The following is a 115,343-nucleotide window of genomic DNA, read 5'->3' on the forward strand; positions in this document are numbered from 1 at the left end:
CGTGCATTTGCGGCAGCAGCCAGCGTTCCAGCGAGCCCAGCAATGTCTCATCATCGACCGCGGGCCAGTCATACTCCGGTAGCCAGCGCGCGGCACAGTGCAGACGAATACGGTACTGTTCCGCCTCTGGCGTCCAGTTCAACACCCCTAACCCTTTGTCCCGGATGCCGTTCAGCATGGCCAGATGCAGCACCTCTTCCGACGGTTTTGCCAGCGGTGTGGTGCCGAGGATCAGTTTACCTGTCTGGCTGCGACGAAACGCCTTCAGCGTGCCCTGAGCCTCATCCCATTCCACGGTATCGGATTGCTGGATCAACTGCGGACAGGCACGCGTCAGGGCATCTATATCCACCGCGATAGCCTGTAAAATACGCGCGTCCGGGGAGTGGCTACCCTGTAACAGTAACGGCGCAATCAGCCATTCGTGACGCGTCATGGCGTCATCGCTGTCCAGCATCGCACCCATGCCATTGGCCAGTTGATATCGCCCGTCCAGACCGCGACGACACGCGATCCTGTCGGGAAACGCCTGCGCTAACAGAGGCGCGATAGCCGCGCTGTCTGGCGATCCGGCTTTGCCGTTGAGTCGCCGGCAAAGCTGCTGCGCCCGCTGCTGCCAGTTCCCCTGATTGCGGGAAAAGGCCTGCGCCAGATCGCTGCTGCCACCGCGCGGTGGCTCCTCAAGAATAGCCGCCAGTTTCGCCGCCGTAGCAATTTCATCTTCCCCCTGCGCGGCCACCAGCATCGCCGCCAGGCGAGGGTCATTGCCCAGCGCGGCCATTTTTTGCCCGCGGGATGACAATCGCTCACCATCAAGCGCCCCCAGGCGGTTCAGTAAGGCCCGGGCAGCAGCAAGGTTCGCGGCGGGTGGAGGATTAAGCCAGGTCAGCTGTGCCGGATCCGGGCATCCCCACTGCAGAAGATCCATCACCAGCCCCGCCAGATCGCTGTGTAAAATTTCCGGCGTGCTTTGCTGTGCAGCGCGTTCAGCCTGCTCCGCGCTGGTCAAATGCAGGCAGATACCGGGCTCAAGACGTCCCGCACGGCCTGCTCGCTGGACCATTGACGCCTGGCTTATGCGCTGCGTCAGCAGTTTAGTCAGCCCGGTACGCGCGTCAAAGCTCGCCACCCTCTCCTGCGCACTGTCCACCACCAGGCGAATGCCTTCTATGGTTAAACTGGTTTCGGCAATATTGGTTGCCAGCACCACCTTACGCTGCCCCGCGGGCGCGGGCAGGATTGCTTTACGCTGATCCGCCAGTGACAGCGCGCCGTAGAGCGGGCAAAGCAGCACGTCACTTCCCACCCGGGAAGCCAGTTGGTCCTGCACGCGCTGGATCTCGCCTACGCCTGGCAAAAACAGCAGTAGCGATCCCGATTCCTGGCGGAGCAATTCGGCGGTTGCGATGGCTACCGCGTCGTCAAAACGCTGATGGGCAGGCAATGGTTGATAGCGACGCTCAACGGGAAATGCTCTGCCTTCGGAGGCGATAACCGGCGCGTCGGGCAACGTCTGCTGCAGTCGCTCGTTATCCAGCGTAGCGGACATGATAAGCAACCGGAGGTCGTCGCGTAGCCCTTGCTGAACATCAAGTAACAGCGCCAGTGCCAGATCTGCCTGCAGGCTACGCTCGTGGAATTCATCCAGAATCACCAGCCCGACGCCGTTTAACTCCGGATCGTTTTGCAGCATGCGGGTCAGGATCCCTTCGGTCACCACCTCAAGGCGCGTGGACGGGCCAACACAGGTTTCGGCGCGCATACGGTAACCCACCGTCTCGCCCGGCTTTTCACCAAGCAGTTCCGCCAGGCGCTGCGCTACGTTCCGTGCGGCCAGCCTGCGCGGCTCCAGCAGGATAATTTTCCCGCGGACAGTGCCCTCTTTGAGGATCTGCAGCGGCAGCCAGGTGGATTTACCTGCGCCCGTCGGGGCGTTAAGTAAAACCTGCGGGGCATGGTGTAAGGCAGCAAGAAGCTCAGGAAGGACGACGGCGACCGGCAATGAGGACACTAACAACTCCAGAGGGTTAACATTAGTCGGCGTACATTGTAGCATCGGCGCATACCATTACCGAGTCCCCTGTATGTCTGAGTCGAAACGGCTGTTTTTTGCCATAGAATTGCCCTCCACGCTGCAGCGAAAAATCGTTCGCTGGCGAGCCAGCCATTTTCCCCAGGACGCAGGCCGTCCGATCGCGGCGGCAAACCTGCACCTGACGCTGGCCTTTCTGGGCGATGTCAGCGCCGAAAAACAGCGCGCGCTGGCAGCAATGGCTGGCCGCATTTCTCAGCCGGCGTTTACGCTGCACCTCGACGACGCGGGCCAGTGGTTGCGCTCACGCGTGGTCTGGCTGGGCACGCGCCAGCCGCCACGCGGGCTTTTACAGCTTGCCAGTATGTTGCGCGCCCAGGCGGCTCGCAGCGGGTGTTACCAGAGTCCGCAGCCGTTTCATCCGCATATCACCCTGCTGCGCGATGCCGGTCAGGCCGTTGCCATTCCGCCACCCGGCTTTCACTGGGACGTTGAGGTCAATACTTTCGCGCTTTACGAATCGGTCTTTACCCAAGGACGCACCCGTTATACGCCGCTACAGCGCTGGTCGCTGGGCGATACCCTAAGGAATTCTGATGAAGTTTAGTCCTGCCCTGCAGCACGCCACGCTGGTTCAACGCTACAAACGCTTTCTCGCTGATGTGATCACCCCCGAAGGTGAACAGCTCACGCTGCACTGCCCGAACACCGGTGCCATGACCGGCTGTGCGACGCCGGGTGACACGGTCTGGTATTCCACTTCAGAAAATACTAAACGCAAATATGCCCATACCTGGGAAATGACCGAGACGCAAAACGGGGCATTTATTTGCGTGAATACCCTGCGCGCCAATCAATTAGTTAAGGAAGCATTGACCCTTGGCACCCTGCCCGAACTGGTGGGGTATGGCACGCATAAAAGTGAAGTCAAATATGGCGATGAAAGCAGCAGAATTGACTTCATGTTACAGGCGGAAGACCGGCCCGAGTGCTATATTGAAGTAAAATCAGTGACGTTAGCGGAACAGGAAAACGGCTACTTCCCGGATGCGGTCACGCTACGGGGGCAGAAGCATCTGCGGGAGCTGATGAGTGTTGCGGCGGCGGGCAAACGCGCCGTATTGCTGTTTGCGGTTTTACATTCAGCCATTGAACGATTTTCTCCAGCCCGCCATATTGATCTCAAATACGCGCAATTGTTGAATGAGGCACAAAAGCAGGGGGTGGAGGTTTTGGCTTATAAAGCGGAACTTTCTGCCGATAATATGACTCTGAGATCCTCTCTTCCCATTGTCTTATAAGGGATTAGACGATTGACTATTAAGTGTTCTGGCCGCGTGCGCAAATACGCTTTTCCTCACAGGCTTGTCAAGTGTTACGTTTAGATAATTGCCATACGGAAAAGCATCTGCTATTTATAGCGACCTGATTTTTCCCCCAACACGGGGATCGATAGTGCGTGTTAAGGAGAAGCAACATGCAAGAAGGGCAAAACCGTAAAACATCGTCCCTGAGTATTCTCGCCATCGCTGGGGTGGAGCCGTATCAAGAGAAGCCGGGCGAAGAGTATATGAACGAAGCCCAGCTGTCGCACTTCAAGCGTATTCTTGAAGCATGGCGTAATCAACTCAGGGATGAAGTCGATCGCACCGTTACTCATATGCAGGATGAAGCTGCTAACTTCCCGGACCCGGTAGACCGTGCCGCTCAGGAAGAAGAGTTCAGCCTCGAACTGCGTAACCGTGACCGCGAACGCAAACTGATCAAAAAGATTGAAAAAACGCTGAAAAAAGTCGAAGACGAAGATTTTGGCTACTGCGAATCCTGCGGTGTTGAAATCGGAATTCGTCGCCTGGAAGCGCGTCCAACCGCCGATCTGTGCATCGACTGTAAAACGCTGGCAGAAATCCGCGAAAAACAGATGGCCGGTTAATACCAGCGCTGTTTACACACTCCAAAGGCGGGAGTTTCTCCCGCCTTGTTACTGTTGATATGTCTGAATCACACTATATTGGGCGCTTCGCGCCATCCCCTTCTGGTGAATTACACTTCGGCTCATTAATTGCCGCCCTCGGCAGCTACCTGCAGGCTCGCGCCCGTCACGGTAAATGGCTGGTCCGCATTGAAGATATTGATCCTCCGCGTGAAGTTCCCGGTGCAGCAGATACCATTCTGCGTCAGCTGGAACATTACGGTCTTCACTGGGACGGTGACGTCCTCTGGCAGTCAAGGCGACATGATGCCTACCGGGAACGCCTGGCGTGGCTCCACGCACAAGGGCTCTCCTACTACTGCACCTGCACCCGCGCGCGTATTCAGAGCGTGGGTGGCGTCTATGACGGCCACTGCCGCACGCGCAATAACGGCCCAGAACTGGCCGCCGTGCGCATAAAGCAGCATGCCCCGGTGACGCACTTTACTGATTTACTCTCCGGCGAAATCCATGCGGATGAACGTCTTGCACGCGAAGATTTTATTATCCACCGCCGTGACGGCCTGTTCGCCTATAACCTGGCGGTAGTGGTTGATGACCATTTCCAGGGCGTGACGGAAATTGTGCGCGGGGCTGACCTGGTGGAACCTACCGTGCGACAAATATCGCTCTATCACCAGTTTGGCTGGAACGCGCCGGATTACATTCATCTGCCGCTGGCGGTCAATGAACAGGGCTTTAAACTGTCAAAACAAAATCATGCGCCCGCCCTGCCAGACGGCGATCCGCGCCCTGTTTTGATCGACGCGCTGCGATTTCTCAACCAGAATGTAACCAACGAATGGCAGGATTTGCGAATTGATGAACTGCTGAAAATGGCGATCGCCAACTGGACGCTGACGACCGTGCCAAAAATCCAGCATTCTCAAATGCGTTGCGCTGAGCTATGATTAGCCGCTTTTTTCATAACAAAACACACTACGAGGTGTACTATTTTTACCCGAGTCGCTAATTTTTGCCGTAAAGTGCTAAGCCGCGAAGAGAGCATGGCGAACGACGCTATTGCGCAAAACCGCATGTCGGTTATTCCACGTGAGCAGCACAATATTTCCCGCAAAGATATCAGTGAAAATGCCCTCAAGGTGCTCTATCGTCTGAATAAAGCAGGCTACGAGGCCTATCTCGTTGGCGGTGGGGTGCGTGATTTACTGCTGGGCAAAAAACCAAAAGATTTCGACGTGACGACCAGCGCCACGCCAGAGCAGGTGCGCAAATTATTCCGTAACTGTCGCCTTGTTGGCCGTCGTTTTCGTCTTGCTCACGTCATGTTTGGGCCGGAAATTATTGAAGTGGCGACCTTCCGCGGTCACCACGAAGCGGGCGAATCCGATCGCACCACCTCCCAGCGCGGCCAGAACGGCATGCTGCTGCGGGACAATATCTTCGGCTCTATCGAAGAAGATGCCCAGCGTCGCGATTTCACGATCAACAGCCTTTACTACAGCGTGGCAGATTTCACCGTCCGTGATTACGTCGGCGGCATGCAGGACCTGAAAGACGGTCTGATTCGCCTGATCGGCACGCCGGAAACGCGTTATCGTGAAGACCCGGTGCGTATGCTGCGCGCCGTACGTTTCGCCGCCAAACTCTCAATGCGCATCAGCCCGGAAACCGCAGAGCCGATACCGCGTCTGGCGACGCTGATTAACGACGTGCCGCCAGCCCGTCTGTTTGAAGAGGCGCTGAAGCTGCTGCAGGCCGGTTACGGCTACGAAACCTACAAGCTGCTACGCGAATACAGCCTTTTCCAGCCCCTGTTCCCGACCATTACGCGCTGCTTTACCGAAAACGGTGACAGCCCAATGGAACGCATGATTGCGCAGGTGCTGAAGAATACCGATACCCGCATTCACAACGATATGCGTGTGAACCCGGCGTTCCTGTTTGCCGCGATGTTCTGGTATCCGCTGCTGGAAGCGGCGCAGAGAATTGCGCAGGAAAGCGGTCTGGCCTACTACGATGCGTTTGCGCTGGCCGCAAATGACGTGCTGGATGAAGCCTGCCGCACGCTCGCCATTCCAAAACGTATTACGACGCTGGTGCGTGATATCTGGCAGCTTCAGCTGCGCATGTCTCGTCGTCAGGGTAAACGCGCCTGGAAGCTGATGGAGCATCCTAAATTCCGCGCTGCGTTCGATTTACTGTCGCTGCGTGCTGAAATTGAACGGAACCAGGAACTGCAGCGTCTGGCGCAGTGGTGGGGAGAATTCCAGGTTTCAGCACCGCCAGAGCAGAAAGATATGCTCGTCGACCTCGATGACGAACCGACGCCGCGTCGTCGCCACCGTCGTCCGCGCAAACGTGCGCCGCGCCGTGAAGGTACGGCATGACCCTGGCGTACATTGCCATCGGCAGCAATCTGGCCTCTCCGCTGGAGCAGGTTAATGCTGCCGTTCAGGCGCTGGGTGAAATCCCACAAAGCCGTATTGTGGCGGTCTCTTCTTTCTACCGGACACCGCCGCTGGGTCCACAGGATCAGCCTGATTACCTGAATGCCGCCGTGGTGCTGGACACTGCGCTGAATGCCGACACGCTGCTGGATAATACTCAGCGAATCGAACTGCAGCAGGGCCGCGTACGCAAAGCCGAACGCTGGGGGCCGCGCACCCTCGATCTCGACATTATGCTGTTTGGCCATGAGGTGATTAACACCCCCCGTCTCACCGTTCCGCACTACGACATGAAAAATCGCGGCTTTATGCTCTGGCCGCTGTTCGACGTTGCCCCTGACCTCACCTTCCCTGACGGCCTCTCGCTGAAGGCAGTGCTGGATAGCCTCGACGCAGAAAAACCAGCCCGCTGGTGATCCGCATTTTTACCGGTTAACCCTCACGAAATTGTGGTTAATCGGTTGCCTAAAATCATTGTTCCCTCAAATGTTACTGTTAGAATGCGCAAAGATTCGCTTTTGGGCTATCAGGAAACAGTATGAAACCAACCACCATCTCCTTACTGCAGAAATGCAAACAGGAAAAGAGACGCTTCGCCACCATTACTGCGTATGACTACAGCTTCGCTAAGCTTTTTGCCGAAGAGGGTATCACTGTCATGCTGGTCGGAGATTCGTTAGGGATGACGGTACAAGGCCATGATTCCACCCTGCCGGTGACGGTCGAAGATATTGCCTACCATACCCGTGCCGTGCGCCGCGGGGCACCTGCCTGTCTGCTGCTTTCCGATCTGCCTTTTATGGCCTACGCGACGCCAGAGCAAGCGTTCGAGAATGCGGCAACCGTCATGCGTGCCGGGGCCAATATGGTCAAAATCGAAGGCGGAGCCTGGCTTGCAGAGACCGTGAAAATGCTCACCGAACGTGCCGTGCCGGTCTGTGGTCATCTGGGTCTGACGCCGCAATCCGTCAATATTTTTGGCGGCTATAAGGTGCAGGGCCGCGGTGATGCAGCACAGACGCTGTTTGAGGATGCCCTGGCGCTGGAAGCCGCTGGCGCACAGCTGCTGGTGCTGGAGTGTGTGCCGGTTGAACTGGCAAAACGCATCACCGAGGCGCTGTCGATTCCGGTGATTGGCATTGGCGCAGGCAACGTTACCGACGGTCAGATTTTAGTGATGCACGACGCCTTTGGTATTACCGGCGGTCATATCCCTAAATTCGCCAAAAATTTCCTGGCAGAAGCAGGCGACATGCGTGCTGCTGTGCGGCAGTATATTGCCGACGTTGAATCCGGTGTTTACCCGGGTGAAGAACACAGTTTCCATTAAGGAGTCTTGTTGTGCTAATCATTGAAACCCTGCCGCTGCTTCGCCAGCATATCCGTCGTGCACGTCAGGAAGGTAAACGTATCGCACTGGTTCCCACGATGGGTAACCTGCATGACGGCCATATGAAGCTTGTCGATGAAGCCAGAGCGCGTGCAGATATCGTGGTGGTCAGTATCTTCGTGAACCCCATGCAATTTGACCGTGCCGACGACCTGGCGCGCTATCCGCGCACCCTGCAGGAAGATTGCGAAAAACTCAAAAAACGCCATACGGACATTGTCTTCTCTCCGGCACCTGCAGACGTCTACCCGCAGGGGACCGAGGACGCGACCTACGTGGACGTGCCGGGCATTTCAACCATGCTGGAAGGCGCCAGCCGTCCGGGCCATTTCCGCGGCGTTTCAACCATCGTCAGCAAGCTGTTTAACCTGGTGCAGCCCGACGTTGCCTGCTTCGGTGAGAAGGACTTCCAGCAGCTGGCGTTGATCCGTAAGATGGTCGCCGACATGGGTTATGATATTGAGATCGTGGGCGTGCCGATTGTGCGTGCCAAAGACGGTCTGGCGCTCAGTTCCCGTAACGGGTACCTTACCGCGGATGAGCGTAAAATCGCGCCGGGATTGAGCAAGGTCATGAATACCATGGCGGAACAGCTTGTGGCTAAAGAGCTGAGCGCAGAAGAGATCGTTGCCCTCGCCGAACAGGCGCTGAACGACAAAGGCTTCCGCGCTGACGATATCCAAATCCGTGATGCCGATACGCTGCTTGAGCTGACCGATACCAGCAAGCGCGCGGTGCTTCTGGTGGCTGCATGGCTCGGTCAGGCACGCCTTATCGACAATAAAGTGGTTGAGCTGGCATAACTCTCTACCTCCCCTCGTTCGCGGGGGGGTTAACGCATGATGATTAAAGGTAAACGTAATGATTCGCAAAATGCTGCAAGGTAAGCTTCACCGTGTGAAAGTCACTCAGGCCGACCTGCACTATGAAGGCTCCTGCGCCATTGATCAGGATTTTCTTGATGCAGCGGGCATCCTTGAAAACGAAGCCATTGATATCTGGAACGTGAATAACGGTAAGCGCTTCTCTACCTATGCGATCGCGGCGGAACGCGGCTCCAGAATTATCTCCGTGAATGGCGCTGCCGCTCACTGTGCCGACGTCGGTGATATCGTCATCATCGCCAGCTTCGTGATGATGTCTGACGAAGAAGCCCGTCGCTGGCAGCCAAAAGTGGCGTACTTCGAAGGCGACAACGAAATGAAACGCACCGCGAAAGCCATTCCGGTCCAGGTTGCCTGATATCCTGAAGGCTGTGAACCGTTCACAGCCTTCTCTCACCTCATCCCTGCGGCTGATTACTGATAAGCCGCGACATCGTCTCCAGCGAATCCGTCCTTAAAATATACAGTCGCTTAAGCAGGAACGGATTGTCCCCGGGCTTCACTTTGCCTTTTACCGTTGTCACCGCCAGGTGGAACCCTGCGTCATTCGCTGCTTTTACCGCTTTGTCGTCATAGGCGCCAAACGGATAAGAGAGATAGAGCACGTGCGGGTTAAATTGCGCCAGCGCCCGGCGTGAACGCGCGAAATCGAACAAAATCACGTGATGGCTACGGCTCAGTAAGATCGGGTGTTTATTGCCGTCCACCCGATGCAAGAAGTGGGTATGAGACTGGATATCAAACACATCCTGGATCTGCTCAAGCTCAGAGACACTCATAAACTGCAGGTATTTCGGCGCCCACTTCTGCGGATGACGTTTTATACGCGACGAGATGATAAACGCCGTCGCCTTGAATCCATACGCTTTGAGGACGGGATACGCATAGCGGCTCACCGACTTCAGCCCGTCATCAAAGGTGATCACCACAGACTTCGCCGGCAGGTTCATTTTGTTACGCACATACCCTTCAAGCTGAGCCATCGTCAGCGTGGTATAGCCCTGATCGCGAAGCCAGGTCATCTGGTTGCTGAACGCACGCACGCTGGTGGTCGTGGAGGTATGCCGGAAACGGGTGTTCTCCTCATCACGCAGGATATGGTGATAGGTCAGGACCGGGATACCGTTATCTTCCTGCGCATCCAGGCTGCTGATCCACGCCAGACGATTGCCGATGCGGATCTGATACCAGGTCTGGTTCAGACGGTCTTTAAGTTTATTCAGAATGGGGTAGCGAAGGTTAGCACTCATCGTGCCGAAAGGAGCGCTTCCGCTGCTGGGGGCGTTAAAGACAGGCGTGTCTTTCCAGGTTATCAGGTTCTGGTTACTCAGCGGTTTATTCAAATCGCCAAGGCTGTCTTCCACCCGCTGTTTGCCCTGCACGTCTTCCAGGTGCTCTTTATCAATAAAGCCCGTGCCGAAGCCAAAACGAAACTCGTAATAATCAGCGGATGTGGGGACGACGGCCAGGATTTGCCCGGCACGGATATTGCCGACATTGACCACATTGTTACCTACTTGCGCCCAGATAGCCGCATCTTCGGTGGTTTGCATATATCGGGCGGGAAGCCCTTGCTGAGCGATCAGGCTGGCAGATGCGCCGCCGGAAACCAGCAGCAACAGAAGGAACACAACGCGCATGAACATGGAATATTAATCGACACGAAAAATCAGCCACCATTGTAACAAAAGCAGCATCAATACCAATGTTTAATTCTTATACAAATCATGGAGCAAGACAAAGGGAGGATTTTTTTGCTGCTGATGCCACAGGCTGCTGACGCCGGCCACTTTTTTGTCGACGATCGCATGACGGAATTCAGCGCTGCTTAAGGTTTCCCGAAAGGGATACATGTATTCCAGCAGCAAAGAGTTAATGCCTGATATCACTTCACAGTTGTCGTGCTTGTGGCTCAACAATGCCGCAGAGCGATAAGGTGCCGCGCCGGATTTATCGGTCAGGAAGATGACGCCGTCACCGGTGTCGGTTTCATGCAGGGCATCGCACATCATGCGGCTGAGCATGTTGGTGCTCAATCCACGCCAGTAGTTAACCGCACGGCATTGCGCCAGCGGACCAAATCTGGCCTCCAGTTTATCCAGCATATCCTGCGCCTGTTCATCATGGCAGGCGATCACCCATCCCAGCATCACTCTCTCCTTAGCAGGCAAGTAGTTTAGCGGAGTGAAGGTTAGCGTACGGTGATAACAATCAAAGAAAAGCGCCCGGCAAACAGAATGTCGCCGGGCGGAAGATTAGCTGCGCAGACCGCGTCCACGCTGAATCAGAGACCAGCACAGCAGGTAGAAAGCGATAATAAACACCACCAGCACCGCAACCGTGGTAATCAGTGGCACATCCGTAATGCCGAGGAAACCAAAGCGGAAGCCGCTGATCATATAAACAATCGGGTTCAGGTGTGACAGCGCCTGCCAGAACGGCGGCAGCAGCGTCAGGGAGTAGAACACCCCGCCAAGATAGGTCAGTGGCGTCAGCACAAAGGTCGGGATCAGGCTGATATCATCGAACGTTTTAGCAAACACCGCGTTCAGCAGACCGGCCAGCGAGAACAAGATGGCCGTCAACAGTAACGTGAGCGCCACGAACAGCCATGAATGCACCTGGAACGGCACAAAGAACAGGGAGATCGCCGTCACCAGAATCCCCACACAGAGACCGCGCGCCACGCCGCCGCCCACATAACCCGCAATGATCACATGCGTTGGTACCGGCGCGACCAGCAGCTCTTCAATGTTACGCTGGAACTTGGCGCTAAAGAATGATGATGCCACGTTAGCATAGGCGTTGGTGATCACCGCCATCATGATCAGGCCCGGCACAATAAACTGCATATAGGTAAAGCCGTGCATTTCACCAATGCGGGAACCGATGAGGTTACCGAAGATGATGAAGTAGAGCGTCATGGTGATCACCGGCGGTACCAGGGTTTGCACCCAGATACGCATAAAGCGGTTAATCTCTTTCGCCCAGATGCTTTTCAGCGCGACCCAGTAAAGATGCGTCATGCCTTGTCTCCTTGTTTATCCTGCACCAGAGAGACAAACAGCTCTTCCAGTCGGTTCGCTTTGTTACGCATACTTAATACCTGAACACCCTGCGCGCTCAGCTGTGAGAACACGCTGTTAATGCCCTGCTCGCGCAGCACTTCCACTTCCAGCGTTGAGGTATCCACCAGACGATAGTTATAACCTTCCAGCGTCGGCAGCGGGCTTTTCGCCGCCAGGTCAAGAATGAAGGTTTCGGATTTCAGCTTGGCGAGCAGGCTCTTCATCGAGGTGTTTTCCACCAGCTCACCGTTCTGAATGATGCCGATATTGCGACACAGCATCTCCGCCTCTTCGAGGTAGTGCGTGGTCAAAATAATGGTCGTGCCTTTGTCGTTGAGGTCCTTCAGGAAGCCCCACATTGAACGACGCAGTTCGATATCCACGCCCGCGGTGGGCTCATCAAGGATCAGCAGCTTTGGCTCATGCATCAGCGCACGGGCAATCATCAGACGGCGCTTCATCCCGCCAGACAACATGCGCGCACGTTCATTGCGTTTTTCCCACAGATCGAGCTGTTTGAGGTACTTTTCGCTGCGCTCCACCGCTTCTTTGCGCTCAACACCGTAGTAACCCGCCTGATTAACCACGATTTGCTGCACTGTCTCGAACGGGTTGAAGTTGAACTCCTGCGGTACCAGTCCGAGCTGGCGCTTGGCATTCACCACATCTTTTTGCAGGTCGTAGCCAAACACGCTCACCCGGCCGGACGTTTTGTTGACCAGCGAACTGATAATGCCAATGGTGGTGGATTTCCCCGCCCCATTCGGCCCCAGAAGCGCGTAGAAATCCCCCGCTTCCACTTTGAGATCTATCCCACGCAGCGCCTGAACGCCGCCTGGATAGGTTTTTTTGAGCTGCTCAAGCTCCAGTGCAATCGCCATGAATTAAACTTACCTTAGGTTCTGACACACGTTGTGTGGTTTCATTAAAAGTCGAGTTACCCTATATTAGCGCAACGCAATCACTCGGTTACAGGTCGCTAACCTCCATGAACGACATAGATACACTCATCAGCAACAATGCACTATGGTCAAAAATGCTGGTGGAGGAAGACCCCGGATTTTTTGGAAAGCTCGCGCAGGCGCAAAACCCACGCTTTCTCTGGATTGGATGTTCCGACAGCCGCGTTCCGGCAGAGCGCCTGACAGGCCTCGAGCCTGGCGAACTGTTTGTGCACCGTAATGTTGCCAACCTGGTGATCCATACCGACCTCAACTGCCTTTCGGTTGTTCAGTACGCCGTTGACGTTCTGGAGGTCGAGCACATCATTATTTGTGGCCACTATGGCTGCGGCGGTGTGCAGGCCGCGATTGAAAATACCGAACTCGGGTTAATCGATAACTGGCTGCTGCATATCCGCGATATCTGGTTCAAACATAGCTCACTGTTGGGTGAAATGCCGCAGGAGCGTCGTCTCGATACCCTTTGCGAGCTGAACGTGATGGAGCAGGTTTATAACCTTGGCCATTCCACCATCATGCAATCGGCGTGGAAACGCGGGCAAAAAGTCTCGATCCACGGCTGGGCGTACGGTATTCACGATGGTCTGCTTCGTAACCTGGAAGTGACCGCCACCAACCGTGAAACGCTGGAGCAGCGCTATCGTTCCGGGATAGCTAACCTGAAGCTTAAGCACGTCAACCATAAATAGCTGCCTGTAAGCGGTTCAGATAAAAACAAAACGGCAACCCAGGTTGCCGTTTTTACTGTGTGTCCCCTCGTCAGAGGGCAACAGGCCGCACGTCACAAACCTTACTCGTCGAGCAGGATCACTTTACCCACATACGGCAGATGACGGTAACGCTGCGCGTAGTCAATGCCATAGCCCACGACGAACTCGTCAGGGATAGAGAAGCCGACAAACTCTACCGGCACCTGCACTTCACGGCGGCTGGGTTTATCCAGCAGGGTGCAGATCGCCAGGGATTTTGGCTCACGCAGGCTCAGGATCTCGCGCACTTTAGAGAGCGTGTTGCCGGAGTCGATGATGTCCTCAACGATCAACACATCTTTGCCACGAATATCTTCATCCAGATCTTTCAGGATTTTCACATCACGGGTTGTGGACATGCCGCTGCCGTAGCTGGAGGCGGTCATAAAATCGACCTCATGGGACACCTGCACTTCACGGCACAGGTCTGCCATGAACATGAAAGAGCCACGTAAAAGACCGACCAGCACCATTTCGCTGCCGCTGTCCTTGTAATGTTCGGTGATTTGACGACCCAGTTCGGCGATACGCGCTTTGATCTCGGCTTCCGGGATCATCACTTCAACAGTATGTTTCATATTACTAACCATATGATTTTAATGAAAATCTCTCAATGCGGATGAATGTTACTCCGGCATCGATACGCAAGCCAGCCATTATATCAGTAAATGGATACACCTGGCGCATGAGTTATAAAAAGCAAATATTGTGATTCCGATCACACTTGTTAATACCTATAATTAGTTGCTAGCAAATAATTAACAAAACTGACGAGTACACTTTCTATGGCTGAAATAAAAACTCAACAGCCACGTCTACTGGTGACATTAACAGCGCTATTCGCCGCCTTCTGCGGCCTGTATCTGTTAATCGGTGGCGTCTGGCTGGCCGCAATTGGCGGCTCCTGGTACTACCCTATTGCGGGTCTGGTTATGCTTGGCGTAACCGTCCTGTTGTGGCGTAGAAAACAATCCGCGCTATGGCTTTATGCTGCTTTACTCCTCGCAACCATGATCTGGGGCGTCTGGGAAGTCGGTTTCGACTTCTGGGCACTGACGCCGCGCAGTGACATCCTGGTCTTCTTTGGTATCTGGCTGATCCTGCCTTTCGTATGGCGTCGCCTGATTGTTCCTTCAAGCGGTGCCGTTGCGGCGCTGGTGGTTGCCCTGCTGATCAGCGGTGGCATTCTCACCTGGGCCGGTTTTAACGATCCGCAGGAGATTAACGGTACGCTGAATGCCGAATCCACCCCAGCTGCGGCTATCTCGCAGGTCGCGGATGGCGACTGGCCAGCTTATGGCCGTAATCAGGAAGGTCAGCGCTACTCCCCGCTCAAGCAGATCAACGCGGACAACGTTAAGAACCTGAAGGAAGCCTGGGTATTCCGTACCGGCGACCTGAAGATGCCAAACGATCCAGGTGAACTGACCAACGAAGTGACGCCGATTAAAGTCGGTAACATGCTTTATCTGTGCACCGCGCACCAGCGTCTGTTCGCGCTTGATGCGGCCACCGGTAAAGAGAAATGGCACTTCGATCCACAGCTGAACTCCAACCCGTCGTTCCAGCACATCACCTGCCGTGGCGTCTCTTACCACGAAGCGCGTGCTGATAATGCGAGCCCTGAAGTCATTGCCGACTGTCCTCGCCGCATCATGCTGCCGGTAAACGATGGCCGCCTGTTCGCGATCAATGCCGAAACCGGTAAGCTGTGTGAGACCTTTGCCAACAAAGGTATCCTGAATCTGCAGACCAACATGCCGGACACCACGCCGGGTCTGTATGAGCCAACCTCACCGCCGATCATCACCGATAAAACTATCGTGATTGCCGGCTCGGTGACCGATAACTTCTCCACCCGCGAAACCTCTGGCGTTATCCGTGGTTTTGACGTGAACACCGGTAAACTGCTGTGGGCCTTCGACCCGGGCGCGAAAGATCCAAATGCGATCCCATCGGACGAACACACCTTTACCTTTAACTCACCTAACTCCTGGGCACCGGCGGCGTATGACGCGAAGCTGGACCTGGTCTACCTGCCGATGGGCGTCACCACGCCAGATATCTGGGGGGGTAACCGTACGCCTGAGCAAGAGCGTTATGCCAGCTCTATCGTGGCGCTGAACGCGACCACCGGTAAACTGGCCTGGAGCTACCAGACTGTTCACCACGACCTGTGGGATATGGACATGCCGTCCCAGCCAACGCTGGCTGACATTACCGTTAACGGCAAAACCGTTCCGGTGATTTATGCACCCGCGAAAACGGGCAACATCTTTGTGCTGGATCGCAGCAACGGTAAGCTGGTTGTCCCGGCACCCGAAAAACCCGTTCCGCAGGGCGCTGCCAAAGGCGACTATGTCACCAAAACACAGCCGTTCTCTGACCTGAGCTTCCGTCCGAAGAAAGATCTCAGCGGTGCAGACATGTGGGGTGCCACAATGTTTGACCAGCTGGTGTGCCGCGTGATGTTCCATCAGCTGCGCTATGAAGGTATCTTCACGCCACCTTCTGAGCAGGGCACGCTGGTCTTCCCGGGTAACCTGGGCATGTTCGAATGGGGTGGGATCTCCGTTGACCCTAACCGTCAGGTGGCGATTGCCAACCCGATGGCCCTGCCGTTTGTTTCTAAGCTTATTCCACGCGGTCCAGGCAACCCAATGGAGCAGCCTAAAGATGCTAAAGGCAGCGGTACAGAAGCGGGTATTCAGCCGCAGTATGGCGTGCCCTATGGCGTCACGCTGAACCCGTTCCTGTCGCCGTTTGGTCTGCCGTGTAAACAGCCTGCCTGGGGTTATATCTCCGGCCTGGATCTGAAAACTAACCAGATCGTCTGGAAAAAACGTATTGGTACGCCTCAGGACAGCATGCCGTTCCCGATGCCGGTTCCTGTCCCGTTCAATATGGGTATGCCAATGCTGGGTGGTCCAATTTCTACCGCCGGTAACGTGCTGTTCATCGCGGCAACCGCCGATAACTACCTGCGCGCGTACAACATGACCAACGGTGAAAAACTGTGGCAAGGCCGTCTGCCAGCAGGTGGACAGGCAACGCCGATGACCTATGAAGTGAATGGCAAGCAGTACGTTGTCATCTCTGCGGGTGGTCACGGTTCGTTTGGTACGAAGATGGGCGACTACATTGTGGCTTATGCTTTACCCGACGACGCTAAATAACTAACACCGCCAACGGTAAAAAAAACGGCAACTTCGGTTGCCGTTTTTATTGCTTATCCCCTCTGGACCGGGGTCTGGGCATCAGGGCACACGATATTAAACCGTGAACCCCAGCATCATGCCCGTATCTTCATGCTCCAGCAGATGGCAGTGCGCCATATAGGCAAACGCCTTCGGTGCCTCGTGGTCAAATTTCACCAGCACCTCACTGACGCCACCTTCAACCCTGACGGTGTCTTTCCATCCCGCGCGATGCGCCTGTGGCGCGTTACCGTTTTCAGAAAGGATGCGGAACTGGGTACCGTGAATATGGAACGGATGCAGCATCATGTCGCCTTCGCCTGAAATCACCCAGCGTTCAAACTGCCCTTTTGTGGCAGCAAACATTGGCGTGTTCATGTCGAACGCTTTGCCGTTGATCATATTGGCATTGTGGAAATCGAAATCATGGGTACCGTGCCCCATGCCGCCCATTTTACCGTGGTCCATATTCATATGGCCCATCATCTCTCCGTGGTGCATACCCGCCATCGCCTGATTGCCATATTTCGCCATCAGTGCCTGCATGCCCATCATATCGAGCATCGGGTTCATGGACAGTTGCAGCTTGCGTTGGGTCAGGCCCTCGAGAGAAGGTAGCGCCGGGAGCGTGGTCAGGGCATCCGGCAGCATGCCCGAGGCCGTGACCTGCAGCGGCTGGATCTGCAGCACCGGGTGCGGCTTGTCAAAGGGTGCAACCGCCATTCCCATCTGACTGACCGGTAGCGTGACCAGGTCAAACGGTTTGCCGTCGCTGATATCCACCAGCACCTCAAAACGCTCCCCCATCAGCATCGGTAGCGTATCCACCTTCACCGGTTCAGGCAGCAGCCCCCCGTCGCTTGCGACCACGTACAGAGGACGTTTATCGCTGGTGGCGAAATTCAGTGAGCGGGCGTTACAGCCGTTGAGCAGGCGTAAGCGCAGCCAGCCTTTCGGTGCCGCATGCTGCGGGTAAATGGCACCGTTGGTCAGCAGGGTGTCGCCGAACCAGCCTACCGCCGCGCTCATGACGTCCAGCTGGTAATCAATTTGCCCGTCAGCGGTGAATTTTTTGTCCTGCACAATGACCGGCACATCGTCGATGCCCCACTGTTTGGGCAGGCGCAGCAAACGGCTTTCGTCATCTTCGATCAGCACCAGCCCCGCCAGCCCCATCGCCACCTGATGGCCCGTTTTGCCATGCTGATGGGGGTGGAACCAGCAGGTCGCGGCGCGCTGGTCCGGGGTAAAGGTCACGCTTCGCTTACCGCCCGGTTTTATGATGCCCTGCGGCCCCCCGTCCACCTCGCCCGGCACTTCCAGTCCGTGCCAGTGCAACGTGGTCTCCTCTGCCAGCGTGTTATGGATATCCACCGTTACCGCTTTCCCTTTACGTAACTGAAGTGCCGGGCCGAGAAGATTGCCGTTATAACCCCACGTTGTCGCACTGTGTGCGCCAAAGGACGTTTTACCGGACTGGACAACAAGCTGGATGCGGCTTCGGGCATCTGCGGTGAGTAAATCAGGGATCGGTAAGGCAGGTCTGTCGGCCGCAAAAGCCGCGCGGCTCCACAGCGGTAAAGCGCTGGCTACGCCAAGCGCAACGGAATATTTTAAAAAATCACGGCGTTGCATGTTCATTTCCTTATTTCCAGCAGGCGATCTTTTGAGCATAAACCCTCCCCTTACCGGAAGGTCAAGTGAAGCGGCAATAATAAAGATCGTCGGCCTGGCATCAAGTATGCTAACGTTAATTTTCCGTGATGCAGTGGTAGAAGCAATGAAGACGTTTTTCAGAACAATTTTGTTCGGTAGCCTGATGGCGATGTGTGCGAACAGTTACGCGCTGAGTGAAAATGAAGCGGAAGATATGGCCGATCTGACGGCAGTTTTTGTCTTTCTGAAAAACGATTGTGGTTACCAGAATTTGCCCAACGGGCAGATTCGTCGCGCACTGGTCTTTTTTGCCCAGCAAAACCAATGGGATCTCAGCAACTACGATAGCTTCGACATGAAGGCGCTCGGCGAAGACAGCTACCGCGATTTAAGCGGTATTGGTATCCCTACCGCCAAAAAATGCAAAGCGCTGGCTCGCGATTCACTCAGCCTGCTCGCCTACGTGAAATAACCTTCCCGACGCCCCCTTGTTGAGCCTATAGCCGTGCAACCACGGTTATAGTTAGCTATCATGTTTCGCTCATTTTTTGTGAGCGTAACGGATGTTAACAAAGGAGGAGTCCGCGTATGGCCGACCACACGTTGTGGCATGAAACACTGCATGACCAGTTTGGTCAGTACTTTGCCGTTGATAACGTACTCTATCATGAGAAAACCGATCACCAGGATCTGATCATCTTTGAGAATGCCGCCTTTGGCCGCGTGATGGCGCTGGATGGTGTTGTGCAAACGACCGAGCGTGACGAGTTTATCTATCATGAGATGATGACCCACGTCCCACTACTGGCACACGGGCATGCGAAGCATGTTCTGATTATCGGTGGTGGTGATGGCGCAATGCTGCGTGAAGTCTCCCGCCATCAATCCATCGAAACCATTACGATGGTGGAAATTGATGCCGGCGTGGTCTCTTTCTGTCGTCAGTACCTGCCGAACCATAACGCCGGTAGCTATGACGATCCGCGCTTCAGTCTGGTCATTGATGATGGGGTTAACTTCGTTAATCAGACGACCCAGACCTTCGACGTTATTATCTCCGACTGTACCGACCCGATCGGTCCCGGCGCATCGCTGTTTACCTCCGATTTCTACGAAGGCTGCAAGCGCTGCCTGAAGCCGGGCGGGATTTTCGTGGCACAAAACGGCGTCTGCTTCCTGCAACAGGATGAAGCCCTCGACAGCCACCGCAAGCTAAGCACCTATTTTGGCGATGTCAGCTTCTATCAGGCCGCTATTCCGACGTACTACGGCGGGATCATGACCTTTGCCTGGGCGACAGATAACGACGTACTGCGCCATCTTTCCACCGAAATTATTCAGGCCCGCTTCCACCAGGCCGGTCTTACGTGCCGTTACTACAATCCGGCAGTTCATACCGCAGCGTTTGCCTTACCGCAGTACCTGCAAGACGCATTATCCACTAAGGGGGTGAGCTAATTGAAAAAGCTTAAACTGCATGGCTTTAACAACCTGACCAAAAGCCTGAGTTTTTGTATTTACGATATCTGCTATGCCAAAACAGCGGAAGAACGCGATGGTTACATCGCCTATATCGATGAACTCTACAATGCCAACCGTCTGACCGAGATCCTGTCAGAAACCTGTTCGATTATCGGCGCGAATATCCTGAATATCGCCCGTCAGGATTATGAACCTCAGGGTGCCAGCGTCACGATTCTGGTCAGCGAAGAGCCGGTCGACCCTCAACTTATCGATAAAACAGAACATCCGGGCCCGCTGCCGGAAGTGGTCGTCGCCCATCTCGATAAAAGCCACATCTGCGTGCACACCTATCCGGAAAGCCATCCTGAAGGCGGGCTGTGTACCTTCCGTGCCGATATCGAAGTGTCGACCTGCGGCGTGATCTCCCCGCTGAACGCGCTGAACTATTTAATCCACCAGCTGGAATCCGATATCGTGACGATTGATTATCGCGTGCGAGGCTTTACCCGTGACATTAACGGCATGAAGCACTTTATCGATCACGAGATCAATTCCATTCAGAACTTTATGTCCGACGACATGAAGTCGCTATATGACATGATGGATGTGAACGTGTATCAGGAAAATATCTTCCATACCAAGATGTTACTTAAGGAGTTCGACCTTAAGCACTACATGTTCCATACCCGACCAGAAGATTTAAGCGAAGAAGAGCGCAAGGCCATTACTGACCTGCTCTGGAAAGAGATGCGCGAAATCTACTACGGCCGCAATATTCCGACCGTGTAAGCCGCGCTGGGAGCAAGGACGCTCCGGTGTGCTATTTCTGTTTCATGAACGCCCGGTACGCCGTCACGACTTGTAAAAAGTCTTCTACGCCGCACAGCGACAGACTCTCTTCATCGTAGTAGCTCATCCCCTCTTCCATCTCATCACCGGAGAATTCAAGCTGGTTGGCACGCACCATCACCTCTTCGCCATCCATCCACAGCGTGTATTCGTGCCCGGCACGTTGCCAGGAGCGTTCACTGCCTTTCACCGTATTTGCCGCCTGTTCAACTTCGTCCAGAAGGGCGAGATTCTCTTTCACCTCTTCGTTGAACCAGTGTCCAACGGCTTCGTGGCCCATCGACATACGCACTTTCACCACTCCGGTGATGTCGCGCAGAAATTCGTAATCCATAGTATTTTCCTCTGCAAAGCCATTACGCTAATTATCGCAGCAGAGAAGAAGAAAAAAAGCGTGGGAGGCAGGAGGAATGAAAATAAAAAGGTGAGAGCAAGACCTTGCGGTCTGATGCCCTCACCCCGTCCCTCTCCACAGGAGAGGGTGCAAACACAAAACCGCCTCCGTGAAGACGGTTTAGCTGTTTATACTGCCGTCTGGAAGATAACCCCGTCAGCCTTCTCGGTGTACTGAGAGAGCTGGTCGAAGTTCAGATAGCGATAGGTATCTACCGCCGTCTTATCCACCTGAGCCACAAAGGTCTGGTACTCTTCCGGCGTTGGCAGTTTACCAATCAGTGCCGCAACCGCCGCCAGCTCCGCAGAGGCCAGGTAGACGTTAGCACCGGTACCTAAACGGTTCGGGAAGTTACGGGTAGAGGTGGAAACCACCGTCGCACCGTCAGCCACGCGCGCCTGGTTACCCATACACAGGGAACAGCCAGGAATTTCGATACGCGCACCGCTCTTACCGAACACGCTGTAGTAGCCCTCTTCGGTCAGCTGAGCCGCATCCATACGGGTTGGCGGAGCCACCCACAAACGCGTTGGCAGCTGGCCTTTGTGGGTATCCAGCAGCTTACCGGCAGCACGGAAGTGGCCGATGTTGGTCATACAGGATCCGATGAACACTTCGTCGATCTTGTCGCCCTGAACGTCGGAAAGCAGACGCGCGTCGTCCGGATCGTTCGGTGCACACAGGATTGGCTCTTTGATATCCGCCAGATCGATGTCGATCACTGCCGCGTATTCTGCGTCAGCATCGGCTTCCAGCAGCTGTGGATCCGCCAGCCATTTTTCCATGCCCTGGATACGGCGCTCCAGCGTACGACGGTCGCCGTAGCCTTCAGCAATCATCCACTTCAGCAGCACGATGTTAGAGGTCAGATACTCAATAATCGGCTCTTTGTTCAGCTTGATGGTACAGCCAGCAGCAGAACGCTCCGCGGACGCATCGGTCAGTTCGAATGCCTGCTCGACTTTCAGATCCGGCAGACCTTCAATTTCCAGAATACGGCCAGAGAAGATGTTTTTCTTCCCTTTCTTCTCAACGGTCAGCAGCCCCTGTTTGATGGCATACAGAGGGATAGCATGCACGAGGTCACGCAGGGTGATACCCGGCTGCATTTTACCCTTGAAGCGCACCAGAACCGATTCTGGCATATCCAGCGGCATCACGCCGGTCGCAGCAGCAAACGCCACCAGCCCCGAGCCCGCTGGGAAGGAGATACCGATTGGGAAACGGGTATGGGAATCACCACCGGTACCGACGGTATCAGGCAGCAGCATACGGTTCAGCCAGGAGTGAATAACACCGTCACCCGGACGCAGCGACACACCGCCACGGTTCATGATGAAGTCAGGCAGCGTGTGGTGCGTGGTCACGTCAACCGGCTTCGGATACGCGGCAGTGTGACAGAAGCTCTGCATCACCAGGTCAGAAGAGAAGCCCAGGCACGCCAGGTCTTTCAGTTCATCACGGGTCATTGGGCCAGTGGTGTCCTGAGACCCCACAGAGGTCATCTTCGGTTCGCAGTACGCGCCAGGACGGACACCGGCGACGCCGCAGGCGCGACCCACCATTTTCTGCGCCAGGGAGTAACCACGATTGCTTTCCGCCACATCTTTCGCATGACGGAACACGTCGCTGTGCGGCAGACCCAGCGCTTCACGCGCTTTGGTCGTCAGGCCACGACCGATGATCAGCGGAATACGGCCACCGGCACGCACTTCGTCAATCAGCACGTCGGTTTTCAGCTCAAAACTCGCCAGCAGTTCGTTGGTTTCGTGGTTGCGCACTTCACCTTTGAACGGGTAAACGTCAATCACGTCGCCCATATTCAGGTTAGAGACATCCACTTCGATCGGCAGTGCGCCCGCATCTTCCATGGTGTTGAAGAAGATTGGCGCAATTTTGCCGCCCAGCACCAGGCCGCCGCCACGTTTGTTAGGCACATGAGGGATGTCATCGCCCATGAACCACAGTACGGAGTTGGTCGCGGACTTACGGGACGAACCGGTACCCACTACGTCACCGACGTATGCCAGCGGGAAACCTTTTTCCTGCAGAGCTTCGATCTGTTTGATCGGGCCAACGCTGCCCGGCTGATCCGGCTCAATACCTTCACGGGCATTTTTCAGCATCGCCAGCGCGTGCAGAGGAATATCAGGACGAGACCACGCATCCGGAGCCGGAGAGAGGTCATCGGTGTTAGTTTCACCGGTCACTTTGAAGACGGTAACGGTGATTTTTTCAGCCAGTGCAGGACGGTTCAGGAACCATTCGGCATCGGCCCAGGATTGCATAACCTGTTTCGCGTAGGCGTTGCCGGCTTTGGCTTTTTCTTCCACATCGTAGAAGTTATCGAACATCAGCAGCGTTGAGGAGAGCGCTTTGGCGGCAATCGGTGCCAGCGTGTCGTTATCCAGTGCGTCAATCAGCGGATGAATGTTGTAGCCACCCTGCATGGTACCGAGCAGTTCAATAGCTTTTTCAGGAGTAACCAGTGGGGAGGTTGCTTCGCCTTTGGCGACGGCGGCAAGGAATCCGGCTTTTACGTAGGCAGCTTCATCTACGCCAGGCGGTACACGGTTGATCAACAGATCTAACAGGAATTCTTCTTCGCCCTTAGGCGGGTTCTTCAGCAGCTCGACGAGCGCGGCCATTTGGGTTGCATCTAAAGGTTTGGGTACAATTCCCTCGGCGGCACGTTCTGCTACGTGCTTACGGTATTCTTCTAGCACGACGGTTCTCCTCGCTCTCATTGTCATATGCGGCGGGCGTTCTCTTCACGCTCCTGTGAGACAGCAGTTTGTAGGGTAAATGCCCGATACCGCGTCGGGCAGCATAGCAGGATTTCTGCACAGTGTTAATCCGTTTACAAAAAAGCAACATTAAAAAATTTGCTGAATCGTTAAGCATGGTGTAGCGGGCAGGTGCAACGAATTCTGACTGCAAAAACCGTGAGTGCGACCTTCTGAATATTCCGGCGGCATTTCAGCCATCCGATATAATTGTGTAATAAATACTCACACTCTTTATCCGGACGTACCGGATGATTCCCCACAAAAGTCAAAACAGTAAAAGACGGGTGATTGATACTCACGCCAACCGTAACGCCTCACGGCACAGCGCTTGTCTCGTTGGAGTCATTTTATGAAGTTGCCCTTTAAGCCACAACTGCTTGTCCTTCTGTGCAGTGTCGGGCTGTTTGCCGCCTCAGGCGTCATGTTCGTTAAAAGCCGCGCAACGGAGCCTGTGGCTCCTGCCCCCGTCGCACAACAACCGGCTGCGCCGCCTGCCGCCCCTGCCGTTCAGCCAGCACCGGTCGCCGCGCCAGCCTACACGGCCGCGCAAATTGATCAGTGGGTCGCCCCCATCGCGCTCTACCCGGATGCCCTGCTATCGCAAATTTTGATGGCTTCGACTTACCCGGCCAACGTCATCCAGGCGGCACAGTGGTCAAAAGACAACCCTAAACTGCAGGGCGATGCCGCCATTCAGGCCGTGGCGAATCAACCCTGGGATCCGAGCGTAAAATCACTGGTGGCGTTTCCTCAACTGATGTCCCTGATGGGCGAAAATCCACCCTGGGTGCAGAGCCTGGGCGACGCGTTTCTCGCGCAGCCGAAAGATGTGATGGATTCCGTGCAACGTCTGCGTTTGCTGGCGCAGCAAACCGGTGCATTGCAATCAACACCGCAGCAAACGGTCACCACCGAGACAAAACCGGCCCCGGCGAAAACGGCCACCAGCCAGACAACAAGCACCGCCACGACGTCAGCCCCGACGGTCATTAAAATTGAGTCCGCCGACCCGCAGGTGGTTTACGTTCCCACCTACAACCCGAATACCGTGTATGGCACCTGGCCGAACACCGCTTATCCGCCCGTCTATTTACCGCCCTCCCCGGGAGAGCAGTTTACGGACAGCCTGGTCAAAGGCTTAGGGTTCAGCCTGGGTGTGGCGACAACCTACGCTATTTTCAGCAACATCGACTGGGATGATGACGATGACTGGGATCACCACCATGATGACGACTGGGATCACCACGGCGGCTATAACCGCAACGGTGATAACAACATCAATATCAACGTTGAGAACTTTAATAAAATCAGCGGCCAGCGCCTGACGGACGCCAACCGCACCTGGCAGCATAACCCGGCCTATCGTGAAGGAGTGCCCTATCCCACCAACACGCTCAACAATCGCTTCCACTCAACGAACACGGCAACGGGGCTAAGCGCGACGCAGCAAAAACCGGTCAACCGGGACAGCCAACGGCAGGCTGCGCTGAGCCAGATGGAGAAATCAACGGGAAAAACCTTCCCGCAAACCGCGCGTCCGGGCACCAAAGATGCACAGCGTCAGGCGTCAACCGCCCAGCTGAAGCAAATTTCCCAGCGCAACAACTACCGGGGCTACGACACCAAACCGCAAACGGCACAGCGGACAGCCGCTAAGACGCGAGACAGTCGCCCGACCACCACGCAAAGGCAAGAGAAACGGGTTTCGCAGCCTGCGCGGAGTAGCCAGCCGCGCGCCAATGCGCTCAGCGGTAACGACAGTCGTTCCGCCAACTGGCAAGCCCAGCAGCAGCGAGGCGCCCAGAGCAGGCAACAGGCTGCCCGCCATCAGCAACCGCGCCAGACGTCTACCGGGCGTGCTGAACACCGTGAATTCCGTCACCGTTAAGGAAGCCGACATGAAAAGCAAATTACTCAGTGGGTTCGCGTTATTCATGCTGTCGGCCGCCGCAATGGCGCAGCAATCTTTCAGCACGCCAGACCAGGCAACCGATGCGCTGGCCAGCGCCATCAGTGAGCAAAATGAAAGCGCGATGAACACCCTGCTCGGTGAGAACTGGCGTGATTTCCTGCCGCCGGAAGGGGTGGATCCTGATGCCGTGGATCGCTTCCTGCGCGACTGGAAAGTTCGGCACAATACGGTCGTTGACGGGAATAAGGCACATCTTGTGGTCGGTGACAGCGACTGGCAGCTACCTATTCCGGTGATCAAAACCGCCTCTGGCTGGCAATTTGATATCAAAGAAGGGGCTGAAGAGATCCTGACCCGCGAGATTGGCCGCAACGAGCTCGCCGCCATCGAGGCGCTGCACGCGTATGTGGATGCACAGCAAAGCTATTTTGCGCTGAACCAGAAATATGCGCAGAAGATTGTCAGCTCAGCCGGCAAAAAAGACGGCTTATACTGGCCGGCCTCGCCCGGCGAAGCCCCCAGCCCACTCGGTCCGGCCTTCAGCCCGAAAGAACCCGGCACTGGCTATCACGGCTACCGTTTTCGCATCCTGCCGGATAAAAACGGTTTTGCCATGGTGGCCTGGCCAGTCAGCTACGGTCAGACGGGCGTGATGAGCTTTGTAATAAACCAGACCGACAAGGTGTATCAGTCGGACCTCGGTAGCGAGTCAGAGAAGAAAGCGCAGGCGTTACCTGCTTATCACCTGGATCACACCTGGCAACCGGTCGCCCCATAACACAGGCAAAAAAAAACGCCTCCGGAGGAGGCGTTTCGCAATCATGAAGAAACTTATTTCTTCTTCGCTTTCGCGTTAGGCAGGTCGGTGATGCTACCTTCGAACACTTCTGCCGCCAGGCCAACAGACTCGTGCAGAGTCGGGTGAGCGTGGATAGTCAGCGCGATGTCTTCAGCGTCACAACCCATTTCGATAGCCAGACCGATTTCACCCAGCAGCTCGCCGCCGTTGGTACCGACAATCGCACCACCGATCACACGGTGAGTCTCTTTGTCGAAGATCAGTTTGGTCATACCGTCTGCGCAGTCGGAAGCGATAGCACGGCCAGAAGCAGCCCACGGGAAGGTGGCGGTTTCGTAGCTGATGCCTTTCTCTTTCGCTTCTTTCTCAGTCAGACCCACCCATGCCACTTCTGGCTCGGTGTAAGCGATAGATGGGATCACTTTCGGATCGAAGTAGTGTTTCATGCCGGCGATAACTTCAGCGGCAACGTGACCTTCGTGAACACCTTTGTGCGCCAGCATTGGCTGACCGACGATATCGCCGATAGCAAAGATGTGCGGCACGTTGGTGCGCAGCTGTTTGTCAACGCGGATGAAGCCACGGTCGTCCACTTCCACGCCTGCTTTGCCCGCGTCGAGGTTTTTACCGTTCGGTACACGGCCGATAGCCACCAGCACGGCGTCGTAACGCTGTGGTTCGGCAGGGGCTTTTTTGCCTTCCATGGAAACGTAAATACCGTCTTCTTTTGCTTCAACGGCAGTCACTTTGGTTTCCAGCATCAGGTTGAATTTCTTGCTGATACGTTTGGTGAAGACTTTAACGATGTCTTTATCGGCAGCCGGGATAACCTGGTCGAACATTTCAACCACGTCGATCTCTGAACCCAGCGCATGGTACACGGTACCCATTTCCAGACCGATGATACCGCCACCCATAACCAGCATACGCTTAGGTACGGATTTCAGCTCCAGCGCATCGGTGGAATCCCACACGCGTGGATCTTCATGTGGAATGAATGGCAGCTGAATTGGACGGGAACCCGCAGCGATGATCGCGTTGTCGAAGTTAATAACGGTTTTGCCGTTTTCGCCTTCCACTTCCAGGGTGTTCGCGCCGGTGAATTTACCCAGACCGTTTACCACTTTCACTTTACGGCCTTTGGCCATACCTGCCAGACCACCGGTCAGCTGAGTGATAACTTTCTCTTTCCAGGTACGAATCTTGTCGATATCGGTTTTCGGCTCGCCGAAGACGATACCGTGTTCAGCCAGTGCTTTGGCTTCTTCGATAACTTTCGCAACGTGCAGCAGAGCTTTAGAAGGGATACAGCCTACGTTCAGGCAAACACCACCGAGGGTGTTGTAGCGTTCTACGATTACGGTTTCCAGACCTAAATCAGCGCAACGGAAGGCAGCAGAGTAACCCGCCGGGCCTGCCCCAAGTACCACGACCTGAGTTTTGATTTCAGTACTCATCATGACCTCTTATTGATTTCCGGCGGTCCAGGTACTTGTCGCCCTTCATCCACCGGGACGTTCTATCCGCCCGCAGTTTACAAAATTGTTAACAATTTTGAAACAACAAACGGCTCACGAATTGTCGCTTTTCGCCAATAACCTCACAGACCACATGAGATTAACAGAAAAAAGCCGGCCGACTGGCCGGCTTTTCGATTACATCACCAGGCGGCGAATGTCGCTCAGGGTGTTGTTGATGATGGTGATAAAACGCGCACCATCAGCACCGTCGATCACGCGGTGGTCGAAGGACAGAGAGATTGGCATCATCAGACGCGGCACGAACTCTTTGCCATTCCATACCGGTTCCATCGCGGACTTGGACACACCAAGGATAGCCACTTCCGGCGCGTTAACAATCGGTGCGAAGTGGGTAGTACCCAGGCCGCCGATGCTGGAGATAGTGAAGCAGCCGCCCTGCATTTCGCCGGCAGTCAGCTTACCATCACGCGCTTTTTTGGAGATGGTGGTCAGTTCACGGGACAGCTCAGTGATGCTCTTCTTGTTCACGTCTTTAAAGACCGGAACAACCAGACCATTTGGCGTATCAACCGCAACACCGATGTTGATGTATTTCTTCAGCGTCAGCTTCTGGCCATCTTCGGACAGGGAGCTGTTGAAGCGTGGCATCTGCTCAAGCGCCGCAGCAACGGCTTTCATGATGAAGACGACTGGGGTGAATTTCACGTCCAGTTTACGCTTCTCAGCTTCGGCATTCTGCTGTTTACGGAACGCTTCCAGATCGGTGATATCCGTTTTGTCGAAGTGCGTAACGTGCGGGATCATCACCCAGTTACGGCTCAGGTTGGCACCAGAGATTTTCTGGATACGACCCAGTTCCACTTCTTCGATTTCACCGAACTTGCTGAAGTCCACTTTCGGCCATGGCAGCATGCCCGGGATACCGCCGCCAGCGGCAGCAGCAGGGGCAGCTTCAGCGCGTTTCACCGCGTCTTTCACATAGGCCTGAACGTCTTCGCGCAGGATACGACCTTTACGGCCAGTCCCTTTCACTTTTGCCAGGTTTACACCGAATTCGCGCGCCAGGCGACGAATCAGTGGCGTAGCGTGAACGTAAGCGTCGTTCTCAGCGAACTCAGATTTACCTTCTGCTTTTGCAGCAGGGGCAGCAGCAGGTTTAGCCGCCTGAGCCGGTGCAGCGGCAGGTGCTGGTGCAGCAGCGGCAGCCGGAGCAGCAGCTGGCGCAGCGCCTTCCACTTCGAAGACCATGATCAGAGAGCCCGTAGACACTTTGTCGCCGGTGCTGATTTTGATCTCTTTAACGGTACCCGCGAATGGCGCGGGTACTTCCATAGACGCTTTGTCGCCTTCAACGGTAATCAATGACTGTTCAGCAGCAACTTTGTCGCCCACTTTTACCATCACTTCGGTGACTTCAACTTCGTCACCACCGATGTCAGGTACGTTGACATCTTTCGCACCGCCAGCAGCAGGTGCAGCGGCCGGCGCTGGCGCAGCAGCCTGAGCAGGTGCGGCAGCAGGTGCAGCACCTGCCACTTCGAAGATCATGATCAGAGAGCCGGTAGAAACTTTGTCACCGGTGTTGATCTTGATCTCTTTAACCGTACCTGCGAATGGCGCCGGCACTTCCATAGAGGCTTTGTCGCCTTCTACGGTGATCAGGGACTGCTCAGCCGTAACGGTATCGCCCACTTTCACCAGGATTTCAGTGACTTCTACTTCGTCACCGCCGATGTCAGGCACGTTGACTTCTTTTGCCGCAGCAGCTGCTGGTGCAGCAGCCGCAGGAGCAGCTTCTTTCTTCTCTTCCTGCGCAGGTGCAGCAGCTGCTGCACCGTCGGCGGAATCGAAAATCATGATCAGTTTGCCAGTCTCGGTTTTATCGCCAACAGAGACTTTGATCTCTTTAACGATGCCAGCCTGAGGAGACGGAACTTCCATAGAGGCTTTATCGCCTTCTACAGTGATCAGCGACTGTTCAGCTTCAACTTTGTCGCCCACTTTGACCAGGATCTCGGTGATTTCAACTTCATCAGCCCCGATGTCCGGTACTTTGATTTCGATAGCCATTCTTCTTTTACCTCTTACGCCAGACGCGGGTTAACTTTATCTGCATCGATGTTGAATTTGGTGATTGCGTCCGCAACCACTTTCTTATCGATTTCGCCACGTTTAGCCAGTTCGCCCAGTGCTGCTACAACCACGTAAGATGCATCCACTTCGAAGTGGTGACGCAGGTTTTCGCGGCTGTCAGAACGACCGAAGCCGTCAGTACCCAGTACGCGGTAATCATCAGCCGGTACGTAAGTACGAACCTGCTCAGCGAACAGTTTCATATAGTCAGTAGACGCAACCGCAGGCGCGTCGTTCATCACCTGAGCGATGTATGGAACGCGTGGCGTTTCCATTGGGTGCAGCATGTTCCAGCGCTCACAATCCTGGCCATCACGCGCCAGTTCAGTGAAGGACGTTACGCTGTACACGTCAGAGCCAACGCCGTAGTCGTTCGCCAGGATCTGTGCCGCTTCACGTACGTGACGCAGGATAGAACCGGAGCCCAGCAGCTGAACTTTACCTTTGCTACCTGCAACGGTTTCGAGTTTGTAGATACCTTTACGGATACCTTCCTCGGCACCTGCTGGCATGGCCGGCATGTGGTAGTTTTCGTTCAGCGTGGTGATGTAGTAGTAAATGTTCTCTTGCGCTTCACCGTACATGCGCTGCAGACCGTCATGCATGATGACTGCCACTTCGTACGCGTAAGACGGGTCGTAAGAGATACAGTTAGGGATAGTCAGAGACTGAATATGGCTGTGACCATCTTCGTGCTGCAGACCTTCACCGTTCAGGGTCGTACGACCAGAAGTACCACCGATCAGGAAGCCGCGAGCCTGCTGGTCGCCTGCCTGCCAGCACAGGTCACCGATACGCTGGAACCCGAACATGGAGTAGTAAATGTAGAACGGGATCATCGGCAGGTTGTTGGTGCTGTAAGAGGTCGCAGCAGCCAGCCAGGATGCGCCTGCGCCCAGCTCGTTGATACCTTCCTGCAGGATCTGACCTTTCTCGTCTTCTTTGTAGTAAGCAACCTGCTCACGGTCCTGCGGGGTGTACTGCTGGCCGTTCGGGCTGTAAATACCGATCTGACGGAACAAACCTTCCATACCGAAAGTACGCGCTTCGTCGGCAATGATTGGAACCAGACGATCTTTGATCGACTTGTTCTTCAGCATCACGTTCAGGGCACGAACGAAAGCGATAGTGGTAGAGATCTCTTTGTTCTGCTCTTCAAGCAGCTGAGAGAAATCTTCCAGCGCTGGCAGTTCCAGCTTCTCGGTGAAGTTAGGCTGACGAGCTGGCAGGTAGCCTTTCAGCGCCTGACGACGTTCGTGCAGGTACTTATGCTCTTCAGAACCTTCAGGGAAGGTGATGTAAGACAGGTTTTCTACCTGCTCATCGGTCACTGGAACGTTGAAACGGTCGCGGATATAACGCACGCCGTCCATGTTCATTTTCTTAACCTGGTGAGCGATGTTTTTACCTTCTGCGGTATCACCCATGCCGTAACCTTTGATGGTATGGGCCAGGATTACAGTCGCTTTACCTTTGGTTTCACGCGCTTTTTTCAGTGCAGCGTAAATTTTCTTCGGATCGTGGCCGCCACGGTTCAGAGCCCAGATCTGTTCGTCAGTCCAGTCTGCAACCAGTGCTGCGGTTTCAGGATATTTACCGAAGAAGTGCTCACGAACGTAGGCACCGTCTTTGGATTTGAAGGTCTGGTAGTCACCGTCAACGGTTTCGTTCATCAGCTGGATCAGTTTACCGCTGGTGTCTTTACGCAGCAGTTCGTCCCAACGGGAACCCCACATCACTTTGATAACGTTCCAGCCAGCACCTGCGAAGATGCCTTCCAGTTCGTTGATGATCTTGCCGTTACCGGTTACCGGACCATCCAGACGCTGCAGGTTACAGTTGATGATGAAGCACAGGTTGTCCAGTTTCTCACGGGTCGCAATGGTGATTGCGCCTTTCGATTCTGGCTCATCCATCTCGCCATCGCCCAGGAAGGCGTAGACGGTCTGTTCAGAGGTGTCTTTCAGACCACGGTGTTCCAGATATTTCAGGAATTTAGCCTGATAGATAGCACCGATTGGGCCCAGACCCATGGATACTGTCGGGAACTGCCAGAATTCTGGCATCAGTTTAGGGTGTGGGTAAGAAGACAGACCTTTACCGTGAACTTCCTGACGGAAGTTGTTCATCTGCTCTTCAGTCAGACGACCTTCCAGGAATGCACGTGCATAGATGCCCGGAGAGATGTGGCCCTGGAAGTACACCAGATCGCCGCCGTCTTTCTCGTTAGCTGCACGGAAGAAGTGGTTGAAACACACTTCGTAAACGGTCGCAGAAGACTGGAAGGACGCCATGTGGCCACCCAGTTCCAGGTCTTTCTTGGACGCGCGCAGAACGGTCATGATGGCGTTCCAGCGGATTGCAGAACGGATACGGCGTTCCAGATCCAGATTGCCCGGGTATTCCGGTTCGTCTTCAACGGCAATCGTGTTTACGTAGTTGCTAGCCCCTGCACCTGAAGCAACCTTCACACCGCCTTTGCGGGCTTCAGAAAGCAGCTGATCAATCAGATACTGAGCACGCTCAACACCTTCTTCACGGATGACCGATTCGATCGCCTGTAGCCAGTCGCGAGTTTCGATCGGATCCACGTCATTTTGGAGACGTTCTGACATGGGGGTATTCCTTATCTATCTAATACGTTGATTTGTCTGGAACCTGTCCCATTGTGCTCTTGGGCAAGAACACAATAAGACAGGTTCTGCGTTTAGTTGCCGCGCTCTAAAAAACCCTGGCGCTTAATCCTTTCGTTGCTGTATGCGGCGTAATGAACGTTCGCGACGCGATTGTTCACGGCTGCGGTCCAGCAAGATTTCCTCAATGAAAGCCAGATGTCGGTGCGACGCTTCGCGCGCCTGCTCCGGTTCCCCGGCCATTATCGCCTCGAATACTCGGGTGCGATGGTTGCTTACCAATGGGAGCATGTCCCGACGGGCATACAACAATTCAAAATTCTGACGAACGTTCTGGGCCAGCATCGGCTCCATGCAGCGTAGCAGATGGAGGAGCACAACATTGTGTGCAGCTTCGGTGACGGCGATTTGATACTGGACAACGGCATTGGACTCGGCGTCTAAATCGCCGGATTGCTGTGCCCGTTCAATGGCCTGATGAAGTTCGCGGATACGCACGCGATCTTCATCAGTGCTACGAAGTGCGGCGTAATAGGCCGCGATACCTTCTAGCGCGTGACGGGTCTCAAGCAGATCAAACTGGGATTCTGGGTGGTCAGAGAGAAGTTCTACCAGCGGATCGCTGAAGCTCTGCCACAGGCTGTTTTGCACAAAGGTTCCGCCGCCCTGGCGACGAAGCAGCAAGCCCTTTGCTTCGAGACGTTGAATCGCCTCACGCAGAGAGGGACGTGAAACGTCGAACTGTTTTGCCAGCTCGCGTTCTGGCGGAAGTTTCTCACCCGGGCGCAGTGTCCCTTCGAGGATTAAAAACTCCAGCTGCTGCTCAATCACATCAGATAGTTTTGGTTGGCGAATTTTGCTGTAGGCCATATTCCCTGTCTTACGCCTTTTTGCCCGGAGTCAATTGGTCTTACCAATTTCAAGTTCGTATCGCTAAAGTAACAAAGTATTCACCTTCTGTCCATATTGGTTTTGATTGAAATCAGTAAACCCTGCACATTTTAACAACCTTACAGAAATAACGTTTCAGAAATGTAACTTCGCACAAATGAGTTAGTTACTCCCTTAGTGGGAGTTTTAACCTTAATGAAACGAGGGTTTTTGCAGTCTGAAGCGATTCAACAACGCAAAATATGAAATTTTGCCCACTTACGGAGCATTTCTATTCTATAGGTTGGGGTAAGAAGGGTTAGCGGGGTGATTTACAAATGCTTTCTTTTTATTCAACTCGTCATCGCCCCGTCATAAAGCAGGTGCAATCGCTGGCGCTTACCACTATTCTGGCGCTTACGGAAGACATCTCCGCTTTTTTCGGTCTCATTGACTGTAAAGAAATAAATACAGAAAACGGATATTCATAATTACACACGCGTCGCGTGAACATAACAACCACACACGAGGTTTCAAATGGAAGCTCAACAGCACGGCGATCAGCTAAAGCGCGGTCTGAAGAACCGCCATATACAGCTAATCGCACTGGGCGGTGCTATTGGCACTGGACTGTTTCTGGGAAGTGCATCCGTTATCCAGTCTGCCGGTCCCGGCATTATTTTGGGTTACGCCATTGCCGGTTTTATCGCTTTTCTGATTATGCGCCAGTTAGGTGAAATGGTCGTTGAAGAGCCGGTTGCGGGCTCTTTCAGCCACTTTGCCTATAAGTACTGGGGCAGTTTCGCCGGTTTCGCGTCAGGCTGGAACTACTGGGTGTTGTACGTTCTGGTTGCCATGGCTGAACTGACCGCCGTCGGGAAATACATTCAATTCTGGTACCCGGAGATCCCCACCTGGGCTTCTGCTGCGGCCTTCTTCGTCATTATTAACGCCATCAACCTCACCAACGTTAAAGTCTTCGGTGAGATGGAGTTCTGGTTTGCCATCATCAAAGTGGTTGCCGTCGTGGCGATGATCATCTTTGGCGGCTGGCTGCTATTTAGCGGCAACGGTGGCCCGCAGGCCACGGTACGCAACCTCTGGGAACAGGGCGGCTTCCTGCCTCACGGCATGACGGGCCTCGTGATGATGATGGCAATCATTATGTTCTCCTTTGGTGGTCTGGAGCTGGTCGGCATCACCGCAGCTGAAGCTGACAACCCGGAACAGAGCATCCCGAAAGCGACCAACCAGGTTATCTACCGTATTCTGATTTTCTATGTGGGCTCACTGGCCGTTCTGCTCTCTCTGCTGCCGTGGACGCGCGTTACTGCAGACACCAGCCCGTTTGTCCTGATTTTCCACGAGCTGGGCGATACCGTCGTGGCGAATGCGCTCAACATCGTGGTGCTGACGGCGGCGCTGTCGGTCTATAACAGCTGCGTATACTGCAACAGCCGTATGCTGTTCGGCCTGGCCCAGCAGGGTAACGCGCCGAAGATGCTGCTCAACGTCGATAAGCGTGGCGTTCCGGTGAACACCATCATCGTTTCGGCGATCGTAACGGCGCTGTGTGTCCTGATTAACTATCTGGCACCGGAATCGGCGTTTGGCCTGCTGATGGCGCTGGTGGTCTCTGCCCTGGTTATCAACTGGGCGATGATCAGCCTGGCACACATCAAGTTCCGCCGTGCCAAGCATCAGCAGGGCGTGAAGACTCGCTTCCCTGCCCTGCTCTATCCGCTGGGCAACTGGATCTGCCTGCTGTTTATGGCGGGAGTGCTGGTCATCATGCTGCTGACCCCGGGTATGGCAATCTCGGTGTACCTGATCCCAGTCTGGGTTGCCGTTCTTGGTATCGGCTATCTGTTTAGCCAGAAAAGCCGCAACGCCCTGAAAGCTCACTAAGTCTCCCCCGCGGTATCTGCGTTTTGCAGGTACCGCGTGTTGTTACCTCCCTCACAGTTTCACGCCAACAGCGCATTTATCCATATCACCGCCCTGATACTGCAACGCATATATTCGTTTGCCAGCAAATAATTCTCTCCATACCGTAACCCGGAGAGCAGTCTATGGATAACGCAAAACTGTCAGTAAAAGAAAAGATCGGCTATGGGATGGGCGATGCAGGTTGCAACATCATCTTTGGCGCCATCATGTTGTTTGTTAATTATTTTTATACCGATATTTTTGGTCTGGCGCCTGCACTGGTCGGCGTACTGCTGCTGTCTGTCCGCGTAATTGATGCCGTAACGGATCCGATTATGGGGGCCATCGCCGACCGTACCCGCAGTAAATATGGCCGGTTTCGTCCATGGCTGCTGTGGATAGCCTTTCCCTATGCGCTGTTCAGCATCCTGATGTTCACCACACCAGAGTGGAGCTACAACAGCAAAGTTATCTATGCCTTCGTCACCTATTTCCTGCTCTCTTTAACCTATACGGCAATCAACATTCCTTATTGCTCGTTAGGCGGCGTGATTACCAACGATCCGCAGGAACGTGTTGCCTGCCAATCCTATCGCTTTGTGCTGGTAGGTATCGCCACGCTGCTGCTGTCGCTGACGCTGTTACCGATGGCCGACTGGTTTGGTGGCGACAACAAAGCCAAAGGCTACCAGATGGCAATGACCGTGCTGGCGCTGATTGGTACCGGTATGTTTCTGTTCTGCTTCTATACCGTTCGCGAGCGTGTACGCCCGGCGGTACAGACTCATGACGAGCTGAAAAACGACCTGAAAGACGTGTGGAAGAACGACCAGTGGGTGCGCATTCTGCTGCTAACCCTGTGCAACGTGTGCCCGGGCTTTATCCGCATGGCGGCCACGATGTACTACGTGACCTGGGTTATGGGCCAGAGTACTCATTTCGCCACGCTGTTTATCAGCCTGGGCGTGGTTGGCATGATGCTCGGCAGTATGCTGGCGAAAGTCCTCACCGACCGCTGGTGTAAGCTGAAAGTGTTCTTCTGGACCAACATCGTGCTGGCGATTTTCTCCTGCGCCTTCTATTTCTTCGATCCGAAAGCCACGGTCACCATTGTGGTGCTCTACTTCCTGCTGAACATCCTGCACCAGATCCCGTCTCCGCTGCACTGGTCGCTGATGGCCGACGTCGATGACTACGGTGAGTGGAAAACCGGTAAGCGCATCACCGGGATCAGCTTCTCCGGTAACATCTTCTTCCTCAAACTGGGGCTGGCGATTGCCGGTGCGATGGTTGGTTTCCTGCTCTCCTGGTACGGTTATGACGCGGGGGCGAAAGCGCAAAGTCCGGATGCCATCAACGGCATTGTATTGCTGTTTACCGTGATTCCGGGCGTCGGGTATCTCATTACCGCAGGCGTGGTACGCCTGCTGAAGGTTGACCGCGAAACGATGAAGCAGATCCAGGAAGACCTCGAGAAGCGTCGCAACAATTATCGCGAGCTGAATAATTATCAGGAACTCAAAGCCGCTGAGACGAAATAAGGAAAGCCGAATGCACACCTGGCCAAACCCGTTTATTGAACAACGTGCCGACCCCTATATTCTGCACCACGAGGGGCTGTACTACTTTATCGCCTCCGTGCCGCAGTACGACAGGCTCGAGATCCGCCGCGCCGACTCGCTGGAAGGACTACGCGATGCCGAAGAGGTCGTGGTCTGGCGTAAACCGGAGACCGGGCCGATGAGCCAGCTGATCTGGGCACCGGAACTGCACCACATTGACGGTAAGTGGTATATCTATTTTGCCGCCACCCATACCCAGGCGCTGGACAGCCTCGGGATGTTCCAGCACCGTATGTTTGCGCTGGAGTGTGCGGACCACGATCCCCTCACCGGGACGTGGATCGAGAAAGGCCAGATTACCACCCCGTTCGACACCTTCGCACTGGACGCCACCACGTTCGTCCATCAGGGAAAACGCTGGTATTTGTGGGCACAAAAAGCCCCGGATATCGCCGGAAACTCCAACCTCTATCTGTGCGAAATGGCGAATCCGTGGACGCTTAAAGGCGAGCCGGTGATGCTCAGTAAACCGGAGTATGACTGGGAATGCCGCGGATTTTGGGTCAACGAAGGTCCGGCAGTGCTGTTTCACGAAGATAAGCTGTTTATCAGCTACTCCGCCAGCGCCACGGATGAGAACTATTGCATGGGGTTACTGTGGATAGACATGAATGCCGATCCGCAAAATCCGGCGAACTGGCATAAAGCGTCGCGTCCGGTTTTCCGAACCAGCGTCGAGAATCGTCAGTTTGGGCCCGGGCATAACAGCTTTACGCAAACGCCGGAGGGAGAAGACGTGCTGGTCTACCACGCGCGAAACTACACCGAGATTGAAGGCGATCCGCTCTATGACCCGAATCGTCACACGCGTCTGAAACACGTGCGCTGGGACGAAAATGGGATGCCTGACTTTGGCATCCCGCCTGCTGATACGCTCTGACCGGTACGGCGCGCTGGCTTAGACCAGCGTGCCGTAAATGGTCAGCAACGCCACGACCACGACCACCACAAACGACGTTTTCTTCGCCATGGAGACAGCCGCTTTCGGCGTTTCAATCTTGTCGGTATGCGGCTCACGCGCCAGCGAGAACTGCGCCAGACGTGTTAACACCTGATACTGAGACGTGTGGCGGTCGGCAAGCGAAGCAAACCATGCCGGCAGCGCTTTTTCACCGTGGCCAATTAACGCATAAACGACGCCCACCAGACGTACCGGGAGCCAGTCCAGCACATGCAGAATGGCATCGATTCCCGACAATAAACGTTCATGCGGGGTAAGGTAACGGGCAAGCCAGGTCTGCCAGGCGCGCAGAAACGCATAGCCCATCAGCAGTACCGGCCCCCACGGGCCGCCCACCACAAACCAGAACAGCGGTGCCAGGTAGTAACGGAAGTTGATCCACAGCAGCGCATTTTGCAGTTCGCGCAAAAATTCACGCTCATCGCAATCCGGCGGCACGCCGTGGATCATCGTCAGCTCGCTCGCCATGGCGCCCCGCGCATGGGCATCGTCACGGGATGCGGCTTTCAGATAGGCGTGGTAGTGCATACGCACCTTGCCCGCGCCAATACAGAGCACGCCGAGCAGGATCCACACCACCAGCAGCGGCACGTTGAAAAAGAGGCCGTAAAGCGAACGCAGCAGTAAAAATGTTATAACCATCACGCCAGCGGTCATCAGCAGCGTGCGCAGCATGGAAAAATGTTTAATCCGGCGGAAAAGCACCTCCAGCCGGTGATCCAGATGCCAGTGCTCACCGAGTTTGAACAGGCGTTCAGCGATGATAACCAGCAGCATGGTAAACAACGTCATGTTATCTCCTTATTCTGACGACGCGGTAAGCAAGGCGCGAAACCGGGGCCAGTCAAAAGCCGGGCCGGGATCGGTTTTTCTCGCCGGAGCAATATCGCTGTGTCCCGTAATATTCCCGGCTATCGCGGGATAGAGCCCGATCAGCGTTTGGGTTACAGCCACCAACTGTTGATACTGTGAATCGGTGTAGGGGGTGGTGTCAGTGCCTTCCAGCTCAATCCCGATGGAAAAATCATTGCAGCGGTCGCGTCCCTGGTACATCGACACGCCGGCATGCCAGGCACGCTTATCAAAAGGGACGTACTGAACCACTTCGCCGTCGCGACGGATCAGACAGTGAGCCGACACGCGCAGATGCGCAATCTCAGCAAAGAAAGGATGGGCATCAGGATCCAGGTTCCCCGTGAATAATGCGTCGATCCACGGGCCGCCAAACTCACCCGGCGGGAGACTGATATTATGAACAACCAGCAGTGTGGGCTTTTCATCCTCCGGGCGGCAGTCGTGGTGCGGCGAGGGCACATGCCGCGCATCCACCAGCCATCCGTTTTCTAACAACATGCTGGAACTCCTTATGTATGGTGCTGTTACTCGGTTCAGAGTAGCATGTTTCAATATTATGATTCGTTACCAATTTGGAGTTTTATCATGCCGCCTCGCCGTTACAACCCCGACAACCGACGTGAAGCGCTTCTGGAACGTATTAATATGGATATTCCGGCAAGCGTTGCCCATGCCCTGAAAGAAGATCTGGGCGGTGACGTCAGCGCCGACAGGGATATTACCGCACAATTATTGCCAAAAGAGACTCGCTCACATGCGGTCATTATTACGCGCGAAGAGGGTATTTTTTGCGGTAAGCGTTGGGTTGAAGAGGTCTTTACCCAACTGGCAGGCGATGAGGTGCAGATCACCTGGCATGTCGACGACGGTGATGCGATTACGGCAAATCAGCCGCTGTTCGAACTTGATGGACCTTCCCGTGTACTGCTGACCGGCGAACGAACCGCGCTGAACTTCGTGCAGACGTTGTCCGGTGTGGCAAGCGAAGTACGTCGCTACGTTGACCTGCTGGCGGGTACCCGCACGCAGTTGCTGGATACCCGCAAAACGCTACCGGGTCTGCGCACTGCGTTGAAATACGCGGTGCTCTGTGGCGGCGGTGCAAACCATCGTCTGGGGTTGTCTGACGCGTTCCTGATTAAAGAGAACCATATCATTGCCTCGGGATCCGTGCGTCAGGCGGTCGAAAAAGCCTTCTGGCTGCATCCGGATGTGCCCGTCGAAGTGGAAGTCGAAAACCTGGAGGAGCTGGAGCAGGCTATCAAGGCCGGCGCCGATATCATCATGCTTGATAACTTCGAAACCGAGCAGATGCGCGAGGCGGTAAAACTGACCAACGGCAAAGCCCAGCTTGAAGTATCCGGCAACGTGACGTTTGATACGATCCGTGAATTCGCCGAGACCGGCGTTGATTTTATCTCCGTTGGGGCGCTGACCAAGCACGTTCGCGCCCTCGACCTCTCGATGCGCTTCAAATAATGACCCTCCCCTCTCGTTGCGGAGAGGGGAAATTCACTCCCGCTCGCAAAACCATTGCCCTACCCTGCAACACGTCACGAATTCCCTGAAAGCCCCTTCACGTTCCTTTTTTTGCCCCTCGTTTCTGCGCTGTCTCACTGCCAGAGTAGCCCTACTTAACGTAAGGAGCAGACATGGACAGACAACAAGGATTCACACTCATTGAGCTGATGGTGGTGATCGGCATTATTGCCATTCTGAGCGCCATCGGCGTTCCCGCGTACCAGAACTACCTGCGAAAAGCAGCGTTGACCGATATGCTGCAAACCTTCATTCCCTACCGCACCGCCATTGAGCTTTGCGCCCTGGATCACGGCGGCGTGGAGAGCTGTGACGGAGGCAGTAATGGCATCCCGTCCCCCACCACTACCCGCTACGTTTCAGGCATGAACGTGGCGAAAGGCGTCGTGACCTTAACCGGCCAGGAGAGCCTTAACGGGCTGGAGGTGGTCATGACGCCACAATGGAATAATGGCAACGGCATGACGGGGTGGACGCGTGACTGCAACATCGGTACCGACAGCGCGCTCAAGCAGGCCTGTGAAGACGTTTTCCGCTTCGACACCCACTGAGGAGCGGATGATGAATACCGATCAGCTTGTCGCACTTTGTCTGCGTCACCATGCCCTTCTGCTGAGCAGCGATAGCGACATGATTAGCATTGCCGTCGTGGGAAACCCCGGCCCTGAACTGATGGAAGCCCTGCGTTTCGCTACCCAGAAACGGATTGATATCGAGTGCTGGAGCGCCGAGCGCATGGAAAAGCACCGGCAGTTAACCACACAAACGCATCTGCCCGTCGTTACGCCGACACACTCAGCGGTGGATATTCTTAACCACACGCTGCAGCAGGCGATAAACCAACGCGCTTCTGATATTCATATTGAACCGATGGAGCAGACTTGCCAGATTCGCCTGCGCATCGACGGCGTGCTTTGCCCGCAGCCCCCACTTTCAGCCGCGCTGGCCACCATGCTCAGCGCCCGGTTAAAAGTGCTGGGTAACCTCGATATTGCGGAGCGCCGCTTACCGCAGGACGGTCAGTTTACGATTGAGCTGGCAAACGAGCCGGTCTCATTTCGCATCGCCACGCTTCCCTGCAGCGGGGGTGAAAAAATTGTACTGCGCCTGCTGCATCAGGTTCAGCAATCTCTTGAGCCGGAAACGTTGGGGATGAATGCTAAACAGCTGGCCGGCTTTAGCGAAGTGCTCCACCAGCCGCAGGGGCTGATTCTGGTTACCGGCCCCACTGGCAGCGGTAAAACCGTGACGCTGTATAGCGCGCTGCAGGCTCGAAACACGCCGGATGTGAACATCTGCAGCGTGGAAGACCCGATAGAGATCCCGCTTGCAGGATTAAACCAGACGCAGATAAACCCGCGTGCGGGCCTCACCTTCCAGACGGTGCTGAGAGCGCTGCTACGTCAGGATCCTGACATCATTATGGTCGGCGAAATTCGTGATGGCGAAACGGCAGAGATTGCCATTAATGCCGCACAAACCGGGCATCTGGTGTTGTCGACGCTACACACCAACTCGACGGCGGAAACCCTGATCCGCCTGCAGCAGATGGGGGTGCCGCGATGGATGATCTCTTCCGCCCTCTCGCTGGTCATCGCCCAGCGGCTGGTGCGCCGTTTATGCCCCCATTGCCGCCAGGAAACCGACAAGCGGGCAGAACTGCCTCGCTCCGTTTGGCCCCGTCCGCTACCGCGCTGGCAACCCACCGGCTGTGAGCGCTGTTATCATGGTTTTTACGGTCGCGTCGCCATTTTTGAAGTGCTCGTCATTGACCAGACACTCCGGCAGGCCATTGCCAGCGGAGCGGGGTCAGAGGTGATTGAGGCCAGCGCCCGTCAGGCAGGAATGACATCCCTTTTCGAACATGGCTGTATGGCTGTTGAACAGGGACTGACCACGCTCGAAGAGTTGCTGCGTATCCTGGGAATGCCCGATGGCTGCTAATCACCTCTGGCGCTGGCATGCGCTATCCGTTGAAGGAGAGCCCCGAAGCGGGGCTCTGTGGGCAACTGACCGCAATGCGGCTTTCGACAGGCTGATGCGCAAAGCGCTGCATCCTCTGACAATCACCCGCTGCACGCAGAGGTATCGCTGGCGACCACATCACCGCTACGAGGTATTTCGCCAGCTCGCCACGCTTTTGCAGGCGGGCCTGACACTGTCTGACAGCCTGCAGATGCTGGCGGACCAGCATCCGATAACGCCCTGGCAGGCACTCCTGCAAAGCCTTGCCGATGAGCTGAGTGAAGGATGCCCTTTTTCTGAGGCGCTGAAGCGCTGGCCCGCGGTATTTAGCCCACTGTATGTGTCGATGGTGAAGACCGGCGAGCTAACCGGGAAGCTGGAGACGTGCTGCCGTGAACTTGCCCAGCAACAAAAATCACAGCAGCAACTCAGTGCGAAAGTGAAAAAGGCACTGCGTTACCCGATGATAATCCTGGCTCTGGCGGTACTCGTGGTGCTGGCCATGATCACTCTGGTCTTGCCCGAATTCGCCGCCATCTACAAAACGTTTAATACCCCGCTCCCGATGCTGACACAAATAGTCATGGGAATGGCAACGTTTATACAGTCCTATGCCCTCGTGCTGTTCGCGGGGCTACTCCTTCCTGTGAGCATCGCCTGGGCTTGGCGGCAGGATCCACGCTGGCAACACGTACTGCTGCATATCCCCGTCATGGGTGCACTGGCTAAAGGACAAAAGCTGGGGCAAATTTTTACCGTGCTGTCGCTCACGCAGCAGGCGGGCATCGCTTTTTTAAAGGGTCTGGAGAGTGCAGAAGAGACGGTTGAGAGCAGGTACTGGCAGGGGATACTCCGCGCCATCCGGGAAGACGTTGAAAAGGGTTATCCCCTTTGGGCATCCTTTCAAAAGGCGGCGGTTTTTACTCCGCTGTGTATTCAGCTATTACGAACCGGTGAAACGTCAGGTGCGCTCGATATCATACTGGTAAACCTGGCGCGTCACCACACGGAGCAAACCTTTCAGTCAGCAGATAACCTGGCTGCCGTGCTGGAGCCTGTGCTGCTGATCGTGACGGGTGTGATTATCGGCACGCTGGTGGTGGCAATGTATCTGCCTATCTTCCATCTCGGGGATGCGATGAGTGCGGGATAACGCTGGCACACGGATGCGCGCCAGCTTACGCGATTACAGGCTATTGAAAACGCGGTTTTCCTGTTCCTGAACGCGGATAAAGGTCGTGCGTTTCGTCAACTCTTTCAGGCGGGATGCCCCCACATAGGTGCAGGCCGAACGCAGGCCACCAAGAATGTCACGTGCGGTATTCTCAACCGGGCCGCGCAGCGGCAGCTTCACGGTTTTGCCTTCTGCCGCACGGTATTTTGCAACGCCACCCACGTGACGGGTCATCGCCGATTCAGAGCTCATACCGTAGAACAGCATAAATTTCTCGCCGTTCTCTTCCACCACGGTACCGCCACTCTCTTCATGACCTGCCAGCATACCGCCAAGCATCACGAAGTCTGCTCCGCCGCCGAAAGCTTTCGCGACATCACCCGGGGTAGTACAACCACCGTCACTGATGATCTGGCCGCCCAGGCCGTGCGCAGCATCGGCACATTCAATAACCGCAGAAAGCTGCGGATAACCGACACCGGTTTTCACACGCGTGGTGCACACGGAACCCGGGCCAATGCCCACTTTGACGATATCTGCGCCAGAGAGGATCAGCTCCTCACACATCTCGCCGGTCACTACGTTACCCGCAATGATGGTTTTGTTCGGCCAGGCTTCACGCGCCTTGCTCACGAACTGCACGAAGTGTTCGGAATAACCATTCGCTACATCAATACAGACGAAGTTCAGCGCGGGGTTACTCTTGAGGATTTGTTTGGTCTTTTCGAAATCGGTATCTGAGGTTCCGGTAGAGACCATCACATGCTTCACGACCTCAGCAGAAGCGGATGCCACAAAGGCGTTCCACTCTTCAGGGCTGTAGTGTTTGTGAACTGCCGTGAGGATGTCGAACTGTGCCAGCGCGGTTGCCATCTCGAAGGTTCCCACGGTATCCATATTGGCAGCGATGATCGGCACGCCAGACCAGGTCTGACCGGAATGTTTAAAGGTGAATTGACGTTCGAGTTCAACGTCTGAGCGACTTTTCAGTGTAGAGCGTTTAGGGCGGATAAGAACGTCTTTGAAACCTAACTTCAGATCTTCTTCGATACGCATGTGCGGATTCCTGGGGTTAGAGGCAAATATGTTAAAAGCACAACTCCAGTGACGTTATCATACGCACTAATACCTGCTCCGCAAGACTGCGAAATTCTCTTTTTTTACGCTACAATCCTATAAATTTACCTGGTAAAAAGCCGGTAAAGAGAGCTAAACATTGGCTGGCACACGTTTGAATTTCAACCAACTGATTTTAATAATGAATAATTCCCAGGATTTGATTTAATGGGGTATACCGTCGCATTAACCGGCGGCATCGGTAGTGGCAAAAGTACCGTTGCGGACGCTTTCGCTCGCCTGGGTATCGCGATTATCGATGCCGATATCATTGCCCGTCAGGTGGTAGAACCGAATACACCCGCGTTAAAGGCCATTGAAGAACATTTTGGCCCGGCCATCATCAATGCGGACGGCACGCTAAATCGCCGGCAGCTTCGCGAATGCATTTTTTCCGATTCTGAGGAAAAGGTCTGGCTTAATGCCCTGCTCCACCCCATTATCCACCAGGAAACCCAGCGTCAGATTGCCGCCGCCCGCTCACCGTATGTGCTGTGGGTAGTTCCGTTGCTGGTAGAAAATCAGCTGCAGAAGAAAGCCGATCGGGTTCTGGTCATTGATGTCCTCCCCGAAACGCAAATCCAGCGAACCATGACGCGCGATCGCGTCTCGCGCGAACATGCCGAACAAATTCTTGCCGCTCAGGCCACGCGCGATCAGCGCCTGGCCGTTGCGGATGATGTTATTGATAATAACGGCGCACCAGATGCCATTGCATCGGATGTTGCCCGTCTGCACGCGCAGTATTTGACCTTCGCCGCGCAGGCCGTTGCACAGGAAAAACCATAATGTCGACTCACATCCTTTTTGAGCATCCGCTTAACGAAAAAATGCGTACCTGGCTGCGTATCGAATTTCTTATTCAACAACTCTCGCAACATCTGCCTGTCAACGATCACGCCACTGCGTTGCACTTCTTCCGCAATGTGGGCGACCTGCTGGATGTGATTGAGCGTGGAGATGTTCGCACCGAATTACTGAAAGAACTCGAGCGTCAGCAGCGTAAACTGCAGGCATGGGCGGAAGTCCCGGGTGTTGATCAAAGCCGTATCGATTCCCTGCGTCAGCAGTTAAAAAGCAGTAGCAGCACGTTAATGGCTGCCCCTCGCGTTGGCCAGTTTTTGCGTGAAGATCGCTTGATTGCCCTGGTACGCCAGCGCCTGAGTATTCCCGGTGGATGCTGCAGCTTTGACCTGCCGACGCTTCATATGTGGCTGCACATGCCGCAAACGCAGCGTGATGCGCAGGTGAATATCTGGCTGGAAAGCCTGGAGCCGATGCACCGGACGTTATCGCTGATCCTCGATCTTATCCGTAACTCTGCGCCGTTCCGCAAGCAGACCAGCCTGAACGGTTTTTACCAGGATAACGGGGACGATGCCGATCTGCTGCGACTGAACCTTTCGCTCGACGTGCAGCTTTACCCGCAAATTTCCGGGCATAAGAGCCGTTTTGCGATTCGCTTTATGCCGCTGGACAGTGAAAATGGCACCGTGCCGGAACGGCTCGATTTTGAACTGGCCTGTTGTTAAGGAGTGCCAATGTCTGACGTAACCATCGTAAACTGCCCAACCTGTGGCAAAAGTGTTGTCTGGGGCGAAGTGAGCCCATACCGCCCATTCTGCTGTAAACGCTGTCAGTTAATTGACCTGGGCGAATGGGCGGCGGAAGAGAAACGCATTCCGAGTGAAGGCACTCTTTCGGACAGCGATGACTGGAGTGAAGAACAGCAGTAAATTAAACGCCCTGCACTAACCGGGTAATCACAGGCTCATTTGCCGGCGGGAATTTGTCGGCATCGCTTGCCTGCAGTTCAACCCAGTTACCCGGTTGCCCCTCTTTGCCCCAGGGATCCCCCTCCCAGTTTTCCACCAGCCAGAACCAAAGTGTAATGTGACGATCGGGAAACTGGTATTCGAGCTTGTCAAACAGCGTTGCGCCAAGCGGGGTGATCCCCACTTCTTCCTGAAGCTCACGGATCAGCGCCTGTTCCGGCGTTTCGCCTGACTCGATTTTCCCGCCCGGAAACTCCCATTTGTTCGCCATATGGGCGTCGGCGGCGCGCTGGGTGATAAAGAACTGGTTTTGCGGGTTGCGAATAATCCCGACGGCAATTTGCAGTATTTTCATATTGTCGCTTCCATAAAAAAGGCGCAGATTTCTGCGCCTTTTTGTTTTGTTATGAATTTAGCTCAGACGACCGTGGCACGCCTTGTATTTTTTACCGGAACCACACGGGCACGGATCGTTGCGGCCAACTTTACGATCGCCAGTCTGGGCCGCGATCGCTGCCGCAGCTTCGCTCTCGTCAGTCTGGTGGCTCAGCTGCTGCATCTGTGCCAGACGCTCAGCTTCTTCACGGCGCTGTTGCTCCATTGCTTCCACTTCTTCCGGCATGCGTACCTGAACTTTGCTCAGGGTGCTGATCACTTCATACTTCAGTGACTCCAGCATGGACGCAAACATGGCGAAGGATTCACGCTTGTACTCCTGCTTCGGATCTTTCTGCGCGTAACCACGCAGGTGGATACCCTGACGCAGGTAGTCCATCGCCGCCAGGTGCTCTTTCCACAGGGAGTCCAGCGTTTGCAGCATCACGCCTTTTTCGAAGTGACGCATCATCTCAGCGCCAACGACTTCTTCCTTACGCTTGTATACGTCCAGCGCGGTTTCGAAAATACGTTCACGCAGGGTCTCTTCGTGCAGCTCAGGCTCTTTGTCCAGCCACTCTTTGATTGGCAGTTCGAGGTCGAAGTCGTTTTTCAGGCGTTCCTGCAGACCTTCGATATCCCACATTTCTTCCAGAGACTGCGGTGGAATATGCGCGTCGATAGTCGCTTTGAATACGTCTTCGCGAATGCTGTTGATGGTGTCGCTCACGTCGGACACGTCCAGCAGTTCGTTACGCTGGGTATAGATGGCACGACGCTGGTCGTTGGCCACATCATCATATTCCAGCAGCTGCTTACGAATATCGAAGTTGCGGCTTTCCACTTTACGCTGGGCGTTAGCAATCGCTTTGGTGACCCACGGGTGTTCAATGGCTTCGCCAGGTTTCATACCCAGTTTACGCATCATGCCGGAAACACGGTCGGAGGCGAAAATACGCATCAGCGCATCTTCCATAGACAGGTAGAAGCGGGAAGAACCGGCATCACCCTGACGACCCGCACGGCCGCGCAGCTGGTTATCGATACGACGAGATTCGTGACGTTCGGTACCAATGATATGCAAACCACCGGATGCCAGCACCGCGTCATGGCGTACCTGCCAGTCCGCTTTAATCTGAGCAATCTGCTCCGGCGTTGGGTTTTCCAGCTCGGCAATCTCTGCCTGCCAGCTACCACCCAGCATAATGTCGGTACCACGACCCGCCATGTTGGTGGCGATTGTTACCGCTGCCGGGTAACCCGCCTGCGCAACGATATCCGCCTCTTTGGCGTGGAATTTCGCGTTAAGAACGTTGTGTTTGATGCCCGCTTTGGTCAACTCATTGGAAACCACTTCGGATTTCTCGATGGAGATTGTCCCCACCAGCACCGGCTGGCCATTAGCGGTACGATCGCGAATATCTTCAATGATCGCCTGAATTTTTTCCGCTTCGGTCATGTACACCAGGTCCGGCATATCCTTACGGATCATTGGACGGTTGGTTGGAACGACCACGGTATCCAGTTTGTAGATGGAGCTGAATTCAAATGCTTCGGTATCTGCAGTACCGGTCATCCCCGCCAGCTTCTCGTACAAACGGAAGTAGTTCTGGAAGGTAATAGAGGCCAGCGTCTGGTTTTCATTTTGAATATCAACGCCTTCTTTGGCCTCAACGGCCTGGTGCAGACCGTCAGACCAGCGACGTCCCTGCATGGTACGGCCGGTGTGCTCATCAACGATGATAACTTCACCGTCTTTCACGATGTAGTCGACATCGCGGGTGAACAGCGCATGGGCACGCAGCGCGGCAGTAACGTGGTGCATCAGCATAATGTTCGTCGGAGAGTACAGAGACTCGCCCTCTTCCATGATGCCTTCAGCCACCAGCAGCTCTTCAATTTTCACCAGACCGCGTTCGGTCAGGTTCACCTGGCGCGCTTTTTCATCGACAGAGAAGTGGCCTTCACCCTGGAAGGTGTCGGAATCTTCTTTCTCCTGACGCAGCAGGTGCGGAATGATTTTATCGACTTTACGGTACATCTCGGAGCTGTCTTCGGCCGGGCCGGAGATGATCAGCGGGGTACGCGCTTCATCGATCAGGATGGAGTCCACCTCATCCACCAGCGCATAGTGCAGTTTACGCTGCACGCGCTCTTCAGGGCTAAACGCCATGTTGTCACGCAGGTAGTCGAAGCCGTATTCGTTGTTGGTACCGTAGGTGATATCCGCGTTATAGGCTTCACGTTTGGCGGGTGCCGGCAGACCGGACATGTTGATGCCAACGGTCATGCCCAGGAATTCGAACAGGGGACGGTTGTTTTCAGCATCACGCTGTGCCAGATAGTCGTTGACGGTAACGACGTGAACGCCCTTACCGGTCAGTGCGTTCAGGTAGGCGGGCAGCGTTGCGGTCAGGGTTTTACCTTCACCGGTACGCATTTCCGCGATGCAGCGCTCGTTAAGCACCATACCACCCAGCAGCTGAACGTCGAAGTGACGCATGCCAAACACACGTTTACTGGCCTCACGCACAACGGCGAAGGCTTCAGGGATCAGGCTTTCCAGCGTTTCGCCTTTTTCAAGACGCGCGCGGAATTCTACGGTTTTCGCTTTCAGCTCGTCATCAGAGAGCTTCTCCATCGCCGGCTCCATGCCATTGATGACGGTAACAGCTTTGCGCATACGGCGCAGGGTACGATCGTTACGACTACCAAAAACTTTTGTTAACAATTTGATTAGCATAATAAGTTCTCAAACGCCCCAGGTTGGGCAGATAAATTAAGGTATTGAAAAAAGGTTAATTTAGCTGAGGCGTTGAGGCCCGGCGCGGATGCCGTGGGCCTGGCTAATCCATGTCGAAACGGAGAAGCTCGCAGGAGGAACGTGCGCGATTTGCGTGGTCTGACGCACCATGACGGGTGGCTGACTGTCCTGCGTAAGCAGCGCGTTAAGCGTGTCCAGCAGAGCAAGATGCTGCGCCTGTACCGGCAGCGTCTCTTCAGCAACAGGCAGTGCCTGCGGAGCCATCGCAAATGACAGATGACGAATAACGGTACGGATCGCATGCTGGTGCCAGTAATCCACCGAGAAATTCGGGCGGCGATTGGCTTCAAGCCACGCCAGGTTAGTAAAATTAACCCGCGTGTTGAGATCGTGTTTGGTTGTGGAGGTCTTCGTCGGCGTCGCCGCTTCCGCACTGTTGCTGAGCGCAGGCAAGCCGAAACTCGCCGCGACCATCCCTAATAAGAGATGCGGCCAGAAGTAACGTCTGCCAAATTGTCGCCAGCGCGTCAGTATTCCGCTCACTTGCTCCACCACATTAAGCCAGCCTTCAACAGGCTGAATTCAATTATTCTTTTAAGCGCCCAGATATTACCACTAAAGCCAATACACAGCAGCAGGAATGACGTATTGCTGCGGGGAAAAACGGTCAAGAATGCAGCTAACGCACAGATTTTCTGCACCGGGCAAACGAGAAGTGACGCTGGGGCAAATAAATGAAGAGGGGTAAAAATAAAAACGACTGGTCTCCCTGGTCGGAGAGAGTACCAGGTTAACCAGTCGATTTTTTACGAAACGGCTTTAACCGTTACGCCAGTACCGTGTTTGGTGCTTTGAAGGCCAGCGGCAGCTCAGCTTCGTCTTCAAAGGTCACATATTCCCAGGCTTCCTGTTTTGCCAGGACTGCCTGCAACAGTTTGTTGTTCAGTGCATGACCGGATTTAAACGCGGTAAATGCACCAATGATGTTGTGACCACACATAAACAGGTCGCCGATAGCATCCAGCATTTTGTGACGAACGAATTCATCTTCAAAACGCAGACCGTCTTCGTTCAGTACGCGATAATCGTCAACAACGATGGCACAATCGAAGCTGCCGCCCAGGCACAAGCCGCGGGACTGCAGATATTCGATATCACGCATGAAGCCAAACGTACGGGCACGGCTGATCTGGCGCATAAACGCATCAGCAGAGAAGTTCATCGCATAGCGTTGGGTGCTGGCATCAATCGCCGGATGGTTAAAATCGATGGTAAAGTCCAACGAGAAACCATTGTACGGTTTGAATTCAGCCCATTTGTCGCCATCTTCGACGCGAACGGTCTCTTTGATACGAACGAATTTTTTCGCGCAGTTCAGTTCTTCGATGCCGGCATCCAGCAACAGATAGACGAACGGAGCAGCACTACCATCCATGATCGGGATTTCTGGCGCATCGACTTCAACCATAATGTTGTCGATACCCAGACCCGCCAGGGCGGCGTTCAGGTGCTCTACGGTAGAAATCCGCACGTCATGCTCGTTCACCAGACAAGTACAGAGCATAGTATCACGCACAGATTTGGCATCGGCCGGAAAGTCTACCGGTGGATTCAAGTCGGTGCGACGATAGATGACCCCGGTATTGGCCGGCGCAGGGCGTAACGTCAGTGTGACTTTCTTGCCGGTATGTAAACCGACACCAGTCGCCTGAACGATACGTTTAAGTGTCCTTTGTTTGATCATCGTATAATCTCGCCAAATTAACTATCCAACCGAAAGTGTATATCACTGACGGTGGGCCAGTTTAGCACAAAGAGCGAAAATCCCCAAATTCCAGCCAATTCTTAGTCAGCTTGCTTGCGCAGGAACGCCGGGATATCCAGATAATCTGGTTCTTTCGCCGTTTGCGGAGTGGGGTCGTTAACCACTTTCGCGGCCGGTTTCTGCTCCTGAGTCAGAGGAGACATACCGTGCTGCTGGTAACGATCCATAACCGGCTGCTGAGTCTGTTTGTTGGTCACCAGGGTGATCTCAGGACGCTTGTCCATACCGATACCGGTAGCAACAACAGTAACACGCAGCTCGTCGTTCATTTCCGGGTCAAGGGAAGTACCGATTACCACGGTAGCGTTGTCAGAGGCGAACGCACGGATAGTGTTACCCACGGTTTCAAACTCATCCAGACGCAGGTCGAAGCCAGCGGTAATGTTGACCAGCACGCCGCGCGCACCAGACAGGTCGATATCTTCCAGCAGTGGAGAAGAGATAGCCATTTCAGCCGCTTCTTCTGCACGGTCTTCACCGCTTGCCACGCCAGAGCCCATCATCGCGTAGCCCATTTCGGACATCACGGTACGAACGTCTGCAAAGTCAACGTTCATCAGACCAGGACGGGTAATCAGTTCAGCGATACCCTGCACCGCGCCTTTCAGCACGTCGTTGGCTGCGCCAAAAGCGTCCAGCAGAGAGATACCGCGACCCAGAACTTTCAACAGTTTGTCGTTCGGGATGGTAATCAACGAGTCCACGTGCTTGGACAGTTCAGTGATACCCTGCTCCGCGAAAGCCATACGCTTCTTGCCTTCAAAGTTGAAAGGCTTGGTCACGACAGCAACGGTCAGGATACCTAAATCTTTCGCTACTTCAGCCACAACAGGTGCTGCGCCGGTACCCGTACCGCCACCCATACCCGCTGCGATAAAGACCATGTCCGCACCTTCCAGTGCAGCGCGCAGGGCCTCACGATCTTCTTCAGCCGCATTACGACCGACTTCCGGGTTAGCCCCAGCGCCCAGCCCTTTGGTGATGCCACCGCCGATCTGGATAGTCTGGCCTACAGCCGTCTTACGCAGTGCCTGTGCATCGGTGTTAACTGCAAAGAACTCAACACCTTCAATGCGTTCACGCACCATATGCTCTACGGCGTTACCGCCGCCGCCACCGACGCCGATGACTTTAATCACCGCGTCGTTGGTCAGTTCCATAGGTTCAAACATAATTTCTCTCTCCGTTGTGCCTGTCGCCCGAGACCGCTAATTCTCTCCGGTCTCTTAAAAAAATTAAAACTCTTTTCGCAACCAGTTGTTCAGTCGTTTGACCCACGACCCAACTGAGACGCGTTTTTCCACTTCTGCTTCACCACTGAGATGAGATTCTTTCCCGTAGTGGAGCAGGCCCACGGCCGTTGAATAGTACGGCTCCTGAGCATAATCCGTTAAACCGGTGATATTCAGCGGAGCACCGATACGCACTTGCGTATGGAACACGCGCTGAGCGCAGGCCGCAAGACCTTCAATTTGCGCTGCCCCGCCGGTTAATACAATCCCCGCTGCAAGATGATGTTTCACGCCCTGCTGGCGAAGCTGTTCCTGTAACTGCAAAATCTCTTCGTTGACCAGGTTAAGCAGCTCGGTATAACGCGGCTCAATGACCTCTGCCAACGTCTGGCGCTGCAGGCTGCGCGGTGGACGTCCGCCCACGCTCGGCACTTCAACGCTCTCATCTTTGCCAACGATAGACCCCAGCGCACAGCCGTGGCGTACTTTAATCGCTTCTGCATCACTCGGGGGCGTACCAAAAGCGTAAGCAATATCGCTGGTCACAACGTTCCCGGCATACGGGATCACTTTGGTGTGGCGCAGCGCACCGCCGGTATACACGGCCATGTCCATTGTACCACCACCAATATCGACCACACAGACACCCAGTTCACGTTCATCTTCGGTCAGCACGGAATAGCTCGCTGCAAGACCGGCGAAAATGAGTTGGTCAACTTTCAGGCCACAACGTTCAACGGCTTTTACAATGTTCTTCGCCATATCGTTGTGACATGTGATCAAGTGCACTTTTGCCTGCATACGTACGCCGGAGAGACCGACCGGGTTTTTGATCCCTTCCTGGTAGTCAATCGCATACTCCTGCGGGATCACGTGCAGCACGCGATGCTCATCGCGAACGCGCACGGATTTCGCCGTATGCACAACGTTTTCAACGTCTTCCTGCGTCACTTCTTCTTCGGAAATCGGCACCATGCCGATTTCGTTCTGGCAGCTAATGTGCTTACCCGAAAGCGCCAGATAAACAGAGGAAATCTGGCAATCTGCCATCAATTCAGCCTGATCGATGGCGCGCTGTACGCACTTCACCACCGACTCAAGATCGTTAACCCCACCTTTATCCATACCACGGGACGGGCAACTGCCCACGCCAATGATATTGACCATACCGTCGGGCAGAACTTCCCCTACTAAAGCGGCAACCTTCGCGGTGCCAATCTCCAGTCCAACTACCAGTTTTCTGTCCGTCGCCTTGATCATTGTTGTTCTGCCTGTACCTGTGCCTGATTCTGTTGCTGATTAGGTTCCTCGACCGGAGCCGGTTCCCAACCGACTGCTGCGCCTGAGTCATAGCGCAAATCAACGTAGCTTATCCGTTTGCCGTCAGTCTGTGCCTGCTGCTGTAAAACCGGGTAAAGTTCTACAAATCGCGCCAGACGTTTCATTGTGTCCCCGCGACCCAGGTTGAGCTTAATGCCATTCGTTAACGTCAGTTGCCAGGAGCGGCGCGCCGTCATTGCAGCATCTTTTAGCGTAAACCTGTCCTTCGCCAGCACCTGCCCCATTTCACGAAAACCTTGTAACACTTCGTTTTCGCTACCTTCCGGGCCATACAACATCGGTAAATTTTGCTTGTTGACACGATCGGCCGGAACGCTGAAGGAATTTCCGTCTACGTCAACCATGTGCTGATCATTCCAACGCGCAATGGGCACATATTCAACCAGATGAATCTTCAATTCATCAGGCCATTGCTTTCTGACACTCGCCTGTTTTATCCATGGCAGACGTTCAATCTGACTCTGGATAATATTGACGTCCTGCGTCATAAAGGTGCCAGGCGATCCCAGCGCCAGAATTGTCTGGCGAATGTCATCGTTACGGGTGTAATGACGCTCACCGGTGACCACCAGCTTCGAAAGCGGCAACCGTTGCGCATCTTCCATCCAGCCCAGAACCATCCAGCCGCTGATAAACACGGTGCACAGCACCCCGAGCAGGAAAATAATACCTGCAAGACGCGTTCCATTACTCCGGCGTGAAGAAGAGTATTCTTCTTCGTCATCGCGGTTGCGCGTGTTCAATGCAGCCTGAGACATATCAGCCCGCCTGGTCCAGAATACGTACGACTAATTGCGAGAAGCTCATCCCCGCCTGACGCGCTGCCATCGGCACAAGGCTGTGGCTGGTCATTCCCGGAGAAGTATTTGCTTCCAGCAGATAAAATTGTCCATCACTGTCGAGCATCACGTCGATGCGGCCCCATCCACGGCAACCCAGAACATGCCAGGCTTTAACCACCAGGGACTGTAAATCGGTTTCACGCTCAGCTTCAAGACCACTTGGGCAGAAATATTGCGTCTCATCAGAGAGATACTTCGCCTCATAATCATAGAAGGTTCCGGCCGGTTGGATACGAATTGACGGTAAAATTTCTTCGCCAAGCATCGCGACGGTAAATTCCGGCCCGCTGAGCCATTTTTCAATCAGAACTTCTTCATCATGTTGAAATGCCAGGGCTAAAGCGGAAGATAAATCCTCAGCTTTCTCAACTTTGGACATGCCAACGCTCGACCCTTCGCGGCTGGGCTTTACAATAACCGGTAAGCCCAGCTCAGCAATGCGTGCATTAACGCTATCGGAGAGGCCCATTTCAAATTCGCGACGCGTCAGGGCAACCCAGGGGGCAACGGGTAAACCCGCGCCCTGCCACAGCAGTTTGCTGCGCAGTTTATCCATAGAAATGGCGGAGGCCATCACACCGCTGCCGGTGTACGGCATGCCGGTGAGTTCCAGCAGCCCCTGAAGGGTGCCGTCTTCGCCACCACGGCCATGTAACGCGATAAAGACTTTATCGAAGCCCATCGCCTTTAACTGGGTTACGTCAGTCTCTTTCGGATCGACCAGGTGCGCATCCACACCACCTTCACGCAGGCCCGCCAGTACCGCGGCACCTGAATTCAGGGAAACTTCGCGCTCGGCGGATGTGCCGCCAGACAGGACAGCAATCTTATCAGCCATGATGCTCATCCTCCTGAGTTTGCGGCTTCAGTTTGATTTCAGCTAAGGTACGGGCGATTTTGCCGATATTTCCCGCGCCCTGAATCAGAATTAGATCGTTGCCGGTCAGCACCGGGGCCAGAATTTCAGCCACCTGGGCAGGATCGGAAACCAAAATAGGGTCTACTTTACCGCGTCCGCGGATGGTACGACATAAAGAACGGCTGTCTGCACCAGGAATAGGAGTTTCGCCCGCTGCATAAACATCCAGCATCAGGAGCGTATCCACCTGTGACAGGACGCTGGCGAAATCGTCATACAGATCACGGGTACGCGTGAAACGGTGCGGCTGGAAGATCATGACCAGATTTTTTTCTGGCCAGCCTGCACGCGCGGCTTTGATCGTCGCGTCCACTTCCGTCGGATGGTGACCGTAGTCATCAACCAGCATGGCAGTACCGGGTTTACCGTTCACCGCCTCCAGCGGATATTCACCGAGGAAGTCGAAGCGACGCCCGGTTCCCTGGAAGCTTTCCAGTGCACGAAGAATGGCTTCGTCATCAATGCCTTCTTCTGTCGCCACGGCCACTGCCGCTGCGGCATTCAGGGCGTTGTGACGCCCTGGTGCATTCAGGGTGACATGCAGCAGTTCTTTGTCCTGACGCGCCAGGGTGAAATGCCCCTGCGCACCCAGCTGTTTGTAATCTTCCACGCGGACATCAGCGTCTTCGCTGAAGCCGTAAGTCGTGATTTGACGTCCGACGCGCGGCAACAGCTCGCGAATCACCGGATCGTCTACACACATTACCGCGCGTCCATAGAACGGCAGGTTGTGCAGGAAATTAATAAAGGTCTGCTTTAAGTTCTCGAAGTCGCCCTGGTAAGTATCCATATGGTCGGCTTCGATATTGGTGACGATGGCGACCATCGGCTGCAGATGCAGGAACGACGCATCGCTCTCATCCGCTTCGGCAATTAAATAACGGCTGTGTCCGAGACGCGCATGTACGCCTGCCGCTTTTACCAGACCACCATTGACGAACGTCGGGTCGAGGCCCGCTTCCGCATAAATGCTGGAGACCATCGCCGTGGTGGTGGTTTTGCCGTGGGTTCCGGCAATCGCAATGCCATGTCGAAAACGCATCAACTCCGCCAGCATTTCCGCACGGCGGATCACCGGAATACGTGCTTCGTGCGCGGCCACGATTTCCGGGTTATCAGAGGAGATGGCGCTCGACACGACCACGACGCTCGCATCGCGCACGTTTTCCGGGCGATGATTGAAATAGATAGTCGCCCCAAGCGACGCCAGCTGCTGCGTAACAGGGTTTGGCGCCAGGTCAGACCCGCTGATCTGATAGCCTTCGTTAGCTAACACTTCGGCAATACCGCCCATGCCAGCACCACCGATGCCAACAAAGTGAATGTGCCGGACGCGACGCATCTCGGGCACGATAGAACGCAGTTTTGCCAGTTGTTGTGTATTCATTCTCTAAACGCCATCGACTACTTAAAAAATTCGTGCAGCGCAACACGCGCTGCGAGGGTTAAGCCTGGGCTGCCAGGCTCACTTCTTTTGCCACCCGTTCCGTTGCATCAGGAATAGCGGTCGCGCGTGCGCGTTGCGCCATCTCCAGTAAGGCCTCTCTGTTCCAGCCCGCCAGGGTGGTGGCGACCGCATCGGCGGTAAATTGTGGCTGTTCAAATATTTTCGCGGCGCCGGCTTTCTCAAGCGGCAGCGCATTCCAGTACTGCTGTCTGTCTTTGTGCTGGAACGGCACAAACAGAGCCGGCAACCCGGCGGCGGCAATTTCGCTCACCGTCAATGCGCCAGAGCGGCAGACCACGACATCGGCCCAGGCATACGCTGCGGCCATGTCGTCGATAAATTCCGTCACTTTATGCTGCGGCTGGCCTTCATCGGCGTAAGCCTGCTCAACCATCTGCTGAGCACCTTTTCCGCTTTGGTGCCAGATTGTCACCGCATCACCCAGCTTTGCTGCAACCTGCGGCATCGTCTGGTTTAAAATGCGTGCGCCCTGAGAACCGCCAACGACCAGCACACGGACCGGCCCTTCACGACCAGGCAGGCGCGCATCCGGTAATGGCAGCGCCAGCACGTCTACGCGCACCGGGTTACCCACCACGTCCGCCTTCGGGAAGGCTCCCGGGAAAGCCTGCATCACTTTGGTGGCAATTTTCGCCAGCCATTTATTGGTCAGACCGGCAATGCCGTTCTGCTCATGCAACACCACGGGGATGCCCAATGACCAGGCCGCCAGCCCACCCGGGCCAGAAACATAGCCGCCCATCCCCAGCACCACATCAGGCTTAAAACGCTTCATGATGGCGCGCGCCTGACGCCAGGCGTTGAAAATACGCACCGGTGCCAGAAGCTGGGCCGTAATGCCTTTTCCGCGTAAGCCGGAAATGCGAATAAAGTCGATCTCGATACCATGCTTCGGTACCAGGTCGGCTTCCATGCGGTCCGCGGTTCCCAGCCAGCGTACCTGCCAGCCCTGATCCATTAAATGGTGCGCAACTGCGAGACCCGGGAACACATGTCCACCGGTACCGCCTGCCATCACCATTAACCGCTTCGGTTGATTCATCGTGAACCTCGTGTAAACGCCTGGGCTTTTTCCAGACGCGTTTCATAATCTATGCGTAACAACATCATGATGGCCGTCGACATAATCAGCAGACTGGAACCACCATAACTGATCAACGGCAACGTCAGGCCTTTGGTCGGCAGCATACCCGCTGCGGCCCCGACGTTAACCAATGCCTGGAAACTAAACCAGATACCTATTGAGCAGGCTAAGAAACCTGAAAAGCGGTGATCGATCTCCAGCGCTTTCCGCCCAATCGACATGGCGCGGAAAGCGACGAAGAATACCATTAATAGCGCTAATACCACACCGATATAACCCAGTTCTTCCCCAATAATGGAGAAGATGAAGTCAGTGTGCGCTTCGGGTAAATACTCCAGTTTCTGTACCGAGTTGCCCAGGCCCTGACCCCAGACTTCACCGCGACCAAAAGCCATCAGCGACTGCGTCAGCTGATAACCGCTGCCAAACGGGTCTTCCCACGGGTTCCAGAATGAGGTCACACGGCGGATACGGTAAGGCTCGGCGAGGATCAGCAGCACAACCGCTGAGATACCCATTCCGATGATGGCGATGAACTGCCACAGCTTCGCCCCGGCCAGGAACAGCATTGCCAGCGTGGTGACAAACAGCACGACCACGGTACCAAGGTCAGGCTGCGCCAGCAGTAAGACCGCCAGCACCAGAATAACGCCCATGGGTTTTAAGAAGCCGCGCAGGTTATTACGCACTTCATCCACTTTACGTACCAGGTAGTTAGCCAGGTAGCAGAACAGGGAGAGCTTGGTAAATTCCGCGGGCTGAATACGCAGTGGGCCAAAGGCAATCCAGCGCGATGCCCCGTTTACGGAGCTCCCCACCACCAGTACGATCAGCAGCATAATGATGGAGGCGATCAGCATCGCGGTACTGTGCCGCTGCCAGAACTCCATCGGCAGACGTAATGTCACCAGCGCCAGACAGAACGCCAGGATGATGTACAGGCCATCACGTTTCGCAAACAGGAACGGATCGTTCGCCAGTCGCTGCCCGACAGGCATTGACGCTGAGGTCACCATGATAAAACCAACCGCCGCCAGCCCCAGCGTGAGCCAGAAGAGCGTACGGTCGTACATGACCAGGCTGTCGTTATCTTTTTGACGAGAGCCCATCACCCAGCCTTTGAGTGCCGCAAACACCCACGCCAGAACGCCAAATCCTGGCAGGCGCGGCATTTTCAGGCGGGGGAGAGATAAACGCATCAGCCTAACTCCTTCGCCAGACGGGTAAAGAGATCGCCACGCTGTTCGAAATTCTTGAATTGATCGAGACTGGCGCAGGCCGGAGAGAGCAGCACCATATCACCCGGCTTCACGCGAGGGGCAATCAGCCGCATCGCCTGCTCCATGGTCTCGGTTTGCTCGGCAATGTCAGGACGCAGCTCAGCCAGCGCACTGCCGTCGCGACCAAAGCAGTACAAGCGGATATTATTCCCGGCGAGATACGGTTTCAGCGTGGAGAAATCCGCCGATTTACCGTCGCCGCCCAGCAGTAAATGCAGGGTACCTTCAACGTGCAGGCCGTTCAGGGCGGCCTCGGTACTGCCGACGTTGGTGGCTTTTGAGTCGTTAATCCAGCGCACACCGTTGTGCTCCAGCGCCAGCTGGAAACGGTGCGCCAGGCCGGTAAAGGTGGTCAATGCTTGCAGGCTGGACGAACGCGGCAGCCCTACGGCATCCGCCAGCGCCAGCGCCGCCAGAGCATTGGTGTAGTTATGCTGGCCGGTAAGCTTCATCTCTTTCACGTTCAGTACTTTCTCACCCTTCACGCGCAGCCAGGTTTCGCCCAGCTGACGGTTAAGATGATAGTCACCCATGGTGATGCCAAAGCTAATGCAGCGATCGTCCGCCCCGCGCACCGGCATGGTCAGGGCGTCATCCGCGTTGACGACGCAGACCTTCGCATTTTCATAAATGCGCAGTTTGGCGGCGCGGTACTGCTGCAGACCAAACGGATAGCGATCCATATGATCTTCAGTAACGTTAAGGATCGTCGCCGCGGCCGCACGAAGGCTGGAAGTCGTTTCCAGCTGGAAGCTGGAAAGCTCGAGGACGTACAATTCACAGCCCTTATCCAGCAACATCAGCGCAGGCAGGCCAATATTGCCTCCCACGCCCACGTTCATGCCCGCCGCTTTCGCCATCTCACCCACAAGGGTGGTGACGGTGCTTTTACCGTTAGAGCCGGTAATCGCGATAACGGGTGCCTGCGCTTCACGGCAGAACAACTCAATATCACCGACAATCTCAACGCCCGCATCGGCCGCGGCGCTGAGTGAAGGATGCGCCAGCGCCATACCGGGGCTGGCGACAATCAGATCGGCTGCCAGCAGCCAGTCATCATTCAGACCACCAAGGTGGCGTTCAACCTGTTCCGGCAGTTTATCCAGACCCGGCGGAGAAACACGCGTATCCATTACGCGCGGCGTCACGCCGCGCGCGAGGAAAAAGTCCACGCAGGAGAGGCCTGTCAGCCCCAACCCGATGATAACGACTTTTTTGCCCTGGTAATCTGCCATGATTAACGTACCTTCAGCGTTGCCAGGCCAATCAGCACCAGCATCAGCGAAATAATCCAGAAGCGCACAATCACGCGCGGTTCCGGCCAGCCTTTCAGTTCATAGTGATGGTGAATCGGTGCCATACGGAAGATGCGCTGACCGCGCAGCTTGAAGGACCCGACCTGCAAAATCACTGAAAGGGTTTCAACCACAAATACCCCACCCATAATCACCAGCAGGAACTCCTGGCGCAGCAGTACGGCAATAATGCCCAGCGCGCCGCCCAGAGCCAGTGAACCGACGTCACCCATAAAGACCTGCGCCGGGTAGGTGTTGAACCACAGGAAGCCCAGTCCCGCCCCGACAATCGCCGTACAGACGATAACCAGTTCGCCTGCGTGTCGCAGGTATGGAATGTGCAAATAGTTAGCAAAGTTCATGTTACCGGTGGCCCACGCCACCAGCGCAAAACCGGCGGCGACGAAGACGGTTGGCATAATCGCCAGGCCATCCAGACCGTCGGTCAGGTTTACGGCGTTACCGGTGCCCACGATGACGAAGTAGGCCAGCAGAATGTAGAACAGCCCCAGTTGCGGCATCACATCTTTAAAGAACGGCACCACCAGCTCGGTGGCGGGTGTGTCTTTTCCTGCCAGATACAGCGCGAAGGCCACACCCAGCGCAATCACCGACATCCAGAAGTATTTCCAGCGGGCGATCAGACCTTTGGTGTCTTTACGCACGACCTTGCGGTAATCATCAACAAACCCAATGATGCCGTAACCCACCAGCACGGTAAGTACGCACCAGACGTACGGGTTAGAGGGATAAGCCCACAGCAGTACGGAAACAACGATCGCGGTCAGGATCATGATCCCGCCCATGGTCGGTGTACCCCGCTTGCTGAAGTGCGACTCCGGACCGTCGTTACGCACAACCTGACCGAAGGAGAGTTTTTGCAGACGGGCAATCATGCGCGGGCCCATCCACAAAGAGATGAACAGCGCAGTCAGCAGGCTGACAATGGCGCGAAACGTCAGATAGGAAAAGACGTTAAAGCCTGAATAATATTTGACCAAATGTTCGGCCAGCCAAACTAACATGTCCCGTTCTCCTGTAATGCGTGCACAACCTCTTCCATGGCGGCACTACGTGAACCTTTCACTAACACAGTCACAATTTGTTTTTCTGTCATCAATGCCTTAAGGCGTTCAATCAGCGCGGCTTTATCGGCAAAGTGCTCGCCAACACCGCTGGCATGGCTAATCGCCTGGCTCAGTTTTCCGGCGCTCAGCACGCAATCAATACCTGCCGCTTTCGCCGCGTCCCCCACCTGGACATGGCAGGCTTCGCTTTCATCACCCAGCTCAGCCATATCGCCCACCACCAGCACGCGATAACCTGGCATCTCAGACAACACCTGCACCGCCGCGGTCATTGAGCCGACGTTCGCGTTATAGGAGTCATCCAGAAGGAGTTTGTTTTCCGCAAGCTGGACCGGGAACAGACGCCCAGGCACGGCTTTTAAATTTGCCAGACCGGTTTTAATCGCCTGATGCGACGCACCAACCGCCATCGACAGCGCCGCTGCCGCGAGCGCATTGGCGATATTATGACGACCCGGCAATGGCAGAAGCACCTCAATGCCCCCGGTTGGGGTATTAAGGGTGAATTCCGTGCCATGCGAAGTCACATGAATATTGGTCGCGGTAAAATCACTGTTGGCCGCGTTCGGCGAGAAACGCCAGGTCTTGCGGGAACCAATGATCTGTTGCCAGTTCAGCCAGTCATTGTTGTCGGCATTCATAATGGCGATACCGTCTTCCGGCAGGCCGGTATAGATCTCGCCTTTAGCTTTCGCCACGCCTTCCAGCGAACCAAAACCTTCCAGATGTGCAGCGGCCAGGTTATTCACCAGCGCTGCTTCCGGGCGCGTCAGTCTCACGGTCCAGGCGATTTCGCCCTGGTGGTTTGCCCCTAACTCGATCACGGCAAATTCATGCTCTTTGGTCAGGCGAAGTAATGTCATCGGCACGCCGATATCATTGTTAAGGTTGCCTGCTGTATAAAGCGTATTTCCGCACTGGCTCAGGATGGCCGCAGTCATCTCTTTCACAGAGGTTTTGCCTGATGAACCGGTCAGCGCGACGACGCGCGTCGGCACCTGCTGACGAACCCAGGCCGCCAGCTCGCCGAATGCCAGACGGGTATCTTTCACCACGATCTGCGGCAGATCGACCGCGAGTTTACGGCTTACCAGCAGCGCCCCTGCACCATTCTCCCTGGCCTGTTGTGCAAAATCATGCGCGTCAAAACGTTCGCCCTTCAGCGCCACAAACAGACAACCCGGGGTCACTTTGCGGGTATCGGTCGTCACGGCCTCGATGGTCAGATCGTGACCCAGCAGCTCGCCCTGCAGTACCGCAGCGGCCTGACTTAAGGTGATGCTAATCATGCCACGACTCCCAGCAGACGCGCGGCCGTGACGCGGTCCGAATAATCGAGACGACGGTTGCCAACAATCTGATAATCCTCATGGCCTTTCCCGGCCAGCAGCACAACGTCGTTTTCCTGAGCCTGCATGATGGCGTTGGTCACGGCTTCCGCACGGCCTTCCACCACGCGGGCGCGGCCTGCATCCAGCATGCCCGACAGAATGTCGTTAATAATGGCGCGCGGCTCTTCAGTACGCGGGTTGTCATCGGTCACAACCGGAATATCCGCGAACTGTTCAGCAATGGCACCCATCAGTGGACGTTTGCCCTTATCACGGTCGCCACCGCAGCCAAACACACACCAGAGCTTACCGGTGCAGTGCAGACGCGCCGCTTCCAGCGCTTTTTCCAGTGCGTCCGGCGTGTGGGCATAATCGACCACCACGGTCGGTTTGCCCGGTGCGCTGAACACTTCCATACGGCCACATACCGGCTGCAGACGCTCAGCCGTTTCCAGCAGCGCGTTCATCGGATAACCCAGCGCCAGCAGCGTCGCCAGCGCCAGCAGCAGGTTGCTGACGTTAAACGCGCCCATCAGGCGGCTTTCAATTTCACCGTCACCCCATGAGGAGGTAAAACGAATGGTGGCGCCACTGTCGTGATAATCCACCGCAACCGCCTTCAGCCAGCGGCCGTGGCAGTTCGGGTTGATATGGTCTTCCATCGACACCGCAACCGCATCCGGCAGCTTCGCCAGCCAGCGGCGACCGACTTCGTCGTCAGCGTTGATGATGGCCTGTCCGCTATGGTGGGTGGAGTAGAGCAGCCATTTCGCCGCTTCGTAATGCTCCATATCACCATGATAATCAAGGTGATCGCGGCTCAGGTTAGTGAATACTGAGGCGGCAAACTTCAGCGCCGCCACGCGGTGCTGCACCAGACCGTGGGAAGAGACTTCCATCGCGGCAAAGGTTGCCCCCTGCCCTGCCAGGCCGGCCAGCACGTGCTGTACGTCGACTGCGGAGCCGGTGGTGTTTTCGGTCGGGCTCACTTTGCCCAACAGACCGTTACCGACAGTTCCCATGACCGCACCGGTTTCACCCAGCAGCTGCGCCCACTGCGCCATGAGCTGCGTGGTCGTGGTTTTGCCGTTTGTACCTGTCACGCCCACCAGACGCAGCCGATCGGACGGTTCGTGATAGAAACGTCCGGCCAGCGCAGAGAGACGCTCGTTTAACTGACTGAGATAGATGACCGGCACCCCGTGCATTTCACGGATTTCACCGTCGGTTGCCTCATCTTTAGCCTCAGCAATAATGGCAGCAACACCTTGCGCAATCGCCTGCGGGATATAACGACGCCCGTCCGCCTGATGACCGACCACCGCCACAAAAAGATCGCCAGAAGCAGCCGCACGGCTGTCCAGTACCATCTCTCGCAGTGCTCGCTCCGGTGCATTAGGCACCCACGGAGCGAGAAGGTCGCGCAAATTACGATCTGCCACCTGTACCCTCGCCTTGATTAATTACAAATTCACTTTTCTCGCCCGTTGCCAGCGCATCCGGTTCGATGTTCATGGTGCGCAACACGCCGCCCATGATGGCCCCGAACACAGGCGCGGAAACGGCGCCGCCGTAGTATTTACCCGCCTGTGGATCGTTAATGACGACCACCAGCGCAAAACGCGGATTACTGGCAGGCGCAACGCCTGCGGTATAGGCAATGTATTTGTTGATGTAACGGCCGTCTGGCCCCACTTTTTTCGCGGTACCGGTTTTGATGGCGATGCGATAGCCTTTGATCGCTGCCTTCACGCCGCCGCCGCCAGGCAGCGCCACGCTTTCCATCATATGAACGACGGTACGCACGATGGATTCCGGGAAGATACGCTCACCTGGAACCGGTGGATCAACTTTGGTAATGGACAGCGGACGATAGACGCCATAGCTGCCAATCGTTGCGTAGACTCGCGCTAACTGTAACGGCGTTACCATTAGCCCGTAGCCGAAAGAGAAGGTGGCCCTCTCTATGTCAGACCACCGTTGTTTTTGAGGATATAAGCCACTGCGTTCTCCGACCAACCCCAAATTGGTCGCCTTTCCAAGCCCAAAACGTGAGTAAGTCTCTACTAACGCTGAGGACGGCATCGCTAACGCCAGCTTTGAAACGCCAACGTTACTCGACTTCTGTAAAACCCCGGTCAGGGTCAATTCGCTGTAGCGCGCCACGTCTTTAATCTCGTGGCCGTTAATACGGTAAGGGATCGTGTTCAGAACCGTGTTTTCATTGACGATGCCACGCTGGAGCGCCGTCATGACCACCATCGGTTTCACCGTGGAGCCCGGTTCGAACACGTCGGTAATCGCCCGGTTACGCATCGCATCTTTTGCGGTGCCGGTAAAGTTGTTCGGGTTATAGGACGGGCTGTTGGCCATCGCCAGCACTTCGCCCGTACTGACGTCCACCAGGACGGCGCTGCCGGATTCCGCCTTGTTGAAGGCGACGGCGTTGTTCAGCTCACGGTAGACCAATGCCTGCAGACGCTCATCAATACTCAGCGCCAGGTTGTGTGCCGCCTGACTGTCCGTGGAAGAGATATCTTCGATAACGCGGCCGTAGCGGTCTTTACGAACAATTCGCTCGCCAGGCTGGCCGGTGAGCCATTTATCGAAGCTTTTTTCAACGCCCTCAATCCCCTGGCTATCAACGTTGGTAAAGCCAATGAGGTGAGCGGTTACTTCGCCGGAAGGATAGTAGCGGCGGGATTCTTCACGAAGGTGAATACCCGGCAGCTTCAGCTTACGAATGTAGTCCGCCATGTCAGGGTTGACCTGACGCGCCAGATAGATAAAACGCCCTTTTGGATTGGCGTTGACGCGGGAAGCGAGCTGATCCAGCGGCATTTTCAGGGCATCCGAGAGCGCCTTCCAGCGGTTATCAAGCGTAATGCCACCCGCATCGTGCAGTTCTTTCGGATCGGCCCAGATGGCTTTAACCGGTACGCTCACGGCCAGTGGACGGCCTGAGCGGTCGGTGATCATCCCGCGGGACGTCGACACTTCCTGAACGCGAAGGGAACGCATGTCGCCCTGTCGAACCAGCATGTCAGGGGCGATGATTTGCAACCATGCCACGCGTCCCAGCAGGAAACCCAGCGCCAGTAAAATGCAGCCGCAAAGCAACGCAAAACGCCAACTGATAAAGTTGGCCTGTTCTTCCTGACGTTTTGGTTTAAGCGTTTTTGCCGCTGCTCTCATGCGTCGCGTTTTCCCTTATTTTTGTACTACAATATTTTCCTGAGAAGGATCAACATGCTGCAATTGCAGCTTTTCCGTTGCGATCCGTTCAACCCGGCTGTGATCGCCGAGCGCATTTTCTTCAAGGATCAGGTTTCGCCATTCAATATCCAGCGCATCGCGTTCCAGTACCATCTGCTCGCGTTGCGCAGTTAATAAGCGTGTGTGGTGGGCAGTCGTGACCACCGTGACGGCCGTGACAATGATGCAAATGAACAGACAGAGTGGCAGTTTCCCAAACCGCAAAAGATCGTCGCCGATCACGCCAGGCAAGGCATGGCGCTCGTTGCTTCCTAACGAATCCTTAACTTTGCTTAGGGTCTCTGTCACTCTGCCGATCATGCGTTCGTCCTCTCTGCAACACGCAGCACTGAACTACGGGCGCGTGGATTCTGTGCCACTTCTTCTTCGCCCGGCATCAACTTGCCTAATGCTCGCAACTGACGGCCACCCAGCTTCCTGAGTTGTTCTTCCGTCATCGGCAGCCCCGCTGGAACCTGTGGACCGCGGCTTTGTTCACGCATAAAGCGCTTCACAATGCGGTCTTCCAGCGAATGGAAGCTGATGATGGATAACCGCCCACCCGGGGCCAGCACGTCGAGCGAGCTTTTTAGCGCCAGCTCTATTTCCTCCAGTTCACTGTTTACCCAGATGCGAACCGCCTGGAAGGTACGGGTCGCGGGATGTTTGTGCTTATCCTTCACCGGCGTCGCTGCCGCGATCACCTCGGCCAGCTCTTTCGTGCGGGTCATCGGCTCGATGCGGTTACGCTCAACGATGGCGCGCGCGATACGCTTGCCAAAACGCTCCTCGCCGAAGGTTTTGATCACCCAGGCAATATCCGCTTCGTCCGCGGTCTGTAACCACTCGGCGGCAGACTGACCGCGAGTAGGATCCATGCGCATGTCCAGTGGACCATCGCGCATAAAGGAGAAGCCGCGTTCAGCATCATCAAGCTGGGGTGAAGAGACGCCAAGATCGAGAAGGATTCCGTCGATCTTGCCCGTCAGGCCGCGCTCGGCAACATAATCAGCGAGCGCAGAGAAAGGTCCATGCACGATGGAAAAGCGTGGGTCATCGATGGTTTGCGCAACGGCAATCGCCTGCGGATCGCGATCGATTGCCAGCAGACGCCCTTCCGCTCCAAGCTGGGAGAGGATTAAGCGCGAGTGGCCACCGCGACCAAAAGTGCCATCAATGTAGATGCCGTCCGGACGAATATTCAGGCCGTTAACGGCCTCATCCAGCAGCACCGTTTTATGTTTGTAATTTTCCATCATATTTATAGAGACAAGTCCTGCAGCCGTTCCGATAATGTCGCGGAATCAGACTGCTCAGCGTCGATATCTTCCTTGACCTGTTGATACCAGGTCGTTTCATCCCACAGTTCAAACTTGTTGAACTGCCCGACCAGCATCACTTCTTTGGTCAGACCGGCATGTTGCCGTAACACAGGGGCAATCAGTAACCGGCCTGCGCTATCCATCTGACATTCACTGGCATGTCCCAATAACAACCGCTGCACGCGGCGTTCCTGCGGGTTCATGCTCGACAGTCGCGACAGCTTTTGCTCAATAATTTCCCATTCAGGTAAGGGGTAAAGCAGCAGGCAGGGGGAGTTGATGTCAATGGTGCAAACCATTTGACCCGTAGCGTTCTCAATCAGCTGGTCGCGGTATCGGGTTGGTACCGATAAACGCCCTTTGCTGTCGAGATTGACTAACGTAGCTCCACGGAACATGCCAGTCTCACCCCTCCTCACCACTTTAACCCACAAATTCCCACCTAAAGGAGTTTACGGAGCGAGGGAAAAGCTTGTCAAGCCAGGACTCTCCCTATACAGGCCCGAAAGGCCTCTATTTACAGAGATAAACAGTCCTGGTTAATAACTGCACAACTGGCGAGGCAAAATTAACGTTATGAATATTTGTAAGAAAAAAACCGAATATGCACACTAGCGTTAAGGCTCACTCAATATCATCGCAGATAAATATAAAGTGTCAGTTTGCGACGCGGGCAGCATTTTATGACAGATTCTCAGGGGATAACAGCGCCAGATTCACCCCAGGGCTCGCTAAACGCGGCGGTTGCCGTGCAAGCTGGCACAGCAGAAGGAAAAACGTCTGAATATTCATCGCCGGAAGAGGGTTTGTAACAAAATAATACAAAGACAGGCATTTAAAATCGTTTAAACGTCCTTTAAAGGAACCATTAAACGCCAAAATGAATTAAGAAAAATAGCAGAAGGTAAATTCGCAAGAATTATCCTAATTTCTCTACGGGAATTATCCCGGCGAATTATTTCGTCAAAAGGGGGCAGATTTCTCCGCCCCGTCATTTCATTTATGGCGGCTCAAAATTCCGCGATGGTAAAGATTACGTTTAATACGCGTCAGACCCGGCTTCGGTTTACGCGGCTCGTCCAGACTTGCCAGCACAATTTCCAGCACGCGTTCAGCCACATCACGATGGCGTTGAGCCACCGCCAGAACCGGGCACTGGAGGAAGTCGAGCAGCTCGTTATCACCGAAGGTCGCGATGGCCAGGTCGGAAGGCAGCTTACCCTCACGGCGTAAGGTCACATCCATCACCCCCTGCAGCAGAGCAAATGAGGTGGTGAATAACGCCTGCGGCATCGGGTGCGTTTCCAGCCATTTCTCGAAAAGCTGTGCGGCCGCTTCACGTTCATAGCTGTTGGCATAGAGGTAGTGCACCTCACGGGGATCGTCTTTCCAGGCGGTTCTGAACCCCTGTTCACGCAGGAAGCTGACTGACAGTTCAGGCAGCGCCCCCAGATACAGCACCGTTTCAGCCGGGAAGGTTCTCAGCTCTGCCGCCAGCATCTCGGCATCATCCTGATCGGCACCGACGACGCTCGTGAAATGCTCCCTGTCGAGCGCACGATCCAGCGCCACAATCGGGAATGGGTCGTTCGCCCAGCGTTGATAGAATGGGTGTTCAGGCGGTAAAGAGGTGGAGACGATGATGGCATCGACCTGACGCTGGAGCAGATGCTCAATACAGCGCATCTCGTTGTCGGGCTGGTCTTCCGAGCAGGCAATCAGCAACTGATAGCCACGCTGGCGCGCCTGACGTTCAAGATAGTTGGCGATACGGGTATAGCTGGTGTTTTCCAGATCCGGGATCACCAGGCCAATAGAGCGGGTGCGTCCGGCACGCAGGCCAGCTGCGACAGCATTCGGATGGTAGTTATGTTCACGAACCACCGCCATAACTTTTTCAACGGTCTTATCGCTGACACGGTACTGCTTTGCTTTACCGTTAATCACATAGCTGGCCGTTGTTCGTGACACGCCGGCTAGCCGGGCGATTTCATCCAGTTTCACAATTGCCCCTTAAAAAATGAAAAGAGTCCATGGCCTTGGCAAGGTTATGGTTAAATCTTTTAACATCTAAACGCAGAATAGCCTTCGCGGCAACCGCTTTTATCTCTGTTGTCGGCTGATTACACAAAAAAAAGCCCGGCTTTGGTGACCGGGCAGAAAGAGGCGAACCTTTTAGACAACTAACGCATGATCTTATCGCCGCGTGACAGGCCAACAACGCCCGATCTCGCAACCTCAACAATTTTTGCCACATCCCGCACAGATGCCAGGAAGGCATCCAGCTTGTCACTCGTTCCGGCCAGCTGAACCGTATATATAGAAGGCGTGACGTCTATAATCTGCCCACGGAAGATATCCGTGTTACGTTTCACTTCCTCGCGCCCGTAACCGCTGGCCTGGATTTTCACCAGCATGACCTCTCGCTCAACGTAGGCACCCTGCCCCAGCTCGCTGACGCGCAGAACATCGACCAGCTTATGCAGCTGTTTCTCGATCTGCTCAAGCACTTTGGCATCGCCGACGGTCTGGATGGTCATGCGCGACAGCGTCGGATCGTCAGTCGGCGCAACGGTCAGGCTTTCAATGTTATAGCCGCGCTGTGCAAAAAGGCCAATGACGCGCGACAGTGCGCCAGACTCGTTTTCCAGTAAAACAGATAATATCCGGCGCATATCAGGTTCTCTCCGTTTTGCTTAACCACATTTCATCCATACCACCACCGCGAATATGCATCGGGTATACGTGCTCGGTGCCATCAACAATGACATCCATAAAAACGAGGCGGTTATTTTTAACGTGCTCAAGCGCTTCACCGAGCTTCGTTTCGAGCTCTGCCGGATCGGTCACTCGCATCCCAATATGGCCGTAGGCTTCAGCCAGACGAACAAAGTCAGGCAGTGACGTCATGTAGGACTGAGAGTGACGACCAGAGTAGATCATGTCCTGCCACTGCTTCACCATCCCGAGATAACCGTTATTCAGGTTCAGCACCAGTACCGGCAGCTCATACTGAAGGGCCGTCGACAGCTCCTGGATGTTCATCTGAATACTGCCGTCTCCCGTCACGCAGACGACGGTTTCGTCAGGCAGAGCCAGCTTGACGCCCAATGCGGCAGGCAAGCCAAAGCCCATCGTTCCTAACCCTCCGGAGTTAATCCAGTGGCGCGGTTTATCAAACGGATAATAAAGGGCGGCAAACATCTGATGCTGACCCACGTCAGACGTCACGTATGCCTCGCCTTTCGTCAGCCGCCAGATAGTTTCGATCACCGCCTGCGGCTTAATGCTGTCGCTTTGCGTGTCATACTTCAGGCACTGACGCGCGCGCCATTGTTCGATCTGCTGCCACCAGTCACGGATCTCATCCAGCGGCTGGGAAGGCGGCTCCTGTGCCAGCAGATCCAGCATTTGCTCCAGCACCTGGCGGGCATCACCGACGATCGGCACATCCGCAGACACCGTTTTCGAAATAGAGGTGGGATCGATATCAATATGAAGCACGGTGGCGTTCGGGCAGTATTTCGCCAGATTGTTGGTGGTGCGATCGTCAAAGCGCACGCCGACGGCAAAGATCACATCGGAATGGTGCATCGTCATGTTGGCTTCATAGGTACCGTGCATACCCAGCATACCCAGAGCCTGACGGTGAGTTGCCGGGAAAGCACCCAGCCCCATCAGCGACGACGCAACGGGAAGATTGAGTTTCTCGATAAGCTCCCGAAGCTGCCCTTCACAGGCAGAATTGATTGCCCCGCCACCGACATAGACTACCGGTTTTTTGGCGGCCAGCAGCGTTTGCAAGGCACGTTTGATCTGCCCCTTGTGGCCCTGCGTCGTTGGGTTGTATGAGCGCATGCTCACCGACTCCGGCCAGACATAAGGAAGCTTGTTCGCCGGGTTCAAGATATCTTTCGGCAGATCGACCACCACCGGGCCGGGACGCCCGCTTGCTGCCAGCCAGAAGGCTTTTTTCAATATCCCCGGGATATCTTCAGTTTGCTTAACCAGGAAGCTGTGCTTCACCACGGGACGTGAAATTCCCACCATATCGCACTCCTGGAACGCGTCGTAGCCGATCAGTGACGTCGCCACCTGGCCGGAAAGAATAACCAGCGGGATAGAGTCCATATACGCCGTGGCAATGCCGGTGATGGCGTTTGTCGCGCCGGGACCGGACGTCACTAATACCACGCCTACTTCACCTGTCGCGCGGGCCAGCCCGTCAGCCATATGCACCGCCGCCTGCTCGTGGCGTACTAAAACATGGTCAATGCCGCCTACCGTATGAAGCGCATCATAAATATCCAGGACTGCGCCTCCGGGATAACCGAACACTTGCTTCACGCCCTGATCGATTAACGATCGGACGACCATTTCCGCGCCAGACAACATCTCCATGCTTTGCCTCCAGGCATTTTGTTATAGACGAGCTGCAGAATTCATTTCCGCACCGTCTTACGACTGGGTTAAACCAATCTTATATTTTGCAGAGTGATCGTTACCTTAACCGCTCGTTATGAGGCAGGCAATTAGCAGACCGGGTGAGCTAAACGGTTCGCAAAGCAGAAAAAACAGGTATTAAGGAAGGATATGGTCAATTCATCTGGTATTAGAGGACGAGATGATTAATCATCGCTGAAAAGCGCGTCGATTCAGGAAATCATCTATTTTTGCGAGCCAGAGAGCAATAAGAAAAAATTCACAACAGAATAAAATAACAATAACAGAGAAAAAACCAGGATAAATCACACGCTAAGATGCAATTTATCCTGATGCGCTTATCGACGGCAAATACTGATCAGCAACTCTTCCATCCACTGGTGCCCTTTATCCCGACCGGCGGCTTCATGCCAGGAGAGATAGCAGGTACGGCTATTCAGCTTGAGCGGCAACGGCAACATTTGCAGTTGTAGTTGACCGGAAAACTCTTCAGCCAGCCAGCGTGGTGCAATAGCCACCAGATGTGTCTGCGAGACCACGTTCAATACGCTGACCATTGCCATTCCCTGATAAGCAACGCTTGCCTGTTTATCCGCCGTGTCATACCACGGCAGGCTAAAGGAAGCATATCTGTCGAGCGCAACAACAGCATGCTGCTCGCTATAAACGTCACTTTCCCGAAGCGGAGAATTGAGTCGGGGGTGTTTTTTACTGGCGACCAACACCATTTCATCTTTAAACAGCGGAACGCAAGAAAATTCAGGACGTCGAAATTCTTCATATCCCAGAACGAACTCGGTCTCCTGGTAGCGTAACTGATGCTCTGTGTTTTGATTTAAGGATGATTTAAAAACCAGATGGATATTGGGAGCGATCTCTTCAACTTTATTATAAATAATCGACGTCAAATAATTATCTAACGGACTGCAAACACAAAGATTGAATACACGCTCACTGCTTAAAGGTTCAAAGCCTGACCCTGGCAGCTCGTTCTGAACCAGCTGCAACGCCTGACGGATAGAGCCGAATAACTGGAATGCCCGTGCGGTAGGCTGTATTCCCCTCCCGTAACGAACGAATAACTCGTCGTTAAACATAACCTTAAGTCTGGCGACAGCATTACTGACCGCGGGCTGAGACATCCCCAACGTATGGGCCGCCCGGGTGATATTCTGCTCCTGCATGACAGCATCAAATACCGTGAGCAGATTAAGGTCCACCGTACGTAACTGCGGTTTAATCCCATCAGTAGTTTGAGGTTGTTTAATATTAATTTCTGGCACTTCTGACTCCACTGTCACGCTACACTCCCTTTGCCAACGTACTGTAATAATTCCGAAGAATATGATTTACCATGCATATACGATCAGCGAAAGAGAATTATTTTAAATTCGGAAAATATAAAGAACAGTTTAGCGAAAATGACTTTTCGCCACTGACAAACGATAAAATAAACACCACTGCAAATGATATGCTTCACTTTAGGATTTGAATGAAACCATAAACTAGACCAATATACAATCGCCAGCGAGTTAATGATGTCTTAAGTATTATTAAACTGTTATTGCAACCCCGATTAAATAAGTTAACAATCTGTAATAACCATTAGACATCCGAAGTGATAAAAAACATTCACCGCATTTATAACTTAATGATATCAAACCCATTTGCGTCCCATACAATTGGGTAGCGAACTTTTAATTTATTCATCACAATTATATTCAATTATTTCTGCAACCTTTTTCTCAGTCCAAAATTAGACAATTTGTAGGGTCGGAAAGGCAAAACCCAGCACAATTAGCTAAAGCACATATCCTGTCAACCAGGCCAGTCGGGTGCGTTTTTGCCTGCAGGGGTTGACATGCACAGTCGTATCCAGTACCACTAAAAGCATATTGAATTTAACGGAGCACGATTCATGATTCGCACCATTCGTTTCACCGGTCTACTACTACTAAACGCATCCACTGTGCGCGGTAGACTGGCGGGCGAAATTCAGCGTTGAATCGTCACCAGTAAGACTAAAAACCCGCGCCACTGCGCGGGTTTTTTTATGCTCGTAGCAAGGCGCCCTAAGACTGACAAGGACCTAACCCATGAGCCAGCAAGTCATTATTTTCGATACAACTTTACGTGACGGTGAACAGGCATTACAGGCAAGCCTGAGTGTGAAAGAGAAACTGCAGATCGCGCTGGCTCTCGAACGTATGGGTGTCGACGTGATGGAGGTCGGTTTCCCTGTCTCTTCTCCGGGTGACTTCGAATCCGTGCAGACCATTGCGCGTACCATTAAAAACAGCCGCGTCTGTGGCCTGGCACGCTGTGTGGAAAAAGATATCGATGTTGCAGCCGAGTCGTTGAAGGTTGCCGAAGCATTCCGTATTCATACCTTTATTGCTACCTCTCCTATGCACATTGCCACCAAGCTGCGCAGCACGCTGGATGAGGTCATTGAGCGCGCGGTCTACATGGTCAAACGTGCCCGTAACTACACGGATGACGTTGAATTCTCCTGTGAAGATGCTGGCCGTACGCCGATTGAAGATTTGGCGCGCGTGGTGGAAGCTGCCATCAATGCGGGCGCTAAAACCATCAACATCCCGGACACTGTCGGCTACACCATGCCGTTTGAGTTCTCCAACATCATTACCGGTCTGTATGAACGCGTACCAAACATTGATCAAGCGATTATCTCCGTACATACCCACGATGATCTGGGGCTGGCCGTTGGCAACGCCATCGCGGCGGTGCACGCCGGTGCACGTCAGGTAGAAGGCGCGATGAACGGCATCGGTGAACGTGCAGGTAACTGTTCACTGGAAGAAGTGATCATGGCGATCAAAGTGCGCAAAGACATCATGAATGTGCATACCCGCATCAATCACAACGAAATCTGGCGTACCAGCCAGACCGTCAGCCAGATCTGCAACATGCCCATCCCGGCTAACAAGGCGATTGTGGGTACCGGCGCCTTTGCGCACTCCTCCGGTATTCATCAGGATGGCGTACTGAAAAACCGTGAAAACTACGAAATCATGACCCCGGAATCCATCGGCCTGAACCAGGTTCAGTTGAACCTGACCTCCCGTTCCGGTCGTGCGGCGGTGAAACACCGTATGGAAGAGATGGGTTATAAGGACAGCGATTACAACATGGATCAGCTGTACGACGCCTTCCTGAAGCTGGCCGATAAAAAAGGTCAGGTATTCGACTATGACCTGGAAGCGCTGGCCTTCATCAATAAACAGCAGGAAGAGCCTGAGCACTTCCGCCTCGATTACTTCAGTGTGCAGTCAGGCTCCAGCGACATTGCGACTGCCTCGGTCAAACTGGCCTGTGGCGAAGACATTAAGGCCGAAGCGGCAAACGGCAATGGCCCGGTTGATGCCATTTACCGCGCAATTAACCGCGTCACCGAGTACGACGTAGAGCTGGTGAAATATGACCTGACGGCCAAGGGCCACGGTGAGAATGCCCTGGGTCAGGTTGATATCGTGGTCACCCACAATGGCCGTCGTTTCCACGGTGTGGGCCTGGCGACGGATATTGTTGAATCCTCCGCGAAGGCGATGGTCCACGTGCTGAACAACATCTGGCGCGCCGCTGAAGTTGAAAAAGAGTTGCAACGCAAAGCTCAGAATAAAGAGAACAACAAGGAAACCGTGTAATGTCGAAGAATTACCATATTGCTGTGTTACCGGGTGACGGTATTGGCCCGGAAGTGATGGCACAGGCGCTGAAAGTACTGGAAGCCGTTCGTTCGCGTTTTGCGATGAAAATCTCCACCAGCCACTATGATGTGGGCGGTATCGCCATCGATAATCACGGTACTCCGCTGCCAAAAGCGACCGTTGAAGGGTGTGAAAATGCGGATGCAGTGCTGTTTGGCTCCGTGGGTGGCCCTAAATGGGAACACCTGCCGCCCGCCGGGCAGCCTGAGCGCGGCGCGCTGCTGCCACTGCGTAAACATTTTAAATTGTTCAGCAACCTGCGTCCGGCGAAGCTGTACCAGGGGCTGGAAACGTTCTGTCCGCTGCGTGCAGATATCGCGGCTAACGGCTTTGACATCCTGTGCGTGCGTGAACTGACCGGCGGGATCTACTTCGGGCAGCCTAAAGGGCGCGAAGGCAGCGGTCAGCATGAAAAAGCCTTTGATACTGAGGTCTATCACCGTTTTGAAATTGAACGTATCGCCCATATCGCCTTTGAGTCGGCGCGCAAACGTCGTCATAAAGTGACGTCTATCGATAAAGCGAACGTTCTGCAGTCTTCTATTTTGTGGCGTGAAATCGTCAGTGAAGTCGCGAAACAGTATCCGGATGTCGAACTGTCCCATATGTACATCGACAACGCGACCATGCAGCTGATTAAAGATCCGTCGCAGTTTGACGTTCTGCTGTGTTCCAACCTGTTCGGCGATATTCTCTCGGACGAGTGCGCAATGATCACAGGCTCTATGGGGATGTTGCCATCAGCCAGCCTCAATGAAGAGGGATTTGGCCTGTACGAACCTGCTGGCGGCTCCGCGCCCGATATCGCTGGCAAAAACATTGCCAACCCGATTGCGCAGATCCTCTCCCTGGCCTTGCTGTTGCGCTACAGTCTTGATGCCGGTGATGCAGCAACTGCAATTGAAAACGCCATTAACCGTGCGTTAGAAGAAGGTGTCCGTACCGGTGATTTAGCACGCGGCACGGCGGCAGTCAGTACCGATGAAATGGGCGACATTATTGCCCGCTATGTCGCTGAAGGGGTGTAATCATGGCGAAAACGTTATATGAAAAATTGTTTGATGCGCACGTAGTTTACGAGGCACCAAACGAAACCCCACTGTTGTATATCGATCGCCATCTGGTGCACGAGGTTACCTCCCCTCAGGCATTCGACGGACTGCGTGCGCATAAGCGCCCGGTGCGCCAGCCAGGTAAAACCTTCGCGACAATGGATCACAACGTCTCCACGCAAACCAAAGATATCAATGCGTCGGGTGAAATGGCGCGTATCCAGATGCAGGAGCTGATCAAAAACTGCAATGAATTTGGCGTCGAGCTCTACGATCTGAACCACCCGTATCAGGGTATCGTCCACGTGATGGGGCCAGAACAGGGCATCACCCTGCCAGGCATGACCATTGTCTGCGGTGACTCCCACACGGCCACCCACGGCGCGTTTGGGGCCCTGGCGTTCGGTATTGGTACTTCTGAAGTTGAACATGTTCTGGCGACGCAGACCCTGAAACAGGGCCGCGCCAAAACCATGAAGATTGAAGTGAAAGGCAAAGCGGCCCCGGGCATTACCGCCAAAGACATCGTGCTGGCCATCATCGGTAAAACCGGCAGCGCAGGCGGCACCGGTCACGTGGTTGAATTCTGCGGTGAAGCCATCCAGGCACTGAGCATGGAGGGCCGTATGACGCTCTGCAACATGGCCATTGAGATGGGGGCAAAAGCGGGTCTGGTTGCGCCAGACGAAACAACCTTCAGCTATGTGAAGGGCCGTCTGCACGCGCCGAAAGACCAGGATTTTATTGAGGCAGTTGCGTACTGGAAAACCCTGAAAACCGACGATGGTGCGACGTTTGACACCGTGGTTACGCTGCAGGCGGAAGACATTGCGCCACAGGTCACCTGGGGAACCAACCCGGGCCAGGTGATTTCCGTTAACGATAATATTCCTGACCCGGCCTCTTTCAGCGATCCGGTCGAGCGCGCCAGTGCGGAAAAAGCGCTGGCCTATATGGGTCTGAAGCCAGGCATTCCGTTGACTGACGTGACCATTGATAAAGTGTTTATCGGCTCCTGCACCAACTCCCGTATCGAAGATTTACGCGCGGCGGCCGAGATTGCCAAAGGCCGCAAAGTGGCACCGGGCGTTCAGGCGCTGGTTGTGCCGGGCTCTGGCCCGGTGAAAGCCCAGGCGGAAGCCGAAGGCCTGGATAAGATCTTTATCGAAGCGGGCTTCGAATGGCGCCTGCCTGGCTGCTCCATGTGCCTGGCCATGAACAATGACCGCCTGAATCCTGGCGAGCGTTGTGCCTCCACCAGTAACCGTAACTTTGAAGGCCGTCAGGGCCGAGGTGGGCGTACTCACCTGGTCAGCCCGGCAATGGCCGCCGCTGCGGCAGTGACCGGTCATTTCGCCGATATTCGCAGCCTGAAATAAGGAGACAATCATGGCAGAGAAATTTACCCAACATACGGGCCGGGTTGTCCCACTGGACGCCGCTAACGTCGACACTGACGCCATCATTCCAAAGCAGTTTTTGCAGAAGGTGACCCGTACCGGGTTTGGCGCGCATCTGTTTAACGACTGGCGCTTCCTGGACGACAAAGGCGAAGTGCCCAATCCCGAGTTCGTGCTGAACTTCCCGGAATTTAAAGGCGCATCGATTCTGCTGGCGCGTGAAAACTTTGGCTGCGGCTCTTCCCGTGAACATGCACCCTGGGCGCTCACCGACTACGGGTTTAAAGTGGTTATCGCCCCAAGCTTTGCCGATATCTTCTACGGCAACAGCTTCAATAACCAGCTGCTGCCGGTGACGCTGAGCGATGCGCAGGTGGACGAATTGTTCGCCCTGGTGAAGGCAAATCCTGGGATTTCGTTTGAAGTGGATCTGGAAGCGGAAGTGGTGAAAGCGGGTGATAAATCCTACAGCTTCAGCATTGACGCCTTTCGTCGTCACTGCATGCTGAATGGCCTGGACAGTATTGGCCTGACGCTTCAGCACGAAGATGCTATCTCCGCCTATGAGCAAAAACAGCCTGCGTTTATGGGATAGGCTGCGTACCATCCCGGTGAAGATCAACATCGTCCAACATAATGGGTGCAGTACACCCTCAGTGTTAATTGATGTGGGACTCACCACTGTTTGCCTCTTGCGTCAGCCTGAGGCAAACAGCCTCGGCTGACGCCACGCGCGCTATGCGCCTTCTCAGACCCTGTCAGAAAATCGTTTTATTGCGTGAAGCCGCCTTCCAGAATCAGACATCTTTTACCCGGCAGGTTAGCACCAGCGTCACCACGGAAATGGCCGCAATCATCCAGTACACTGACGCGTGGCCGTAGGTTTGCGACAACGCCCCCTGAATCACCCCTGCCAGAATAACGCCCGTTGAAATGCTGTTGGTAAAGAGCGTAGTGGCAGAGCCTGCCCTTCCCGGCATTAAGTCCTGGAACCAGAGCATCCCAATCCCGGCCACGATGCCAATAAACACGGCATTAAACAGCTGCAGCGCAAGCAGTGCTTCGCGCGAATGGAAGACGATCAGCCCCAGATAAAAAAGCACTCCCGCCGCCACGGCGACGATCATCATGCGGCGCTTTCCAAAACGCTTAACGTAATAACCCGCCAGGATCATCGCCGGAATTTCCAGGCCGGCAGCCGTCCCCATCAGGATCCCCGCAAGCTTGTCCGGCAACCCCAGATCGCTGCTGATCCACAGCGGCATATCAATGATGTACATGGTGTTGCAGGTCCACATCAGCATGGACGCGATAAACAGCATGCGGACGTTTTTATCCTGCCAGCCGCTCACCTGGGTGATGGGTTTATCCGTCGTCTGCTCCACTCGCGCCAATGAGGGTAGCGCAAAGGCAATCAGTATCAGGCTGATGACAAAAATGCCGGCAGCGATGGAAAACATGGTGGTAAAGCCATAGTTCAGCGCCAGCATAAACGCCAGCGGCGGGCCGATTACCCAGGCCAGAGAGAGCTGCGCACGCATGACCGAGCTGAACATCACCACTTCCCGCGCCGAGTTATCCGCGTATTCACGGGCCAGCGCGAACAGCTGCGGCATGGCGGTATTGGCGAGCGACGCCAGAAGCACGCCGCAGGTAATCAGCGTCAGGTAATGGCGATTGAAGGCAAACAGCAGCGCGTTACCCACGGCCATGGCGCAGCAAAAGAGGATCAGTTTGCGACGATCGCCCCGATTGTCCGATCGTTTTGCCAGTGCCAGACTGACCAGGATCCCGGCGATGGCGTTCACGGTATAAAACAGCCCCACCCAAAACGGCTGCGCCCCCACCTCACGGCTGAGAAACAGACTCAGCGTCGGAGCCTGCAATGCCCCCGCCACGCCCATCATAAAGGCCACCAGCATAAAAGCGGCATACACGCCGTTCAGGCGTCGCCCCATCGTCATCAACCAGAGCATGCGCAAGTCCTTGTGAAAGCGAATCGAAAGTGGGTGAATAGTAAACGAAAAAAGCCAGCAAAAACATTTTGCTGGCGGGTGATAAGCACCAATACTCAGTCACACATGATCGAGGCGAGTTAGCAAGAAGAGGTCGGTTTCGTAACGTCCCACTGCATCAGATCTTCCAGGATTTTCAACCGTTGCTCTGCACACTGGCGGGCCAGCCAGGACGCTCCCTGCGTCGCTGAAAAATAACGCTGATAAAACTGACGTGCGGTAGACCTCTTCATAATTTACCTCCTCACTTCATCGGGAAGAATTATTGGCCTAATATAGGGATTAATAAATTGCTGATTTTTTGTCAGGAGTTCCCCTTTTATGCCATCTGGTCGTCTGCAACAACAATTTATCCGCCTCTGGCAATGCTGCGAGGGGCGATCGCAGGAGACCACGCTGAACGAGCTGGCGGACCTGCTCAGCTGTTCGCGCCGGCACATGCGCACGCTGCTTAATACCATGCAGCAGCAGGGCTGGCTCAACTGGGAGGCCGAGGCGGGTCGCGGAAAACGCTCGCGCCTGACCTTCCTGTATACCGGGCTGGCGTTGCAGCAGCAGCGAGCGGAAGACCTGCTGGAACAGGACCGCATCGACCAGCTGGTGCAGCTGGTGGGGGACAAAGCGGCAGTACGTCAGATGCTGGTGTCGCATCTCGGGCGCAGCTTTCGTCAGGGTCGCCACATTCTGCGGGTGCTCTACTATCGACCAATGAAAAACCTGTTACCCGGCACGGCGTTACGCCGCTCTGAAACCCATATGGCCCGACAAATATTCAGCGGCCTGACGCGCATAAATGAGGAAAATGGGGAACTGGAAGCGGATATTGCGCACCACTGGCAGCAACTTTCTCCTCTTCACTGGCGCTTCTTTCTACGTCCTGGTATTCATTTCCACCACGGCCGCGAGCTGGAGATGGTCGATGTGATTGCCTCTTTAGAGCGCGCCTGCACGCTCCCGCTCTATTCCCATATTTCACGCGTTCACTCCCCTACGGCATGGACACTGGATGTTGAACTGTCTCAGCCGGACAAATGGCTTCCGTGGCTGCTGGGCTATGTACCGTCGATGATTTTGCCCGGTGAATGGGAATCGATGAATAATTTTGCCAGCCTGCCGATTGGCACCGGCCCCTACTCTGTATCGCGCAATAACAACAACCAGCTGAAAATCCGCGCTTTTGATGACTATTTTGGCTACCGGGCGCTGATCGATGAAGTGAACGTGTGGGTATTACCAGATCTCAATGAAGAGCTGAGCGCCGGGCTGACGCTGGAAGGGCCCACCACGGGCGAAAAGGCCGTGGAGAGCCGGCTCGAAGAAGGGTGCTACTACCTGCTGTTCGACAGCCGTACCCATCGCGGGGCAAACCATGAGGTGCGCAAATGGATAAGCCACGTGTTGTCGCCCTCCAGCCTGATTTATCATGCGGAGGAGCAGTACCAGACCTACTGGTTCCCGGCGTATGGTCTGCTTCCTCGCTGGCATCACGCCCGCCCGACATACTGCGACAAGCCCGCCGGGCTGGAGTCCATCACCCTGACCTACTATCGCGAGCACGTTGAACACCGCTTTATCGCCAGAATCATGACCCGACTGCTGGCCGCCGTTGGGGTGAGGCTGGATGTCAAAGAGGTGGATTACGATGAATGGCATCAGGGAGAGATCGTCAGCGACATCTGGCTCAACAGCGCAAACTTTACCCTGCCGCTTGATTTCTCGCTCTTCTCTCACCTGTATGAGGTCCCGCTTATCCAGCATTGCATAGACCGGGACTGGCAGCAGGACGCGGCCCTCTGGCGCGCCGGCGACATGAACCTGGCCTCATGGTGCCAGCAGTTGCTGGCTGAACAAGCGATCGTGCCGTTGATCCACCACTGGCTGATGATCCAGGGGCAGCGTAGTATGCGCGGTGTCAGAATGAATACGCTGGGCTGGTTTGATTTTAAATCCGCCTGGTTTTCGCCGCCGGAGCCATAACACTTTCGTAATATTTGCCAAATCATTACAATAGCGCCGTTCTCAACGGGGTGCTGCATCACTGATGTGCGCTGAGATAATACCCGTCGAACCTGATCCGGATAACGCCGGCGAAGGGATTTGAGGCTGTCACTCAAAATCCTTTGCCACTCAACCTTGAGGTGCAAAGTGTTAAAAAAAGTTCTCCCCCTTCTGGCGCTGTTTGCGCTGCCTGCCGTCGCGAAGCCCGTCCTGACGGTCTACACCTACGACTCCTTCTCAGCCGACTGGGGTCCGGGTCCGGTGGTGAAAAAAGCCTTTGAAGCTGACTGTCAGTGCGAACTGAAGTTCGTGGCGCTGGAAGATGGCGTCTCGCTGCTTAACCGCCTGCGCATGGAAGGCAAAAACAGTAAAGCCGATGTGGTGCTTGGGCTGGATAACAACCTGCTGGAGGCCGCCTCGAAAACCAGACTGTTTGCCAAAAGCGGCGTCGCCACCGATGCCGTCAGCATCCCGGGCGGCTGGCAGAACGACACCTTTGTGCCGTTCGATTACGGTTACTTCGCGTTTGTTTACGACAAAAACAAGCTTAAAAACCCGCCGAAAAGCCTGAAGGAACTGGTCGAAAGCGAGCAGAAATGGCGCGTTATTTATGAAGATCCTCGCACCAGTACGCCAGGCCTGGGGCTGCTGCTGTGGATGCAGAAAGTCTACGGCGATGGCGCTCCGCAAGCGTGGCAGAAGCTGGCCGCCAAAACCGTCACCGTGACAAAAGGCTGGAGCGAAGCCTACGGTCTGTTCCTGAAAGGGGAAAGTGATCTGGTTCTGAGCTACACCACCTCCCCGGCTTACCACATCATCGCCGAGAAGAAAGACAATTACGCCGCCGCCAGTTTTGCTGAAGGGCACTATCTGCAGGTCGAAGTGGCAGCCCGCACGGCATCCAGCAAACAGCCCGAACTGGCCGAGAAGTTCCTGAAATTTATGGTCTCCCCGGCATTCCAGAACGCGATTCCAGCGGGTAACTGGATGTACCCCGTGACCAGCGTGGCGTTGCCAGCGGGCTTTGAGAAACTGACCAAACCGCAAACCTCGCTGGAGTTTACGCCTCAGCAGGTTGCCGCGCAGCGAGCAGCATGGGTAAGTGAATGGCAACGCGCCGTCAGCCGTTAATTCCCGGCTGGTTAATTCCTGGGCTGCTCGCCGCCGTATTGATGGTGGCGGTCAGTCTGGGCGCATTCCTTGCCTTGTGGTTTAACGCGCCAGAGAGCGACCTGTTCGCGCTCTGGCACGACAGCTATCTCTGGCACGTTATCCGTTTCTCTTTCTGGCAGGCCTTTCTCTCTGCGCTGCTGTCGGTTATCCCCGCCATTTTCCTGGCACGCGCGCTTTATCGCCGCCGTTTCCCCGGCAGGCAGGCCCTGCTGCGCCTGTGCGCCATGACGCTGATCCTGCCAGTCCTGGTGGCCGTGTTTGGCATCCTGAGCGTCTATGGTCGTCAGGGGTGGCTGGCTTCACTATTCGGCCTGCTGGGTCTGGAGTGGCGCTTCTCGCCCTACGGACTGAAGGGCATTCTGCTGGCGCACATCTTTTTCAATATGCCGATGGCGACCAGACTCTTTTTACAGGCACTGGAAAACATCCCCGGTGAACAGCGCCAGCTTGCCGCCCAGTTGGGCATGCGCGGCGTATCCTTCTTCCGCCTGGTCGAATGGCCGTGGCTGCGTCGTCAGATCCCGCCGATTGCGGCTCTGATCTTTATGCTCTGTTTCGCCAGTTTTGCCACCGTGCTTTCACTCGGCGGCGGCCCGCAGGCCACCACCATCGAACTGGCGATTTACCAGGCGCTCAGTTACGACTATGACCCCGGCCGCGCCGCGCTGCTGGCGATGGTGCAGATGGTTTGCTGCCTGTGCCTTGTGCTGCTGAGCCAGCGTCTGAGCAAAGCCATCCCGCCGGGCAGTAATCAGATAACCGGCTGGCGCGACCCGCAGGACAGCATGCATAGCCGGATCGCTGACCTGCTGCTTATCACGCTGGCGCTGCTGCTTCTGCTTCCGCCGCTGATGGCCGTCATCGTCGATGGCCTGAACCTGAATCTCGTTACCGTGTTGCAGCAGCCCGTTCTCTGGCAGGCAACGTGGACCTCGTTACGGATCGCGCTGGCCGCCGGGCTGCTGTGTGTCATGCTGACCATGATGCTTTTATGGAGCAGCCGCGAGCTTTACGCGCGTCAGGCCAGTAAAGCCGGGCACGCCCTGGAGCTGACAGGCATGCTGATCCTGGCGATGCCCGGCATTGTACTCGCGACGGGGTTCTTTTTACTGTTCAACAGTACCATTGGCCTGCCGGAAAACGCCGACGGCATCGTGATTTTTACCAATGCCCTGATGGCGATCCCCTACGCGCTGAAAGTGCTGGAAAATCCGATGCGAGACATCAACAGCCGCTACGCGCTGCTGTGCCAGTCGCTCGGTCTGCAGGGCTGGCAGCGGCTAAAGATTATCGAACTGCGTGCGCTGAAACGCCCGCTGGCCCAGGCCCTGGCCTTCGCCTGTGTGCTCTCAATTGGTGATTTTGGTGTCGTGGCGCTCTTCGGTAATGAAGATTTCCGCACCCTGCCGTACTGGCTGTACCAGCAAATTGGCTCCTATCGTAGCCAGGAGGGAGCCGTCACGGCGCTGCTGTTACTGATGCTCTGCTTTGCCTTATTTACCGTTATCGAAAAACTTCCGGGGCGTAATGTTAAAACTGACTGATGTAACCTGGCTCTACCAGCATCTGCCAATGCGCTTCTCCCTTTCGGTTCGTCAGGGAGAGATGATTGCGGTTCTGGGTCCGAGCGGGGCCGGAAAGAGTACTTTGCTCAATCTGATTGCCGGTTTTCTGCAACCGGCGAGCGGGTCGATAGTGATTGAAAACCGCGACCATACGCGCACGCCACCCGCCCGACGTCCGGTGTCGATGCTGTTCCAGGAAAACAATCTGTTCATGCATCTGACGGTGCGGCAAAACATCGCCCTGGGTATGGATCCTGGCCTGAAACTCAACGACGGTCAGCGCCAGAAGCTGGAGCTGATTGCCGCTCAGATGGGCATTACCGCGTTTATTGACCGCCTCCCTGAAGCCCTCTCCGGCGGGCAGCGTCAGCGGGTGGCGCTGGCGCGCTGCCTGGTGCGCGAGCAGCCCATACTGCTTCTGGATGAGCCCTTCTCTGCACTCGATCCTGCCTTGCGCCAGGAGATGCTTACCCTGGTGCAGGACGTGTGCCAGCGTCAGCAACTGACAATGCTGATGGTTTCGCACAGCATTGAGGATGCCGCGCGGATTGCGCCACGATCGGTGGTCATTGCAGAAGGGCGAATTGCCTGGGATGGCGGCACTGAGGAACTGCTCAGCGGTCACGCAGGGGCGTCTTCATTGTTGGGCATTAGTGCGGGCTGACCCTCTCCCACGGGAGAGGGAAACAGATTAACGGCTCACCACCTTCAAGAGGATTTCACCGTACACCGGCATCAGCGGGTGGCGAATCAGGGCGACCAGCGCCACCACGGCAACCCCCAGCATTAACGGCGCGAGCCACAACAGGCGCGAGCGTGGCAGATAACGCGTCAGGCGATCAACATTCGCTTTCGCGCTGCGCCACAGTCGCCAGCACAACCAGGCAGCGATCCACAACAGCAGGGCCGTAGCCAGCAACAACCACTTAAACTCACCGCTTTGCATTCCGTCAGGAATATCAACGGTGGCCCCAGCCAAGATCCCCGGCAGAAAGTAGAACGGCGGCCAGAAAACACAGCCGATGATGTTCGGCACCACGAATTTCGCAACCGGCAGATCCAGCATCCCCGCGACCATCGGCACCAGCGGACGCGTTGGTCCAACAAAGCGACCCACGAGGATCGTGAACATGCTGTGTTGATGCAGCGCGTGTTCGGTTTTATCCAGCAAGGCTTTGTTCTTTTTCATGAACGACCAGCGGTGCAGCGGTTTCTTAAAGCGCCAGCCCAGCCAGAAGGAGATCCAGTCGCCAAGTAAACAGCCAATAATCCCCGCCATCCACGCCTGCCAGAAATTCACTTCACCGCTGCCAATCAACGCGCCCAGCCCCGCCATCATCACCGTGCCGGGGAGGATCAACCCAACAAGTGCAAGCGATTCCAGAAACGCCACCAGCGCAACGGCGATAAGCGAATACATAACGGACTGGGTGATAAAATGTTCCAGCAATGCCTGCATAACTATTCCGGTCAGAAAACGAATCAGGGATTCTGCTTAGCGCCCTGCACCGCGTCAAGACAACAATTGTCTGAATAGTTTACAGGTTGCTTCCACAGTTCACCTGCTTGTTTATCTTTTTTTACCGTTTATTCACATCCTGCCCGGAATTCACTGGGGCTGGCACCGGTGCATTTTTTAAATACCCGGGAGAAATAGAGCTGATCTTCAAAGCCCACATTGCGCCCCACGGTGGCAATGGGCATGCGGGTGGTGCTGAGCAGGAGCTTCGCCTGGCTGATACGCTGGTCCTCACGCCAGCTCAGAACGCTAACGCCCAGCTGCTGACGGAACAGATGTGACAGCCGCGACGGTGAGAGACACACATGCTGGGCGACGCTGGCGATATCGAACTGGCTGTCGGCCAGATGGTCGCTGATGTACTGGCAGGCGTCGCGCACGCGGTTGTCCAGCGGAGGATTAAGTGACGCGTTTATCGCCTCCATCCGGCGCAACAGCACCTGTTCAAGCAGGTTAATCGCCAGCAGTTCGGCATACCGGCCACCCGCCTGCCCCGCTTCAATAATTTGGGCAAAGAGTTCGCGGAACTGAGCCAGATGAACCTCGTCCGGGCGATAAAAACCGGTGTGCGCAAAAATAGCCGGCCACGAGAGCCACTCCTGCCAGTAGGCGCGCGGACGGAAGTAGACCCACTGGTGATACCACTCTTTGGCCTCCGGGTGACGACCGTAGTGGTGGATCTCTCCCGGCGGAAACAGCAGCATATCGCCCGGACGGCAGACAAACTGCTGATCGTTATTTTTGATAATCCCTTCCCCACGCACCGTCAGGTTCAGAATATACCCTTTCATCCCGAGCGGTCGGTCGACGTAAAAATCGAGATATCCCTCAGCCTCGATAGGGGTCAGCCCCGCCACCAGGTGAGCATTAAACGAGTAGCCCGGTAATAAGGGATCGTTTTGCGTTTCGGCCATAGATTCAGTTCTCCCAAGGGTCCTGAAGGAAACCAATTGTCCATATCGATAAAAGCAGTATAAAAATGGCCCGCGAAAAGATCCAAAAAGCATCACGCCTCTTTTACGTCCGCCATGTTTCAGCCTTTCCCCCTGATTTATCCGCCCACGGGGGCAGATCAGCAGTAACAAAAGTGTCTATAAGTGCGGCAGAAATGTCCACATTGATTATTTGCACGGCGTCACACTTTCTATTGCAACAGCAATTTAGTCCATAAGATTAGCGGATCCTGCCTGACGATTTTCGCCTCCAGTCTCTAATGTTCTCTCATACCTGTTTTTTGATGGAGCAACACCATGGCAATTGCGATTGGCCTCGATTTTGGCAGCGACTCGGTTCGCGCTCTGGCAGTGGACTGTACAAGCGGCCAGGAAATAGCAACCAGCGTTGAGTGGTACCCGCGCTGGCAAGAGGGGCGCTACTGCGATGCGCCAAATAACCAGTTCCGTCACCATCCACGTGACTACATTGAGTCGATGGAAGCGGCAATCAAAACCGTGCTGGCTGAACTGACCGACGCCCAGCGGGCAGAGATCGTCGGGATTGGCGTCGACAGTACCGGCTCAACGCCTGCCCCTGTGGATGCCGAAGGCCATGTTCTGGCGCTGCGTCCGGAGTTTGCTGATAACCCGAACGCCATGTTCGTGCTGTGGAAAGATCACACCGCCGTTGAAGAGGCCGAGGCCATTACCCGCTTGTGTCACCAGCCCGGTAAAACGGACTACTCGCGCTACATCGGCGGTATTTACTCCAGTGAATGGTTCTGGGCAAAGATCCTTCACGTAACCCGCGCGGACGCATCCGTTGCGCAGGCCGCGGTATCCTGGATTGAACTGTGCGACTGGGTACCAGCCCTGCTCTCCGGTACCACGCGTCCGCAGGATATCCGCCGCGGACGCTGCAGCGCCGGACACAAATCCCTGTGGCATGAAAGCTGGGGTGGCCTGCCACCGGCGGCGTTCTTCGATGAACTCGATCCCGTCATCAACACGAGTCTGCAATACCCGCTGTTCACCGACACCTTCACCGCCGATATTCCGGTGGGTACGCTTTGTGAAGAGTGGGCGACGCGCCTGGGTCTGCCGCAAAACGTGGCCATCTCCGGCGGGGCGTTTGACTGCCACATGGGCGCGGTGGGCGCCGGTGCCCAGCCAAACACGCTGGTGAAGGTTATCGGCACCTCCACCTGCGACATTCTCACCGCGGATAAAGCCAGCGTAGGCGATCGGGCGGTAAAAGGCATCTGCGGCCAGGTTGACGGCAGCGTCGTACCGGAGTTTATCGGTCTGGAAGCGGGTCAGTCCGCCTTTGGCGATATCTACGCCTGGTTTGGCCGCGTGCTGGGCTGGCCGCTGGATCAGCTGGCGGCGGCACATCCTGAGCTGAAGACCCAGATTGCCGAAAGTAAAAAGCAGCTTTTGCAGCAGCTCACCGCCGCGTGGGCAAAGAATCCTTCTCTCGATCACCTGCCGGTGGTGCTCGACTGGTTCAACGGTCGCCGTACGCCATTTGCCAACCAGCGCCTGAAAGGGGTGATCACCGATCTTAACCTCGCCACCGACGCACCAGCGCTGTTTGGCGGCCTGATTGCCGCAACTGCCTTTGGGGCGCGCGCCATTATGGAGTGCTTCACCGAGCAGGGCATCGACGTCAACAACGTGATGGCACTGGGCGGCATCGCCCGTAAAAACCCGGTAATCATGCAGGCCTGTTGTGACGTGCTGAACCGTCCGCTGCAGATTGTCGCCTCCGATCAGTGTTGTGCCCTCGGTGCAGCGATCTTCGCGGCCGTTGCGGCAGGCGTTCATGCCGATATCCCGACCGCGCAGCAGCACATGGCGAGCGCTGTCGAAAATACCCTCCAGCCGCGTGCTCAGCAGGCGCAGCGTTTTGAACAGCTTTATCAGCGCTATCAGCAATGGGCAAAAAGCGCCGAACTTCACTATCTCCCTGTCGCCGCCCCGGCCAAACACACCGCGGACACTACGGCAACCCTGACACATTAAGGACACAATAATGACCATTTTTAATAATTATGAAGTGTGGTTTGTCATTGGCAGCCAACATCTGTACGGGCCGGAAGCGCTGCAACAGGTGACGAAACATGCTGAGCACGTGGTCAACGCGCTCAATGCAGAGGCTAAACTGCCGTGCAAACTGGTGCTCAAACCGCTCGGCACGACCCCGGATGAGATCACGAACATCTGCCGCGACGCGAACTACGACGATAAATGCGCCGGCATGGTGGTGTGGCTGCACACCTTCTCACCGGCCAAAATGTGGATCAACGGTCTGGCCATCCTCAATAAACCACTGATGCAGTTCCATACCCAGTTCAACGCGTCCCTGCCGTGGGACAGCATTGATATGGACTTTATGAACCTGAACCAGACCGCGCACGGCGGCCGCGAGTTCGGCTTTATCGGCGCACGTATGCGCCAGCAGCATGCGGTCGTCACCGGCCACTGGCAGGATCAGCATGCGCAAAAACGTATCGGCTCCTGGATGCGCCAGGCGGTGTCCCGACAAGATACTCGCCACCTGAAAGTGGTGCGCTTCGGCGACAACATGCGTGAAGTGGCGGTCACCGACGGCGATAAAGTTGCCGCACAAATTAAATTTGGTTTCTCGGTGAATACCTGGGCCGTGGGCGACCTGGTGCAGGTGGTGAATGAAATCAGCGATGGCGACGTAAGCGCGCTGGTCGACGAATACGAAAGCAGCTACCGTCTGACCCCTGCGGCACAAATTCACGGTGACAAACGCCAGAACGTGCTGGATGCAGCACGTATCGAACTGGGCATGAAACGCTTCCTGGAACAGGGTGGCTTCCATGCTTTTACCACCACCTTTGAAGACCTCCACGGCCTGAAACAACTGCCCGGCCTGGCGGTACAACGTCTGATGCAGCAGGGCTACGGCTTTGCCGGCGAAGGCGACTGGAAAACTGCCGCTCTGCTTCGCATTATGAAAGTGATGTCAACCGGTCTGCAGGGCGGCACCTCCTTTATGGAGGACTACACCTACCACTTCGAAAACGGCAACGACCTGGTACTGGGCTCGCATATGCTGGAAGTGTGTCCTTCCATTGCCGTTGAAGAGAAACCGATCCTCGACGTGCAGTACCTTGGCATTGGCGGAAAAGCCGACCCGGCACGTCTGATCTTCAACACCCGTACCGGTCCTGCCATCAACGCCAGCCTGATTGACCTTGGCGACCGTTTCCGCCTGCTGGTGAACTGTGTGGATGCAGTTGAAACCCCGCATTCTCTGCCAAAACTGCCGGTCGCCAACGCCCTGTGGAAAGCGCAGCCTGACCTGCCAACCGCCTCGGAAGCCTGGATCCTGGCCGGTGGCGCGCACCACACCGTCTTCAGCCATGCGCTGGATCTGAACGACATGCGTCAGTTCGCCGAACTGCACGACATCGAACTGACCGTCATTGATAACGATACCCGCCTGCCCGCGTTCAAAGACGCGCTGCGCTGGAACGAAGTCTATTACGGTTCAAAACGTTAACAGGGGAACCTTTGGCCTGCCGCAGGGCGGGCCTCTTTTCCTGGAGGATTGCATGTTAGAAGATCTCAAACGTCAGGTACTTGAAGCCAACCTGGCGCTGCCCAAACACAATCTGGTGACGCTGACCTGGGGCAACGTCAGCGCCGTTGACCGCGAACACGGCGTCTTCGTGATAAAGCCGTCAGGGGTGGATTACACGGTAATGACCGCGGAAGATATGGTTGTCGTCAGCATCGCCACGGGCGAAGTGGTGGAAGGAAAGAAAAAACCCTCCTCCGACACGCCAACGCATCGCCTGCTCTACCAGGCCTTCCCCACCATTGGCGGTATTGTGCATACCCATTCGCGTCATGCGACCATCTGGGCGCAGGCTGGCCAGTCCATTCCGGCTACCGGAACCACGCACGCAGACTACTTTTACGGCACCATTCCCTGCACCCGTTTGATGACTGATGAAGAGATCAACGGCGAGTATGAGTGGGAAACCGGCAACGTTATCGTCGAAACGTTTGAAAAACAGGGTATCGACGCTGCGCAAATGCCCGGCGTGCTGGTGCACTCCCATGGACCTTTTGCCTGGGGCAAAAACGCCGAAGATGCGGTACATAACGCGATTGTGCTGGAAGAGGTCGCGTATATGGGCATCTTCTGCCGCCAGCTGGCACCGCAGCTTCCGGATATGCAGCCAACCCTGCTGGATAAACACTACCTGCGTAAACATGGCGCAAAAGCCTATTACGGGCAGTAAACTGTATATATACCCAGCATAAAATATTCAACCAGGCTATAATCAAGCCTGGTTTTGTTTTATGGGATAGCGGCGTGGCGCAGGCGCAAGAAGGTTTTTTACTTACCCGACACTGGCGGGATACTCCTCAGGGCACCGAGGTGGCATTCTGGCTGGCGACGGACAACGGCCCGCTGCACGTGACCCTGCCGCCGCAGGAGTCCGTGGCTTTTATCCCGAACGATCACGTTGAGAAAGTAAAGCAACTGCTGCGCGGTGAAAATGGCTGGCGCCTGACGCCGCTTGAACTGAAAGATTTCCACCGTCAGCCCGTACATGGCCTTTACTGCCGCGCCCATCGCCAGCTGATGCGTTATGAAAAACTGCTGCGCGACGCTGGCGTGACGCTGTACGAAGCTGATATCCGCCCGCCAGAACGTTTTTTGATGGAGCGGTTTATTACTGCCCCCGTCTGGGTCGACGGCACCGCGCAAAACGGCAGCCTTATTAACGCCCGTCTCAAACCCAACCCTACCTACCGGCCGCCGTTGAAATGGGTCTCGCTGGATATCGAAACCACTCGCCACGGTGAGCTGTACTGTATCGGCCTTGAAGGCTGCGGGGATCGGGTTGTTTATATGCTTGGCCCCCCGAATGGCAACGCGTCCGCGCTGGATTTCCGACTGGAGTATGTCAACAGCCGGCCACAGCTTCTGGAAAAGCTTAACCAGTGGTTTGCCGATCGCGATCCCGATGTGTTGATCGGCTGGAACGTGGTGCAGTTCGATCTGCGCGTGCTGCAAAAACATGCTGAACGTTACCGCATCCCCCTGATGCTGGGGCGCGGAAACAGCGAGCTGGAATGGCGCGAGCACGGTTTTAAAAACGGTGTGTTTTTCGCGCAGGCCAATGGCCGCCTGATTATCGACGGCATTGAGGCGCTCAAATCTGCCTTCTGGAATTTTTCCTCTTTCTCTCTGGAAGCGGTGGCGCAGGAGCTGCTCGGCGAAGGGAAATCCATCGACAATCCGTGGGACAGAATGGATGAAATCGACCGGCGCTTTAACGAAGACAAACCGGCGCTCGCCACCTACAACCTGAAAGATTGTGAACTGGTGACGCAGATTTTCCACAAAACGGAGATCATGCCCTTCCTGCTCGAGCGCGCGACGGTGAACGGCCTCGCCGCTGACCGGCACGGTGGCTCCGTGGCCGCCTTTAGCCACCTCTATTTCCCGCGTATGCACCGGGCGGGCTATGTCGCCCCTAACCTCGGTGACGTGCCGCCACAGGCAAGCCCAGGCGGTTACGTGATGGATTCCCGGCCCGGGTTGTATGACTCCGTGCTGGTGCTGGACTACAAAAGCCTCTATCCGTCCATTATTCGCACCTTCCTGATCGATCCCGTCGGGCTGGTGGAAGGGATGGCGCAGCCTGACGATTTGCACAGCACAGAAGGTTTTCTCGGGGCCCGCTTCTCACGGGAAAAGCACTGTCTGCCGGAAATCGTGGGAAACATCTGGCACGGTCGCGACGAGGCTAAGCGTCATGGCAACAAGCCCCTTTCTCAGGCGCTGAAAATTATCATGAACGCGTTTTACGGGGTTCTGGGGACCAGCGCCTGCCGCTTCTTCGACCCACGACTGGCGTCATCTATCACCATGCGCGGGCACGACATCATGCGCCAGACCAAAGCGTTGATTGAATCCCAGGGTTATGACGTTATTTATGGCGATACGGATTCCACCTTTGTCTGGCTTAAGGGCGCGCATTCAGAAGAGGATGCCGCGCGAATCGGCAAATCACTGGTGGCTTTTGTGAACGCCTGGTGGCAGGAAAGTTTGCAAAAAGAGCGGTTAAGCAGCGCGTTAGAACTGGAGTTTGAAACCCATTTCAGCCGCTTTTTAATGCCCACCATTCGCGGTACCGACCAGGGCAGTAAGAAGCGCTACGCCGGTCTTATTCAGGAAGGTGACAAGCAGCGAATGGTCTTTAAAGGGCTGGAAACCGTACGCACCGACTGGACGCCGCTGGCGCAGCAGTTTCAGCAAACGCTTTATCTGCGTATCTTTCGCAACGAGCCTTATCAGGACTACGTGCGTGAAACAATTGCCAGTCTGATGGCCGGTGAACTCGACGCCCAGCTGGTGTACCGCAAGCGCCTGCGCCGCCCGCTGGCGGAATACCAGCGCAACGTTCCGCCGCACGTCCGCGCCGCGCGCCTGGCAGATGAGGAGAACATGCGCCGGGGGCGTGCCCCGCAGTATCAGAACCGGGGAACCATCAAATACCTCTGGACCACCAGCGGCCCGGAACCCGTGGATTACCAGCACTCGCCTCTGGATTACGAGCACTATCTTACGCGTCAGCTTCAGCCGGTCGCGGACGGAATTTTGCCCTTCATCGACGACGACTTTGCTACACTAGTGACAGGGCAACTTGGCCTATTTTGACACGTGACGAAATGGCTGCCATCCAGTACCATAGCGCCCTTTCCATTCCCGGACCCATTTTTCAATGACTGTCTTTTTTGACGGTGGTTGAACTATTGCCTGCAATTTACGATTAGAGCCGAACAAATATGCCTTTTACACTTGGTCAACGCTGGATCAGCGATACAGAAAGCGAACTTGGATTAGGAACCGTGGTTGCCGTGGATGCACGAATGGTTACCCTCCTTTTCCCTGCTACCGGTGAAAACCGCCTGTACGCCCGCAATGATTCCCCTGTGACCCGCGTGATGTTCAACCCGGGTGACACCGTGACCAGCCACGACGGCTGGCAGCTAAAGGTCGAAGACGTAAAAGAAGAGAATGGACTGCTCGCCTACATCGGGACTCGCCTGGACACCGACGAGGCCAATGTCATCCTGCGTGAGGTGCTGCTCGACAGCAAACTGGTATTCAGTAAGCCGCAGGATCGCCTGTTTGCCGGGCAAATCGACCGTATGGATCGCTTCTCCCTGCGCTATCGTGCGCGCAAGTTCCAGAGTGAACAGTACCGTATGCCGTGGAGCGGCCTGCGCGGTCAGCGTACCAGCCTTATTCCCCACCAGCTGAACATCGCCCATGACGTGGGCCGCCGTCACGCACCTCGCGTTCTGCTGGCAGATGAAGTGGGCCTGGGGAAAACCATTGAAGCGGGCATGATCCTGCATCAACAGCTGCTTTCCGGCGCAGCCGAGCGCGTGCTGATTGTGGTACCGGAAACCCTGCAGCATCAATGGCTGGTCGAGATGCTGCGCCGCTTTAACCTGCGTTTCGCTCTGTTTGATGACGAGCGCTATGCAGAAGCCCAGCACGATGCGGACAACCCGTTTGAAACGGAACAGCTGGTGATCTGCTCTCTGGATTTCGTACGCCGCAGCAAGCAACGTCTTGAGCATCTGTGCGACGCCGAATGGGACCTGATGGTGGTCGATGAAGCGCACCATCTGGTCTGGAGCGAAGATGCACCAAGCCGGGAATACATGGCTATCGAACAGCTTGCCGAGCGCGTACCAGGCGTCCTGCTTCTGACCGCAACGCCGGAGCAGTTAGGTCTGGAGAGCCACTTCGCCCGTTTGCGCCTGCTCGATCCAAACCGCTTCCATGACTTTGAGCAGTTCGTTGAAGAGCAGAATAACTACCGTCCGGTCGCCGATGCCGTTGCCCTGCTGCTGGCGGGTAAACATCTTTCGAATGACGAGCTCAACACCCTGAGCGATCTGATTGGCGAGCAGGATATTGAGCCTCTGCTGCAGGCGGCCAACAGCGACAGTGACAACGCGGATTCCGCGCGTAAAGAACTGATCGATATGCTGATGGATCGCCACGGCACCAGCCGCGTCCTGTTCCGTAACACCCGTAACGGGGTGAAAGGTTTCCCGAAACGCGAACTGCATACCATCAAATTGCCACTGCCGACGCAGTACCAAACGGCCATTAAAGTTTCCGGCATTATGGGCGCGCGCAAAACTGCAGAAGAGCGTGCACGCGACATGCTCTACCCGGAACAGATTTACCAGGAATTTGAAGGCGATACCGGCACCTGGTGGAACTTCGACCCGCGTGTTGAGTGGCTGATGGGCTATTTGACCGCGCACCGTTCTCAGAAAGTGCTGGTGATCTGCGCCAAAGCAGCCACCGCGCTGCAGCTGGAGCAGGTCCTGCGCGAACGCGAAGGTATTCGTGCCGCCGTGTTCCACGAAGGGATGTCCATCGTCGAGCGTGACCGTGCTGCGGCATGGTTTGCAGAAGAGGACAGCGGTGCCCAGGTCCTGCTGTGCTCCGAAATCGGGTCTGAAGGCCGTAACTTCCAGTTTGCCAGCAACCTGGTGATGTTCGATTTGCCGTTCAATCCGGATCTGCTGGAACAGCGTATCGGCCGTCTGGATCGTATTGGCCAGGCGCATGATATTCAGATCCACGTTCCTTACCTGGAAAAAACCGCCCAGTCCGTACTGGTGCGTTGGTTCCACGAAGGTCTGGATGCGTTTGAGCATACCTGTCCGACCGGCCGCCCGATTTACGATCAGGTGCACGCCGATCTGATCGGCTATCTGGCCGCGCCAGAGAACACCGACGGGTTTGATGAACTGATCAAAGCCTGCCGTGATAAGCATGAAGCGCTGAAATCACAGCTGGAACAGGGCCGTGACCGCCTGCTGGAGATCCACTCCAACGGCGGTGAAAAAGCCCAGGCGCTCGCTGAAAGCATTGAAGAGCAGGATGATGACACCAGCCTGATCAGCTTCTCCATGAACCTGTTCGACATCGTTGGCATAAACCAGGACGATCGTGGCGAGAATTTGATTGTCCTGACCCCGTCCGACCATATGCTGGTCCCGGATTTCCCTGGCCTGCCGGAAGATGGATGCACCATCACCTTTGAACGTGATGTGGCGCTGTCGCGCGAAGATGCGCAGTTCATCACCTGGGAGCACCCGCTGATCCGCAACGGTCTGGATTTGATCCTCTCAGGCGATACCGGCAGCAGCACCATCTCGTTGTTGAAAAACAAAGCGCTGCCAGTGGGTACTCTGTTGCTGGAACTGATTTACGTTGTCGAAGCGCAGGCGCCGAAACAGCTGCAGCTCAACCGCTTCCTGCCGTCAACGCCTGTGCGTCTGCTGCTGGACAAAAACGGCACGAACCTCGCCGCTCAGGTTGAATTCGAGAGCTTTAACCGCCAGCTGAGCGCGGTGAACCGCCATACCGGCAGTAAGCTGGTCAACGCGGTACAGCAGGATGTGCACGCTATTCTGCAGCTGGGTGAAACGCAGATCGAAAAAGCGGCCCGGGCGCTGATTGATGCCGCACGTCAAGAAGCCGACGACAAACTGTCCGCGGAACTCTCCCGTCTGGAAGCGTTGAAAGCGGTAAACCCAAACATCCGCGATGACGAACTGGCGGCGATCGAGAGCAACCGTCAGCAGGTGCTGGAAAGCCTTAATCAGGCTGGCTGGCGTCTGGATGCCCTGCGTCTTATCGTTGTGACGCATCAGTAAACGGAGCGCAAGATGGTGATGGAGCCTTACAATCCACCTCAGGATCCCTGGCTGGTGGTGCTTTATCAGGATGAGCACATTATGGTGGTCAACAAGCCCAGCGGCTTGTTGTCCGTGCCAGGGCGTCTGGATGAGCACAAAGACAGTGTGATGACGCGTATTCAGCGTGATTATCCTCAGGCGGAGTCTGTCCATCGTCTGGACATGGCCACCAGCGGTGTGATTGTAGTGGCGCTGAATAAAGCGGCGGAACGCGAGCTGAAACGCCAGTTCCGCGATCGCGAGCCGAAAAAGCAGTATGTCGCACGTGTCTGGGGGCATCCTCAGCCGGCGGAAGGTCTGGTGGATTTACCGCTGATCTGCGACTGGCCAAACCGACCAAAACAAAAGGTCTGTTACGAAACCGGCAAAGCAGCACAAACCGAGTATGAAGTGCTGGAGTACGCGCCAGATAACACTGCGCGCGTACTGCTTAAACCGATTACCGGGCGCTCGCACCAGTTGCGTGTCCATATGCTTGCGCTGGGGCACCCGATTCTGGGGGACAGATTTTACGCGCCGCCCGATGCACTGGCGCTGGCGCCACGCCTGCAGCTGCATGCGCAGACGCTGACCATCACCCATCCGGTTTTTGGCAATGCAATGACGTTTAAAGCCCCAGTCGACTTCTGAAAAAAAAGGCCCGACAGTGTCGGGCCTTTTTTTATTTGAAACTTTTCTTCTCTTTAATCAACTCGTACGCTTTCTGAATTTCCTGCGCTTTTTGCTTCGCCATCTCCATCATCTCCGGCGGTAAGCCTTTCGCGACCAGTTTGTCCGGGTGGTGCTCACTCATCAGCTTACGATAGGCACGCTTGATGGTGGTTACATCGTCCGATGGCTTCACCCCCAGCACGTTACAGGCATCCTCCAGCGTCGGCCCCCGCTGCGCCTGCTGCCAGGCACCGCCAGAGGACTGCTGGTGATAGCCGCCGCCAAACTGCGCACCGCCCTGCATCATGCGCAGGAACTGGTCGAACTGCATACGGGAGATGCCCAGTTCTTCCGCAATAACGTATAAAACATCGCGTTCATTAGGATGAAGTGAACCATCGGCAAACGCCGCCTGGATTTGGATCTCCAGAAACATCCGAATTAAATCAAAACGGCCGAAGCAGATGCTGCGGAACTGACGCATTTTATCGCGCAGCGGATAGTTATCCGCTTTACCGATGCGAAACGCATTTTGTGCCGCGAGACGGGAGTCACCATGCAGATTCATGCGGTCCATAAAGACGCTGGCTATCTGAATATCGGCTTCCGTCACACGCCCTTTTGATTTGGTTAAGTGCCCCATCACCTCAAACGTGGTGGAGAAAAAGAGGGACTGACGCTCACGCTGATTGGCAAACCAGGCCATTTTGCGGCTGCGAGCCTTATCAAACATATGGCCGATAATAAGCCCCAGTACGATCCCCCAGAACCCGGCACCCATGATGATGGCGAACGCAACGCCGATTATTTTACCCCAATACTGCATATACTCCCCGGTTAGTCATGTTCCTGGCCGACGCAACGTCATCATCACAGTGTTCAAGCCACGGTCAATTGAAGGACATCGCCTATAATTTGCTTTATCATACTCGTCATTCGATAGCGAGCCTAACACTCTGGCGCGCAAACGGGCAGGATTAACGCTGGTACTGCGCTGATGAGTAAGATAGTCTCTGAGCGTTTGTAAGCCGTAGCCACTGATGACGGAACAATAAAATACAACGTATGAAAAAACGTATCCCCACCCTCCTGGCCACAATGATTGGCACCGCCCTGTACAGCCAACAGGGACTGGCGGCCGATCTCGCCTCGCAGTGTATGCTTGGCGTCCCAAGTTATAATCGTCCACTGGTAAAGGGCGATACGAATAGCTTGCCGGTAACCATTACTGCCGATAGCTCTAAAGGCACATATCCTGACAATGCGACATTTACTGGCAATGTGGATATTAACCAGGGCAACAGCCGTCTGCAGGCAGATGAAGTGCAATTACACCAGAAGCAGCCGGAAGGTGCGGCCGAGCCGGTACGAACGGTGGATGCGCTGGGTAATGTGCACTATGACGACAATCAGGTCATCCTGAAAGGTCCGAAAGCCTGGTCAAACCTGAATACCAAAGACACTAACGTCTGGGAAGGTGATTACCAGATGGTAGGTCGCCAGGGGCGCGGTGATGCGGACCTGATGAAACAGCGCGGTGAAAACCGCTATACGATTCTGGAAAACGGCTCCTTCACGTCCTGTCTGCCCGGGTCTAATACCTGGAGCGTGGTCGGAAGTGAAGTCATCCATGACCGTGAAGAGCAGGTTGCCGAGATCTGGAACGCCCGCTTCAAGCTCGGTCCGGTACCCGTTTTCTACAGCCCTTACCTGCAGCTTCCTGTGGGTGACAAACGCCGCTCAGGTTTCCTGATCCCGAATGCCAAATACAGCACCACGAACTACTTTGAGTTCTATCTGCCGTATTACTGGAACATCGCGCCCAACATGGACGCCACGATCACGCCGCACTATATCCATAAGCGCGGCAACGTTATGTGGGAAAACGAGTTCCGCTACCTGACGCAGGCGGGTACTGGCCTGATGGAACTGGATTATCTGCCGTCGGATAAAGTCTTCCAGGATGAACATCCAACAGAAGGTGATAAACACCGCTGGTTGTTCTACTGGAAACATGCCGGGGTGATGGACCAGGTCTGGCGGTTTAACGTCGACTACACCAAAGTCAGCGACCCTTACTATTTCAACGACTTTGACTCCAAATACGGGTCCAGTACCGATGGCTACGCCACGCAGAAATTCAGCGTGGGATACGCTATTGAGAACTTCAACGCCACGGTCTCTACCAAGCAATTCCAGGTCTTTGATACCCAGACGAGAAGCACTTATGGTGCAGAACCGCAGCTGGACGTTAACTGGTACCAGAACGATGTTGGCCCGTTTGACACCCACGTGTACGCCCAGGCCGTGCACTTCGTTAACACCAACTCGGATATGCCGGAATCCACGCGTGTTCACCTCGAGCCAACCATCAATTTGCCGGTGTCAAATGACTGGTCGAGCCTGAATACCGAGGCCAAACTGATGGCCACCCATTACCAGCAGAAGAATCTCGACTGGTATAACAACCGTTACGGCACCAATCTCGAAGAATCCGTGAACCGCGTCCTGCCGCAGTTCAAAATGGACGGCAAACTGATCTTCGAACGCGATATGGGTCTTCTGGCGGAGGGTTATACCCAGACGCTTGAGCCACGTATGCAGTATCTGTACGTCCCGTATCGCGATCAGAGCAACATTCAGAACTATGACTCCTCATTCCTGCAGTCTGACTACAGCGGTCTGTTCCGCGACCGTACCTACGGTGGCCTCGACCGTATTGCGTCAGCAAACCAGTTAACGACCGGCGTCACAACGCGCGTTTATGATGATGCCGCCGTTGAACGTTTTAACGTTTCTGTTGGTCAAATCTACTATTTCACCGAGTCCCGGACCGGTGATGACGACATTAACTGGGAAAAAGACAACAAAACGGGTTCTCTGGTGTGGGCGGGTGATACCTACTGGCGTATGACCGATCGCTGGGGTTTACGCGGGGGTGTGCAGTACGATACGCGTCTCAACAACGTTGCGACAAGCAGTGCGGCGATTGAATACCGTCGTGATGAAGACCGTATGCTGCAGTTGACCTATCGTTACGCCAGCCCGGAATATATTCAGGCCACGTTGCCAAACTATGCGAATACGGATCAGTACAAAGACGGCATCTCGCAGGTGGGTGGCGCAGCGAGCTGGCCAATCGCCGATCGCTGGTCAATCGTCGGTGCTTACTACTTTGACACCAACACCAGTAAACCTGCTGACCAGATGGTTGGTCTGCAATATAACTCCTGCTGCTACGCGCTGCGTGTCGGTTACGAACGTAAGCTTAACGGCTGGGATACCAAGAATGAACAGGGCAAATACGATAACGTGATTGGCTTTAATGTCGAACTGCGCGGCCTGAGCTCCAACTACGGCCTGGGCACGCAGCAGATGCTGCGCTCGAACATTCTGCCGTACCGCAGTTCCTTGTAATGTGCTTAATTTGCAACGTAATCCGCTTTGCGGTTAATTGAAATGGAAAAAGTATGAAGAACTGGAAAACGCTGCTGCTCGGTGTCGCTATGGTTGCGAATACCAGCTTCGCGGCCCCCCAGGTTGTTGATAAGGTCGCCGCTGTGGTTAACAACGGCGTCGTGCTCGAAAGCGACGTTGACGGTTTGATGAAATCTGTGAAGCTCAATTCGGGTGAAGCAGGTCAGCAACTTCCGGATGACGCAACCCTGCGCCATCAGATCCTGGAACGTCTGATCATGGATCAGATTGTCCTGCAAATGGGTCAGAAAATGGGTGTGAAGGTCACTGACGAGCAGCTCGATCAGGCCATTGCTAACATCGCGAAGCAGAACAACATGAGCCTGGACCAGATGCGCAGCCGTCTGGCCTATGATGGCATCAGCTATGCAACGTATCGTAATCAGATCCGTAAAGAGATGCTGATTTCGGAAGTACGTAACAATGAAGTCCGCCGCCGCGTCACGATCCTGCCTCAGGAAGTGGACGCGCTGGCAAAACAGGTGGGTAACCAGAACGACGCCAGCACCGAACTAAACCTGAGCCACATTCTGATCCCGCTGCCAGAGAACCCAACCTCCGACCAGGCTGCGGAAGCTGAAAGCCAGGCGCGTTCGATTGTCGAGCAGGCACGTAACGGCGGTGACTTTGGCAAACTGGCCATCACTTACTCCGCTGACCAACAGGCGCTGAAAGGCGGCCAGATGGGCTGGGGACGTATCCAGGAGCTGCCTTCCATCTTTGCTCAGGCGCTGAGCACGGCGAAGAAAGGTGACATCGTGGGTCCCATCCGTTCAGGCGTGGGCTTCCACATCCTGAAAGTGAACGATCTGCGCGGTCAGAGTCAGAACATTTCGGTTACCGAAGTTCACGCTCGCCATATTCTCCTCAAGCCGTCACCTATCATGACTGACGATCAGGCGCGCGTGAAACTGCAACAGATTGCTGCAGACATCAAGAGCGGAAAAACCTCGTTTGCGAATGCCGCGAAAGAGTTCTCTCAGGATCCCGGCTCTGCTAATCAGGGCGGCGATCTGGGCTGGGCGGCCGCGGATATCTACGATCCTGCGTTCCGTGACGCACTGATGAAGCTGAACAAAGGCCAGATGAGCGCCCCGGTGCACTCCTCCTTCGGCTGGCATCTGATCGAACTGTTGGATACCCGCAATGTTGATAAAACGGACGCGGCGCAGAAAGACAGAGCCTACCGCATGCTGTTTAACCGTAAGTTCTCTGAAGAAGCAGCAACCTGGATGCAGGAACAACGCGCCAGCGCTTATGTGAAAGTACTGAGCAACTAATGAAACAGCATCGTGTTGTGATCACTCCCGGCGAACCTGCCGGGATTGGGCCTGACCTCGTTGTCCAGCTCGCCCAGCGCAGCTGGCCGGTGGAACTGGTTGTCTGCGCTGATGCAACACTGTTACAAGACCGGGCAACGCTGCTCGGTCTGCCTTTAACGCTCATCCCCTACGTTGAAGGCCATCAGCCTGCACCACAGCAAGCCGGCACGCTTACGCTTCTTCCTGTTCCACTTCGTACTCCCGTCATCCCGGGTCAGCTCAGTACCGAAAACGGCCACTATGTTGTAGAGACGCTGGCGCGTGCCTGCGACGGTTGCCTGAAGGGCGAATTTGCCGCCCTGATCACCGGTCCCGTGCACAAAGGCGTTATCAACGAGGCGGGGATACCGTTTACCGGGCACACGGAGTTCTTTGAAGAGCGCTCGCACAGCCCGAAAGTGGTTATGATGCTGGCGACAGAAGCAATGCGCGTTGCCCTCGTGACGACCCATATGCCCATCAGGGCCATTCCGGATGCCATTACTCCGTCTCTTTTACGGGAGATCATCGGGATCCTGCATCACGACCTGCAAACCAAATTCGGCATCAAACAGCCGCATGTGCTGGTCTGCGGGCTGAACCCGCACGCCGGTGAAGGCGGACATATGGGTACCGAAGAGATCGACACCATTATTCCGGTGCTTGAAGAAATGCGAGCAAAAGGGATGAACTTAAGCGGACCGTTGCCTGCCGATACCCTTTTCCAGCCAAAATACCTGGATAATGCGGACGCCGTGCTCGCGATGTACCACGATCAAGGCCTGCCCGTGCTAAAATACCAGGGCTTTGGCCGCGGGGTGAATATCACCCTCGGTTTACCTTTTATTCGAACGTCCGTTGACCACGGTACTGCGCTGGATCTGGCAGGCCAGGGGAAAGCGGATGTCGGCAGTTTTATTACGGCGCTTAATCTCGCCATCAAAATGATTGTTAATACTCAATGACTAATCGAGTCCATCAGGGCCACTTAGCCCGAAAACGCTTCGGGCAAAACTTCCTCAACGATCAGTTCGTGATCGACAGTATCGTGTCTGCCATTAATCCGCAGAAAGGTCAGGCTATGGTCGAAATCGGCCCGGGTCTTGCCGCTCTGACTGAACCCGTAGGCGAACGCCTGGACGAACTGACCGTTATCGAACTCGACCGCGATCTCGCCGCACGCCTGCAAACTCACCCGTTCCTGGGGCCAAAGCTGACGATTTATCAGCAGGATGCCATGACCATGAACTTTGGTGAGCTGTCGGAAAAAATGGGCCAACCGCTGCGCGTGTTCGGTAACCTGCCGTACAACATCTCCACACCGCTAATGTTCCACCTGTTTAGCTATACTGATGCCATTGCCGACATGCACTTCATGTTGCAAAAAGAGGTGGTTAACCGTCTGGTTGCAGGGCCGAACAGTAAAGCGTATGGTCGTTTGAGCGTGATGGCGCAATATTTCTGCAACGTGATCCCGGTGCTCGAAGTACCGCCAACCGCCTTTACGCCGCCACCAAAAGTGGACTCTGCGGTAGTGCGTCTTGTACCGCATAAAATAATGCCGTACCCGGTGAAAGACCTGCGCGTGCTGAGCCGCATTACTACGGAAGCCTTTAACCAGCGCCGTAAAACGATCCGTAACAGCCTGGGCAATCTGTTTACCGTTGAAGTGCTGACTGAGTTGGGTATTGACCCGGCAATGCGTGCAGAAAATATTTCCGTAGAACAGTACTGCAAGCTGGCTAATTACATCAGCGAAAATGCGCCGCCGAAGGAGAGTTAAGCCATGATTGATTCGCCCCGCGTATGTGTCCATGTACAAAGCGTTTATGTTGAATCCCAGTCCTCACCGGATGAAGAACGTTTTGTCTTCGCTTACACCGTGACCATTCGCAATCTGGGGCGGATGCCTGTGCAACTGCTTGGGCGCTACTGGCTTATCACCAACGGCAACGGCCGCGAAATCGAAGTTCAGGGTGAAGGTGTGGTTGGTGAACAGCCCCACATCGACCCTGGCGAAGAGTATCAATATACCAGCGGTGCCGTGATCGAAACGCCGCTGGGCACCATGCAGGGCCATTACGAAATGGTCGACGTCGATGGCAATGTGTTCCGCGTTGCTATTCCTGTGTTCCGTCTCGCCGTTACAACACTCATTCATTAATCTAATGTCTACATATCTGATTGGCGACGTTCACGGTTGCTACGATGAACTGATCGCATTGTTAAAACAGGTCGACTTTACGCCTGGACAAGATACGCTCTGGCTGACGGGCGATTTAGTGGCGCGTGGCCCTGGCTCGCTGGACGTTCTACGCTTCGTCAAATCACTGGGCGACAGCGTGCGCATGGTACTGGGCAACCACGATCTGCATTTGCTGGCCGTCTTTGCCGGGATCAGTCGCAACAAACCCAAAGATCGTCTCTCGCCTTTGCTGGAAGCCCCGGACGCGGATGTTCTCATCAACTGGCTACGCCGCCAGCCGCTGCTGCAGATCGATGAAGAGAAAAAACTGGTCATGGCGCATGCCGGGATCACCCCTCAGTGGGATCTTGAGACGGCGAAAACCTGTGCGCGTGACGTTGAAGCGGTGCTGGCAAGCGACTCGTATCCTTTCTTCCTCGACGCGATGTACGGCGATATGCCGAATCACTGGAGCGAAGATCTTAGCGGTCTGGCCCGCCTGCGCTTTATTACGAACGCTTTCACCCGCATGCGTTTTTGCTTCCCGAACGGGCAGCTGGATATGTATTGCAAAGAGACACCGGAAAGCGCCCCTGCGCCTCTTAAACCGTGGTTTGCCATTCCCGGTCCGGTGACCAACGCCTATAACGTGGTGTTTGGCCACTGGGCGTCGCTTGAAGGAAAAGGCACACCGGAGGGGATCTACGGTCTCGATACCGGCTGCTGCTGGGGTGGAGAGTTAACCTGCTTGCGCTGGGAAGATAAAACGTATTTTGTTCAGCCATCCAACCGACAGCTGGACTTAGGGGAAGACGAGGCCGTTGCTTCCTGATGAGGATTTCCCTCCCCCGGACGGGAGAGGGACATTCACTTAGCGACGTTCCAGAATTTCGAAGCAGTAGCTGTGGGAGTTCTGCGCATCCGCGTCGTGGAATTCACTGAAGACAGATTCCCACTCATCAGGATCGTAGTCCGGGAAATGCGTATCCCCTTCCACTTCCGCATCAATATGGGTCAGATACAGCTTCTGTGCTTTCGGCAGGAACTGTTCGTACACACGCCCACCGCCAATCACCATGATCTCCTCGGCATTACCGCATGCGGCAATGGCCTCGTCTACGGACTTCACCCATTCGACGCGATCGTCAGTGCCAGGCTGGCTACTGATAACGATATTTTTACGGCCCGGTAATGGACGACCAATCGACTCCCAGGTCAGGCGGCCCATCACTACCGGCTTGTTTAACGTAGTACGTTTAAACCATGCGAGATCGGCAGGCAGGTTCCACGGCATGGCATTTTCCATACCGATAACACGGTCCACCGCCAGCGCTGCAATCAGACTGATCATTGAAAATTTCCCGGATGCAAAAAATTGCCGCCACTATACGGAAAGCTTAATCTTTCGTCGACTGGCGGCTGAGTAAAGATAGAGAAATTTTTTAATATTGCTGGCAACTCCACTTCACGCGGAAGGTTTACTCTCCGGTTCGTCCCCCGGATCGCCGGTATGCTTGCCCTCTTCCGTGCCCTGCCAGCCGTGACGCTGGATAAGCGACAGGTGATTGCGGTCCTCGTTAATGATTTCCGTCAGCATCGCGCTGGTGCGTTTAAACACCGCTGCACGCTCGGTGGCTGTGCTGCCCGCCATCGCCACCATCTCTTCCACCATCTCGGTGTTAAAGCGGCGGAACAGGTCCGCACGTTCACGGGCTTCATAGGCACCTAGCCCCAGATTTTCCAGCGCCATCCGGCCAGACTTGAGCGCACCTTCGAACGTTTCACGCTCTGGCGCCTCCACACCTGCCTGACGCAGCCGGATGTAGTGATCCACATCGCGGGCGCGAGAGATAATGGTCAGCTCGGGGAAGTGTTCCTTGACCAGCTCCACCATCTGCATGCTGGTCTCCGGATCGTCGATTGCGTTAATCAACACTTCGGCTTTCGCCGCCCCGGCGGACTCCAGCAGATCGACACGCGTTGCATCCCCGTAAAACACTTTCATGTCGAATTTCCGCAGGGTCTCAACATGGTCGGGATCGTGGTCGAGGATCACCATTTTGACCCCGCTCGACAACAGCAAACGGCCCACGATCTGCCCGAAGCGACCAAACCCGGCGATGATCACCCGTGGCTGCTCCTCGTCGATCTCGTCGGCTTCGCGTTCTTGCTCGCTCCCCGTTTTTTCCAGACGCGCCAGCACCACCAGCAGAACAGGCGTTGCGGCCATCGACAGTGCGACGGCAAGCGTCAGCGCTTTCGCCCACTCAGCATCCAGTACGTTGGCCATCTGCGCCGCGCCAAAGACCACGAATGCAAACTCACTCCCCTGCCCCAGCAGTACGGCAAACCAACGACGCTGCTTGTTGGGCACCGTTAATGGACGCGCTATCAGCCACAACATGCCCATCTTAATGACCAGGAAACCGACCAGCAGGATGAGGATCCGAAGCGGATGCGTTACCAGTGTGCCAAAGTCGATAGACATCCCCACGCCGATGAAAAACAGCCCCAGCAATAATCCCTTAAACGGCTCGATATCACTTTCCAGCGCATGGCGATATTCAGAACTGGCCAGCAGCACCCCTGCCAGGAACGCCCCCATAGCCATCGATAGGCCGGCTTCCTCGAGCAGCAAACCAAAGCCAAACACCAGGAACAGCGCAACGGCACTGAAAACTTCACGCAGGCCGGAGCGAGCGACAAAGCGCAGCAACGGACGGGTCACGTAGCGGCCAAGCAGAATAACCAGCGCCAGGGCACCAACCACTTTCAGCGCGGAAAGCGCAAAAGCTCCCATGGTCGTTGAGGCACCGCTTGCGGCCAGCAGCGGGATCATCGCCACCAGCGGGATGGCGGCAATATCCTGGAACAGCAGCACCGAAAACGCGCTGCGCCCCATCTGAGAGACCGTCAGGTTGCGCTCGTTCATTGCCTGCATGGCAATGGCCGTAGAGGAGAGTGCCAGCGTCAGGCCGATGAGAGTCGCGACTTTCCAGTCCATGCCCAGCAGGATACAGAACCCGCCCAGCAGCAAACCACAGGCCACCATCTGCAACGCTCCCCCACCAAATACCGAAGCGCGCAGTTTCCATAACCGCCGGGGATCCAGCTCCAGGCCAATTACAAACAGCATCAGCACGACGCCGATCTCAGCGAAATGGAGAATCGCCTCGGCATCGGTCACCAGACGGAAGCCCCACGGTCCAATGACACAGCCGGCAATGAGGTAACCCAGCACCGAACCCAGCCCCAGACGTACCGCCACGGGTACAATCAGCGCAGCCGCGCCGAGGTAAATCAGCGCCTGTATCAGCGTATGGCTATCCATTGTTCGCCTCCTGCCACTCAAGTAACCGTTGTTTATAATGGCGTGCCTGCGCCTGCAACGTCTCATCATCGCAAACGAACGTACAGTGCATCGCAAAAGGAGGGAGCCAGTTCAGCCCACAATAGAGCGCCGTCGCCTGCAGCGGCTGTGACAGCACCTCAAAGCCCGGGAAAGCACCAATATCGAAGTGGCTTTCTCCCCCGCCGGTGGTCACGGCCCACATCAGGCTTTTGCCTTTAAGCGCGTGACCGTTGTGGCCATACGCCCAGCCGTGGGAAAAGACTTTATCGATCCACAGTTTGAGGAGCGGAGGGGTGCTGTACCATTGCATCGGATGCTGCCAGATAATTAAATCGGCACGAGAGAGCGCCTCCTGTTCGGCGGCGATATCGATATTAAAATCGGGATAAAGTTGATAGAGGGAACGTATCTCTACGTTATCAAGCGTCCTTACCTGCTCAAGCATCCGTTTATTTGCATGCGAGTGATGCGGATACGGATGTGCGTAAATTATCAGAATCATTAATTAGCCTGTTGTTTTACTGCCTTCTTTTACCAAAAGAGTGTAGTCAGTAATTCAACAGGCTAATAGTGAATATTATTGACGGGCTAACGTCAGAAATCTGAACTAGTTATCCAGTTCGCCCATGGATTTCACCTGGTCACGGTTGATCTGTTCAGTTTGACCCGTTTCGGCGTTTTTATAGGAAACCAGACCGGTGTCATCATCGACCTGCGGCTTACCGTCAGTCACTATCGTACGGCCATCCGTGGTTTTTACTGCCTGATTGGATGAACAGCCCGCAATGGTAAACATGGCGGTGGCAGCCAGAACGGACGCGATCAGTAGTTTATTTTGCATGGTGTTTTCCCCTGCTCTCAGTTGAATTTCGTTATCGACCTAACCATTTTAGGCTAACTGACTGAATGCGGTTGGAAAACCAGAAGGTTCTGAAGGTAGGAATAATACCCGGCAGCGAATACTGCCGGGCATGTTGGCTTACTTGTTAATCTGGGCGTGCATTTCCTGAACGGAAATCACCTTCTCGGTGGCATCGGCGTTCAGTGCCATCGCGGTGGCGAAACCACCGTTCAGGGTGGTGTCGTAATGCACTTTGTACTGCAGCGCGCTGCGGCGAATCAGCTTGGAGTCTTCAATCGCCTGACGACCTGCGGTGGTGTTAATGATGTAGGTGTATTCGCCATTCTTGATGCGATCCTGAATGTGCGGACGACCTTCATGCACCTTGTTCACCAGACGCGGATTAATGCCCGCTTCACCCAGCACAATGGCCGTGCCGTGGGTTGCATCCAGCTCGAAGCCCTGTTTCAGCAGCTTAGCCGCCAGGTCAACCACGCGCTCTTTATCGCCTTCGCGAACAGAGAGCAGCGCACGGCCAGATTTTTTCATGGTGGAGTTACTGCCTAACTGCGCCTTCGCAAACGCTTCTGCGAAGGTGCGGCCCACGCCCATCACTTCCCCGGTAGAACGCATTTCTGGCCCTAACAGCGGGTCGACGCCCGGGAATTTGTTGAACGGCAGTACCACTTCTTTCACCGAGTAGTACGGTGGGATAATTTCTTTCGTCACGCCCTGCTGTGCCAGCGTCTGGCCCGCCATCACGCGCGCCGCCACTTTCGCCAGCGGAACACCGGTAGCTTTAGAGACGAACGGTACGGTACGTGCTGCACGCGGGTTCACTTCAATCAGGTAGACTTCGTTGTCTTTGACAGCGAACTGGACGTTCATCAGACCGCGAACCTGCAGTTCGAAGGCCAGCTTCTGCACCTGCTGGCGCATCACGTCCTGAATTTCCTGGCTCAGGGTGTACGCTGGCAGGGAACATGCGGAGTCACCGGAGTGAACGCCTGCCTGTTCGATGTGCTCCATGATACCGCCAATCAGCACCATTTCGCCGTCACAGATGGCATCCACATCCACTTCAACGGCATCGTCGAGGAAGCGGTCGAGCAGAACCGGCGCATCGTTGGACACGCTCACTGCCGTCTGGAAGTAACGACGCAGATCAGCTTCGTCGTAGACGATTTCCATCGCGCGGCCGCCCAGCACGTACGAAGGACGTACCACCAGCGGGTAGCCAATCTCTTTCGCCTTCTCAACAGCCATCTCGATAGCGGTGACGGTGGCATTGGCCGGCTGTTTCAGCTTCAGACGGTCAACCGCCTGCTGGAAACGCTCACGGTCTTCTGCACGGTCGATTGCATCCGGGCTGGTACCGATTACCGGCACACCAGCGGCTTCCAGCGCGCGCGCCAGTTTCAGTGGGGTCTGGCCACCGTATTGCACGATTACGCCTTTAGGCTTCTCGATACGCACGATTTCCAGCACATCTTCAAGCGTTACCGGCTCAAAGTAGAGGCGGTCGGAGGTATCGTAGTCGGTCGACACGGTTTCCGGGTTACAGTTGACCATGATGGTCTCGTAACCGTCTTCGCGCAGTGCCAGGGAGGCGTGAACGCAGCAGTAGTCAAACTCGATGCCCTGGCCGATACGGTTAGGACCGCCGCCCAGCACCATAATCTTGTCGCGGTCGACGGACGGATTCGCTTCACACTCATCTTCATACGTGGAGTACATGTAAGCGGTGTCGGTCGCGAACTCCGCTGCACAGGTATCCACGCGTTTGTAGACCGGGTGCAGGTCATACTGGTCACGCAGCTTGCGGATTTCCGCTTCACGTACGCCCGCCAGTTTGGCCAGACGCGCATCGGCGAAGCCTTTACGCTTCAGTACGCGCAGGAAGTCAGCGTCCAGGCCATTGATACCCAGGTCCGCGACTCTTTCTTCCAGACGTACCAGCTCTTCAATCTGCACCAGGAACCAGCGGTCGATGTTGGTCAGGTTGAACACGCCATCAACAGAGAGGCCCGCACGGAACGCATCGGCGATGTACCAGATACGCTCTGCGCCTGCGTCCTTCAGCTCGCGGCGAATTTTGGTCAGCGCTTCAGGGTCTTCCAGACTCACTTTCGGGTCAAAACCCGTGGCCCCCACTTCCAGGCCACGCAGCGCTTTCTGCAGGGATTCCTGCTGAGTACGCCCAATCGCCATCACTTCGCCAACAGATTTCATCTGCGTGGTCAGACGGTCGTTTGCGCCGGCGAACTTCTCGAAGTTAAAGCGAGGGATCTTGGTCACAACGTAGTCGATGGACGGCTCGAAGGACGCTGGAGTGCGGCCACCGGTGATGTCGTTCATCAGCTCATCGAGGGTATATCCCACCGCCAGTTTCGCGGCCACTTTCGCAATCGGGAAGCCGGTGGCTTTCGAGGCCAGCGCGGAGGAGCGAGAAACACGCGGGTTCATTTCGATAACAATCAGGCGACCGTTTTTCGGGTTCACGGCAAACTGAACGTTAGAGCCACCCGTTTCTACGCCGATTTCACGCAGTACCGCCATCGAGGCGTTACGCATGATTTGATACTCTTTGTCGGTCAGCGTCTGGGCTGGCGCTACGGTGATGGAGTCGCCGGTGTGGATACCCATCGCATCGAAGTTTTCGATGGAGCAGACGATGATGCAGTTGTCGTTTTTATCACGCACCACTTCCATCTCGTACTCTTTCCAGCCAATCAGCGATTCATCAATCAGCAGCTCTTTGGTGGGGGAGAGATCCAGACCGCGTTCACAAATCTCTTCGAACTCTTCGCGGTTGTAGGCGATACCGCCGCCGGTGCCACCCATGGTGAAGGATGGACGGATGATGCACGGATAACCAACGTCAGCCGCCACGGCCAGCGCTTCTTCCATGGTATGTGCAATACCGGAACGCGCGGTGTCGAGGCCGATTTTCTTCATCGCCACGTCGAAGCGACGGCGATCTTCAGCTTTATCAATGGCATCGGCTGTCGCACCAATCATGGTCACGCCGAACTCTTCCAGCACGCCCTGACGCTCCAGCTCCAGCGCGCAGTTCAGCGCCGTCTGGCCGCCCATGGTAGGCAGAACCGCGTCTGGACGCTCTTTTTCGATGATTTTGCGTACCACTTCCCAGTGAATCGGCTCGATGTAGGTTGCATCAGCCATTTCCGGGTCGGTCATGATGGTGGCCGGGTTAGAGTTCACCAGAATAACGCGGTAACCCTCTTCGCGCAGGGCTTTACACGCCTGGGCACCGGAGTAGTCGAATTCGCAGGCCTGGCCGATCACAATCGGGCCAGCGCCAAGGATCAGGATGCTTTTTATGTCTGTACGTTTTGGCATGGTCTTCTCGGCTCCTGATTATTTAGCGGTCTTACGGTATTGCTCAATAAGTTCGATGAAGTGATCGAACAGCGGCGCGGCATCGTGCGGGCCCGGGCTGGCTTCAGGGTGGCCCTGGAAGCTGAACGCTGGCTTATCGGTACGATGAATCCCCTGCAGGGTGCCATCGAAAAGAGACTTGTGGGTCACGCGCAGGTTAGCAGGCATTGACGCCTCATCCACTGCGAAGCCGTGGTTCTGTGCCGTAATCATTACCGTGTTGTTATCGATATCTTTCACCGGGTGGTTCCCACCGTGGTGACCGAACTTCATCTTCACTGTGTTAGCACCGCTCGCCAGCGCCAGCAGCTGATGACCCAGGCAGATGCCGAATACCGGGATATCGGTTTCCAGGAAGGATTTGATGGCGTCGATAGCGTAATCGCACGGTGCCGGGTCGCCAGGACCGTTGGACAGGAAGATACCGTCCGGATTCATCTTCAGTACCTCTTCAGCAGAGGTTTTCGCCGGGACGACCGTCAGGCGGCAGCCGCGGTCGACCAGCATACGCAGGATGTTGCGCTTGGCACCAAAATCGTACGCCACCACGTGGAATGGCAGGTCGCTCTCTTTTTTCGCTTCCGGCAGGTCTCCCGCCAGCGTCCAGCTTCCCTGCGTCCAGCTGTAGGCTTCTGCTGTGGTCACTTCTTTCGCCAGGTCCATGCCGTTCAGACCCGGGAAAGCTTTCGCTTTTTCCAGCGCCAGGGCTGCATCGAGGTTATCTCCTGCGATGATACAACCGTTTTGTGCACCCTTCTCGCGCAGCAGACGCGTCAGCTTACGGGTATCAATATCAGCAATCGCCACGATGTTATGGCGCTTCAGGTAGGAAGAGAGGTCCTCGGTATTGCGGTAGTTGCTGGCAATCAGCGGCAGGTCGCGAATGACCAGGCCTTGCGCATGTACCTGAGAGGATTCTTCGTCAGCAGCATTGGTGCCGACATTGCCGATATGAGGATAAGTAAGAGTAACGATTTGGCGAGAATAGGAAGGATCAGTGAGGATTTCTTGATAACCGGTCATTGAAGTATTGAAAACGACTTCCCCAACCGCCGAACCCGTTGCCCCTATGGCCCGACCGATAAACTGGGTTCCGTCTTCCAGAACCAATAGCGCTGACTTAATCAAAACACCCTCCAGAGAATATTCACTCACTTTATTTGCATATTAATTCATAACCGCGTCATAAATCAATGCAAATGTGTTGCCAGCGGATTTTTGGCAAACGGCGGCATTCTGGGGATTTGGTGGCTAAAAGTCAACTTAAAACGGAGATTTGTCATATTCTTTTGCGAGCCTGAGAGAGGCAGGAGAGCTTAAGCGGCAAAAAGATCAGGTAAATCACTGCGGGAAACGCTTGCGCGGCAAGTTTAATGGAAAAGACTGCTTCGTGGCATCAAAAAGTGGACCAGACGGTCAAAATTTACATTCAGATAACACAAAACACGTGGAATAGATGAACTTTAGTGTATAAATTAATAAAATTACTATGAAACACATAAAATAAAAGGGCAATAAAATATTGCCCTATGCAATCAAAGCATTACGACTGCAATAACCACATCACGATGGGTAATAACGGTTACAAATTGTTGAGATCGAGCACATCTCGCATATCAAAAAGACCATTTCCCTTGCCTTTTAACCACAAGGCGGAGCGTACAGCGCCATTTGCAAACGTCATCCGGCTGGATGCCTTATGCGTAATCTCGACGCGTTCCCCAATATCGGCGAACATCGCCGTATGTTCGCCGACGATATCGCCCGCGCGGACGGTAGCAAAACCAATCGTGCCGGGAACACGTTCACCGGTGTGCCCTTCACGGGCGTAGACCGCGCAGTCTTTCAAATCTTTATCCAGTGCATGAGCAATCGCTTCCCCCATCGCCAGCGCCGTACCGGATGGCGCGTCGACTTTATAACGATGGTGCGCTTCAACAATCTCAATGTCGGTATAACTGCCCATGACCTTCGCTGCCTTCTCCAGCAGCTTCAGCATGACGTTCACCCCCACGCTAAAGTTTGCGGCGAAGACAATCGCAATCTCGTGTGAGGCATCCTGAATGGCCTGCTTCCCGGCATCATCAAAACCGGTGGTGCCGATCACCATTCCTTTACCGTGCTGACGGCAAAATGCCAGATGCGTGAGCGTGCCTTCCGGACGGGTAAAATCGATGAACACATCAAAGTCATCTTTTACCGCCTCCAGGCTGCTCTGCACGGTAACGCCTGTCTTACCCGCGCCCGCCAGCTCACCCGCGTCAGCGCCAAGCAACGATGAGCCGTCACGCTCCAGCGCCGCGCCCAGTGCCACGCCATCCATCTGTAGTGCCGCCTGAATCAGCTGGCGACCCATACGTCCACCCGCGCCCGCAATGGCGACACGGATCTGTGCATCATGCATAGTTATTCTCTTACGTTAAAATGATGTAAACCGTTTTCAGATTAACCAGCCTTTGCAGATGCTGCCAACTGAAAACGACGATAATTAGAATTTAATGATAAA

98 protein-coding genes and 1 riboswitch (1 of these 99 only partly in view) are annotated in these 115,343 nt (G+C 55.1%); of the genes, 47 read left to right on the forward strand and 51 right to left on the reverse strand.

The annotated features are described in order from the left end of the window. A protein-coding gene (gene hrpB / locus QRN24_RS11900) for an ATP-dependent helicase HrpB (protein ID WP_284942740.1) crosses the window boundary here: on the reverse strand, positions 1–2,011 show its 5' portion. Its footprint begins 419 nt before the window's first position; the window shows 2,011 of its 2,430 coding nt (coding positions 1–2,011); the start codon lies at positions 2,009–2,011; its stop codon lies beyond the left edge, outside the window. Between the two features lie 73 nt (positions 2,012–2,084). On the opposite strand from hrpB, the gene thpR reads away from it, so the two are divergent. The 9 genes from thpR to panD all read left to right on the forward strand — a co-directional run bounded on the left by thpR (position 2,085) and on the right by panD (position 9,047). Continuing rightward, positions 2,085–2,639 carry an RNA 2',3'-cyclic phosphodiesterase gene (gene thpR / locus QRN24_RS11905; protein ID WP_014168680.1) on the forward strand — a complete coding sequence of 185 codons (555 nt, stop codon included), beginning with the start codon at positions 2,085–2,087 and terminating at the stop codon, positions 2,637–2,639. Then, the gene (gene sfsA / locus QRN24_RS11910; protein ID WP_014168679.1) at positions 2,629–3,333 is read left to right on the forward strand and encodes a DNA/RNA nuclease SfsA; all 705 of its coding nucleotides are present in this window, start codon (positions 2,629–2,631) and stop codon (positions 3,331–3,333) included. The genes thpR and sfsA overlap by 11 nt, the downstream gene beginning before the upstream one ends. Before the next feature lie 176 nt (positions 3,334–3,509). Beyond that, the gene (dksA, locus tag QRN24_RS11915) at positions 3,510–3,965 is read left to right on the forward strand and encodes an RNA polymerase-binding protein DksA (RefSeq protein ID WP_001155232.1); all 456 of its coding nucleotides are present in this window, start codon (positions 3,510–3,512) and stop codon (positions 3,963–3,965) included. A gap of 59 nt (positions 3,966–4,024) precedes the next feature. Further along, positions 4,025–4,915, forward strand: coding sequence for a tRNA glutamyl-Q(34) synthetase GluQRS (gluQRS, locus tag QRN24_RS11920; protein ID WP_014168677.1), 891 nt, complete (start codon positions 4,025–4,027; stop codon positions 4,913–4,915). 42 nt (positions 4,916–4,957) lie between these two features. Continuing rightward, on the forward strand, positions 4,958–6,355 hold the full coding sequence (gene pcnB, locus QRN24_RS11925; RefSeq protein ID WP_071605427.1) for a polynucleotide adenylyltransferase PcnB: 1,398 nt from the start codon (positions 4,958–4,960) through the stop codon (positions 6,353–6,355). Continuing rightward, the gene (folK, locus tag QRN24_RS11930; RefSeq protein ID WP_020882600.1) at positions 6,352–6,831 is read left to right on the forward strand and encodes a 2-amino-4-hydroxy-6-hydroxymethyldihydropteridine diphosphokinase; all 480 of its coding nucleotides are present in this window, start codon (positions 6,352–6,354) and stop codon (positions 6,829–6,831) included. Before pcnB ends, folK begins: the two co-directional genes overlap by 4 nt. Before the next feature lie 122 nt (positions 6,832–6,953). After that, the gene (gene panB / locus QRN24_RS11935; protein WP_014168674.1) at positions 6,954–7,745 is read left to right on the forward strand and encodes a 3-methyl-2-oxobutanoate hydroxymethyltransferase; all 792 of its coding nucleotides are present in this window, start codon (positions 6,954–6,956) and stop codon (positions 7,743–7,745) included. An 11-nt stretch (positions 7,746–7,756) separates the two neighbouring features. Continuing rightward, on the forward strand, positions 7,757–8,608 hold the full coding sequence (gene panC, locus QRN24_RS11940; protein WP_020882598.1) for a pantoate--beta-alanine ligase: 852 nt from the start codon (positions 7,757–7,759) through the stop codon (positions 8,606–8,608). 58 nt (positions 8,609–8,666) lie between these two features. Further along, positions 8,667–9,047, forward strand: a complete 381-nt coding sequence (gene panD / locus QRN24_RS11945) for an aspartate 1-decarboxylase (RefSeq protein WP_014168672.1) — start codon at positions 8,667–8,669, stop codon at positions 9,045–9,047. 40 nt (positions 9,048–9,087) lie between these two features. Here the strand turns inward: panD and QRN24_RS11950 are convergent, their stop codons facing one another. From QRN24_RS11950 to QRN24_RS11965, 4 genes are all read right to left on the reverse strand, one after another. Further along, positions 9,088–10,335, reverse strand: coding sequence for a polysaccharide deacetylase family protein (locus QRN24_RS11950; protein ID WP_014168671.1), 1,248 nt, complete (start codon positions 10,333–10,335; stop codon positions 9,088–9,090). A 63-nt stretch (positions 10,336–10,398) separates the two neighbouring features. Next, positions 10,399–10,839, reverse strand: a complete 441-nt coding sequence (locus QRN24_RS11955) for a PTS sugar transporter subunit IIA (RefSeq protein ID WP_040018646.1) — start codon at positions 10,837–10,839, stop codon at positions 10,399–10,401. A 105-nt stretch (positions 10,840–10,944) separates the two neighbouring features. After that, a complete protein-coding gene (locus tag QRN24_RS11960; RefSeq protein WP_014168669.1) occupies positions 10,945–11,715 on the reverse strand; it encodes an ABC transporter permease in 771 nt (256 codons plus the stop codon). Next, positions 11,712–12,638: an ABC transporter ATP-binding protein gene (locus QRN24_RS11965; RefSeq protein WP_014168668.1), complete on the reverse strand. Its 927-nt coding sequence runs from the start codon at positions 12,636–12,638 to the stop codon at positions 11,712–11,714. The genes QRN24_RS11960 and QRN24_RS11965 overlap by 4 nt, the downstream gene beginning before the upstream one ends. Positions 12,639–12,745: 107 nt before the next feature. Here QRN24_RS11965 and can point away from each other — a divergent pair, with 107 nt between their 5' ends. Beyond that, positions 12,746–13,408: a carbonate dehydratase gene (can, locus tag QRN24_RS11970; RefSeq protein WP_020882596.1), complete on the forward strand. Its 663-nt coding sequence runs from the start codon at positions 12,746–12,748 to the stop codon at positions 13,406–13,408. A gap of 101 nt (positions 13,409–13,509) precedes the next feature. Here can and hpt read toward each other — a convergent pair whose 3' ends face one another. Continuing rightward, complete coding sequence (gene hpt, locus QRN24_RS11975) at positions 13,510–14,046, reverse strand: hypoxanthine phosphoribosyltransferase (protein ID WP_025205381.1); 537 nt, start codon at positions 14,044–14,046, stop codon at positions 13,510–13,512. Between the two features lie 207 nt (positions 14,047–14,253). Here hpt and QRN24_RS11980 point away from each other — a divergent pair, with 207 nt between their 5' ends. Next, a complete protein-coding gene (locus QRN24_RS11980; protein WP_020882595.1) occupies positions 14,254–16,644 on the forward strand; it encodes a glucose/quinate/shikimate family membrane-bound PQQ-dependent dehydrogenase in 2,391 nt (796 codons plus the stop codon). A gap of 96 nt (positions 16,645–16,740) precedes the next feature. Here QRN24_RS11980 and cueO read toward each other — a convergent pair whose 3' ends face one another. Further along, positions 16,741–18,300, reverse strand: a complete 1,560-nt coding sequence (cueO, locus tag QRN24_RS11985; RefSeq protein WP_284942741.1) for a multicopper oxidase CueO — start codon at positions 18,298–18,300, stop codon at positions 16,741–16,743. A 145-nt stretch (positions 18,301–18,445) separates the two neighbouring features. On the opposite strand from cueO, the gene QRN24_RS11990 reads away from it, so the two are divergent. From QRN24_RS11990 to speD, 3 genes are all read left to right on the forward strand, one after another. Beyond that, the gene (locus tag QRN24_RS11990; protein WP_014882582.1) at positions 18,446–18,793 is read left to right on the forward strand and encodes a YacC family pilotin-like protein; all 348 of its coding nucleotides are present in this window, start codon (positions 18,446–18,448) and stop codon (positions 18,791–18,793) included. Between the two features lie 116 nt (positions 18,794–18,909). After that, the gene (speE, locus tag QRN24_RS11995) at positions 18,910–19,779 is read left to right on the forward strand and encodes a polyamine aminopropyltransferase (protein ID WP_014168661.1); all 870 of its coding nucleotides are present in this window, start codon (positions 18,910–18,912) and stop codon (positions 19,777–19,779) included. After that, positions 19,780–20,574 carry an adenosylmethionine decarboxylase gene (gene speD, locus QRN24_RS12000; protein WP_014168660.1) on the forward strand — a complete coding sequence of 265 codons (795 nt, stop codon included), beginning with the start codon at positions 19,780–19,782 and terminating at the stop codon, positions 20,572–20,574. A 31-nt stretch (positions 20,575–20,605) separates the two neighbouring features. Here the strand turns inward: speD and yacL are convergent, their stop codons facing one another. Further along, entirely contained in the window at positions 20,606–20,968 is a 363-nt protein-coding gene (gene yacL, locus QRN24_RS12005) for a protein YacL (RefSeq protein WP_014168659.1), read from the reverse strand. Between the two features lie 188 nt (positions 20,969–21,156). Beyond that, complete coding sequence (acnB, locus tag QRN24_RS12010) at positions 21,157–23,754, reverse strand: bifunctional aconitate hydratase 2/2-methylisocitrate dehydratase (protein WP_020882592.1); 2,598 nt, start codon at positions 23,752–23,754, stop codon at positions 21,157–21,159. Between the two features lie 412 nt (positions 23,755–24,166). Between acnB and QRN24_RS12015 the strand changes: the two genes are divergently transcribed. Beyond that, on the forward strand, positions 24,167–25,705 hold the full coding sequence (locus QRN24_RS12015; protein ID WP_148576527.1) for a DUF3300 domain-containing protein: 1,539 nt from the start codon (positions 24,167–24,169) through the stop codon (positions 25,703–25,705). 10 nt (positions 25,706–25,715) lie between these two features. After that, positions 25,716–26,507 (forward strand): DUF2950 family protein, encoded by a 792-nt coding sequence (locus QRN24_RS12020; protein ID WP_284942742.1) that lies wholly within the window; start codon positions 25,716–25,718, stop codon positions 26,505–26,507. Positions 26,508–26,560: 53 nt separating this feature from the next. On the opposite strand, the gene lpdA is transcribed toward QRN24_RS12020, so the two are convergent. The 4 genes from lpdA to pdhR all read right to left on the reverse strand — a co-directional run bounded on the left by lpdA (position 26,561) and on the right by pdhR (position 33,645). Beyond that, positions 26,561–27,985 (reverse strand): dihydrolipoyl dehydrogenase, encoded by a 1,425-nt coding sequence (lpdA, locus tag QRN24_RS12025; RefSeq protein ID WP_020882589.1) that lies wholly within the window; start codon positions 27,983–27,985, stop codon positions 26,561–26,563. 198 nt (positions 27,986–28,183) lie between these two features. Beyond that, on the reverse strand, positions 28,184–30,079 hold the full coding sequence (gene aceF, locus QRN24_RS12030; RefSeq protein WP_025205387.1) for a pyruvate dehydrogenase complex dihydrolipoyllysine-residue acetyltransferase: 1,896 nt from the start codon (positions 30,077–30,079) through the stop codon (positions 28,184–28,186). A gap of 14 nt (positions 30,080–30,093) precedes the next feature. Further along, positions 30,094–32,757, reverse strand: a complete 2,664-nt coding sequence (aceE, locus tag QRN24_RS12035; protein WP_014168653.1) for a pyruvate dehydrogenase (acetyl-transferring), homodimeric type — start codon at positions 32,755–32,757, stop codon at positions 30,094–30,096. Between the two features lie 123 nt (positions 32,758–32,880). Then, entirely contained in the window at positions 32,881–33,645 is a 765-nt protein-coding gene (gene pdhR / locus QRN24_RS12040; protein WP_013095596.1) for a pyruvate dehydrogenase complex transcriptional repressor PdhR, read from the reverse strand. Between the two features lie 537 nt (positions 33,646–34,182). Between pdhR and aroP the strand changes: the two genes are divergently transcribed. The 3 genes from aroP (at position 34,183) to QRN24_RS12055 (ending at position 38,076) form a co-directional block, all read left to right on the forward strand. Then, positions 34,183–35,553: an aromatic amino acid transporter AroP gene (aroP, locus tag QRN24_RS12045; protein ID WP_014168651.1), complete on the forward strand. Its 1,371-nt coding sequence runs from the start codon at positions 34,183–34,185 to the stop codon at positions 35,551–35,553. 164 nt (positions 35,554–35,717) lie between these two features. Continuing rightward, positions 35,718–37,115: a glycoside-pentoside-hexuronide (GPH):cation symporter gene (locus tag QRN24_RS12050; RefSeq protein WP_014168649.1), complete on the forward strand. Its 1,398-nt coding sequence runs from the start codon at positions 35,718–35,720 to the stop codon at positions 37,113–37,115. A gap of 10 nt (positions 37,116–37,125) precedes the next feature. Next, positions 37,126–38,076 carry a glycoside hydrolase family 43 protein gene (locus QRN24_RS12055; RefSeq protein WP_014168648.1) on the forward strand — a complete coding sequence of 317 codons (951 nt, stop codon included), beginning with the start codon at positions 37,126–37,128 and terminating at the stop codon, positions 38,074–38,076. Between the two features lie 18 nt (positions 38,077–38,094). Here the strand turns inward: QRN24_RS12055 and ampE are convergent, their stop codons facing one another. Both ampE and ampD read right to left on the reverse strand, forming a co-directional pair. Then, the gene (ampE, locus tag QRN24_RS12060) at positions 38,095–38,949 is read right to left on the reverse strand and encodes a beta-lactamase regulator AmpE (protein WP_025205391.1); all 855 of its coding nucleotides are present in this window, start codon (positions 38,947–38,949) and stop codon (positions 38,095–38,097) included. A 9-nt stretch (positions 38,950–38,958) separates the two neighbouring features. Next, positions 38,959–39,510 carry a 1,6-anhydro-N-acetylmuramyl-L-alanine amidase AmpD gene (gene ampD / locus QRN24_RS12065; protein ID WP_020882585.1) on the reverse strand — a complete coding sequence of 184 codons (552 nt, stop codon included), beginning with the start codon at positions 39,508–39,510 and terminating at the stop codon, positions 38,959–38,961. 87 nt (positions 39,511–39,597) lie between these two features. On the opposite strand from ampD, the gene nadC reads away from it, so the two are divergent. The 4 genes from nadC to hofC all read left to right on the forward strand — a co-directional run bounded on the left by nadC (position 39,598) and on the right by hofC (position 43,669). Further along, positions 39,598–40,491, forward strand: a complete 894-nt coding sequence (gene nadC, locus QRN24_RS12070) for a carboxylating nicotinate-nucleotide diphosphorylase (protein WP_020882584.1) — start codon at positions 39,598–39,600, stop codon at positions 40,489–40,491. 173 nt (positions 40,492–40,664) lie between these two features. Continuing rightward, entirely contained in the window at positions 40,665–41,102 is a 438-nt protein-coding gene (gene ppdD / locus QRN24_RS12075) for a prepilin peptidase-dependent pilin (protein WP_032681660.1), read from the forward strand. A 10-nt stretch (positions 41,103–41,112) separates the two neighbouring features. Then, the gene (gene gspE / locus QRN24_RS12080; RefSeq protein ID WP_284942825.1) at positions 41,113–42,495 is read left to right on the forward strand and encodes a type II secretion system protein GspE; all 1,383 of its coding nucleotides are present in this window, start codon (positions 41,113–41,115) and stop codon (positions 42,493–42,495) included. After that, positions 42,485–43,669: a protein transport protein HofC gene (gene hofC, locus QRN24_RS12085; protein ID WP_284942743.1), complete on the forward strand. Its 1,185-nt coding sequence runs from the start codon at positions 42,485–42,487 to the stop codon at positions 43,667–43,669. The genes gspE and hofC overlap by 11 nt, the downstream gene beginning before the upstream one ends. Positions 43,670–43,702: 33 nt before the next feature. On the opposite strand, the gene QRN24_RS12090 is transcribed toward hofC, so the two are convergent. Continuing rightward, positions 43,703–44,746 carry a GMP reductase gene (locus tag QRN24_RS12090; RefSeq protein ID WP_032679625.1) on the reverse strand — a complete coding sequence of 348 codons (1,044 nt, stop codon included), beginning with the start codon at positions 44,744–44,746 and terminating at the stop codon, positions 43,703–43,705. Between the two features lie 228 nt (positions 44,747–44,974). Here QRN24_RS12090 and coaE point away from each other — a divergent pair, with 228 nt between their 5' ends. From coaE to yacG, 3 genes are read left to right on the forward strand one after another with little or no spacing between them, the layout of a single operon-like run. Next, positions 44,975–45,595, forward strand: coding sequence for a dephospho-CoA kinase (gene coaE, locus QRN24_RS12095; RefSeq protein WP_182268205.1), 621 nt, complete (start codon positions 44,975–44,977; stop codon positions 45,593–45,595). Beyond that, the gene (gene zapD / locus QRN24_RS12100; protein WP_014168639.1) at positions 45,595–46,338 is read left to right on the forward strand and encodes a cell division protein ZapD; all 744 of its coding nucleotides are present in this window, start codon (positions 45,595–45,597) and stop codon (positions 46,336–46,338) included. The genes coaE and zapD overlap by 1 nt, the downstream gene beginning before the upstream one ends. A gap of 9 nt (positions 46,339–46,347) precedes the next feature. Beyond that, positions 46,348–46,542 (forward strand): DNA gyrase inhibitor YacG, encoded by a 195-nt coding sequence (gene yacG, locus QRN24_RS12105; protein ID WP_020882580.1) that lies wholly within the window; start codon positions 46,348–46,350, stop codon positions 46,540–46,542. 1 nt (position 46,543) lies between these two features. Here yacG and mutT read toward each other — a convergent pair whose 3' ends face one another. The 23 genes from mutT to leuO form a co-directional block, all read right to left on the reverse strand. After that, positions 46,544–46,936, reverse strand: coding sequence for an 8-oxo-dGTP diphosphatase MutT (gene mutT, locus QRN24_RS12110; RefSeq protein WP_014168637.1), 393 nt, complete (start codon positions 46,934–46,936; stop codon positions 46,544–46,546). A 57-nt stretch (positions 46,937–46,993) separates the two neighbouring features. Continuing rightward, positions 46,994–49,699, reverse strand: coding sequence for a preprotein translocase subunit SecA (secA, locus tag QRN24_RS12115; protein WP_014168636.1), 2,706 nt, complete (start codon positions 49,697–49,699; stop codon positions 46,994–46,996). A 60-nt stretch (positions 49,700–49,759) separates the two neighbouring features. Continuing rightward, positions 49,760–50,263: a secA translation cis-regulator SecM gene (gene secM / locus QRN24_RS12120; RefSeq protein WP_073970991.1), complete on the reverse strand. Its 504-nt coding sequence runs from the start codon at positions 50,261–50,263 to the stop codon at positions 49,760–49,762. A 283-nt stretch (positions 50,264–50,546) separates the two neighbouring features. Continuing rightward, positions 50,547–51,464, reverse strand: coding sequence for a UDP-3-O-acyl-N-acetylglucosamine deacetylase (lpxC, locus tag QRN24_RS12125; RefSeq protein WP_014168633.1), 918 nt, complete (start codon positions 51,462–51,464; stop codon positions 50,547–50,549). 101 nt (positions 51,465–51,565) lie between these two features. Continuing rightward, positions 51,566–52,717, reverse strand: a complete 1,152-nt coding sequence (gene ftsZ / locus QRN24_RS12130) for a cell division protein FtsZ (protein ID WP_008501978.1) — start codon at positions 52,715–52,717, stop codon at positions 51,566–51,568. A 63-nt stretch (positions 52,718–52,780) separates the two neighbouring features. Further along, on the reverse strand, positions 52,781–54,037 hold the full coding sequence (ftsA, locus tag QRN24_RS12135; RefSeq protein ID WP_006173845.1) for a cell division protein FtsA: 1,257 nt from the start codon (positions 54,035–54,037) through the stop codon (positions 52,781–52,783). After that, positions 54,034–54,876, reverse strand: a complete 843-nt coding sequence (ftsQ, locus tag QRN24_RS12140; protein ID WP_014168632.1) for a cell division protein FtsQ — start codon at positions 54,874–54,876, stop codon at positions 54,034–54,036. The genes ftsA and ftsQ overlap by 4 nt, the downstream gene beginning before the upstream one ends. Position 54,877: 1 nt before the next feature. Continuing rightward, a complete protein-coding gene (locus tag QRN24_RS12145; protein WP_020882578.1) occupies positions 54,878–55,798 on the reverse strand; it encodes a D-alanine--D-alanine ligase in 921 nt (306 codons plus the stop codon). Beyond that, positions 55,791–57,266 (reverse strand): UDP-N-acetylmuramate--L-alanine ligase, encoded by a 1,476-nt coding sequence (murC, locus tag QRN24_RS12150; protein ID WP_014168630.1) that lies wholly within the window; start codon positions 57,264–57,266, stop codon positions 55,791–55,793. The genes QRN24_RS12145 and murC overlap by 8 nt, the downstream gene beginning before the upstream one ends. Before the next feature lie 58 nt (positions 57,267–57,324). Further along, complete coding sequence (murG, locus tag QRN24_RS12155; protein WP_059305750.1) at positions 57,325–58,389, reverse strand: undecaprenyldiphospho-muramoylpentapeptide beta-N-acetylglucosaminyltransferase; 1,065 nt, start codon at positions 58,387–58,389, stop codon at positions 57,325–57,327. Continuing rightward, positions 58,386–59,630: a cell division protein FtsW gene (ftsW, locus tag QRN24_RS12160; protein ID WP_014168628.1), complete on the reverse strand. Its 1,245-nt coding sequence runs from the start codon at positions 59,628–59,630 to the stop codon at positions 58,386–58,388. Before ftsW ends, murG begins: the two co-directional genes overlap by 4 nt. Further along, positions 59,630–60,946, reverse strand: coding sequence for a UDP-N-acetylmuramoyl-L-alanine--D-glutamate ligase (gene murD / locus QRN24_RS12165; RefSeq protein WP_284942745.1), 1,317 nt, complete (start codon positions 60,944–60,946; stop codon positions 59,630–59,632). Before murD ends, ftsW begins: the two co-directional genes overlap by 1 nt. Before the next feature lie 2 nt (positions 60,947–60,948). After that, entirely contained in the window at positions 60,949–62,031 is a 1,083-nt protein-coding gene (gene mraY, locus QRN24_RS12170; RefSeq protein WP_008501985.1) for a phospho-N-acetylmuramoyl-pentapeptide-transferase, read from the reverse strand. Further along, positions 62,025–63,383, reverse strand: coding sequence for a UDP-N-acetylmuramoyl-tripeptide--D-alanyl-D-alanine ligase (gene murF / locus QRN24_RS12175; RefSeq protein WP_284942746.1), 1,359 nt, complete (start codon positions 63,381–63,383; stop codon positions 62,025–62,027). The genes mraY and murF overlap by 7 nt, the downstream gene beginning before the upstream one ends. Then, positions 63,380–64,867 (reverse strand): UDP-N-acetylmuramoyl-L-alanyl-D-glutamate--2,6-diaminopimelate ligase, encoded by a 1,488-nt coding sequence (gene murE / locus QRN24_RS12180; protein ID WP_032679622.1) that lies wholly within the window; start codon positions 64,865–64,867, stop codon positions 63,380–63,382. Before murE ends, murF begins: the two co-directional genes overlap by 4 nt. Beyond that, positions 64,854–66,620 carry a peptidoglycan DD-transpeptidase PBP3 gene (ftsI, locus tag QRN24_RS12185; RefSeq protein ID WP_014168624.1) on the reverse strand — a complete coding sequence of 589 codons (1,767 nt, stop codon included), beginning with the start codon at positions 66,618–66,620 and terminating at the stop codon, positions 64,854–64,856. Before ftsI ends, murE begins: the two co-directional genes overlap by 14 nt. Before the next feature lie 15 nt (positions 66,621–66,635). Then, positions 66,636–67,001: a cell division protein FtsL gene (gene ftsL, locus QRN24_RS12190; RefSeq protein ID WP_008501989.1), complete on the reverse strand. Its 366-nt coding sequence runs from the start codon at positions 66,999–67,001 to the stop codon at positions 66,636–66,638. Further along, on the reverse strand, positions 66,998–67,939 hold the full coding sequence (gene rsmH, locus QRN24_RS12195) for a 16S rRNA (cytosine(1402)-N(4))-methyltransferase RsmH (RefSeq protein WP_014168623.1): 942 nt from the start codon (positions 67,937–67,939) through the stop codon (positions 66,998–67,000). Before rsmH ends, ftsL begins: the two co-directional genes overlap by 4 nt. A gap of 2 nt (positions 67,940–67,941) precedes the next feature. Beyond that, positions 67,942–68,400 (reverse strand): division/cell wall cluster transcriptional repressor MraZ, encoded by a 459-nt coding sequence (mraZ, locus tag QRN24_RS12200; protein ID WP_025205427.1) that lies wholly within the window; start codon positions 68,398–68,400, stop codon positions 67,942–67,944. Positions 68,401–68,998: 598 nt separating this feature from the next. After that, positions 68,999–70,006, reverse strand: coding sequence for a catabolite repressor/activator (gene cra / locus QRN24_RS12205; RefSeq protein ID WP_014168621.1), 1,008 nt, complete (start codon positions 70,004–70,006; stop codon positions 68,999–69,001). A 179-nt stretch (positions 70,007–70,185) separates the two neighbouring features. After that, a complete protein-coding gene (ilvN, locus tag QRN24_RS12210) occupies positions 70,186–70,677 on the reverse strand; it encodes an acetolactate synthase small subunit (protein WP_003856371.1) in 492 nt (163 codons plus the stop codon). A gap of 1 nt (position 70,678) precedes the next feature. Continuing rightward, positions 70,679–72,403, reverse strand: a complete 1,725-nt coding sequence (gene ilvI, locus QRN24_RS12215) for an acetolactate synthase 3 large subunit (protein WP_014168620.1) — start codon at positions 72,401–72,403, stop codon at positions 70,679–70,681. Between the two features lie 380 nt (positions 72,404–72,783). Beyond that, complete coding sequence (gene leuO / locus QRN24_RS12220) at positions 72,784–73,728, reverse strand: transcriptional regulator LeuO (protein WP_032669418.1); 945 nt, start codon at positions 73,726–73,728, stop codon at positions 72,784–72,786. A gap of 635 nt (positions 73,729–74,363) precedes the next feature. On the opposite strand from leuO, the gene leuL reads away from it, so the two are divergent. The 5 genes from leuL (at position 74,364) to leuD (ending at position 79,223) form a co-directional block, all read left to right on the forward strand. Continuing rightward, entirely contained in the window at positions 74,364–74,450 is an 87-nt protein-coding gene (gene leuL, locus QRN24_RS22725) for a leu operon leader peptide (RefSeq protein ID WP_071530973.1), read from the forward strand. A gap of 91 nt (positions 74,451–74,541) precedes the next feature. Beyond that, on the forward strand, positions 74,542–76,113 hold the full coding sequence (gene leuA / locus QRN24_RS12225; RefSeq protein WP_014168617.1) for a 2-isopropylmalate synthase: 1,572 nt from the start codon (positions 74,542–74,544) through the stop codon (positions 76,111–76,113). Further along, the gene (gene leuB / locus QRN24_RS12230) at positions 76,113–77,204 is read left to right on the forward strand and encodes a 3-isopropylmalate dehydrogenase (protein WP_020882572.1); all 1,092 of its coding nucleotides are present in this window, start codon (positions 76,113–76,115) and stop codon (positions 77,202–77,204) included. Before leuA ends, leuB begins: the two co-directional genes overlap by 1 nt. Positions 77,205–77,206: 2 nt before the next feature. Beyond that, positions 77,207–78,607: a 3-isopropylmalate dehydratase large subunit gene (gene leuC / locus QRN24_RS12235; RefSeq protein ID WP_020882571.1), complete on the forward strand. Its 1,401-nt coding sequence runs from the start codon at positions 77,207–77,209 to the stop codon at positions 78,605–78,607. A gap of 10 nt (positions 78,608–78,617) precedes the next feature. Beyond that, complete coding sequence (leuD, locus tag QRN24_RS12240) at positions 78,618–79,223, forward strand: 3-isopropylmalate dehydratase small subunit (protein ID WP_014168614.1); 606 nt, start codon at positions 78,618–78,620, stop codon at positions 79,221–79,223. A gap of 202 nt (positions 79,224–79,425) precedes the next feature. Here leuD and QRN24_RS12245 read toward each other — a convergent pair whose 3' ends face one another. Continuing rightward, the gene (locus QRN24_RS12245) at positions 79,426–80,604 is read right to left on the reverse strand and encodes a sugar efflux transporter (RefSeq protein ID WP_284942747.1); all 1,179 of its coding nucleotides are present in this window, start codon (positions 80,602–80,604) and stop codon (positions 79,426–79,428) included. A gap of 119 nt (positions 80,605–80,723) precedes the next feature. Beyond that, entirely contained in the window at positions 80,724–80,876 is a 153-nt protein-coding gene (gene sgrT / locus QRN24_RS12250; RefSeq protein ID WP_014168612.1) for a glucose uptake inhibitor SgrT, read from the reverse strand. Positions 80,877–80,964: 88 nt separating this feature from the next. Here sgrT and sgrR point away from each other — a divergent pair, with 88 nt between their 5' ends. The 4 genes from sgrR (at position 80,965) to thiQ (ending at position 86,043) form a co-directional block, all read left to right on the forward strand. Beyond that, positions 80,965–82,620: an HTH-type transcriptional regulator SgrR gene (gene sgrR / locus QRN24_RS12255; RefSeq protein ID WP_047743405.1), complete on the forward strand. Its 1,656-nt coding sequence runs from the start codon at positions 80,965–80,967 to the stop codon at positions 82,618–82,620. 36 nt (positions 82,621–82,656) lie between these two features. Beyond that, a riboswitch (TPP riboswitch) is annotated at positions 82,657–82,757 on the forward strand. Positions 82,758–82,788: 31 nt separating this feature from the next. Further along, positions 82,789–83,772: a thiamine ABC transporter substrate binding subunit gene (gene thiB, locus QRN24_RS12260; RefSeq protein WP_284942748.1), complete on the forward strand. Its 984-nt coding sequence runs from the start codon at positions 82,789–82,791 to the stop codon at positions 83,770–83,772. Then, the gene (thiP, locus tag QRN24_RS12265; RefSeq protein WP_284942749.1) at positions 83,748–85,358 is read left to right on the forward strand and encodes a thiamine/thiamine pyrophosphate ABC transporter permease ThiP; all 1,611 of its coding nucleotides are present in this window, start codon (positions 83,748–83,750) and stop codon (positions 85,356–85,358) included. Before thiB ends, thiP begins: the two co-directional genes overlap by 25 nt. Continuing rightward, entirely contained in the window at positions 85,342–86,043 is a 702-nt protein-coding gene (gene thiQ, locus QRN24_RS12270) for a thiamine ABC transporter ATP-binding protein ThiQ (RefSeq protein WP_020882567.1), read from the forward strand. Before thiP ends, thiQ begins: the two co-directional genes overlap by 17 nt. 27 nt (positions 86,044–86,070) lie before the next feature. Here thiQ and QRN24_RS12275 read toward each other — a convergent pair whose 3' ends face one another. Together QRN24_RS12275 and araC are read right to left on the reverse strand one after the other, a co-directional pair. Then, positions 86,071–86,838 (reverse strand): DedA family protein, encoded by a 768-nt coding sequence (locus QRN24_RS12275; RefSeq protein WP_014168607.1) that lies wholly within the window; start codon positions 86,836–86,838, stop codon positions 86,071–86,073. A gap of 128 nt (positions 86,839–86,966) precedes the next feature. Next, entirely contained in the window at positions 86,967–87,812 is an 846-nt protein-coding gene (araC, locus tag QRN24_RS12280) for an arabinose operon transcriptional regulator AraC (RefSeq protein ID WP_025205437.1), read from the reverse strand. Between the two features lie 336 nt (positions 87,813–88,148). On the opposite strand from araC, the gene araB reads away from it, so the two are divergent. The 6 genes from araB (at position 88,149) to rluA (ending at position 98,258) form a co-directional block, all read left to right on the forward strand. After that, the gene (araB, locus tag QRN24_RS12285; protein ID WP_284942750.1) at positions 88,149–89,858 is read left to right on the forward strand and encodes a ribulokinase; all 1,710 of its coding nucleotides are present in this window, start codon (positions 88,149–88,151) and stop codon (positions 89,856–89,858) included. A 10-nt stretch (positions 89,859–89,868) separates the two neighbouring features. Then, a complete protein-coding gene (gene araA / locus QRN24_RS12290) occupies positions 89,869–91,371 on the forward strand; it encodes an L-arabinose isomerase (protein WP_014168604.1) in 1,503 nt (500 codons plus the stop codon). A gap of 52 nt (positions 91,372–91,423) precedes the next feature. After that, positions 91,424–92,119, forward strand: coding sequence for an L-ribulose-5-phosphate 4-epimerase (gene araD / locus QRN24_RS12295; RefSeq protein WP_032679615.1), 696 nt, complete (start codon positions 91,424–91,426; stop codon positions 92,117–92,119). A 74-nt stretch (positions 92,120–92,193) separates the two neighbouring features. After that, positions 92,194–94,551 (forward strand): DNA polymerase II, encoded by a 2,358-nt coding sequence (polB, locus tag QRN24_RS12300; RefSeq protein WP_134179282.1) that lies wholly within the window; start codon positions 92,194–92,196, stop codon positions 94,549–94,551. A gap of 128 nt (positions 94,552–94,679) precedes the next feature. Further along, positions 94,680–97,586 carry an RNA polymerase-associated protein RapA gene (gene rapA / locus QRN24_RS12305; RefSeq protein ID WP_040018606.1) on the forward strand — a complete coding sequence of 969 codons (2,907 nt, stop codon included), beginning with the start codon at positions 94,680–94,682 and terminating at the stop codon, positions 97,584–97,586. Between the two features lie 12 nt (positions 97,587–97,598). Continuing rightward, a complete protein-coding gene (rluA, locus tag QRN24_RS12310) occupies positions 97,599–98,258 on the forward strand; it encodes a bifunctional tRNA pseudouridine(32) synthase/23S rRNA pseudouridine(746) synthase RluA (RefSeq protein WP_014168600.1) in 660 nt (219 codons plus the stop codon). 31 nt (positions 98,259–98,289) lie between these two features. Here the strand turns inward: rluA and djlA are convergent, their stop codons facing one another. Next, positions 98,290–99,105, reverse strand: coding sequence for a co-chaperone DjlA (djlA, locus tag QRN24_RS12315; RefSeq protein WP_014168599.1), 816 nt, complete (start codon positions 99,103–99,105; stop codon positions 98,290–98,292). A gap of 239 nt (positions 99,106–99,344) precedes the next feature. On the opposite strand from djlA, the gene lptD reads away from it, so the two are divergent. Genes lptD through apaH form a run of 6 tightly spaced genes read left to right on the forward strand, consistent with a single transcriptional unit; the run spans position 99,345 to position 106,074 of the window. After that, positions 99,345–101,696: an LPS assembly protein LptD gene (lptD, locus tag QRN24_RS12320; protein ID WP_284942752.1), complete on the forward strand. Its 2,352-nt coding sequence runs from the start codon at positions 99,345–99,347 to the stop codon at positions 101,694–101,696. Between the two features lie 53 nt (positions 101,697–101,749). Continuing rightward, the gene (gene surA, locus QRN24_RS12325; RefSeq protein ID WP_014168597.1) at positions 101,750–103,036 is read left to right on the forward strand and encodes a peptidylprolyl isomerase SurA; all 1,287 of its coding nucleotides are present in this window, start codon (positions 101,750–101,752) and stop codon (positions 103,034–103,036) included. Continuing rightward, positions 103,036–104,022, forward strand: a complete 987-nt coding sequence (gene pdxA / locus QRN24_RS12330) for a 4-hydroxythreonine-4-phosphate dehydrogenase PdxA (protein ID WP_284942753.1) — start codon at positions 103,036–103,038, stop codon at positions 104,020–104,022. The genes surA and pdxA overlap by 1 nt, the downstream gene beginning before the upstream one ends. Continuing rightward, positions 104,019–104,840, forward strand: coding sequence for a 16S rRNA (adenine(1518)-N(6)/adenine(1519)-N(6))-dimethyltransferase RsmA (gene rsmA / locus QRN24_RS12335; protein WP_014168595.1), 822 nt, complete (start codon positions 104,019–104,021; stop codon positions 104,838–104,840). The genes pdxA and rsmA overlap by 4 nt, the downstream gene beginning before the upstream one ends. A gap of 3 nt (positions 104,841–104,843) precedes the next feature. Continuing rightward, the gene (gene apaG, locus QRN24_RS12340; protein ID WP_014168594.1) at positions 104,844–105,221 is read left to right on the forward strand and encodes a Co2+/Mg2+ efflux facilitator ApaG/CorD; all 378 of its coding nucleotides are present in this window, start codon (positions 104,844–104,846) and stop codon (positions 105,219–105,221) included. 4 nt (positions 105,222–105,225) lie between these two features. After that, on the forward strand, positions 105,226–106,074 hold the full coding sequence (apaH, locus tag QRN24_RS12345) for a bis(5'-nucleosyl)-tetraphosphatase (symmetrical) ApaH (protein WP_025205445.1): 849 nt from the start codon (positions 105,226–105,228) through the stop codon (positions 106,072–106,074). Between the two features lie 39 nt (positions 106,075–106,113). On the opposite strand, the gene folA is transcribed toward apaH, so the two are convergent. From folA to dapB, 7 genes are all read right to left on the reverse strand, one after another. Further along, entirely contained in the window at positions 106,114–106,593 is a 480-nt protein-coding gene (gene folA, locus QRN24_RS12350) for a type 3 dihydrofolate reductase (protein WP_008502023.1), read from the reverse strand. 114 nt (positions 106,594–106,707) lie between these two features. Next, positions 106,708–108,573 carry a glutathione-regulated potassium-efflux system protein KefC gene (kefC, locus tag QRN24_RS12355; protein ID WP_284942754.1) on the reverse strand — a complete coding sequence of 622 codons (1,866 nt, stop codon included), beginning with the start codon at positions 108,571–108,573 and terminating at the stop codon, positions 106,708–106,710. Next, positions 108,566–109,096, reverse strand: coding sequence for a glutathione-regulated potassium-efflux system oxidoreductase KefF (gene kefF / locus QRN24_RS12360; protein WP_020882557.1), 531 nt, complete (start codon positions 109,094–109,096; stop codon positions 108,566–108,568). The genes kefC and kefF overlap by 8 nt, the downstream gene beginning before the upstream one ends. A 105-nt stretch (positions 109,097–109,201) precedes the next feature. Then, positions 109,202–109,435 (reverse strand): YgdI/YgdR family lipoprotein, encoded by a 234-nt coding sequence (locus QRN24_RS12365; protein WP_151888026.1) that lies wholly within the window; start codon positions 109,433–109,435, stop codon positions 109,202–109,204. A gap of 138 nt (positions 109,436–109,573) precedes the next feature. After that, a complete protein-coding gene (gene carB / locus QRN24_RS12370) occupies positions 109,574–112,798 on the reverse strand; it encodes a carbamoyl-phosphate synthase large subunit (RefSeq protein ID WP_014168589.1) in 3,225 nt (1,074 codons plus the stop codon). A gap of 18 nt (positions 112,799–112,816) precedes the next feature. Beyond that, positions 112,817–113,965 (reverse strand): glutamine-hydrolyzing carbamoyl-phosphate synthase small subunit, encoded by a 1,149-nt coding sequence (gene carA / locus QRN24_RS12375; protein WP_020882556.1) that lies wholly within the window; start codon positions 113,963–113,965, stop codon positions 112,817–112,819. A gap of 454 nt (positions 113,966–114,419) precedes the next feature. Then, positions 114,420–115,241: a 4-hydroxy-tetrahydrodipicolinate reductase gene (gene dapB / locus QRN24_RS12380; RefSeq protein WP_025205454.1), complete on the reverse strand. Its 822-nt coding sequence runs from the start codon at positions 115,239–115,241 to the stop codon at positions 114,420–114,422. Positions 115,242–115,343 lie beyond the last annotated feature (102 nt).

The organism is Enterobacter sp. MEB024 (genome assembly GCF_030209635.1).
Lineage (GTDB): Bacteria > Pseudomonadota > Gammaproteobacteria > Enterobacterales > Enterobacteriaceae > Enterobacter > Enterobacter ludwigii.

Bases quoted from the DNA above. Each gene is read 5' to 3' on its own strand.
- thpR (WP_014168680.1), top strand. From the start codon at position 2,085: ATGTCTGAGTCGAAACGGCTGTTTTTTGCCATAGAATTGCCCTCCACG.
- sfsA (WP_014168679.1), top strand. From the start codon at position 2,629: ATGAAGTTTAGTCCTGCCCTGCAGCACGCCACGCTGGTTCAACGCTAC.
- dksA (WP_001155232.1), top strand. From the start codon at position 3,510: ATGCAAGAAGGGCAAAACCGTAAAACATCGTCCCTGAGTATTCTCGCC.
- gluQRS (WP_014168677.1), top strand. From the start codon at position 4,025: ATGTCTGAATCACACTATATTGGGCGCTTCGCGCCATCCCCTTCTGGT.
- folK (WP_020882600.1), top strand. From the start codon at position 6,352: ATGACCCTGGCGTACATTGCCATCGGCAGCAATCTGGCCTCTCCGCTG.
- panB (WP_014168674.1), top strand. From the start codon at position 6,954: ATGAAACCAACCACCATCTCCTTACTGCAGAAATGCAAACAGGAAAAG.
- panD (WP_014168672.1), top strand. From the start codon at position 8,667: ATGATTCGCAAAATGCTGCAAGGTAAGCTTCACCGTGTGAAAGTCACT.
- QRN24_RS11950 (WP_014168671.1), bottom strand. From the start codon at position 10,335: ATGTTCATGCGCGTTGTGTTCCTTCTGTTGCTGCTGGTTTCCGGCGGC.
- QRN24_RS11955 (WP_040018646.1), bottom strand. From the start codon at position 10,839: ATGCTGGGATGGGTGATCGCCTGCCATGATGAACAGGCGCAGGATATG.
- QRN24_RS11960 (WP_014168669.1), bottom strand. From the start codon at position 11,715: ATGACGCATCTTTACTGGGTCGCGCTGAAAAGCATCTGGGCGAAAGAG.
- QRN24_RS11965 (WP_014168668.1), bottom strand. From the start codon at position 12,638: ATGGCGATTGCACTGGAGCTTGAGCAGCTCAAAAAAACCTATCCAGGC.
- can (WP_020882596.1), top strand. From the start codon at position 12,746: ATGAACGACATAGATACACTCATCAGCAACAATGCACTATGGTCAAAA.
- hpt (WP_025205381.1), bottom strand. From the start codon at position 14,046: ATGAAACATACTGTTGAAGTGATGATCCCGGAAGCCGAGATCAAAGCG.
- QRN24_RS11980 (WP_020882595.1), top strand. From the start codon at position 14,254: ATGGCTGAAATAAAAACTCAACAGCCACGTCTACTGGTGACATTAACA.
- cueO (WP_284942741.1), bottom strand. From the start codon at position 18,300: ATGCAACGCCGTGATTTTTTAAAATATTCCGTTGCGCTTGGCGTAGCC.
- QRN24_RS11990 (WP_014882582.1), top strand. From the start codon at position 18,446: ATGAAGACGTTTTTCAGAACAATTTTGTTCGGTAGCCTGATGGCGATG.
- speE (WP_014168661.1), top strand. From the start codon at position 18,910: ATGGCCGACCACACGTTGTGGCATGAAACACTGCATGACCAGTTTGGT.
- yacL (WP_014168659.1), bottom strand. From the start codon at position 20,968: ATGGATTACGAATTTCTGCGCGACATCACCGGAGTGGTGAAAGTGCGT.
- QRN24_RS12015 (WP_148576527.1), top strand. From the start codon at position 24,167: ATGAAGTTGCCCTTTAAGCCACAACTGCTTGTCCTTCTGTGCAGTGTC.
- QRN24_RS12020 (WP_284942742.1), top strand. From the start codon at position 25,716: ATGAAAAGCAAATTACTCAGTGGGTTCGCGTTATTCATGCTGTCGGCC.
- lpdA (WP_020882589.1), bottom strand. From the start codon at position 27,985: ATGAGTACTGAAATCAAAACTCAGGTCGTGGTACTTGGGGCAGGCCCG.
- aceF (WP_025205387.1), bottom strand. From the start codon at position 30,079: ATGGCTATCGAAATCAAAGTACCGGACATCGGGGCTGATGAAGTTGAA.
- aceE (WP_014168653.1), bottom strand. From the start codon at position 32,757: ATGTCAGAACGTCTCCAAAATGACGTGGATCCGATCGAAACTCGCGAC.
- pdhR (WP_013095596.1), bottom strand. From the start codon at position 33,645: ATGGCCTACAGCAAAATTCGCCAACCAAAACTATCTGATGTGATTGAG.
- aroP (WP_014168651.1), top strand. From the start codon at position 34,183: ATGGAAGCTCAACAGCACGGCGATCAGCTAAAGCGCGGTCTGAAGAAC.
- QRN24_RS12050 (WP_014168649.1), top strand. From the start codon at position 35,718: ATGGATAACGCAAAACTGTCAGTAAAAGAAAAGATCGGCTATGGGATG.
- QRN24_RS12055 (WP_014168648.1), top strand. From the start codon at position 37,126: ATGCACACCTGGCCAAACCCGTTTATTGAACAACGTGCCGACCCCTAT.
- ampE (WP_025205391.1), bottom strand. From the start codon at position 38,949: ATGACGTTGTTTACCATGCTGCTGGTTATCATCGCTGAACGCCTGTTC.
- ampD (WP_020882585.1), bottom strand. From the start codon at position 39,510: ATGTTGTTAGAAAACGGATGGCTGGTGGATGCGCGGCATGTGCCCTCG.
- nadC (WP_020882584.1), top strand. From the start codon at position 39,598: ATGCCGCCTCGCCGTTACAACCCCGACAACCGACGTGAAGCGCTTCTG.
- ppdD (WP_032681660.1), top strand. From the start codon at position 40,665: ATGGACAGACAACAAGGATTCACACTCATTGAGCTGATGGTGGTGATC.
- gspE (WP_284942825.1), top strand. From the start codon at position 41,113: ATGAATACCGATCAGCTTGTCGCACTTTGTCTGCGTCACCATGCCCTT.
- hofC (WP_284942743.1), top strand. From the start codon at position 42,485: ATGGCTGCTAATCACCTCTGGCGCTGGCATGCGCTATCCGTTGAAGGA.
- QRN24_RS12090 (WP_032679625.1), bottom strand. From the start codon at position 44,746: ATGCGTATCGAAGAAGATCTGAAGTTAGGTTTCAAAGACGTTCTTATC.
- coaE (WP_182268205.1), top strand. From the start codon at position 44,975: ATGGGGTATACCGTCGCATTAACCGGCGGCATCGGTAGTGGCAAAAGT.
- zapD (WP_014168639.1), top strand. From the start codon at position 45,595: ATGTCGACTCACATCCTTTTTGAGCATCCGCTTAACGAAAAAATGCGT.
- yacG (WP_020882580.1), top strand. From the start codon at position 46,348: ATGTCTGACGTAACCATCGTAAACTGCCCAACCTGTGGCAAAAGTGTT.
- mutT (WP_014168637.1), bottom strand. From the start codon at position 46,936: ATGAAAATACTGCAAATTGCCGTCGGGATTATTCGCAACCCGCAAAAC.
- secA (WP_014168636.1), bottom strand. From the start codon at position 49,699: ATGCTAATCAAATTGTTAACAAAAGTTTTTGGTAGTCGTAACGATCGT.
- lpxC (WP_014168633.1), bottom strand. From the start codon at position 51,464: ATGATCAAACAAAGGACACTTAAACGTATCGTTCAGGCGACTGGTGTC.
- ftsZ (WP_008501978.1), bottom strand. From the start codon at position 52,717: ATGTTTGAACCTATGGAACTGACCAACGACGCGGTGATTAAAGTCATC.
- ftsA (WP_006173845.1), bottom strand. From the start codon at position 54,037: ATGATCAAGGCGACGGACAGAAAACTGGTAGTTGGACTGGAGATTGGC.
- ftsQ (WP_014168632.1), bottom strand. From the start codon at position 54,876: ATGTCTCAGGCTGCATTGAACACGCGCAACCGCGATGACGAAGAAGAA.
- QRN24_RS12145 (WP_020882578.1), bottom strand. From the start codon at position 55,798: ATGGCTGATAAGATTGCTGTCCTGTCTGGCGGCACATCCGCCGAGCGC.
- murC (WP_014168630.1), bottom strand. From the start codon at position 57,266: ATGAATACACAACAACTGGCAAAACTGCGTTCTATCGTGCCCGAGATG.
- murG (WP_059305750.1), bottom strand. From the start codon at position 58,389: ATGAATCAACCGAAGCGGTTAATGGTGATGGCAGGCGGTACCGGTGGA.
- ftsW (WP_014168628.1), bottom strand. From the start codon at position 59,630: ATGCGTTTATCTCTCCCCCGCCTGAAAATGCCGCGCCTGCCAGGATTT.
- murD (WP_284942745.1), bottom strand. From the start codon at position 60,946: ATGGCAGATTACCAGGGCAAAAAAGTCGTTATCATCGGGTTGGGGCTG.
- mraY (WP_008501985.1), bottom strand. From the start codon at position 62,031: ATGTTAGTTTGGCTGGCCGAACATTTGGTCAAATATTATTCAGGCTTT.
- murF (WP_284942746.1), bottom strand. From the start codon at position 63,383: ATGATTAGCATCACCTTAAGTCAGGCCGCTGCGGTACTGCAGGGCGAG.
- ftsI (WP_014168624.1), bottom strand. From the start codon at position 66,620: ATGAGAGCAGCGGCAAAAACGCTTAAACCAAAACGTCAGGAAGAACAG.
- ftsL (WP_008501989.1), bottom strand. From the start codon at position 67,001: ATGATCGGCAGAGTGACAGAGACCCTAAGCAAAGTTAAGGATTCGTTA.
- rsmH (WP_014168623.1), bottom strand. From the start codon at position 67,939: ATGATGGAAAATTACAAACATAAAACGGTGCTGCTGGATGAGGCCGTT.
- mraZ (WP_025205427.1), bottom strand. From the start codon at position 68,400: ATGTTCCGTGGAGCTACGTTAGTCAATCTCGACAGCAAAGGGCGTTTA.
- ilvN (WP_003856371.1), bottom strand. From the start codon at position 70,677: ATGCGCCGGATATTATCTGTTTTACTGGAAAACGAGTCTGGCGCACTG.
- ilvI (WP_014168620.1), bottom strand. From the start codon at position 72,403: ATGGAGATGTTGTCTGGCGCGGAAATGGTCGTCCGATCGTTAATCGAT.
- leuL (WP_071530973.1), top strand. From the start codon at position 74,364: ATGATTCGCACCATTCGTTTCACCGGTCTACTACTACTAAACGCATCC.
- leuA (WP_014168617.1), top strand. From the start codon at position 74,542: ATGAGCCAGCAAGTCATTATTTTCGATACAACTTTACGTGACGGTGAA.
- leuB (WP_020882572.1), top strand. From the start codon at position 76,113: ATGTCGAAGAATTACCATATTGCTGTGTTACCGGGTGACGGTATTGGC.
- leuC (WP_020882571.1), top strand. From the start codon at position 77,207: ATGGCGAAAACGTTATATGAAAAATTGTTTGATGCGCACGTAGTTTAC.
- leuD (WP_014168614.1), top strand. From the start codon at position 78,618: ATGGCAGAGAAATTTACCCAACATACGGGCCGGGTTGTCCCACTGGAC.
- QRN24_RS12245 (WP_284942747.1), bottom strand. From the start codon at position 80,604: ATGCTCTGGTTGATGACGATGGGGCGACGCCTGAACGGCGTGTATGCC.
- sgrT (WP_014168612.1), bottom strand. From the start codon at position 80,876: ATGAAGAGGTCTACCGCACGTCAGTTTTATCAGCGTTATTTTTCAGCG.
- sgrR (WP_047743405.1), top strand. From the start codon at position 80,965: ATGCCATCTGGTCGTCTGCAACAACAATTTATCCGCCTCTGGCAATGC.
- thiP (WP_284942749.1), top strand. From the start codon at position 83,748: ATGGCAACGCGCCGTCAGCCGTTAATTCCCGGCTGGTTAATTCCTGGG.
- thiQ (WP_020882567.1), top strand. From the start codon at position 85,342: ATGTTAAAACTGACTGATGTAACCTGGCTCTACCAGCATCTGCCAATG.
- QRN24_RS12275 (WP_014168607.1), bottom strand. From the start codon at position 86,838: ATGCAGGCATTGCTGGAACATTTTATCACCCAGTCCGTTATGTATTCG.
- araC (WP_025205437.1), bottom strand. From the start codon at position 87,812: ATGGCCGAAACGCAAAACGATCCCTTATTACCGGGCTACTCGTTTAAT.
- araB (WP_284942750.1), top strand. From the start codon at position 88,149: ATGGCAATTGCGATTGGCCTCGATTTTGGCAGCGACTCGGTTCGCGCT.
- araA (WP_014168604.1), top strand. From the start codon at position 89,869: ATGACCATTTTTAATAATTATGAAGTGTGGTTTGTCATTGGCAGCCAA.
- araD (WP_032679615.1), top strand. From the start codon at position 91,424: ATGTTAGAAGATCTCAAACGTCAGGTACTTGAAGCCAACCTGGCGCTG.
- rapA (WP_040018606.1), top strand. From the start codon at position 94,680: ATGCCTTTTACACTTGGTCAACGCTGGATCAGCGATACAGAAAGCGAA.
- rluA (WP_014168600.1), top strand. From the start codon at position 97,599: ATGGTGATGGAGCCTTACAATCCACCTCAGGATCCCTGGCTGGTGGTG.
- djlA (WP_014168599.1), bottom strand. From the start codon at position 99,105: ATGCAGTATTGGGGTAAAATAATCGGCGTTGCGTTCGCCATCATCATG.
- lptD (WP_284942752.1), top strand. From the start codon at position 99,345: ATGAAAAAACGTATCCCCACCCTCCTGGCCACAATGATTGGCACCGCC.
- surA (WP_014168597.1), top strand. From the start codon at position 101,750: ATGAAGAACTGGAAAACGCTGCTGCTCGGTGTCGCTATGGTTGCGAAT.
- pdxA (WP_284942753.1), top strand. From the start codon at position 103,036: ATGAAACAGCATCGTGTTGTGATCACTCCCGGCGAACCTGCCGGGATT.
- rsmA (WP_014168595.1), top strand. From the start codon at position 104,019: ATGACTAATCGAGTCCATCAGGGCCACTTAGCCCGAAAACGCTTCGGG.
- apaG (WP_014168594.1), top strand. From the start codon at position 104,844: ATGATTGATTCGCCCCGCGTATGTGTCCATGTACAAAGCGTTTATGTT.
- apaH (WP_025205445.1), top strand. From the start codon at position 105,226: ATGTCTACATATCTGATTGGCGACGTTCACGGTTGCTACGATGAACTG.
- folA (WP_008502023.1), bottom strand. From the start codon at position 106,593: ATGATCAGTCTGATTGCAGCGCTGGCGGTGGACCGTGTTATCGGTATG.
- kefC (WP_284942754.1), bottom strand. From the start codon at position 108,573: ATGGATAGCCATACGCTGATACAGGCGCTGATTTACCTCGGCGCGGCT.
- kefF (WP_020882557.1), bottom strand. From the start codon at position 109,096: ATGATTCTGATAATTTACGCACATCCGTATCCGCATCACTCGCATGCA.
- QRN24_RS12365 (WP_151888026.1), bottom strand. From the start codon at position 109,435: ATGCAAAATAAACTACTGATCGCGTCCGTTCTGGCTGCCACCGCCATG.
- carB (WP_014168589.1), bottom strand. From the start codon at position 112,798: ATGCCAAAACGTACAGACATAAAAAGCATCCTGATCCTTGGCGCTGGC.
- dapB (WP_025205454.1), bottom strand. From the start codon at position 115,241: ATGCATGATGCACAGATCCGTGTCGCCATTGCGGGCGCGGGTGGACGT.